This window comes from Streptomyces sp. NPDC040718 (assembly GCF_055593565.1).
This window is the reverse complement of the sequence record NZ_JBVIXO010000004.1, coordinates 449,662-563,088: the sequence shown is the minus strand read 5'-3', so window position 1 is coordinate 563,088 and position 113,427 is coordinate 449,662. Positions and strand designations below refer to the sequence as shown.

The following is a 113,427-nucleotide window of genomic DNA, read 5'->3' as shown; positions in this document are numbered from 1 at the left end:
GGCAGACCAGCCAGTCCCGGAGTTCGCCCGCGCCGGTCTCCCGGACCTCGCTGACGACGTTGGACTCCTCCTCGCCGCAGAAGGGGCACGTGCCCTCGTCGCCCTCCAGCCGGCGCATCGTGTGCAGCGGCTGGCCCGCCGCGGGGCGGTGGCCCAGCCAGTCGCAGCCGGTGCACCTCCACCACTGTTCGGGCCTCGGCGACGGAGGTGCGCCGCCCCAGCGGTTGCGGCGGTACGTGACGCTCAGCGCCGTCAGCGCTCTCCCGCAGCGCGGGCAGTCAGGGCTCATGGCGACAGCCCACAGCGCCCGGGCCCCCACCGCAAGGGCCGGTCCAAGAGAACCGCTGTCTGACCTTCCGTCAGATTGAAACGTGTTCTAGTCTGCCGCGCATGGGCATCGGAATCACGCAAGAGCAGCGGGAGTTGGCCGACGCCGTACGCGGCTGGGTGGCGCGGGCCGTACCGCCCGAGGAGGTGCGCAAGCTGCTCGACGCCCCGCCGCAGGCGGGCACGCGGCCCGGTTACTGGGACGGGCTGGTCGCGTCCGGGCTGCTCGCGCCGCACCTGGAGGGCGGGACCCTGCTGGATCTGGCCGTCGTGGTGGAGGAGGCCGCCCGGGCGGCGCTGCACGGCCCCTTCCTGCCGAGCGCGCTGGCCTCCGTACTCCTGGACCGGGCGGGGGCCGAACCCCTCGACGGGCGGGTCGGGGCCGTCGCCCTCGGGGCGGGCGGCGTCACCGCCGTCGCCGTCGAGGGGGCCGGGTGGCGACTGGACGGGCTCGCGCCGCCCGTGCTCGGCGCCGGCGAGGCCGACCTCGTGCTGCTCGCCGCCGAGGCGGACGGCGGGACCCGCTGGTACGCAGTGGACGCCGCCGCCCTGGAGATCCGCGCCCACGAGAGCGCCGACCCCACCCGCCCCACCGCCGAGGTCCGGGCGCGGGCCGTCACCGTCCCGCCCGGCCGGCTGCTGGAGCTGGACGCCGCCCTCGTCCAGGACCTGGCCCGCACCCTGTTCGCCGCCGACGCCTGCGGCACCGCCGCCTGGGCGGTGCACACCGCCGCCGAGTACGCGAAGACGCGCGAGCAGTTCGGCAGCCCCATCGGCCGCTTCCAGGGCGTCAAGCACCTGTGCGCCGACATGCTGGTCCGCCTCGAACAGGCCCGAGCCCTCGCCTGGGACGCCGCCAACAGCGCGGACGAGGAGCCCGGCGCCCGCTCGCTCGTCGCCGCCCTCGCCGCCGCGACCGCCCTCGACGCCGCCTACTCCTGCGCCAAGGACTGCATCCAGATCCTCGGCGGCATCGGCTTCACCTGGGAGCACGACGCCCACCTCTACCTGCGCCGCGCCCTCGTCGCCCGCCAGCTCCTCGGCCCCGGCGACACCCACCGCATCCGCGCCGTACGCCTCGCCGCGGCCGGCGCCCGGCGCGAGCTGCGCCTCGAACTGCCGGCGGAGGCCGAGGCGCACCGGGCGGCCGCCCGCGCCGCCGTCGGGGCGGCGCGCGGCCTCGACCCGGCCGCCGCCCGCCGGGCCCTGGCCCCCACCGGGTACGCGGCCCCCTACCTCCCGCCGCCGTACGGACTCGGCGCCGGGCCCGTCGAACAGCTCGTCGTCCAGCAGGAGTTGAAGGCCGCCGGGGTCAGGATCGCCGACCTCGGCATCGCCACCTGGGTCGTGCCCTCGCTGCTCGCCTACGGGACCGACGAGCAGCGCGCCGCCCACGTCCTGCCGACGCTGCGCGGGGACACGACCTGGTGCCAGCTCTTCTCGGAGCCGGGCGCGGGCTCCGACCTGGCCTCCCTGCGGACCCGCGCAGAACGCACCGCCGACGGCTCCTGGAAGGTCAACGGACAGAAGGTGTGGACGAGTTCCGCGCACACCGCCGACTTCGGGATCCTGCTGGCCCGCACGGACCCGGCCGCGCCCAAGCACAAGGGACTCGGCTACTTCGTCGTCGACATGAAGAACACCCCCGGCATCGAGATCCGCCCGCTGAAGGAGATCACCGGCGAGGCCCTGTTCAACGAGGTCTGGTTCGAGGACGCCGTGCTCCCGGCCGACGCCCTGGTCGGGGCGGCCGACGGCGGGTGGAAGGTCGCCCGCAACACCCTCGGCAACGAACGCGTCCACATGGCCGACCAGATGACCTTCGACACCGGCCTCGCGGCGCTCATCGCCCGCTCCGCCGGACTCGACGACTCCTACCGGGCCCGCATCGGCGCGCTCGCCGCCGAGGCGCACGCCCTCGCCTGCCTCGGGCTGCGCACCACCCTCCAGCAGGTCTCCGGGCTGGAGCCGGGCGCGGGGGCCTCCGTACGCAAGCTCGTCCAGACCCCCCACCAGCAGCGGACCGCCGAACTGGCCCTCGAACTGCTCGGCCCGGCGGGCGCGGTGCGCGAGGGCGCGGGGGAGCGGGCGGTGCACGGGATGCTCATGTCCCGCTGCCTGACCATCGCCGGGGGCACCACGCAGGTCCAGCTCAACGTCGTCGCCGAGCGGATCCTCGGCCTCCCCAGGGACTAGGAGTCAACGGACATGAAGTCGTACATCGTCGGCGTCGGCATGACGAAGTTCGAGAAGCCGGAGTCCCGGGACTGGCAGTACTGGGACATGGTCAAGGAGGCCGGCGGCGCGGCGCTCGCGGACGCGGGCGTGGACTACGGGCTCGTGGAGCAGGTGCCGGCCGGCTACTGCTTCCAGCCCTCCACCGCAGGGCAGCGCGCGGCGTACGAACTGGGCCTGACCGGCGTGCCCGTCTACAACGTCAACAACAACTGCGCGACGGGCTCGACGGCCCTGATGATGGCGCGGCAGTTCGTCCAGGGCGGCCTGGCCGACTGCGTGCTCGCCGTCGGCTTCGAGAAGATGAAGCGCGGCGCGCTGGGCGGCGGCGCCGACGGGGGAGACTTCAAGACCTCTCCCGTGGCCCGGCACTACGGGATCATGGCGGCGGCGCACGGCTTCGAGATGTCGCCGCCCACCGCGCAGATCTTCGGGAACGCCGCCCGCGAGCACATGGAGCGGTACGGGACCACGCCCGCCCAGCTGGCGGCGGTCGGCGCCAAGAACCACCGGCACTCCGCGAACAACCCGAACGCGCAGTTCCAGGACGTGTACACGGTCGAGGAGGTCCTCGCGGCCAAGACCATCCACGACCCGCTGACCAAGCTCCAGTGCTCGCCCACCTCCGACGGGGCCGCGGCGGCCGTCGTCGTCTCGGAGCGGTTCGTCGTGGCGCACGGACTGCACGACAAGGCCGTCGAGATCGTCGGCCAGGCGATGACCACGGACACCGAAGCGAGCTTCGGCGGCTCCTGCATCGACGTCGTCGGCAAGCCGATGACGGCCGCCGCGGGCCGCAAGGCGTACGAGGCCTCCGGGCTCGGCATCGAGGACGTCGACGTCGTGGAGCTGCACGACTGCTTCTCCGTCAACGAACTGCTGACCTACGAGGCGCTCGGCATGTGCGCGGACGGGGCCTCCGGCAAGCTCGTGGAGAGCGGTGCGACGACGTACGGCGGGCGGTGGGTGGTCAACCCCTCCGGCGGCCTCATCTCCAAGGGCCACCCGCTCGGGGCGACGGGGCTCGCGCAGGCGGCGGAGCTGGTGTGGCAGCTGCGCGGCGAGGCGGGCGCCCGCCAGGTCCCCGGCGCCCGGGTCGGGCTCGCGCACAACATCGGGCTGGGCGGCGCGGCGGTGGTGACCCTGCTGCGGCGGTAGCCCCTACGCCGGCACGAGCCGCGGCATCAGGCGCAGCGCGTTCTCCCGGTTGACGGCGCGGCGCAGCGCGGGCGTCAGGGCCGGGTCCGCGGCCAGCGCGGGTACGGCGATGTCCGCGACCATGTCGGCGGGGCAGGCCGGCCAGTCGCTGCCGAACAGGATCCGGGCGGGGTCCACGGTGGCCAGCAGGGTGCCGGCCGGGGACATCGGGCCCGCGGTGTCGTAGTAGAAGCGGTGCAGGTGGTCCCGGACCACCGCGGGATCGACCGGGGGGTCGAAGGAGTCGGCGAAGGCCTCCAGCCGGGTCGCGATGTGCGGGAGGAAGCCGCCGCCGTGCGGCAGGATCACCGACAGGTTCGGGAAGCGGTCCAGGGTCCGGTTGCGGATCATGTTGGCGGCGGCGCGGGTGGTGTCGAGGAGGAAGTCGCACAGGAAGTTCGGCAGCCCGGGCACGGTGACCCCGGGCGGGCCCCCGGCCCCGGGTCTGGCGGCGGCAGCGGCGGCCCCGGGCCTGCCGGCCGTCGCGGGGGTACGGGGCGGCCCCGAGGCCCCCGGCCCGTCGGTCGCGGAGTGCGGGCCCCCGCCGCCGGACGCTCCGGCCGCGCTCGGCCGGCCGCCCGCACCGCCGGGCCCGCCGGCGCCCGGCGGCAGCCCCGGCCCTCCGGGTGCGCCCGGCCCGTCGGCACCTGCGGGGCCGCCCGCGGCCGCCGGCAGGGCCGGGAGGTTGTGCGGGTGGGTGTCCACCACCGCGGCCCGCTCGTCCAGCTCGGCGAAGATCCCGTCGTACACGGGGTCCCCCAGGTACACCCCGCCGTAGTTGGCGGTGACGTTCACCCCGACCGCGCCCAGCTCGTCCAGCCCGTGGCGCAGCGCCCAGGAGGAGACCTCCAGGTCGTCCAGGAAGAGCGGGGTGTGGAAGAAGAACCGCCCCGGATGCGCCTCGACGGCCTCCACCGCCGCCCGCAGCGTCACCGTGATGGCCTCCCGCAGCTGCGCGGAGCTCTCGTACCGCGCGGGCAGCATCGGCTTGAGCACGGCCGTGGCGATCCCGGCCCGGTCCATCAGCGCCAGCGCGGAGTCCGCGTCCCAGTGCGCCCACGGCGGCAGTGCGCGCGGGTTCACCAGCCCGTGTGCCTCGCCCCATTCCCGCCAGGCGGGGGCGCAGAAGTGGTGGTGCACGTCGATGACCGCCCGGCTGCCGTCGTCCTCCGGGGCCGTGGAGCCGGTCGGTGATGCGCCACTGGCGGTGAAACCGCCGGCACCGTATTCCGGCATGAGCGCATTCCCTTTCTTCGGGCCGCGGAACGGGATCGCGGAACGGGATCAGCGCACACCCTAGAGCGGGTCCGGTCCGCCGCCGCCCGGACATTCCAGAGGGGGAGGATTCGACTCCGAACGGGTCAACGCGGTTTTGCCGTCATTCGGCCCAGGGAAGGGAGCCGACTGTCAATTCCGGGTTACCCGAGAGGTATGGGCGCGTGACGACTGAACCGACGGTGGCAGTGGGGGACGGACCCGCGCTCGAAGACGCGGTGGCCGCGGTGACGAAGGGCACGCCCGAATACCGGCAGTGCCCCTATCCGGTCTACCGGTCGCTGCGCGAAGGGGCCCCGATCGCCCGGCTGACCCCCGGCCACGGGGTCGACACGTACCTCGTCACCCGGTACGAGGACGCCCACGCGATCCTCGCCGACCACCGCATCGGGAAGGACATGCACGAGGCCATCGACACCTACCACGCCCTTTTCGGGGACGCGTGCGAGGCGCTCGACGACAACCTCCTCTTCGCGGACCCGCCCCGGCACACCCGGCTGCGCCACATCGCCAAGACCGCCTTCACCCCGCGCCACGTCAAGGACCTGCGCCCGCACATCCAGGAGCTGGTGGACGGGCTGCTGGACCGGTGCCCGACGGACGAGCCCGTCGACCTGATGGCGGCGTTCGCCCTGCCCCTGCCCGTCATGGTCATCTGCGAGCTGCTGGGCATCGTCGGCGACGAGCGCGTCGAGGTGCTGGAGTGGTTCGCCCAGGTGACCCGCTCGCGTTTCAGCCGGGACCTCAAGCACGAACTGGTCGAGGCCGAGCACTGGCTGCGCGACTACTTCACGGACCTGATCCACCGCACCCGCGAGAACCCCACGGACGACTTCCTGAGCGTGCTGGCCGAAACCCCGCACGACGAGGAACCGCTGACGGACGACGAACTCGTCTCGATGATCTGGGTGCTGCTCTTCGCCGGCCACAAGACGACCACCCTCCAGATCGGCAACTGCGTCTACAGCCTGCTGACCAATCCGGAGCAGCTGAAGGCCGTCCAGGAGAACCGGGAACTCCTGCCGCAGGCGATCGAGGAGATGGTCCGTTTCGAGGGATCGGTGGAAACCTCCACCTTCCGTTACGCGCTGGAGGACCTGGAAATCGGCGGGACGCTGATTCCGCGGGGCGCGGTCGTGCAGATCGCCATCGCCTCCGCGAACCGCGATCCGGAGAAGTTCCCCGAGCCCGACAAGCTCGACATCACCCGTGAGGGGCTCCAGGGCAACCACCTCGGCTTCGGCTTCGGGGCGCACTACTGCCTGGGCGCGCCGCTGGCCCGCCTGGAGCTGGAGATCTGCCTGACGTCGCTGCTGGACCGCTTCCCCGACATGGTGCTGGCCATGCCGTCGGCGCACGGCGGTGACTGGCTGAAGGGGCCGTTCCCCGCCTTCCGGGGGCTGGAGCGGCTGCCGGTGGCGCTGGACCCCTCGCGGACGGTCGACGACTGGACGAAGCCCGCGGGCTGAGCCCCCGCAGGACACCCCCGAGCCCTCCGCCGTCACCGGCGGGGGGCCGTACGCGTGCCCGGGCCGCTACGGGCGTGCGAGCGCGGGGTCGATGACCGTCTCGCCCATGGAAGCCCGGCGCAGGCAGTCCGCGAGGTCCTCGACGGGGCCGTCCCGCAGGACCAGTCCCGCCGCGCCCGCCGCGAGGGCGGCTTCCGGCAGGCCGGGGTGGGCGGAGCGGGCGGTGACCAGGACCCGGCACTCGGGGTCCTCGGCCAGCAGGGCGGTCACCGCCGCGACGTCCTCCACCAGCGCCACCTCGGGCCGGGCCACGGGGGAGTCCACGACCTCGATGTCCGGCTGGAGGCCGAGCAGCAGCGCGAGGGCCGGGTCCGGCGGCTCCAGCAGGACGCGCAGCGAGCGCGCGGGCCGGTGCGTCACGGGCATTTCGTCCACCGGCGAAGCGTAACGGGCCGCGTCCCGGGGAGGGGGCAACACGCCTCGGCCAAAGGTCATCTGACGTGAAGTCAGGAGTCTTCCCAAGTGCTGGGGCGTGCGTTATACATGCCTTCAGCCGATGCTAGAACGCGTTCTAGAACGTGTCCGGCGTCCGGCTCCGCATACGACCTCGGTGCGGCCGACGGTGCGGACGGCCGTGCCGAGGTCTTCCAAGGAACCGAAGGAGCAGCATCCTCATGCCGATCGATGCCGCCAGGGCCCTCGCCGCCGAACCCCGACAGGGGAGCATCGGCTGGGACCACAAGGACATCCAGCTCTACCACCTCGGCCTCGGAGCGGGCGCGTCGCTGAACGGGCAGGGCCTGGCGACGGACCCCGACGAGCTGCGCTACACCCTGGAGTCCAAGCTCCACGTCCTGCCCAGCTTCGCGACCGTCGCCGGAGCCGGCATGGCCATGCTCGGCGGCCTCGCCGCCCCCGGCATCGAGGTCAACCTCGCCAACGTCCTGCACGGCGGCCAGTCCATCGAGCTGCACCGGCCCATCCCCGTCAAGGGCAGCGCCACCTCCTCCGCCAAGGTCGCCGCCCTCTACGACAAGGGCAAGGCTGCGGTGATCGTGCTGCGCACCGAGGTCGCGGACGCCGACGGGCCGCTGTGGACCAGCGACGCGCAGATCTTCGTACGCGGCGAAGGCGGCTTCGGCGGCGAGCGCGGCCCCTCCGTCAGGGAGGAACTGCCCGGGCGCGACCCCGACCGCACCGAGGAACGGCACATCCGTGAGGAGCAGGCGCTGCTCTACCGGCTCTCCGGGGACTGGAACCCCCTCCACGCCGACCCGGAGTTCGCCAAGCTGGCCGGCTTCGACAAGCCGATCCTGCACGGCCTGTGCTCGTACGGGATGACCCTCAAGGCCGTCGTCGACACCGTCCTCGGCGGGGACGTGTCCCGGGTCCGCGCCTACCGCACGCGCTTCGCCGGGATCGTCTTCCCGGGGGAGACGCTGCGCATCCGGATGTGGCGGGAGGAGGGCCGCGTACTCGTCTCGGTGACCGCCGCCGAACGGGACGACGCACCGGTCCTCGCCGACACCGTCGTCGAACACTCGTAGCACCCACTAAGGAGCCGCACCGTGCGCGCAGCACTGCAGAGCGAGATAGGCCAGGACAAGCTGGAGGTCGTCGACGACATGGAGGCCGTGGGCTTCGGCCCCGGCAAGGTCAGGATCCGCGTCAAGGCCACCGGCCTGTGCCACTCCGACCTCTCCGCGATGAGCGGCGTACTGCCGCAGCCCGCCCCCTTCATACCCGGCCACGAGGGCTCCGGCGTGATCACGGACGTCGGCGACGGGGTCACCTCCCACGAGATCGGCGACCGCGTCCTCGTCTGCTGGCTGCCGCCGTGCGGCCACTGCCCCGCCTGCAAGCGCGGCCAGGGGCACCTGTGCCTGGAGGCCTTCGGGAACGTCGCCACCCCCAACTTCAAGCGGGCGGCCAGTGACGTCTTCGGCTTCGCCGGCACCGGCACCTTCGCCGAGGAGATGGTCGTCCCGGCCGCCTGCGCGGTCCCGATCCCCGACGACCTGCCCTTCGACATCGCCGCCCTGATCGGCTGCGGCGTCACCACCGGACTCGGCGCGGCCGTCAACACCGCGAAGGTGGAGGCCGGCACCTCGGTCGCCGTCATCGGCTGCGGCGGCGTCGGCATCTCCGTCATCCAGGGCGCCAAGGTCCAGGGCGCGGCGCAGATCATCGCCGTCGACCCGGTCGCCTCGCGGCGCGAGGCCGCCCTGCGGTTCGGGGCCACCGAGGCCGTCTCCCCGGAGGAGTTCGGCGACGCCAAGAACCGGATCACCGCCGGCGAGGGCTTCGACTACGTCTTCGAGGTCGTCGGCAAGTCCGCCACCGCGCAGAAGGCGTACGAGATGACGCGGCGCGGCGGCTCCGTCGTCGTGGTCGGCGCGGGCGCCCTCGACGACGACTTCAAGGTCAACATGTTCTCCCTGTTCTTCGACGAGAAGAAGATCCTGCCGTCGATGTACGGCGGCGGCGACGTGCTCCGCTCCTACGAGCGCACCATCGCGCTGTGGCGGGCCGGCCGGATCGACCTGGAGAACCTGATCACCCACCGGGTGAACCTGGCCGAGATCAACGACGCCCTGGACCAGATGCGCACCGGCGTGGCCCTGCGGACCTGCATCGAACTCTGAGACCGCTGCTCACCGACTCACCGACTCACCGACCGCTGAGAGGAACGCCACGGATGTCACTCCCACTTGAGGGGCTCTCCGCCATCGTCACCGGCGCCGGCCGCGGCCTCGGCCGGGCCGAGGCGCTCGAACTCGCCCGGCTCGGCGCGAGCGTCGTCGTCAACGACTTCGGGCAGAGCGGCCGCGACGGCTCCGGCGAGGCCTCGGCCGCCCCGGCGGAGGAGGTGGCCGAGGAGATCCGCGCGGCGGGCGGCCGGGCGGTGGCGCACCTGGGCGACGTGGCCGACTTCGAGCAGGCCCGGGAACTGGTCGGCCTCGCCGTCTCCTCCTTCGGCAAGCTCGACGTCCTGGTCAACAACGCGGGCATCCTGCGCGACCGGATGGTCTTCTCGATGACGGAGGACGAGTGGGACTCGGTGATCCGGGTCCACCTCAAGGGCCACTTCAACACCACCCACTTCGCCGCCGCGCACTGGCGGGAGCGTTCCAAGGCCGCGGGCGGCCCGGTGTACGGCCGGATCGTCAACACCTCCTCGGAGGCCTTCCTCGGCGGTTCGGCCGGCCAGCCCAACTACGCGGCCGCCAAGGGCGGCATCGTGGGCCTGACCACCTCGACCGCCCTGGCCCTGGCCAAGTACGGGGTGACGGCCAACGCCATCTGCCCGCGCGCCCGCACCCGGATGACCGAGGACGTCTTCGCCGGCTTCCAGGTCCCGGAGGAGGGCAGGCTCGACGCCCTCGCACCCGAGCACGTCTCCCCCCTGGTCGGCTACCTGGCCTCACCGGCCTCCGCCAAGGCCAACGGACAGCTCTTCGTCGTGCACGGCGGGATCGTCGTCGTGATGGAACGCCCCCGGGTGGCCGCGAAGTTCGACACCGCCAAGGAGGCCTTCTCCTACGAGGAACTCGACGGGCTCCTCACCCCGCACTACGAGTCCCGCCCGGCGAACGAGACCTTCGCGGCGGCCGAGGTCCTGGGCCTCAAGCACGGCTAGGCCGTCCCCGCCGGCGGCCCGGGGAGGGGACCACCGGGCCGCCGCCGCGTTGCCTCAGGGCAGGAAGGCGAGCGCGGAGCGCAGATCGGCCGGCTCGCGGTAGTGCAGCCCGGTCATCCCGAACGCGACGGCCGCCGCCACGTTCTCCGGCCGGTCGTCCACGAACAGGCAGCGCTCCGGGGCGGCGCCCGCCCGCGCGGCGGCGATCGCGTAGATCTCCCGGTCCGGCTTGGCCACGCCCTCGCGGGCGCTGCTGACGACGTGGTCGGCGAGGTCGGTGAGCCCCATCGCCGCCAGGTCCTCGTCCAGGTCCAGGGCGGCGTTGGTCACCAGCACCAGCGAGAGCCCGGCGGCCCGCGCCCCGCGCAGCACGGACACCACCGCCTCGTCGGCCGTGAAGGGGGACCGGGTCATCGCCTCGGCCAGCTCCCACGCCCGTGGCTCGTAGAAGTCCTCCCGGAGCCGGACGGCTATCGCCTCCGCCCACTGGTCCCGGGTGATCCGGCCCAGCAGCAGGGGCCCGTCCAGCTCGGGGGAGAACGCCAGCCTCGCCGTGGTGCCCACGTGGAGCCCGGCCGTACGTTCCAGCTCGGTCAGCAGGCTTGCGTCGTAGAAGCGGATGACGTTGTCGAGGTCGCAGAGGACCGCGTCGAAGGGCCTGTGGGCGCCGGGGGCTTCGGTGTCGCTCATCCCCTCTCCCTATCACGGGACTTCGTACGCGCTCCCGTACGGCCCTCAGCCCAGCGGCGCCTGCTGGAGCGGCACCGGCCGCGCGGCCGGTGCCGGGGGCGGGTCCACGCGCACGGGCGGCGGCGGGGCGGCGGGCTGGCTCATGCTCACGACACCGCACGGCACGCCGGGGGTGGCGTACGGCAGGCACAGCCGCCCCTCCGGGGTCCACAGCCCGCTTCCGAGCCAGCCCTCCGGCGCGCCGAGCCGGAAGACGTACCGGTCGGCGGGACGCCACAGGGCCAGCCCGTCTCCGCCCACCCGGAGCGCCACCCCGCAGGTCTCCGGCATCAGGACCTGGCCCGGCTGCACCGCGAAGGGGTGGGCGTCCTCCAGCCGCAGGCACTCCGGGAAGCGGACCGGGCGCTCGCTGCCCAGCACCCCCCAGCCGAGACGCGGCTCGCCCGGGGCGTCCGAGCGGATCAGCAGCAGCCCGCTGTCCGGGGCCGCCAGCAGCAGCCGGTCGTCGCTGTCCTCGGCGATCTGCAGCAGCGGGCTGACCACCCCGCCCCGCCCCAGGTCCACGGCGACGGCCTTGGTACGGCCCTCGGCCTCGCGGTCCAGGGCCAGGAGCCGGCCCGCACGGTCCAGCCAGACCCCGCCCGAGCAGCGGCCCGGGACCACCGCGACCCGCTCGGGCCCGCCGGAGCCCCCGGCCACCTGCCAGACGGTGCTCTCCCCGTCCCCCACCGCCAGGGCGAAGGCCCCGCACCCGTCGGGGGACGGCGGCAGCAGGCGGACCCGCAGCCCCTCCTCGGCGTCGACCGCGCCGAGCCGGAACTCCCCGGTGCGGGGGCCGGAGGCGGCGCCCGAGGGGTAGAGGAGGGAGAACTCGTGCCGGTCGGCGACCCGGCGGTGGATCAGCACCTGCCCGTCGGCCAGCGCCAGCACCTCGCTGTCGGCCTCCTCGGGCTGCGCGAGCGGCAGCGGCACCGCGTACGGCTCCGGGCCGCCCAGCGTCCAGCGCTCCGGATAGCGCGCCTCGCCCTCGCCGGCCAGCCGGGCCGCGTACGCCCCGTCGGCGGAGACCGCCAGGGCCGGGGCCGGCGGGGCGGGGACCGCCGGGGCCGGGGCCTCGGGAGCCTCCGGCGCGCCGGGGACCTCGGCCGGCCCGCCGGCCTCGGGGTCCGGGAGCGCGGTGGTCGTCGTGATCTCCGTGGCACAGACAGTCATCCGGGCCGTCACCTCCGGAGAGGAAGCTAGTTTTCGCACTTCCAGCCGAACAACACGACCCAGCCCGCTTCACACGTACGGGTGGCCGACCACCGATTCACCAGTGGCGGGGGATGCGGTTGTGCTGCCGCCCCGGCCAGGGGACCACCGGTCGCCACGGACGGTAGCCTTGGCCCGTGCCCCGTCTCTCTGAAGTCATCGCCGCGCTGGACGCTCTCTGGCCCCCCTCGCGGGCCGAGGAGTGGGACGCCGTCGGCACCGTCTGCGGCGACCCCGATGCCGAGGTCACCCGGGTGCTGTTCGCCGTGGACCCCGTACAGGAGATCGTCGACGAGGCGGTGAAGCTCGGCGCCGACCTGGTCGTCACCCACCACCCCCTCTACCTGCGCGGCACCACCACCGTCGCCGCGAGCACCTTCAAGGGCCGTGTCGTGCACACCCTGATCAGGAACGACATCGCCCTGCACGTGGCCCACACCAACGCCGACACCGCGGACCCCGGGGTCTCGGACGCCCTCGCCGGCGCCCTCGACCTGCGCGTCACCGGCCCCCTCGTGCCCGACCCCGCCGACCCGTCGGGACGCCGGGGCCTGGGCCGGATCTGCGAGCTCGACCACCCCGAGACCCTGCGCGAGTTCGCCGCCCGCGCCGCCGCCCGGCTGCCGCGCACCGCGCAGGGCATCCGCGCCGCCGGCGACCCGGACGCCCTGATCCGCACGGTCGCCGTCAGCGGCGGCTCCGGCGACAGCCTCTTCGCGCAGGTCCGCGCCGCCGGCGTGGACGCCTTCCTCACCGCCGACCTGCGCCACCACCCGGTGTCCGAGGCCCGCGAGCAGAGCTCGCTCGCCCTCGTCGACGCCGCGCACTGGGCCACCGAGTGGCCCTGGTGCGAGCAGGCCGCCGCCCAGCTCGACGCGATCTCCGAGCGCCACGGCTGGGGTCTGCGGACCCACGTCTCGCGCACGGTCACCGACCCCTGGACGGCGCACGCGCCGTCCGCCACACCCCCTTCTAGTGCCTCTGGAGCCCCCAACTGAACGCCGAGCCCGCCGACCAGATCCGACTTCTCGACGTCCAGGCCCTGGACGTCCGGCTGTCTCAGCTCGCCCACAAGCGCAAGTCGCTGCCCGAGCACGCCGAGGTCGACTCCCTGACCAAGGACCTCAGCCAGCAGCGCGACCTCCTCGTCGCCGCCCAGACGCAGGCCAGCGACGCCGCCCGCGAGCAGACCAAGGCCGAGCAGGACGTCGACCAGGTGCGCCAGCGCGCGGCCCGGGACCAGCAGCGGCTCGACTCCGGCGCGGGCATCTCGGCCCGGGACCTGGCGAACCTGCAGAGCGAGGTCGCCTCGCTCGCCAAGCGCCAGGCCGACCTGGAGGACGTCGTCCTGGAGGTCATGGAGCGGCTGGAGGGCGCGCAGGAGCGCGTCACCGAGATCACCGAGCGCGTCTCCGCGCTGGAGGCCAAGCTGACGGACGCCACCGCGCGCCGCGACGCCGCCACCGGCGAGCTCGACGCCGAGGCGGCGAAGGTCACCAAGGACCGCGAGGTCATCGTCGCCTCCATGCCGTCCGACCTGATGGCGCTGTACGAGCGGATCCGCGTCAAGCAGGGCGGGGTCGGCGCCGCACGCCTGTACCAGCGCCGCTGCGAGGGCTGCCGGCTGGAGCTCGACATGGCCGAGATCAACGAGATCAAGGCCGCGGCCCGCGACCAGGTCGTCCGCCACGAGAACTGCGGCCGCATCCTGGTCCGTGCGGCGGACTCGGGCATCTGATGCCGCGTTTCGTCGTGGAGGCGGACGGCGGCTCCCGGGGCAACCCGGGTCCCGCCGGCTACGGGGCGGTCGTCCTCGACCCGGCCACCGGTGAGACCCTGGCCGAGCGCGCCGAGTTCATCGGCGTCGCGACGAACAACGTCGCCGAGTACAAGGGCCTGATCGCGGGTCTGAAGGCGGCGGCCGAGCTGGACCCGGACGCGGTGGTCCGGGTCCGGATGGACTCCAAGCTCGTCGTGGAGCAGATGTCGGGCCGCTGGAAGATCAAGCACCCCGACATGAAGCCGCTCGCGGCCGAGGCGGCGAAGATCCTCCCGCGCGCGCAGGTCACGTACGAGTGGATCCCGCGCGAGAGGAACAAGCACGCGGACCGGCTCGCCAACGAGGCGATGGACGCGGGCAAGCGCGGCAAGCAGTGGGAGCCGTCGGCCTCCACGGCCGACCTGGTCCCCTCCGGTCCCCCCGGTGACGCGGCGAAGGGCGCGGCGGCGGTCCGTGCCGCCCTCGCCTCCGGCGGCGGTACGGGAACCCGTGCGGCCGGCGCCGACGTGCGGGCCGCACGCAGCGCGGCCGCGTCCGGCGCGGACACGCTCTTCGCGGATGCCGGGGCCGACGCCACGGCCGCGTCCCCCGCCCGCGTCCCGGCCCCGGCCGGCGCGCCCGCGGAGGCCGCGACCGCCGTGGGCGGGGCTCCGGCCGCCTCCGGGGCCGGATGGGGCGGGCCCGACATGGGGACCCCCGCCACCTTCGTGCTGCTGCGTCACGGCGAGACCGCCCTGACCCCGCAGAAGCGCTTCTCCGGCAGCGGCGGCACCGACCCGGAGCTGTCCCCGGCCGGCCGCCGCCAGGCCGCCGCGGTCGCCGAGGCGCTGGCCGCGCGGGGCACCGTACAGGCCGTCGTCAGCTCCCCGCTGCGCCGCTGCCGGGAGACCGCGCAGGCCGTGGCCGACCGGCTCGGGCTGCCCGTGACGGTCGAAGAGGGCCTGCGCGAGACGGACTTCGGTGCCTGGGAGGGCCTGACCTTCGCCGAGGTGCGGGAGCGTTTCCCGGACGACCTCCAGGCGTGGCTGGACTCCCCGAGGGCGGCCCCCACGGGCGGCGGCGAGAGCTTCACCGCCGTCACCCGCCGGGTGTCGGCGACGCGCGACCGGCTGCTGGCCGCGCACGCGGGCCGCACGGTGCTGCTGGTCACGCACGTGACGCCGGTCAAGACACTGGTCCGGCTCGCGCTGGGCGCCCCGCCGGAGTCCCTGTTCCGGATGGAGCTCTCCGCGGCCTCCCTGTCGGCGGTGGCCTACTACGCCGACGGCAACGCCTCGGTCCGGCTCCTGAACGACACCTCGCACCTGCGCTGACGGCCCCGCCGCGAGTACGCGAAGGCCCCCGCCCGACCACGGGGGCCTTCGCGCCGTCAGCTCCCGCAGCTGCCGGCGGTGCCCCAGCGCAGGAACTCGCCGCCGCCGGAGGCGTCTTCGGCGAAGACCGCGTACCTGGCGTAGGGCCAGCCCGCCGACCTCGCGGATTCGGAGGTGAGGTCCGCGCAGGCCCGCCGCGCGGCCTTGAGCGCCCAGTCCTCGCGGGTGGTCCGGTCCCACAGGGGCTTGACGGCCCAGACGTACATGACCCGGCCGGCCGGGTCGAAGCCGACGGCCAGGTTCTCGTGGCCGAGCCGGCCGCCGGCGGCGGGGCCGGCGTTCCACTCGTTGATGATCGAGGTGGCGGTCCGGTCGGCCACGCGGATCTCGTCCGCGTCGCCGGACGGGATCTTCGCGACGGCCAGCCCTCCCGCGGCCGGGTACCAGTCGGCTGCCTGACCCGCAGGTCGGCCGGTGGCGCGGTCGGTGCCCCCGCCGGTGTCCGCGCCGGCGCCCCGGTCGGTGAGGGAGGCCGAACAGGTGGTGTTCGTACGGAAGTCGTCCGACCAGACGATGCCGGGGCCTCCCGCGCGCCCGGTGTCGACGATCACGAAGGTGCCGTACGGGAGGTCCGGGTAGGCGCTGCGGAGGTGGCGCAGGCCCAGGCACGCGGCCCTGGCGACCTCGCGGAGCGAACCGCCGTCGAGCGCCGGGCCGCCGGAGGTCACGTACACCTCGCCCCGGGGCTGGTGGAAGGTCAGGGAGAACTCCTGGTCGGGATGGTCGCCGGGGTCGAGCCAGGCCCCCGTACCGATGGACGGGTGTGCGTCGTGCTCGGCGGGCGTCAGCGCCGCGCGGGCCTGCCGCCAGGTCGCGAGGGTCGGCCCGCCGTCCGCCGCCGCGCCCTTGGCGTCGGCGGAGGGGCCGGGTGCGGCCGGGGTCCCGGTGGTGCGGGCCGCGTTCCCGGGGGAGGCGACGGCCGGGGTCGTGGCCGCCCGCTCCTGACGCGCGGCGGGCAACGCGAGGAGGCCGCCGACGGCGCCGCCCAGGACGGCCGCGCCCACGGTTACGGCGAGCAGCAGGCGTCCCCGGCCGGGGACGGCCGGGGCGGGCCAGGCGGGGTCGTCGACGGCGGGCAGGTGCCACTGGGCGGCGATCGGGTCGCCGGCCAGGGTCGGCGCGACGCCGGCGGCGAGGAGCTGGGTGGCCTCCGCGGCGAGCAGGGCGGCGCAGCGGGCGGCGGCCCGGTCGGCCGTCGGCCGGTCCTCGGGGGCCTTCGCGAGGGCCTCCTCCACCACCTCGCGGAGCGCGGCGGGCAGGCCGCCGAGGTCGGGGTCCCCGGACATGACGCGGAACGCGACCACGTCGGGGGCTCCGCTGCCGAAGGGGAGGCGGCCGGTGGCCGCGTGGGCCACGAGGGCGCCCCAGGCGAAGAGGTCCCCGGCCGGGCCGGTCGTGCCGGAGCGGTAGTGCTCGGGGCTGATCCAGCCCGGTGTGCCGGTCATGACGCCGGTGCGGGTGACGGACGTGCCGTCGGCGGCGTGGGCGATGCCGAAGTCCAGCATCCGCGGGCCGGCCGGGCTCAGGATGACGTTCTGCGGTTTCACGTCCCGGTGGACCACGCCCGCGCGGTGGATCGCCGAGAGCGCCTGGGCGGTTCCGGCGGCGAAGGCGTACAGGCTGCCGCCGGTGAGCGGGCCGTGGGCGGCGAGGTGCCGGTCCAGGGTCGGGCCGGGTACGTACTCCGCCGCCAGCCAGGGGCGTTCGGCCTCCGTGTCGGCCGCCAGGACGGGCACCAGACAGGGCCCCTGGACGCGGGCGGACAGGGCGACTTCGCGGCGGAACCGGGCCCGGAACTCGGGGTCCTGGGCCTGCGCCGGGTGAACGGCCTTGACCGCGACGCGCGTTCCCCGGGGGTCGAGGGCGGCGTGTACGGTGCCCATGCCGCCGGTGCCGAGGCGCCCGATGATCCGGTAGGGGCCGATCCTCTTCGGGTCGCCGGGGTGGGCGGGACGGACCCGCCCGCCGGGGGCGGTGCTTCTCAAGGGGGCTTCTCTCTGTCAGCGCGGCTGATTCGGAAGAGACCGTCTCATTTTTGGGACTTCCCATGGCATGCCTTGACAGCTTATTTAAGCTGGGCGCCGCTCATGTTCCGAGTTCGTGTCGCTCCTTCCGAAGGTGTTCGGCATCCGGCCCTGAGCCAGACGGCAACCACCCAGCGGAGGAGTCCCCATGACCACCCCCTACCCCGGCCAGCAGCCGGAGCAGCCCTACGGCGGGCAGCCGCAGCCGCCTTACGGCCAGCAGCCGCAGCAGCCCCAGCAGCCTTACGGCCAGCAGCCCTACGGTCAGCAGCCCTACGGTCAGCAGCCGCCCCCGCCCTACGGCTACCCGGCCCCGCCGCAGCCGCCGCAGAAGAGCAACACCGGCAAGATCATCGGTTTCGGCTGCGGCGGCATCGTCCTCCTGTCGCTGGTCCTCTTCGCCTGCGGCGCGGCGATCACCGGAGCGTCCAAGAGCGGTACCAAGAAGGACACCGGGATCACGATGCCCTCCGCCCCCCGCGCCTCCTCGGCCCCCAACGCGGCGCCGATGCAGCCCGCGCCCGGGAACTCCGAGGCGCCGGCCGGGACGGCCGACAAGAACGCCGACGTGGTCCTCACCGCCGCGCCCACGCCCTTCAAGCCCAGCATCCTCGCCCAGAGCGGTGACTACACCTCCGTGCGGGTGACCATCGTCAACAACGCCGCCAAGGAAGTCGACGTCAACGTCTTCTACTTCGAGGTGACGGCCGAGGACGGCACGCGCAAGCAGATCGAACTGGCGGCGTCCGAAGACCAGATCGACACCGTCAAGCTGGCCAAGGGCGAGAAGGCCACCGGCACCATCACGGTCAAGGGCAAGGTCGCCGCGAAGACGGTGACCTTCAGGAACGGCTTCGTCGGCAAGTCGTACACCGTCCCGGTGAAGTAACACCACACGGGCCCCCGCCCGGCGGGGCACTGTGGAGAGCTCCGAGTCGCATCGGGCTTTCCCAGCCCCTGCCGGGGTTCGCCGGTTCTTCGGGGTTGGCCGGAGGGGGCTTCCGGCTTCCGCATGCTCAGAACGGGGTCGGCTCGCCCACCGCTGGCGCCACAACCAGCTCCGGGACCATCTCCCACCGCGGTCCCTGCCTGCAAGGTAGAGGTCGAGCCGAGTCGGAGGCCGGCCTTCCTGCGGTTCACACGGGCTCCTGGCTGCGAGTGCTGTGGGCACCAGGGGAAGCCTCCGTAAGGGTGACATCGGCCGGATGGGCGCTCCTCGCTCGACGGCGACTGATACGCACGCGCCATGACAAAGAGGAAGAAGCCGCGTCCGGCTTACGACGTGATCGTGTCCGACCGTCTGGAGATCTTCACCGAGTTCGGAATGGTATGCCTGCGGTCCCGTGACCAAAGGGGTGGGGTGGCCCGCATCGCCATCCCCGCGGAGCTGCATGCAGAGGTCCACCGGACGCTGCGCATGGCGGCCGTGGAGGCGGAAGAGGACTTCTGGAAGTTGTCGGCGAGGCACTTCGGCTCGGAGGACCAGTATCCGGCGTACGAGGCGTGGCTGATGGCCCAGGGGTGGCCGGCCTTGGCGGCCCGGGTTCCGGACCCGAGTGAGGTATTCATGATCACGCATTCCGGTCACGTCGGTCTGTTCACGGATCCCCCGTACGCGCCCCGGAAGACCTGCTTGGTGTTGTCACCCGCGCAGGTTCACCGCACCCACGCCGGGCGGGCTCGGGCAGGGGCGCGGGCCATGGTGCAGGCCGACGACCCCGAGGTGCGGGCACTGGGTCAGCAGCGGGCTGCGCTCGCCATCCGGATGATGCGCACCAGGCCTTGGACAGGCGACGAGGTGGGCATCCCGGCACGGGGGCAGGCAGCGCGTGTCATGACGGGGCTGTACGAGGGCTTTCTGCGCCGGGATGTACAGGAGGTGCGCAACCCGCTCCCGGATGTGTGACCTTTCGTTCTGGTTCGACAGGGTCACGGACATGTTCGGCGACGAGTAGCGACAGCGGATGATCAATGACCCGATGCCGAGGTAGGGCAGCCACGGCCAGGGCTGCGCAGGCCGCGAAGCCGAGGTGGCGGTACAAGGCGACCCACTGCTCATTCACGAATCCCTGGGCGGGATTATCCGCGATCAGCTCGTAGGTCATCCAGGAGGCGGTGCCCAGGTCGGAGGTCGTCCCACCCCGAACGGAGTGGGAACGACAGACGAGTCGGCCTGTACGCCGGGTTCTGTCACCCGGGGACCTCGCGGTCGCCGGGGAGACGGCCATCCATCTAGGACCGGCGTTGCCGCCGGCCTCGTGCGGTCTACCCGCGAACATCGGGCGGGCAGCCCTCAAACGTTCGCGCAGACCCGTCCGGGGACGGATCCTCTTGACCTTGCTCCAGGTGGGGTTTACCTAGCCGCCTGAGTCACCTCAGGCGCTGGTGGTCTCTTACACCACCGTTTCACCCTTACCGGCGGCCGAAGCCCCCGGCGGTCTGTTTTCTGTGGCACTGTCCCGCGGGTCACCCCGGGTGGGCGTTACCCACCACCCTGCCCTGTGGAGCCCGGACGTTCCTCGGCGGGATCCGGGGACCCCGACGCGGCCGCCCGGCCGACTCGTCTGTCGTGCCGACCATGCTACCGGCTGTCCGTGGCGGCTTGACCTTGACGCAGCGGCAGGGTTTCTACTGAGGGGCATGCGGATCGGAGAGATCGCCGCGCTCGTCGGGCTCACCACCCGGGCGATCCGGCACTACCACCATGTCGGGCTGCTCCCGGAGCCGGAGCGGCGACCCAACGGGTACCGGGCCTACACCGTGCGCGACGCCGTGCTGCTGGCCCGGGTGCGCCGGCTCACCGAGCTCGGGCTGGGCCTCGACGAGGTGCGGGACGTCCTCGCCGGTGACGCGGGGCGCGAGCTGGCCGAGGTACTCCACGAGCTGGACGCCGACCTCGCGCGGCAGGAGGCCGAGCTCGCCGAGCGCCGGCGCCGGCTGGCCGTGCTGCTCGCCGCCGGGCCGGGCGAGGGCGAGCCCCTCTCGCCGGCGCTCGCCGCGCTGCTGGCCAAGGCCCCGGCGACGGACTCGCCGGCCGCCGCGAAGGACCGCGAGCACCTGACCCTGCTCGACGCGACCGGCGGCGTGGGGGAGGAGGTCTACGCCCTGCTCGGGCCGCTGGCCGCCGACCCCGCCGTGCTCGCGCTGTACGAGCGGCTGGACGAACTGGCCGACGCCCCCGTCGACGACCCCCGGATCGGGCCGCTCGCCGAGGCCATGGTGGCCGCCGTCCCGGACGCGCTCTTCGACGCGATCCCGTCCGACGGGCCGGTCGTCGCGGGGTTCGAGGAGGCGCTGCTCGCCGAGTACGCCCCCGCGCAGGCCGAGGTGGTACGCCTGGTGATGGAGGCCTTCGTGGGCAGGGGGCGGGCATGAGCGCCGTACGCGCCGCGCGGGTCGCGGCCTGCGTCGTCATACCCGGCGAACTGGCCCTCGTACTGTGCCTCGCGGCCGGGGTGCGCCCGCCCGGGTGGGCCACGGCCGCCGCCGAGGGGCTGGTCCTCGCGGTCCTGCTGCTGGAGGCCTGGGTGCTGTGCTCGCTGCGGCGGCGCACCGGCTCCTGGAAGCGGGCCGTACGGGCCGTCGTGCCCGAGGCGGTGCTGCGGCTGCTGCTGCACGAGCTGCGGGCCGCCGCCTCGCTCGGGCGGTGGGTCGTGCGCCGCAGGCACGGCGTGGGCCCCGGCGACCTCGCCGCCGCGTACACGGGACCGCAGACGGCCATGATGTACGGGTTCCTCTTCGTGTCGGTGATCGAGACCGTCGGGCTGGCCGTGCTCATCCCCTGGCCCGCCGTGCACCGCGTGGTGCTGGTCCTCGACGTCTACGGGGTGCTGCTGCTCCTCGCCCTGCACGCGGCCTGCGTGACCCGTCCGCACGTGCTGCGGGCCGACGGGACGCTGCGGATCCGCTACGGGGCCCTGTTCGACCTCACCGTCCCGCCGGACGCGGTGGCCTCGGCCCGGGTGGAGCGCCGCTGTCCCGAGGGGCGGCTCGTCACCCTCTCCGAGGACGGGTCGGGGGACGGGGTGCTCGACCTGATCGTGGGCGGCCAGACGACCGTCACCCTGGAGCTGAACCGCCCGCTGGACTTCCGCCGGCCGCTCGGCGCCCGGGCCGGCGCCCGTACGATCCGCTTCCACGCCGACGACCCCCGCGCGCTGGTGACCGCACTGCGGCAGCCCGCACCCCCGTGACGGGCTGCCGCACTGCGTGGGGACTCTCCGGGGGGAGGAGGAGTCGTACGCCGAGCGTGGCGGCCCGGGCCCGGTCCCGTCTTGTACAAAACGGCCCCGCCCGGCCTCAGTCCGGCGGCGGGAGCAGCACGCTCGTGATGCGGCCCGGCACCCGGTCCAGCGCGGAACCCGGCGGCAGGCCGCCGCGCAGCAGCGCGAACCGGGCGGGCGGCAGACCCGTCATGGCCTTCACCTCCCGACCCATGTGCGCCTGGTCGTGGTAGCCGCAGGCGGCCGCCACCTCGGCCGGGGGCGTCCCGGCCGCGAGCCGGCGCAGCGCGTGCTGGAGCCGGAACAGCCGGGCCACCGCCTTGGGCGGCAGCCCCACCTCCTCCCGGAACCGGGCCCGCAGCCGGCGAGCGCTCCAGCCGGCCTCCGCCCCCGCGCGGGCCGGCGCTCCCGGGCCGGTGTCCGCCCACAGCCGGGCGAGCGCGCCGCGGACCTCGGGGGCGGCGGCGGGGCCCCGGTCCAGGCGGGCGGCGAAGACGGAGTCGAGCAGGTCGAAGCGGGCGGCCCAGCCGTCCGCGGCCCGGAGCCGCTCGGCCAGCCGGCGTCCGCCGGGCCCGGACACCTCGGCGAGGTCCACCGGGCCCTGCCCGAAGTGCACCATCGGCACCCCGAAGAGCCGGTACGCGCCGAGCGGGCTCATGTTCACCTCCAGCCCGTGCACGGCGCCCGCGTGCACCCCGATGACGGGGCCGGTGCGGGGGCCGCCGATCAGGGCGCGGGAGGCGGCGGCGGGCCGCAGCCGGGCGGTGGCGAGTTCGGCGCCGCGGGTCACCCACAGGCCCTCGTCGAAGGTGAAGACCAGGGTGACGAAGCCGGTGGGCAGCTCCAGGCGCCGCCGGGGCGCGGTGAAACGGGTGTCGAAGCCGGTGTAGTTCACGATGTGCGGACGCAGCACGGCGGCGGGCCGGCGCGCCTGCGGGGCCGGGGCCGGGGCTCCGGCGGGGAGGGGCCCGGCGGGCCGTTCGGCGGCACCCAACTCCGGGCCTCCCGGGGCGCTCGCGCGGCCGGTGGCGCCGCGGGGTGCGCAGATGATGGCAGAGCCGCCCCCCGAGGGCCATACCCCCGCGGCGCCGGGCCGTACGGGAGGCCCGCCCGGAGGCGCTACGCCGGCGCGAAGAGGATCTTCGCGGCGCCCGGGTCGGCCTGGGTCAGCCGGACCCGGATCCGCTCCCCGAGCGGCAGCCGCGCCGACGCCGACTCGACCCGTCCCACCACGGCCGGTTCCTCCAGGTGGACGGTCCCGACCTTCGGCTCCTGCTCCTTGACGTCGATGACCGTCGCCTCGAAGGTCTCCCCGACGCGGTCCTTGAGCAGCGCCGCCTCCACCAGGTCCACGCACTCCCGCTCGACCGAGTTGGCCAGCCGCGTGCCCTCCGCCATCTCGTGCGGCAGCGCCTCCAGCGCCTCGACCGCCCACGCCGGCGGCTCCGCCCCCGCCGCCGCCGCCACGCACAGCTCGCCGGCGTAGCGGTCGGCGAGCCGGCGCAGCGGGGCGGTGCAGTGCGCGTACGGGGCGGCGACCGCCGCGTGCAGGGCGGGGTCCGGGATCCGGCCGCCGGTGAAGACCGTGTAGCCGGCGCCCCGGAGCAGGGCCGTGCACTCCTGGAGGAACGCGGCGTGCGCCGGGACGCGCGGGTCGAGGGAGCGGACCAGCGCCGCGTACGGCACGTGGTGCGGCCAGTCGATCCGCAGGGCCTTCGCCGCCCGGCGCAGCCGGCCGACCGCACCGTCCGGGGCGGCGGGGAGGGTGCGCAGGATGCCGGTGCCGGAGGCGAGCATCAGCTCGGCGGCCGCCATGCCGGTCATGAGCGAGACCTGGGCGTTCCAGCCGTCGGCCGGGAGCGGGGCCCGGTAGGCCAGGCTGTACGAGCCGTCGCGCTCGACGACCTCCTGCTCGGGGACGTTCAGGGAGATGCCGCCGCGCTCGGCCTCCAGGGCCTCGCGCAGGGTGCCGATGTCCTTCAGCAGCGCCAGGGAGGGTTCGGCGGTGCCGGTGTCGATGGCCTTCTGCACGCCGTCGTAGTCGAGTTTGGCCCGGCTGCGCACCAGCGCCCGGTGGACGTCGGTGGTCTCGACCCGGCCGTCGGAGTCCAGGTCGAGGCGCCACACCAGGGCCGGGCGGGTCCGGTCGGGCAGCAGGCTCGCCGCGTCCTCGGAGAGCACGGCCGGGTGCAGGGGCACCTTCCCGTCCGGGAAGTAGAGGGTGGTCACCCGGCGGTGGGCCTCGGCGTCGAGGGCTCCGCCCGGGCCGACGAAGGCGGCGGCGTCGGCGATGGCGTAGTGCACGCGGTAGCCGCCGGAGGACCGTTTCGCCAGGTGCATGGCCTGGTCGAGGTCCACGGACGTCGGCGGGTCGATCGTGAAGAAGGGGAGGCCGGTCATGTCCTCGGACGGCAGCCGGGGAGCGGCCGCCGCCCGCTCGGCCTCGGCGAGCACCTCGGCCGGGAAGGTCCCGGGCACGCCCAGTCGTTTCCGCAGGTCACCCAGTGCGGCGCGCAGGACCGCCCCGTCGGCTCCGGCCATGTGCATGTGGCGGCGTGGCATGGACCGAGCGTAGGCCGAGTCCGGCGGTTCCGCGCGGGCCGCGGAAGGCGCCGCGCGGCGGAACGCGGCGGGGAAGGGGTTCCGTGCGACGGCGTGAAACCGGCCGCGGTCCGCCCCCCGGCCCCCACCGGCCGGGGGCGCGGCCGTGGCCGGTCGCCCGTGACCGGGCCGCGGCGGGCCGTCTACCCTGGCTCGGGGGCCGCATCCCCTGCGCCGCTCGTCTGAAGGAGAACCACCGTGCTCGTGCTGCTGCCGCCCTCCGAGGGAAAGGCCGCCGGCGGCTCCGGCGCACCGCTCGCCCCCGCGTCCCTGTCGCTGCCGGGCCTGGCCCCCGCGCGGGCGGCCGTGCTGGAGGAGCTCGTCGAGCTGTGCGCGGGGGACGAGCTGAAGGCGCGCGAGGTGCTCGGGCTCAGCGAGGGCCTGCGCGGTGAGGTCGCGAAGAACGCCGCCCTGCGCTCGGCACCGGCCCGCCCGGCCGGGGAGATCTACACCGGTGTGCTCTACGACGCCCTGGACCTGGCGGGGCTGCCGGCGCCCGCGCGGGAGCTGGCCGAGCGGACGCTGCTCGTGTTCTCCGGGCTGTGGGGCGCGGTGCGGGTGACGGACCGCATCCCCTCCTACCGCTGCTCGATGGGGGTCAAGCTGCCGGCGCTGGGCGCGCTGGGCGCGTACTGGCGCACGCCGATGGCCGAGGTGATGCCGCAGGCGGCGGGGGACGGGCTGGTGCTGGACCTGCGCTCGTCGGCGTACGCGTCCGCGTGGAAGCCGAAGGGCGGGACGGCGGGCCGGACCGCCACGGTGCGGGTGCTGCACTCGCAGGTGGTGGACGGGGTGGAGAAGCGGTCGGTGGTGAGCCACTTCAACAAGGCCACCAAGGGCCGACTGGTACGCGACCTGCTGCTCGCCGGGGCCGTCCCGGCGTCCCCGGCGGAGCTGGTGACGGCCCTGCGGGACCTGGGCTACGCGGTGGAGGCGGAGGCCCCGGCGAAGCCGGCGAAGGCCTGGTCCCTCGACGTGGTCGTCACCCAGATCCACTGACCTTCCTGACGCGCCGCGCGAGCGGTGCGTCAGGAAGGCCGGCGAACGGACAGGACCTAGCGGCCCGGGGGCCAGGCCGCGGCGGCCGGGGTCTGGTCCAGCGCGCCCGCGTACTGGGCGCAGGCGTCCGTCAGGGTTTCCAGGAGGGTCAGCGGGTCCGGGAGCGGGTGGCGGACGTCGCGCAGCCAGGTCACCGAGTGGTCGCCCGGGAGGGCCGCCGGGGGGAGCAGGACGTAGCTGCCGCGGCAGTGCCAGCGCAGGCCGGGGTGTTCGTCCATCGTCTCGGGGTGGCAGTCCAGTTCGCAGGGCCACCATTCGTCCTCGTCCTCCGGCGTGCCGCGGGTCGCCGTGAAGAAGAGCATCCGGGCCTGGTCGCCGGTGCCGCCGGACTCGGCGACGGGGCCGACCTCGATGCCGGCGGCCAGCAGGCGTTCCAGCGCGCTGCGGCCGGCCTCCAGGGGGACGTCCAGGACGTCGTGCACCATGCCGGTGGCGGTGATGAAGTTGGCCTGGGGCTGGTTGCGGGCCCAACGCTCGACCTGCGCGCGGTCGGTGGTCGACTGGGTCTGCCAGGCGAAGGAGACGGGGTGCCGGGCGGGCGTGGGACAGCCGATGCGGTCGCACGAACACCGGTACCCCGAGGGATGGGCGGCGGGGGCGAGGGGGAGTCCGGCGGCGGCGACGGCGAGCAGGAGGGCTTCGCGCTCCTTGCCGGGGTCCTCGGGGGCGGGTTTCGAGCGGCGGCGCAGCCACTGGGAAATCCTGCTCTGCTCGCCGCGTTTGACGCGGCCGGACTCAGACCCCATCTATCCCCTCACCTCACCGTTGCCCCGGCAGACCATTCCATGGTCCCACCATCGGGAGCGCCGGGTGACCGCACCCCCCGAACGGACTCCCCGATCGAGATCCCCACATAAGCACACAATCGGGCCATATGGTTCTCGGCCATGCCGGTGTCACCGGCTCTGCGGCCGCCCGGCGGTGACGTATCCCACGCCGGCCAGCACCCCGTCCACCAGCGCGTCCGCGAACCCGTGCGTCAGCGGCGCGGTCCGCATCAGCCACCGGTACGTCAGCGGCCCCAGCAGCATCTCCACCGTCAGCCGCAGATCGGTGTCCGCCGGGAGCTGCCCCGCCTCCCGGGCCGCCCGCAACCGGGCCTCGTACAGCGCGAGCTGCGGCTCCAGCAGCCGTTCCGTGAACCGGGCCCCCAGCTCCGGGTCGGTCGCGCCGGCCGCGGTCAGGGCGCGCGCGGGTGCCTCGTACAGGGCGTCGGCGAACTCGTCCACCGTGGCCCGCAGTACGGCCTTCAGGTCCGCCGCGAGGTCCCCGGTGTCCGGGAAGCCGGTCCAGCCGCCCTCCGCGCCGGCCTCCCCGGCCAGCGCCAGCGAGGCGTCCAGCAGCACTTCGGCCTTCGAGGACCACCAGCGGTAGATCGTCTGCTTGCCGACTCCCGCACGGGCAGCGATGGCCTCGATCGTCAGCTTGTTGTAGCCGACCTCGCCGACCAGCACGAGGGAGGCGTCGAGGATGGCGCGCCGGGAGCGGTCGCTGCGCCGGGTGGCATCGGGGGTTCTGGTCACCGCCCCAACGTATCAAGCCGGTCCGAGACGTCTCGTCTTCCGGCCGTTGTGGTAATTCACCCGATCAGTTCACTGCGCGGTCACCCCCGAGGAGAGACGATTCTCTCGACACACGCACAGCACCGTGAGTCCGTAGTCGTAGTCGTGAGGAGCCTTCTTTGCGCAGAGACGCCACACCCCGGCGCTACCTGATGTGCCCACCCGCACACTTCAAGGTCACGTACTCCATCAACCCGTGGATGGACCCCACGAAACCGGTGGACCTGCCTCTCGCACTCGCCCAGTGGGAAGACCTGAGGGACCGCTACCTCTCCCTCGGGCACACCGTCGAGACCCTCGTCCCCGATCCCGGCCTGCCCGACATGGTCTTCGCCGCGAACGGCGCCCTCGTCGTCGACGGCCGGGTGCTCGGCGCCCGCTTCGCCTATCCGGAACGCGCCGCCGAGGCGGAGATCCACCTCGACTGGTTCCGCGCGCACGGCTACGAGGACGTCCACGAGCCCTCGCACGTCAACGAGGGCGAGGGGGACTTCGCCGTCACCGCCACCTACATCCTGGCCGGCCGGGGCTTCCGCTCCAGCCCGCTCTCGCACGACGAGGCCCAGGAGTTCTTCGGCCGCCCCGTCATCGGCCTCGACCTGGTGGACCCGCGCTACTACCACCTGGACACGGCCCTCTGCGTCCTCGACGGCGACGAGATCATGTACCACCCGCCGGCCTTCTCCCCGGGCAGCCGGGCCGTGCTGCGCAGGCTGTTCCCGGACGCCCTGGTCGTGGAGGACGAGGACGCGGCGGCCTTCGGCCTGAACTCGGTCTCCGACGGGCGGCACGTACTGCTCCCGCAGGGCGCGACCGGGCTGCTGGCCCCGCTGCGCGACCGGGGGTTCGAGCCGGTCCCGATGGACCTGGGCGAGCTGCTCAAGGGCGGCGGCAGCGTGAAGTGCTGCACCCAGGAGCTGCGGCCCTAGCGGCTACTCGCCGTCGCCGTCACCTTCGGCGGAGGCGGGCGGCCAGGCGTCGCCCCACTCGGCGTCCCGGGCCGCCTTGTAGAGGCCGCCGTGGCGCTTGGTGACGGTGGCCCGGGACAGCCCCGCCTCCTCGGGACCGCACAGGTCCAGCAGGACCAGCCCCTTCCGGATCTGCGGCCTGCGCGTGATCCGGGAGGGGACCGGCGCCACCGGGAACCGTGTCGCGGCGACGTAGCTGAACTTCTCGTCCTCGTACGGCAGGGACCCGCCCTTGACCTTCCGGTGCAGGGAGGAGCGGCTGACCCGCGCCGAGAAGTGGCACCAGTCCTGCCCGACCCCGATGGGGCAGGCCCCGTCGTGCGGGCACGGCGCCGCCAGCGTCATCCCGGCCGCGACCAGCTGCTCGCGGGCCTCGCGGATGCGCAGGTACCCCTGGGGCGTGCCCGGCTCGACGAACACCACGGCCTGTCCGGCGCGGGCCGCCTCGGCGACGACCGCCGTGCGGGCCTCCCCGGTCAGTTCGCCCAGTACGTACGACACGGTCACCAGGTCGGCGTCCGGCAGGCTGATCCCGCTCCCGATGACGGCCCGGCGCCACTCCGCCGCGCGCAGCACCCCGGACGCGGAGCGGCCCGCCAGCTCCTTGCCGAGTGCCAGCGCCGGCTCCGCCCAGTCCAGCACCGTCGTCGCGCGCGGTCCGTCCCAGGTGGCGTCGACCGCCCAGGTCGCGGCGCCCGTGCCGCCGCCCACGTCCACGTGCGAGCCCGGCGTCCAGTCCGGCGCCGCCTCGGCCAGCCCGTCCAGGGCGGACCGTACGGCTTCGAAGGTGGCCGGCATCCGGTACGCCGCGTACGCCGCCACGTCGGAGCGGTCGCGCAGGACGGGGGCGTCGGTGGGGGTGGCCCCCCGGTAGTTGGCGATCAGGCGCTCGACGGCGGCCGAGGCCTGCTTCGGCGGGAGCCCGTCGAGCAGCCCGGCGAGCGCGCTGCGGAGGGTTTCGGCGTTGGTGGGGGCGGGTGCGGCGTTCACCCGGGAAGTTTACGGCGCCCCGGCACCCGCCCCGGGTGCCGCCGGTGCGCCCGGCGCACCAGCGGGCACGGCCATGGGCTCCCGCGTCCGCCAGGGCCGGCACATCCCGAGGAAGCAGGCCACCGCCAGCAGCGAGCAGGCGACCTGTACGAGCGCCATCGGCACCGCCGTGTCCTCGCCCGCGATCCCGACCAGCGGCGAGGCGACCGCGCCGACCAGGAAGGAGGAGGTGCCCAGCAGCGCGGCCGCCGATCCGGCGGCGTGCGGGGTGCGCATGAGGGCCTGCGCGTTGGTGTTCGGCAGGACCAGGCCCATCGCCGACATCAGCACGAACAGCGCGGCGGCGACGGGCGGCAGCCCGGCCTTCCCGAACACCCCGGTGGACATGAGCAGCAGGGCGACGGAGGCGCCGGTGATGACGGCGAGCCCGGTGGCCAGGGCCTTGTCGAGGCTGACCCGGCCCACCAGCAGCTTGCCGTTGATCTGGCCGACGACGATCAGCCCGACGGAGTTCAGGCCGAACAGCAGGCTGAAGGCCTGCGGGGAGGCCCCGTAGATCTCCTGCACGACGAAGGGCGAGGCGGATATGTAGGAGAAGAGCACCGCGAAGGCGAAACCGCCCGCCAGGGTGTAGCCGGCGAAGACCCGGTCGCCGAGCAGCCCCCGCATGGTCCGCAGCGCGGCGCCCACCCCGCCGGTGTGGCGCCGCTCGGGCGGCAGCGTCTCGCCGAGGCTGCGCCACACGACGAGGGTGAGCGCGAGGCCGACGGCGGTGAGGACGACGAAGACCCCGCGCCAGTCGGCGAAGCGGAGCACCTGGCCGCCGATCAGCGGGGCGATGATCGGGGCGGTGCCGGATATCAGCATCAGGGTGGAGAAGAAGCGGGCCATCTCGACGCCCTCGTAGAGGTCGCGCACGACGGCCCGGGCGATCACGATGGCGGCCGCGCCGGCCAGGCCCTGGAGCAGCCGGAAGGCGATGAGCAGTTCGGCGCTCGGGGCGAGGGCGCAGATGGCCGTGGCGAGGACGTAGACGGCCATGCCGGTCAGCAGCGGCCGGCGGCGGCCCCATTTGTCGCTCATCGGGCCGATGACCAGCTGTCCGAGGGCCATGCCGGCGAGGCAGGAGGTGAGGGTGAGCTGGACGGTCGCGGCGGGGCTGTGCAGGGCGGCGGTGACCTCGGGCAGGGCCGGGAGGTACATGTCCATGGACAGCGGGGGGAGGGCGGTGAGGCCGCCCAGGATGAAGGTGACCAGCAGGCCGGTGCGGCGCGCGGCCGTCAGGGGGGTGGTGCCGGGGGCCTCCCCGGACGCCGCGGCGCGCGAGGGCTCGGGGGACGGGCCGTGCGGTGTTTCGGTGGCCGGACGGGGTGCCGGAACGGGCGGAGGACCGGGCGAAGGGCTGGGCGGAGGACCGGGCGACGCGTGGGGCGACGGCCCGGGTGACGGGGCCGTGGAGGGGCAGCTCTCCGACATGCGGAACTCCAGTCTTTTGATCTGTTTTATGCACCCCCGACCGACCCATGCTCTCAGCTGCCGGAACGTCCCGGGCCGCTTGTCCGCTGTGACGTACTCTGCGGCCCCATGAGCGCACCCGCGAAGAAGATCGCTGTAGTGACCGGAGCCGGATCCGGGATCGGCCGGTCCGTGGCCCTGGCCCTGGCCGGCGCCGGCTGGTCGGTGGCCGTGGCCGGGCGGCGGCCCGGGCCCCTGGAGGAGACGGCCGCCGCGGCCGGAGCGGGCGCGGACGTGCTGCCCGTACCGGCCGACGTCAGCGACCCCCTGGATGTCGCCGCGCTGTTCGGGACGGTACGCGACCGGTACGGGCGGCTCGACCTGCTCTTCAACAACGCCGGCACCTTCGGCCCCGCCGGGGTCCCGCTGGAGGACATCGGCTACGAGGCCTGGCGCCAGGTCGTCGACGTCAACCTGACCGGTTCCTTCCTCTGCGCCCAGGCGGCGTTCCGCGTGATGAAGGAGCAGGACCCGCAGGGCGGCCGGATCATCAACAACGGCTCCATCTCCGCACACGTCCCGCGCCCGAACTCCGTCGCCTACACGGCGACCAAGCACGCCATGACCGGCCTGACGAAGTCCCTGTCGCTCGACGGGCGCCGGTACCGGATCGCCTGCGGCCAGATCGACATCGGCAACGCGGCCACCGAGATGACCGAGCGCATGCAGACCGGCATCCTCCAGGCGAACGGGCAGCTGGCGGTGGAGCCGGTGATGGACGCCGCCGACGTGGCCCGCACCGTGCTGCACATGGCGGAGCTCCCGCTGGAGGCCAACGTCCAGTTCGCGACGGTGATGGCCACCGCGATGCCGTACATCGGACGCGGCTGAGCGGGACCCTGGTTCTCGGAGCCGCCACCGCGCCCGGCCGCCTCCCCCCGGGGGGAAGGCGGCCGGGCCGTATCCGTGGGACCGGTCAGTCCTTGGCGGGACCGCTCGCCGACGCCGCCGGAGCCGGAGCCTGCGCCGGAGTGCGCAGCCGGGCCGGGAGGAGGAACAGGGTCAGCACGACCGCCAGGTACAGCGACCACACCACCAGCTGGTAGACGGTCGGGTCCGGCTGGAAGTTGAAGACGCCCTTCAGCAGCACCCCGTACCAGCTGTCCGGCGCGATCACCGAGCTGATGTCGAAGGCCTTGTCGTTCAGGCCGCCGAGGAAGCCGGCCTCCTGGAGGTCGTGGACCCCGTACGCGAGCACGCCCGCGGCCACGATCACCAGCATTCCGCCGGTCCACTTGAAGAACTTCGCCAGGTTGATCTTCAGTGCGCCCCGGTAGAACAGCCAGCCGAGGACGATGGCGGTCGCGATGCCCAGCAGTACGCCGATCAGCGGGGCCGAGGAGCCCTCGCCGCTCGCGCGCACTGACGCCCACACGAACAGCGCCGTCTCCAGGCCCTCTCGGCCCACCGCCAGGAAGGCGGTGGCGACGAGCGCGCCGGTTCCCATGGCGAGCGCCGAGTCGAGCTTCCCGTGCAGCTCGGCCTTCAGGTGCCGCGCGGTGCGCTTCATCCAGAAGACCATCCACGTCACCAGGCCCACCGAGATGATCGACAGGCTGCCGCCGAGCAGCTCCTGCGCCTCGAAGGTCAGCTCCTGCGTGCCGAACTCCAGCAGCGCGCCGAAGGTGAGCGAGAGCCCGCAGGCGATCCCGATGCCGAGCCAGACCGGACGCAGGGCGGCCCGGTTGCCGGTCTTGACCAGGTACGCGACGAGGATGCAGACGACCAGGCTGGCCTCCAGCCCCTCGCGCAGGCCGATCAGATAGTTGCCGAACACGGCTTTTCCTCTCCGGCGGGGACTACGCGAACAGGGACCGGCCCCACCAGTCGTCCTTGTCGCGGACGCCCGGCGGGACGGCGAAGATCGCCGAACCCACGTGCTGGATGTACTCGTTCAGGACGTCCGCCTTCGCCAGCCGGCGCTGGATCGGGATGAAGCCCTTGCGGACGTCGCGCTGGTAGGCCAGGAAGAACAGGCCCGCGTCGAGGCGGCCCAGGCCGTCCGTGCCGTCCGTGAAGGAGTAGCCGCGACGCAGGATGGTCGCCCCGTCGTTGGTGTCGGGGTGCGCGAGGCGGACGTGCGCCTCCGGCTTCATCGCCTTCAGGAACGGCTCGTCGCGCTCCTTGGACTTGCCCACGGGGGCACCCTCGCCCTTGTCGCGGCCGAAGATGTCCTCCTGCTCCTGCAGGGGGGTGCGGTCCCAGATCTCGATGTTCATCCGGATGCGCCGGGCGACCAGGTAGGAGCCGCCGGTCAGCCAGTCGCTGCCGTCGCCCGCGCCGACCCACACGTGCTTGTCCAGGGCGGGCTTGTCGGTGCCGGAGATGTTCCGGGTGCCGTCCTTGAAGCCCATCATGTTGCGCGGGGTCTGCTCCTCGGGCGTGGTCGAGGAGGTCTTGCCGAAGCCGAGCTGCGACCAGCGGACGACGACCTTGCCGAAGCCGATGCGGGCGAGCTGGCGGATGGCGTGCACGGCGACCTGCGGGTCGTCGGCGCAGGCCTGGACGCACAGGTCGCCGCCGGAGCGGGCCTGGTCCAGGTTGTCGCCGGGGAAGAGCTCCAGGTCCACCAGGGCCTCGGGGCGCTTGCCCTCCAGGCCGAAGCGGTCCTTGGCGAACAGGCCCGGGCCGAAGCCGATGGTCAGGGTGAGGCGGGAGGGCTTGAGGCCGAGGGCCTCGCCCGTGTCGGTGGGCGGGGCCTCGGGCGCGCCCTCGAAGACGTCGCCGACGGGCAGGCCGGCCGTCATCAGCCGGGCCGCGGCCGTCCACTCCTTGAGGAGCGCGACCAGCTCGTCGCGGCTCTTCGTCTTCACGTCGAAGGCCGCGAAGTGCAGCCGGTCCTGGACGGCGCTCGCGATGCCGGCCTGGTGCTCGCCGTGGAAGGGCACCGCCGCCCCGGCGGAGGCCGCCGGGGAGATGTCCGATCCGCCGCCGAACGCGGCGACCGCGCCGCCGGCGGCGGCCGCGCCGACCGCCAGCCCCGCTCCGCCCCAGCCGAGCACGGCTCGGCGCGAGGGCGCTGCGACGGCGCCCTCGGCGCCGGTGGTCTCTTCCGACACCTCGTCGGTCATGGTGGTTCTCCCGCCTCTGCCTGGTCCCGGACTACTTGACGACCGCGGCGGCCAGCTTGGAGAGCGGCTCGCCCAGCGCGCTGACGGCGTCCGAGAGCTCCTTGCGCTCGGCCTCGCCGACCTTGTCGTACGAGGTGAACTCGTAGGTGTTCTTGTCGGCGCGGTACTTGTCCAGGAGGGTGTTCATCGCGGCGAACTGGGTGTCCAGCTGCTTGGCGAGCTCCGGGTCGTTCTTGGCGGTGACCGCCTTGAGGAGCTCGTAGGACTTCTGGGCGCCCTCGATGTTGGCCTTGAAGTCGACCAGGTCGGTGTGGCTGTAGCGCTCTTCCTCGCCCGTCACCTTGCCGGTGGCGACCTCGTCGAGCAGCTCCTTGGCACCGTTGGCCATGGAGGTGGGGGTGATCTCCGCCTGGCCGACCTTCTTCTGCCATTCGGTGAGGTCGGTGATCAGGGTGTCGGCGAGCTTCTTGTCGTTGTCGTCGATCTTGTTGTCCTGGAAGAGGGACTTCTCCAGGCGGTGCCAGCCGGTCCAGTCCTTGGCCGGGTCCTGGCCGGCCTCCAGGCCGTCCTCGCGGACGTCGACCTTCGGGTCGATGTCGCCGAAGGACTCGGCGACGGGCTCGGTGCGCTCCCAGCCGATGCGGGAGGGGGCGTAGGCCTTCTTCGCGGCTTCCAGGTCGCCGGCCTTGACGGCGTCGGCGAAGACCTTGGCCTTCGGCAGGGTCTCGTCGGCCTGCTCCTGGACGTACTTGCGGTACGCGGCGACCGCGGCGTCCAGCTCGGGGCTGCGCTTCTCGGTGCCGCCCTTGCCGGTGGCCTTGACCCGGGTGCGGATGCCGTCGCCCTTCATGCCGGGCTTGCAGGCGAAGGCGTAGTCGCCCGCCTTGATCTCGGCGGTGATGGTGGCCTTGGTGCCGGGGCCGATGTTCTCGCGCTCGGCGACGATCCGGTCGTCCGGGAAGAGCACGTAGAGCTCGGTGACCTTGGAGCCCTTGTTCTCGACCTCGATGGTGACCTTGCCGGCCGGGAACTCGTTCTTCGAGACCTCGCAGGCGCTGTCGGTCGCGTTCACGTGGATCGCGCCGGAGCCGCCCTTGTCGCTCTTCTCGGCGCAGCCGGTGACTGCGGTGAGCGCGGCGACGGCTGCGGCCGCGGTGAGGACGGTGAGGCGGGCGGGGCGCATGTGGGCTCCTGGCAGGGGTGAAGGCTGGGGAAGGGCTGGTGAGGCGGACCTAACTTAACCGAGGCTTACCTGACCGATACCCAGTCGTCCAGTGATTCAGCTCTCACCTTCCGGCCCGGGACACAAGCCCGTCACGGCCCCTCCATGACGGGCTCAAGCGAGGGTCAAGCGCGAGTCAAGTCCCCGTCCGGATTCCGTGCGCCACCGGAGTTACCGTCCGGTTCGATCCCTTGTGCCGCTTGGCCGGGAGGCTGATCCGGAACCCCTCCCTCCCGTACCGGTTCACCAGCGGGGCGCCTGTCCGGGGTGCGCCGGCACCTCCACCGGCTGCCGGTAGACCCGGCTCAGGAGCCCGCCCTCGAACACCTCCGCCGGGGGCCCGGCCGCCGCGACGCGGCCGCCGTGCAGGACCGCCGCCCGGTCGGCGTACGCCGCCGCCAGCCCCAGGTCGTGCGGGACCACGGCCACCGCGTCCCCGGCCGCCGCCCGCTCCCGGCAGATCCGCAGCACCAGCTCCTGGCGGCGCAGGTCCAGGGCCGCCGTCGGCTCGTCGAGCAGCAGCAGCGGGGCCCGCCGGGCCAGTACGCGGGCCGGCGCGACCCGGGCCCGCTCGCCGCCGGAGAGATCCGGGAAGGGCCGATCGGCGAAACGGGTGACCTCGGTGGCGGCCGTCGCCTCCGCCACCGCCTCCTCGTCGGAGTCCGCGAGCCCGGTCCCCGCCCACGGGGCGCGGCCCGTCCGGGACCACCTCCGCGACGGGGAAGGGGAAGGACAGCGCGGCCGACCGGGGGAGCACCGAGCGGCGCAGGGCCGGCTCGGCGGCGCTCCAGCCGTCCACCGGTCGCCCGTCGATCCGCACGGTGCCGGAGGGGCCCGGCAGGTCGGCGGCGAGCGTGGCCGGCAGGGTGGAACTTCCCGGCGCCGTTAGGCCCGACCAGGGCCGGCACCCCGCCCGCCCGGGCGCTCAGGTCGATCCCGGCGAGCACCTCCCGCTCCCCGAGCGACGCGCAGCCCGACGGCCTCCGCGACGGCGGCCCCGGGCGCGGGGCGCGCGGGCACGGCGCGCCGGCCGCGTGAAAGGAACCTCGTGCCCGGCCCCCCTGCCCCCGACGGGTGCGGCGCAGCAGCCAGAAGGAGAACGGGCTGCCGATCAGCGCCGTCAGCACACCGAGCGGCAGCTCGGCCGGCTGCGCCACCGTACGGGCGGCCAGGTCGCCCCGGCCAGGACCACGGCCCCGGCCAGCGCGCTGCCGGGCACCAGGAAACGGTGGCCGGGGCCGTTCGCCATCCGCAGCAGGTGCGGGGCCGGCAGGCCCACGAAGGCGATCACCCCGGCGACGGCCGCGGCGGTCGCCGTCAGCAGGGCCACGACCAGGATCAGGGCCGGGCGCAGCCGCTCCACGTCGATCCCGAGGTGGCGGGCCGGCCGCTCGCCGGTGGCGAGCAGGTCGAGCCCGCGGGCGTGGAAGGGGGCGGCGGGCAGTCCCGCGAGCGCGCAGGGCGGCACCGCGAGCACCTGGGGGGCCGCCGCCGGACGGTCCTCGGCTGACGTAGCCCGGACGCGGCGGCGTGCTTGAATGCCAGCGTGAACGATCTAGACGTGATCAGGGTCTTCTGCGCGGGTGACGGCCGCTTCGGCAACCTGCTCGGAGTCGTCCGCGACGGCCGCACCTGCCCGGACGACGCCTCCCGGCAGGCGCTCGCCGCCGAACTGGGCTACAGCGAGACGGTGTTCGTCGACGACCCCGAGCGCGGGGTCGTCGACATCCGCACCCCCGGCACTCGGATGTCCTTCGCCGGACACCCGCTGGTCGGGGTCGCCTGGCTGCTGGACATCGAGGAGCTCCAGCCGCCCGTCGGGTCCGTATGGGCGCGCGACGACGGGGAGTTCACCTGGATCACCGCCCGCCCCGAGTGGGTCACCGGCAAGCGCACCGAGCAGTACGCCACCCCGGCCGAGGTCGACGCCCTGCCCGCCCCGCCGCCCGGCGAGGGCTGGCTGTACGCGTGGGCCTGGGAGGACGAGACCGCGGGCCGGATCCGAGCCCGGGGCTTCCCGCGCCGCCCGGACGGGGCCATCACCGAGGACGAGGCCACCGGCTCGGCGGCGATCCTCCTCACCGCCGAGCTGAACCGCGCCCTGAACATCACCCAGGGCGCCGGCTCCCAGATCCTCACCGCCCCGGGCCCCGACGGCACGATCGAGATCGGCGGCCGCGTCCGCTTCGCCTCGTGACGACGGAAGGGGGCCGGGCGCGTGCGTCCGCACCCGCCCGGCCCCACCGTCCTGGAACCGCCCGGCCGGCGGCCTACGCGGTCAGCGGGAACTCCGCGCCCAGCTCGCGGAAGACCGCCCCGTTGAAGTCGAAGGCCCGCTTGCACTCGTCGATGATGCGCTGCTTCTCCAGGTCGTCCGCGGCGATCGCGTCCAGCAGCTCCCGGTAGCCCCGCTTGAAGGCGGCCGGGTTGGAGATGTCCGCGAAGACGTAGAACCGCACGCCGTCGCCCTTGCGCTCGAAGCCCCAGGTGCGCTCCGCCTTGTCCCGGATGATCTGGCCCCCGGAGAGGTCGCCCAGGTAGCGCGTGTAGTGGTGGGCCACGTACCCGCCCGGCCAGGAGGCGGCGCACTCCGCGACCCGGGCCGCGTACGCCTCCGTCGCCGGCAGCGCGCTGACCGCGTCGCGCCAGCCGGGGCCCAGCAGGTGCGCCAGGTCCCGCTCGATCTCGGCGACGCGCATCAGCTCGGGCTGTATGAAGGGGCCCGCCACCGGGTCGTCCCGCAGGAACTCGGCGCCGTCCTCCAGCGCCCGGTACACGAACCACAGCTGCTCGGTGTAGCGGGTGTACGCGTCCACGCCGAGCCGCCCGCCGAGCAGGTCGCTCATGAAGGAGGAGGTCTCGGCTTCGGTGTGCTGCTCGTGCGAGGCGACACGGATGACCGTGGAGAACGCGTCCAAGACTGACCTCCGGAGGAGAGGGGCGGGCCGTGGCGGCACGCTGCCGCCACGCCCGATCCTCCTGCTTAGGCTTACCTAAGTCAATGTGTTCCCGACGCGTTGTCGGTAAAAACCCTCCGGGCGGCAAAAACATGTCGCCGGGGCCCGCTGCCGCCGCTACGGCAGGGTCAGGATCTCCGTGCCGCTGTCCGTCACCACCAGCGTGTGCTCGAACTGCGCCGTGCGCTTGCGGTCCTTCGTGACGACCGTCCAGCCGTCCTCCCACATGTCGTACTCGTGGGTGCCCAGCGTCAGCATCGGCTCGATGGTGAAGGTCATGCCGGGCTCGATGACGGTCGTGGCGTGCGGGCTGTCGTAGTGCGGGATGATCAGGCCGGAGTGGAAGGACGAGTTGATGCCGTGCCCGGTGAAGTCCCGGACCACCCCGTACCCGAAGCGCTTCGCGTACGACTCGATGACGCGCCCGATGACGTTGATCTGGCGGCCGGGCTTGACCGCCTTGATCGCCCGGTTCAGGGCCTCCCGGGTGCGCTCGACCAGCAGCCGCGACTCCTCGTCCACCTCGCCGCACAGGTAGGTGGCGTTGTTGTCGCCGTGCACCCCGCCGATGTAGGCGGTCACGTCGAGGTTCACGATGTCGCCGTCCTTCAGGACGGTCGAGTCCGGGATCCCGTGGCAGATGACCTCGTTGAGCGAGGAGCACAGGGACTTCGGGAACCCCCGGTAGCCGAGCGTCGAGGGGTAGGCGCCGTGGTCGCACATGTACTCGTGCGCGACCCGGTCCAGCTCGTCGGTGGTCACCCCCGGCGCGATGTGCTTCGCCGCCTCCTCCATCGCCTGCGCGGCGATCCGGCCGGCGATGCGCATGGCCTCGATCGTCTCGGCCGACTGCACCTCCGGTCCGGTGTACGGAGTGGGCGCGGGCTTGCCCACGTACTCGGGCCGGCGGATGTTTCCGGGAACGGAACGGACGGGAGAGAGCTCGCCTGGTACGAGCAGCGACTGGCCAGACATGCAAGCGAGTGTATCCAGCGGCGATGGGGCAGCATGGCGACGAGGAGCGGCATCGAACGGTATCGAGCGGCGGTGCCGGGAGACCGTCCCGGAAGGAGTCCGAAGGCGATGGCCCTGTTCAAGAAGCGTCAGGTGGGGAAACCGGGCGAGTGGTACTACTGCCTGGTCCACCAGAAGGTGGAGGAGGGCCCCGAGTGCCCGGCCAAGGACCGCTTCGGCCCGTACACCACGCGCGAGGAGGCCGCCCACGCCATGGAGACGGCGCAGGAGCGCAACCTCGAATGGCAGAACGACCCCAAGTGGAACGACAAGACCCGCGAGGAGGAGGAAGGCGGCGCCACTCCCTGACGCCCCTCCCCGAAGCCGCTCCCTGACGCGGCTCCCCGGACGCGCGGCCTACCAGCGGCTGGGCGGCGGGGCGGTCAGCTGGTCGGCCAGCCGTGCCAGCCGGTCCCGCAGCCGCCGCGTGCCCCGCCGCTCCGGCGGGCCGTTCTCCCCGGCCGCCGCGCTGACCAGGTGCTGCACGGTGTCCAGATCCAGTTCGGAGCCGGCGGCGGGCACCGACAGGGCGTCGTGGGCGAGGGCGGTCAGGTCCGGGTCCCCGCCGTCCAGGGACAGTACGGTCGCCCCCGCGCGCCGGGCGTCGTGCACCCGCTCCAGCAGACCCCCGCCGGGCCGCTCCGGAGCCACCACCAGCAGCGTGTGCCCGCGCCGGGCGGCCTCCAGCCGGCCCAGCCCGACCGACAGGTGCGGCGGCTCACCCGGCCGCACGCGGTGGCGCACCAGCGTCGGCGCCAGCTCCGGCTGACCGGACCAGGCGGCCTCGTCCACCAGGTGCGCCGCCAGGTGCCAGGGCTCGTACTGCTCGGTGCCCACCAGGAGCAGGCTGCCGCCGGAAGGTGCCACCGACCGCCGCAGCGAGCCGGCGAAGCGCCGGGCCTCGTCCGGCCACCGCGTCCCGGCGAGCACCTCGCGCAGCAGCGCCACCCTCACGGCATCCATGCGGCATCCATGGCCGCATCCTGCACCATCGGACCCTCCTCGTCCGGCCTACCCGGCAGTACGCTCGCCAGCATGACTTCCTCAGACAGCACGCAGAAGCCGCCGGCGAAGGACCCCTGGGACCTCCCCGACGTCTCCGGCCTCGTCGTCGGCGTCCTCGGCGGCACCGGCGACCAGGGCCGCGGCCTCGCCTACCGCCTCGCCCGCGCGGGCCAGAAGGTGATCATCGGCTCCCGTGCCGCGGACCGCGCCGAGGCCGCCGCCGCGGAGCTCGGCCTCGGCGTCGAGGGCGCCGACAACGCCGAATGCGCCCGCCGCAGCGACATCGTGATCATCGCGGTGCCGTGGGAGGGCCACGCCAAGACCCTCGAAGCGCTGCGCGAGGACCTCGCGGGCAAGCTCGTCGTGGACTGCGTGAACCCCCTCGGCTTCGACAAGCAGGGCGCCTACGCCCTCCAGGTCGAAGAGGGCAGCGCCGCCCAGCAGGCCGCCGCCCTGCTCCCCGACTCCCGCGTCACCGCCGCCTTCCACCACCTCTCCGCCGTCCTCCTCCAGGACGCCTCGGTCGAGGAGATCGACACCGACGTGATGGTCCTCGGCGAGTCCCGCGCCGACACCGACCTCGTCCAGGCCCTCGCGGCCCGCATCCCCGGCATGCGCGGCGTCTTCGCGGGCCGCCTGCGGGGCGCCCACCAGGTCGAGGCGATGGTGGCCAACCTCATCTCCACCAACCGCCGCTACAAGGCCCACGCCGGCCTCCGCCTCACCGACGTGTGACCCCGCCACCCCCCGGGCCCCGCACCGGCGGCGGGGCCCGGACGGGATGGGGGACACTGGAGGGGTTCGACCCCCTTCCGTGTCGCCGAGGAGCTGTTCCGGATGCCCCGCCTTGCCGTGTTCGCCGTTGTCGTCTGCGTCCTTGCCGTGGCCGCGGCCGTGGTCGCCTTCGTGGAGGGCAGTTTCCTCGGGATCGTGTGGGTGCTGCTGGCCGGCGTCACGTCCAACATGGCGTGGTTCTACATCCGCAAGGCCAAGGCCGAGAAGCAGCAGCGGGCGGCGTAGCGGCCTAGTCCTGCGGGGCCGTGCAGAAGAACCCCTCGGAGCCCTGCCAGAAGCGGTACAGGTCGCGGCCGCAGTAGGTCTCCAGGTCCGAAACGCCCAGCGCGCGCAGGATGCCGCGCACCGCGTCGAAGAAGACGGCGTTCACCTCCGGGATCCACAGCAGCGCGAACACCCCGATCAGCGCGAACGGCGCCAGCGGGGCCAGCTCGCGGCGGACGCGGTGGGACAGCCACGGCTCGATCACCCCGTAGCCGTCCAGGCCCGGAACCGGCAGGAAGTTCAGGATCGCCGCCGAGACCTGGAGCAGCGCGAGGAACGCCAGCGCGAAGCGGAAGGGCAGCGGTACCCCGTCGAGGGCGCCCAGCCAGAACGGGGCCGTGCAGACGACGGCGAAGGCCACGTTCGTCAGCGGGCCCGCCGCCGAGACCAGGCTGTGCTTCCAGCGGCCCCGGATCCGGTCGTGCTCGATGTACACCGCCCCGCCGGGCAGGCCCAGCCCGCCCAGGACCACGAAGACCACCGGCAGCACGATGCTGAGCAGCGGGTGCGTGTACTTCAGCGGGTTCAGGGTCAGGTAGCCCTTCGCGCCGACCGTGATGTCGCCGCCGTGCAGTGCGGTGCGGGCGTGCGCGTACTCGTGCAGGCACAGCGAGACCACCCACGCCGACGTGACGAAGAGGAACACGGCCAGCCCCCGGCTCGCCGCGTAGTCCGTCCACACCGCCCAGCCGGTCACCGCCATGACGGCGACGATGCCGAGGAACACGGAACTGATCTGCCGCTCGCCGCGGACGCCCTGATGACCCATGCGGCGAAACCTATCCCGGGCTCCGCGCCACCGGGGGTGCGGGGGCCGGAGAGAATGGCCCGGTGCGTTACGCGATTCTCGGCACCGCCCAGGCCATCCGCGACGACGGGAACCCCGTCGCCGTCGGCGGAGCACGCCTGCGCGCGCTCCTGACCGCCCTCGCCCTGCGCCCCGGCCGCGCGGTCCCGGTCGGGCTGCTGGTCGCCGAGGTGTGGGACGCCGACCCGCCCGCGGACGCCGTCGCCGCGCTCCAGGCGCTGGTGGGGCGGCTGCGGCGGGCGCTGGGGCACGCGGCCGTGCGGTCCGTGGAGGGCGGCTACCAGCTGGAGGCGGAGCGGGAGGACGTGGACCTGTACCGCTTCGAACGGCTCGCGCGCTCCGCCGCGGCCGACCCGGACCCGGCCCGGGCGGCGGCCCTGTACGACGAGGCGCTCGCGCTGTGGCGGGGCCCCGCGCTGGCCTCCCTCCCGGATCACGCGGCCGAGTCCGCGCGCTGGGAAGCCGTACGCATGGACGCGCGCCGGGGCCGCCTGGGCGCGGCGCTGGCGCTGGGCGAGGCGGAACAGGCCCTGCCGGAGCTGACCGAGCTGTGCGCGCGGCAGCCCCTGGACGAGTCCCTGCAGGTGCTGCGGATCCGGGCCCTGCGTGCGGCGGGCCGCCCGGCGCAGGCGCTGGCCGCGTACGAGGCCGTCCGTCAGGACCTCGCCGCCCGCCTCGGCGCCGACCCGGGCCCGGCCCTGCGCGCCCTCCACTCGGAACTCCTCTCCCCACCGGCCCCCACCCCGCCCCCCGGTCCTGCGGCCCCCACCCCGCCTGACCCCGGGCCCGCGGGCCCCACCCCGCCCGGGCCCGGGCCCGCCGCCCGGCCCCTGGCCGACCGGCCCGCCGACCCCGCGCCTGCCGGGCACGAGGCCCCCGGCGCAGCCCAGCCCGTCGCCCGGCCCCCGGCCGACCGGCCGACCGGCCCCGCCGGGCACGGGCACCCCGCCGCCCCCGCGGCCCCGGCCCCCGTCCCCGGGAACCTGCGGGCGCGGCTCACCACCTTCGTCGGGCGGGAGGAGGACATCCGCGTCATCGGCGGCGACCTCGCCCGGGCCCGGCTCGTCACGCTGCTCGGCCCCGGCGGGGCCGGGAAGACGCGGCTCTCGCAGGAGGCCGCCGAGACCCACGCCCGCGCCGCGGGCGACGGCTGGCCCGACGGGGTGTGGTTCGTCGAACTGGCGCCCGTGGAGGATCCCGAGGACGTCCCCGAGGCGGTCCTCGCCGCGCTCGGCGCCCGCGAGACCAAGCTGCGCGGCGCCGCCGCCGAGGAACTGCGCGCACTGACCGACCGGGGCGGGGACGACCCCCTCGACCGGCTCGCCGAGCACTGCTCCCGCCGCAGGCTCCTGCTGCTCCTGGACAACTGCGAGCACGTCATCGGCGCCGCCGCCGAACTCGCCGAACGCCTCCTCACCCACTGCCCCGGCGTCCGGATCCTCGCCACCAGCCGGGAACCCCTCGGCGTGCCGGGGGAGTTCCTGCGCCCCGTGGAACCGCTGCCGGACCCCGTCGCGCTGCGGCTCCTCGGCGACCGCGGGGCCGCGGCCCGGGCCGGGTTCACCGTCGCCGCGGACCCGGCCGCCGCGGCCGAGATCTGCCGCCGCCTGGACGGTCTGCCGCTCGCCATCGAGCTGGCCGCCGCCCGGCTGCGGCTGCTCACCCCGCGCCAGATCGCCGACCGGCTCGACGACCGCTTCCGCCTCCTGACCGGCGGCGCCCGCACCGTCCTGCCCCGGCAGCAGACCCTGCGCGCCGTCGTCGACTGGTCCTGGGACCTGCTGGACGCGCCGGAACGGGCCGTCCTCCGGCGGCTGTCCGTCTTCGCGGGCGGCTGCGACCTGGAGGCCGCCGAAGCCGTCTGCGCGGCCCCGGACGCGGACCCGGGGACCGAGGACGCCGTCGACGTCGCCGACGCCATGGCCACCCTGGTCGACAAGTCCCTCGTCGTGGCCGCGCCCGGCCCCGCGGGCGACATGCGCTACCGCCTCCTGGAGACCGTCGGCGAGTACGCCGCCGAGCGCCTCGCCGCGGCCGGCCGCGACCGCGCGGCCACCGAGCGGCGCCACCTCGTCCACTACCGCGAACTCGCCCGAACCACCGAGCCCCTGCTCCGCGGCCACGGCCAGCGCGCGGCCGCCGACCGGATCGCCACCGAGTACGAGAACCTCCGCACCGCCCTGCGCCGGGCCGTCGCCGCCCGCGACGTCGGCGAAGTGCTCTGCCTCGTCCACGCGCTGGGCTGGTACTGGCACATGCTGGACCTGCGCGCCGAGTCCCGGCACTGGTCCGACGCCGCCGCCGAACTCGGCCCCGACCCCTTCCGGGCCCCCCACACCCCCGCCGAGCCCGTCTACGAACGGCTCGTCGACTCGCCCCCGCCCTACTCGGGCGAGGTGCTCGCCGAGGGCTGGCGCGCCCTGTACCTCGTACGGCTGGCCGCCCGGGACCAGACGAACACCGACTGGGACACCCCGGAGGTCCGCGAGCAGGTGGCCGGGGTGCTCGCCACCTACCGGCCCGGCCTCCCGCAGACCTGCCGCACCCCGGCCTCCCTGTGGATCTACGCCGTGATGATCGCGGGGAACGCGGGCCTGCTCAAGCGGGTCGTCGACGCCACGATCGACACCGCCCGCGAACTCGGCTACCGCTGGGAGCTCGCCTCCGGCCTCCAGCTGCGGGCCAACATCCTCGCCAACCGGGCCGACTGGGCCGGCGACGCCTCCCGCGACGCGGACGAGAGCCTGGCCCTCTTCCGCGAGCTCGGCGACGACTGGGGCTGCGCCGAGGCCCTGTCGGCCCGCGCCGAATCCCGGGAGAAGCGCGGGGACTACGAACTGTCCGCCCAGGACTACCTCGCGGCGATCGAGTACGCCGAACGTCTCGGCGCCAAGGCGCAGGTGACGGTGCTGCGCGTGCGGATGGCCGGCTCCCTCGCCGAGAGCGGCCGGACCGAGGAGGCCGAGCGCATCCTCACCGAGAGCCTCACCACCGTGCAGCGGTTCGGCAACGAGGCCATGCCCGCCGCGCGGATGTTCCTCGCCGGGGTCTACGGCCGCACCGGCCGGATCCCCGAGGCCCGCGAACAGGTCCGGCTGCTGCGCGAGGAGTTCGCCCTCGGCGCGTTCGCCGTCTTCGACGTGTTCCTGCACGCCACGACGGCCTGGCTGGACAACCGGGAGGGCAAGCACGAGGAGGCCCTGCAACTGGCCCGCGAGGCCGCGGGGGCCGTCCGGCACCCGCTGGCGATGATGGTCGCCCCGCACATGCCGGCCCTCTACCTGCTGACGGCCGCGGTGGCCCGGATCGGCCTCGGCGGCCCGGCGCAGGCGTACGAGGGCGCGCGGCTGATCGGCGCCTACCGCGCCCACCTGCCGGCCGGGCACGTCCCGGTCTCCTCGGAACGCGAGGACGCCGCCCGCGCCGAGGAATCGGCGCGGGCGGCGCTGGGCGACACGGCGTACGAGGCGGCGTACGCCGAAGGCGGCGGCCTCTCCCTGGAGGAGGCCACCGCCCTCATCTGATCCGGCCGGCTCCCCCGCGCGGTGCCGTCCGGGACGCGATCCGGACGGACCGGCCGGCCCGGGATCAGGTCTTCTGGCGGAACTTGCGGACCGCGATCGGCATGGTGACGGCCGTGATGGCGACCGACCAGGCCAGGGTGATCCACACGGAGTTCCCCAGCGGGGTGCCGTTGATCAGGCCGCGGGCCGCGTCGGCCAGGTTGGACAGCGGGTTGAGGTCGGTGAAGTTCTGCAGCCAGCCGGGCATCGTGGTGGGCGGCGCGAAGATCGAGCTGCCGAACTGGAGCGGCATCAGGACGAGCATCGCCATGCCCTGGACCGCCTGGGCGGTCTTCAGGGTGAGCCCGAGCAGGATGAAGATCCACATCAGCGAGGCGCCGAAGACGGCCGACAGCCCGATGGCGAGGAGCAGGTCCAGCACCGAGGACTTGATGGACAGGCCCAGGACGAAGCCCACCGTGAGCAGGATCGCGATGGCGACCATCATCCGGCCGAGCTCGACCACGATCTTCGCGATGAGGACCGAGGAGCGGGCGATGGGCATGGACCGGAAGCGGTCCATCACGCCCTTCTTGAAGTCGTCGTTGACGCCGGTGCCGACACCCATCGCGATGTTCATGCCCATCATCGCCATCAGGCCCGGGACGACGTAGTTGACGTACTCGCCCTGGTTGCCCTTGCCGGAGATCGCGCCGCCGAAGACGAACACGAACAGCAGAGTGAAGATGATCGGCATGAACAGGACGTCGAACATCGACTCCGGGTCCTGCTTGATCTGGAGGACGTTGCGCCGGACCAGGGCGCCGATGTGGCGCAGGTTGGCCCGCAGGCCGATCCGGCCCTCGGAGGGCACCGGGGAGGCGGCCGGGGCGGCCGCGGTGGTGCGGGGCTTCGTCGTGGTTACGGTGCTCATGCCGCGACCTCCTGATCCGTCTCGTTCCGATGGGCGGGTACGGCGTCCTCGGCCGTCGCCGGCTTCTGGCCGGTGATGGACAGGAACACCTCGTCCAGGCTGGGCAGGTACGTGCCGATGTCGGCGATCGCGTAGCCGCAGGCGGCCAGCAGCCCGACCACGGCGGTCAGCTGCTCGTCGCTGAGGATCGGGACCAGCAGCACGCCCTCGTCCGGCACGGCCTGGGAGCCGGCGATGCCGTCCAGACCGGTCTCCGCCAGCGCGCGGGCCATGCCCGGCAGGTCGGACGGGTCCACCGGGCGGATCCGCAGGGTGCGGCCGCCGACGCGGGCCTTCAGCTCGTCCACCTTGCCCTTGGCGATGACCTTGCCGCGGTCGATGACCGTCAGCTCGCTCGCGAGCTGCTCGGCCTCCTCCATGTACTGGGTGGTGAGCAGGACGGTGACGCCCTCGGCGACCATCCGCTGCACCTCGTCCCACACCTCGTTGCGGGTACGGGGGTCCAGGCCGGTGGTCGGCTCGTCCAGGTAGAGCACCGCCGGGCGGCCGATCATCGAGGCGGCCAGGTCGAGCCGGCGGCGCATGCCGCCGGAGTAGTTCATCGCCGCCTTCTTCGCGGCCTCCGTGAGGGAGAACCGCTCCAGCAGCTCGTCCGCGCGGACCCGGGCGTCCTTGCGGGACAGGTCCAGCAGCCGGCCGATCATGTAGAGGTTCTCCCGGCCGGAGAGCTTCTCGTCGACCGAGGCGTACTGGCCGGTCAGGCCGATCTTGCGGCGCAGCTGCCGGGGCTGGCGGACCACGTCGTAGCCGGCGACCGTGGCGGTGCCCGCGTCGGGGACGATCAGGGTGGAGAGGCAGCGGACCAGGGTGGTCTTGCCGGCGCCGTTCGGGCCGAGGACACCGAGCACGGTGCCTTCGCGGACGTCCAGGTCGACCCCGTCCAGGGCCTTGGTGTCGCCGTAGTGCTTGACCAGCCCCCGCACTTCCACGGCGTGGGAGTTCTTGTCGTTTCGCGTCATGTCCACCATGGGACCAGCCGCCTCTGACAAAGCTCCGACAGCCGGCCGACGGGACGCCGACAGCCCGCCGACGGGGCTGTCGGCGGGCTGTCGGTACTGCCGGGCGGTACCGACCGGCAGTACTACAGGTCGGTGCTTCCGGGACTAGTGGAAGGCGTGCTCCTCCTGCGGGAACGTTCCGCCGACCACGTCCTCGGCGAAGGCCTTCGCCGCGTCACCCATGGTCTGCCGCAGGTTCGCGTACTGCTTCACGAAGCGCGGCATCTTCCCGCCGGTCAGGCCCATCATGTCGGTCCACACCAGCACCTGCGCGTCGCACTCCGAACCGGCGCCGATGCCGACCGTCGGGATGTGCAGGGACCGGGTGACCTCGGCGGCCAGCTCGGCCGGGACCAGCTCCAGGACCACCGCGAAGGCACCCGCGTCCTGCGCCGCCTTCGCGTCGCGCAGCAGCTGGTGCGCGGCCTCGTCGGTGCGGCCCTGCACCCGGTAGCCCATGGCGTTCACGGACTGCGGGGTCAGGCCCAGGTGGGACATGACCGGGATGCCGGACTGCACGATCAGCTCGGTCTGGTGCAGCGAGCGTTCGCCGCCCTCCAGCTTGACCGCCCCGACACCGGCCTCCTTCACCAGCCGGGTCGCGCTGCGCAGCGCCTGCACGGCGCCTTCCTGGTAGGAGCCGAACGGCAGGTCGCCGACGACCAGGGCACGGCTGGTGCCCCGTACGACGGCCGCCGACAGCAGGGTCATCTCGTCCATCGTCACGGGGACGGTGGTGTCGTAGCCGAGGTGACAGTTGCCCATCGAGTCACCGACGAGGATCACCGGGATGCCGGCCTCGTCGAACACCGACGCCGTCATGGCGTCGTAGGCGGTGAGCATGGGCCACTTCTCGCCGCGCTCCTTGGCGAGCATGAGGTCCCGGACGGTGATCCGGCGGGTGCCGGTGCCTCCGTACAGGGTGGGGGAGGCGGCTTCGCGGGCAGGCGAAACGGCATGCGTCATTGCAACTGCTCCTTGTGTCATCTCGAGGCGCCCTCACGGCGTCCCCGGACTCACCCACCATGGTGGCACTCGTCCGGCCGTCGACGGAAGTGGCGGGGCTGCGACGCGCTGACCCGTCCGTCACACTCCTGGCCCGCCTCCAGGCGCGCCGGAGCCAATGTGCGCGTTTCGTGACAACCGGAACCCTTGCCGCACGGCCGTTCGTCCTCCCGGTTGTACGGCCGCGAGGTCGGCACGGAAGGCTCCGAACATCGCCTAGGGTCAAGGGGCGGGGACGGAGCGCGAGCACGGCAGCGAGGATTAGGCATGGCACAGGCGTACATGACGGAGACGGGGAACGACGGCTCCGAGCCCGGTCCCTCCGGATCCGGCCTGAAACGCCGGCTGGCCGAGCTCCGCCGCGACCGGGGGATCTGGAAGCGGGGGATCGTCACGGCCGGCATCGCCGCGCTGATCTCACTGATCATGGTCTTCCACGCCGAGCTGCCCAACGACGTCGGCAACCTCGGCAGCCTCACCGAGACCTTCCTGCCCTGGCTGGGCCTGGCCGTCCCGGTGCTGCTGGCCGTCGCCGTGGTCCGCAAGTCGGCGACGGCCCTGATCGCGATACTGCTGACGGCCGCGGTCTGGGTGAACCTCTTCGGCGGCCTGGTCACCGACAAGTCGGGCTCCGGCGGCAACCTGATGGTGGCCACCCACAACGTGGACGCCGACAACCCGGACCCGCGCGGCACCGCCGAGGCGGTCGCCAAGTCGCGGGCCGACGTACTGGCCCTCACCGAGCTCAAGGCGGGCGCCGTCCCGACCTACGAGAAGGCACTCGAAGGCGTGTACAAGTACCACGCGGTCGAGGGCACGGTCGGCGTGTGGAGCAAGTACCCGCTGACCTCCAGCAAGCCCGTCGACATCCGGCTCGGCTGGACCCGCGCCATGCGCACCACCGTCGCCAGCCCCTTCGGCGAGATCGGCGTGTACGTCGCCCACCTGCCCTCGGTCCGCGTCAAGCTGAACGCCGGCTTCACCGCCAACCAGCGCGACAACAGCGCCGACGCGCTCGGTGCGGCCCTCGCCGCCGAACCGCTGAAGAACGTCATCCTGCTCGGCGACCTCAACGGAACCATGAACGACCGCGCCCTGTCCGAGGTCACTTCGCAGATGCGTTCCACACAGGGTGCGGCCGGCGACGGCTTCGGCTTCAGCTGGCCGGCGCAGTTCCCGATGGCCCGGATCGACCAGATCATGGTGCGCGGGGCGAAGCCGGAGGCCTCCTGGACCCTGCCGCGCACGGGCAGCGACCACCTGCCCGTCGCCGCCCGGCTGACCGTGCGCAAGTGACGGCGCGGCCGGCCGCCCGCGGGGCGGCCGGCCCGGCCCCGGCTACGGCCGCTCGCGCCAGCCGTTGGTGATGGGCAGCCGGCGGTCCTTCCCGAAGCCCTTCGCGGAGATCTTGGTGCCCGGCGGGTACTGGCGGCGCTTGTACTCCGCCGTGTCCACCATCCGCAGGGTCTTCGCGACGAGCTCCCGGTCGAAGCCGGCCGCGACGATCTCCTCCAGGCCCCGGTCCCGGTCCACGTACAGGTCGAGGACCGCGTCGAGCACCGGGTAGTCCGGCAGCGAGTCCGTGTCCACCTGCCCCGGGCGCAGCTCGGCGCTCGGCGGCTTCACGATCGAGTTCTCCGGGATGGGCGGGGTCTCGCCCCGCTCGGCGGCGGCCCGGTTGCGGTAGCGGGCGAGCCGGAAGACGTCGCTCTTGTACACGTCCTTGATCGGCCCGTAGGCGCCGACGGAGTCCCCGTAGAGGGTGGAGTAGCCGACGGCCAGCTCGGACTTGTTGCCCGGTGCCAGCACGATGTGGCCCTCCTGGTTGGAGACCGCCATCAGCATGGTGCCGCGCAGCCGGGACTGGAGGTTCTCCTCCGCCAGGCCGGTCAGGCCCAGCGAGCCCATGTACGCGTCGAACATCGGCTCGATCGGGACGGTGCGGAAGTTCAACCCGGTCCGTGCCGCCAGATCGGCGGCGTCGCCCTTGGAGTGCTCCGAGGAGTACTTCGAGGGCATGGCGATGCCGTACACGTTCTGCGCGCCGATCGCGTCGCAGGCGATGGCCGCGACGAGCGCCGAGTCGATGCCCCCGGAGAGCCCGATCAGGACGGAGCGGAAGCCGTTCTTGCGGACGTACGCCCGCAGGCCCACCACCAGCGCGTCGTAGACCTCCTCGTCGTCGTCCAGCCGCTCGGCGTAGCCGCCGGTCACGACCGGCTCGTACGCCTCCACCGGCTCCTCGGAGAGGATCACGCGGTCGATGCGCAGGCCGTCGTCGACGACGCCCTCGGGGGCGTCGGCCCGCGCGGCCGGGAGGTCCAGGTCGACCAGGACGCAGCCCTCGGAGAACTGCGGGGCGCGGACCACGACCTCGCCGGAGGCGTCCACGACGATCGAGTCGCCGTCGAAGACCAGCTCGTCCTGACCGCCGATCATCGCCAGGTAGGCGAGGGTGCAGCCGGCCTCCTGGGCGCGCTTGCGGACCAGTTCGAGGCGGACGTCGTCCTTGTTGCGCTCGTACGGGGACGCGTTGATCGAGATCAGCAGCCCGGCCCCGGCGGCGCGGGTGGCGGGGACGCGGCCGCCCTCCTGCCAGAGGTCCTCGCAGATGGCGAGGGCCACGTCGACGCCGTGGACCCGGACGACGGGCTGGGTGTCGCCCGGCACGAAGTACCGGAACTCGTCGAACACCCCGTAGTTGGGCAGGTGGTGCTTGGCGAACCGCAGCACGACCTCGCCGCCGTACAGCACGGCCGCGGCGTTCTCCGGGGAGCCGGCGGGGCGGCCGAGCCGGGGGGCGGCCCGCTCGCTGCGGTCGAGGTAGCCGACGACGACGGGGAGCCCGCCGAACCCCTCGTCGGCCAGGCGGCGGGCGAGCGCGGTCAGGGCGGTACGGGACGCGTCGACGAAGGACGCCCGCAGGGCCAGGTCCTCGACGGGGTAACCCGTAAGCGTCATCTCCGGGAACGCCACGAGGTGGGCGCCCTGCTCGGCGGAGTGCCGCGTCCAGTGCACGACCGAGTCGGAGTTGGCGGCGATGTCGCCGACCTGCGAGTCGATCTGATTCAGCGCGAGGCGAAGTTGAGGCACGGGACCCAGTCTAATCGTCTTTCTGACGCGATGTCCTGGGTCCCGGCCGTCGCGGGTGGTTCAGCGGACGGTGCCGGTGAACTTCGCCGGGGGCAGCAGGACGCCGGGGGAGAGCTCCGCGCTGATGCTCCGGGTCCCCTCCGGCACCTCGAAGGCGGCACTGCCGGAGGCCGTCTGGCCGGGGTCGAGCACGGTGTCGACGCGCTTCGGCATCCGGCCGTCGAAGACGAGCCTGCCGGCGTTGCCCCGCTCGTCACGGACCTCGGGGATCGCGTGGATCACGCGGTGGGGCTCGGCGGAGGTGTTGGTGATGGTGAAGCGCACCTCGACCGCGTTGCCCACCTCGATCCACTTGCTGGCGGTGGTGTACTTCCGGGGCGCCTCGACGGTCACCTTGACGCCGTTCGGGTACGTGTACGTACGGCCGAAGTCGAGCGGGGCGGTCATGCCGGGGCCCGGCGGGGGCGTGGGGAACGGGTCCTCCTCCCAGTCCTCGTCCTCGTCCCAGTCCTCCTCCCAGTCCTCGTCCGGGTCGACCACGACGTTCCGGGAGGCGCGGTCGACGGCCCTGTCGACGAAGGTGACGGTGAGGAACCAGCCGCCGACGCAGGCGCCGAGGCCGAGGATGCCGAGGGCGACGCCGAAGAGGGACATCACCTTGCGCGGGGCGCCGGCCCGGGCGCGGACGAAGGCGGCGATGCCGAGGCCGACGGCGGTGAGGCCGAGGAGCGCCCCGACCCAGAACACGAACGGCACGAGGCCGACGGGGACGGCCGCCAGGCCCAGCACCAGCGCGGCGACGGCCATCCCGTTGGAGGGCGCGGCGGGCACGGGCGGGTAGCCGGGGTGGGCGGCGTAGCCCGGGTGGCCGGGGTAGCCGGGGTACGCGGCGTAGGGCGCCGCCGGGGGCTGCCAGGCCTGCGCGGGCTGCCCCCAGGCGCCGACGGGCGGCGCGAACCGCGGCGGGACCGCTCCGGGGGCGGGCGTCGCCCAGGGGTTGAACTCTTCCACGGGCGGCGCGGGCGGCGGGGTCTGCGCGGGCGGCGGGGTCTGCGCCGGGGCGGACTCCGGCGGCGGGGCATCCTCCGGAGCGGGAGCCACGGGCACGGGGGGCACGGGGGCCTCGGGCGCGGGGGCCTTGGTCAGCGACGGGCCCGCCTGCTCCGGGGCCGGGGCCTCCGCCGGCGCGGCACCGGCCTGCGGGGCCTCCGGCTGCGGGGTCTTCGTCAGCGACGGCTTCGTCGGCTCCGGCCCGGGCTCCGGCTCCGGCCCGGGCTCCGGCTCCGGCCCGGGCTCCGGCTCCGGCCCGGGCTCCGGCTCCGGCCCGGGCTCCGGCTCCGGCCCGGGCTCGGGCTCGGGCTCGGGCTCCGGCTCCGGCTCGGGGGCTGGGGCGTCCGCCGGCGGGGTCTTCTCCAGTGACGGCTTCGCCGTCTCGGGTATGGGCGTGACCTCGGGCTCGGGCTCGGGCGGGTTCGGGGGCGTGCTCATACCTGGCGGCGTCCTTGGAGTGTGCGGCGTACGGGGCGGGAGGCGCGGTGTACGGACGATGCGGGCAGACTGCCATGCCCTCCGCCCCCCTCCAAGCCGTTTCGGCCCCGGCCCCGGCACTGGGGCGCGGAATCGGCCGATGTGCCGGAATCTGGACCTCCACCGGGGGTACCCCCAGGGGAACGCGGCGGGTGGCGCGCCCGTTGTCCCCGTGTGGGACTCGGCCGGATGGCCCAGGGTGCGCATCCCGGCGATCCCCAGCAGCGGCGCCGCCCGGGGGCGCCGCACGCCGACGCCGGATCTGCTGAGGATCATTCACACCATGCGTACAGAACGCCCGAACCGTCCGTACCGCCCCGAAGGAGCCCCACCCCACACGACGTGGCCCGTCGCCCTCCTCGTCGGTCTCGGCGCGGCCGCCTACACCGCATGGGTGCTCGAAGTCGTCCTCTCCACCGGCCTCAACCCCATCGAGACGTACGTCAGCGAGCTCGCCGCCCAGGACCAGCCCCTCGGCGGCCTCTTCCGGGCCACCGACTTCACCGCCGGCCTGCTCGTCTTCCTCGGCGGGCTGTTCGCCCTGGCCCGCCTGGTCCGCCACCCCGAGTCCCGGGGCTTCTGGGCCGTCGCCGGCTGGGCCGGGGTCACCCTCTTCGGCGCGGCCACCGCCGCCGACGCCTGGCTGCCGCTCAGCTGCCAGCCGACCGCCGACCCGGAGTGCGCCGCCCGCGAGACCGCCGGCCTCGTCCCCGCCACCCACCAGGCCCACGCCGTCAGCAGCAGCCTCGCCATGACCGGCGCCCTCCTCGGGATAGTTGCCCTCACCCTCGCCGCCCGCCGGTACGGACGGCTCGCGCCCCTCGCCCGCTACGGCCCCGCCCTCGTCGTCCTGGAACTGCTCGCCACCGCCTGGACCCTGACCGCCATCGCCCTGTTCACCGCCGGGCACGGGACCTGGGCGCTCGGGGCGGGACAGCGGCTCCAGGTGCTGCTGGTCGCGCTCTGGCTCGGGCTGCTGGCCCACTCCGTCCACAAGGAGGGCCGTACGTGAACGCCCCCGCCCTGAACCCCCCGGCCCGCTTCGTCCGGGTGGACGGGGTCCCGCTGCACGTCGTCGTCGAGGGCCGCGGTGACGGCGCCGGGCCCGCCGTGGTGCTGAGCGCCGGGCTCGCCATGGCCTGGTTCGACTGGGACCCGGTCGCGACCCTGCTCGTCGCCCGGGGCCGGACCGTGATCCGCTTCGACCGGCCGGGCCACGGCCTGAGCGCCCCGGCCGCCGAGCCGCCGGGCGCCGCCGCGGAGGCCCGCCGGATCGCCGGGCTGCTGGACGCGCTGGGGCTGGACGCCGCCCCCGTCACCGTCGTCGGGCACTCCATCGCCGGGTTCCACGCCGAGGCCTTCGCCCGCCTGTACCCCGAGCGCACCGCCGCCCTGGTGCTGGTCGACTCCAGCGTCGAGGAGGCCCCCCGCACGCTGCTCCCCGCCGCGCTGCGCACCGGCGCCGCCCGCGCACTCGGCCGGGCCGTCACCGCCGCCGGGCTCCCCGCCGCGCTGGGGCCCGCGCTGCGGGCCGGGGCCGTACGGGCCTCCAGGGCCGGCCGGGCCGCGGACCCCGCCCCGCGGGACCTCGTACGCCGCTGCTACCGCACGGGCCGGGTCTGGCGCGGGGCCCTCCTGGAGAACTCCCGCTACCCCGACACCGCCGCCGAACTGCTCGCCCTGCGCGCGGAGCACCCGCTGAAGGCACCCGCCACCGTCCTGGCCGGCCACGACGGCCCGCCCGGCGACGCCGCCCCGCGCTGGCTCGGCCGCCAGGCGGCACTGGCCGACGCGCTCGGCGCCCGCTTCGAGGTCGCGGAACCCGCCGGGCACCTGGTCATGCTGGACCGCCCGCACCAGGTGGCACGGGCGGTCCTGGACGCCGCCGCCTAGACGGCGTACGCCCTAACGCGGCGCCGCCCCGCGCCGGCGGAGCATGTCCTCCATCAGCTTCAGCTCCGACTGCTGCGCCTCGGCCATGCCCTGCGCCAGCGCCCGCTCCGCAGGGGTGCGGCACTGGTGGGCACAGCCCTCGGCCATGGCGACGCCGCCCTTGTGGTGGTCGGTCATCAGCTGGAGGTACAGCACCTCGGCGTCCCGGCCGTTCGCCGCGCCGAGCCGCTCCAGCTCCTCCTTGGTGGCCATGCCGGGCATCAGCGCCCCGGGCTTGGCCCCGGCGTGCCCGGCGTGGCCGCCGTGCCCCTCACCGGACCGCATCCAGGACATCGGCGGCTCGTCCGCCACCACCTTCGGCAGTCCCCACAGGTCCAGCCAGCCCAGCAGCATGCCGCGCTGGTTGGCCTGCGTGTTCGCGATGTCGTACGCGAGCCCGCGCACGGGCTCGTCCTGGGTGCGGTCGCGGACGATGAAGGACATCTCCACCGCCTGCTGGTGGTGCACCGCCATGTCCCGGGCGAAGCCCGCGTCCGGCGAGTACAGGGCCGGCGCGGCGGAGCCGGCGCGGTCGCCGTCCGGTCCGTTCGCGGTGGCGACCGTGGCCCCCACCGCGAACAGCACGGCCAGCACGACGGCCGCGCCCGCCGCCCAGTACGTACGGGTCACTTCTCGCCCAGCCCGTTGGTGCAGGCCGCACCCGGCTCGGGCGTCTGCGTGCCCTGCACGTACTTGGTGAAGAACTGCGCCACGCGGGGGTCGTCCGCCTTGTCCACGGTCATCTGCTTGCCCCAGGCGCTGAGCATGATCGCGCCGGCCTGCTCCTTGACGGGGCTGAGCAGCGTGTAGGGGGTCTTGCCGACCTTCTCCGCGAGCTTGTCGACCTCGGCCTTGTCGGCCTTGTCGTTGTACGTCACCCAGACGGCGCCGTGCTCCAGCGAGTGGACGGCGTTCACCTCGGGGACCGGGTTCTTGTAGACGTCGCCGTTGCAGTTCATCCAGCGGGGGTGGTGGTCACCGCCGACCGGCGGGTTCATCTCGTACTTGACCGGGGTCTCGACGTGGTTGCGGCCGAGCTTCTTCGCGTCCCAGGTCTGCTCGCCCGAGACGGGGGCCTTGCGGGCCGCCTCCGCGTCCTTCTCCTTCTGCTTCTGGTCGATCAGCACCCAGGCCCCGAATCCGACGAGGCCGGCGACGATCGCCGTGGAGATGCCGATCGCGAGGAACTTGTTGCGCCGCTCGCGCGACTGCTCGGCGCGGCGCATCTCGGCTATGCGCTGCTGGCGGGAGTTCTGCTGTGACGTCCTGCTGGCCATGTGCCCTTGATTCCTTCTGCTGAGGGGGGTGTGGGGGTGGTGCCGTAGATGTCGTCCGGTGCGCCGGAGCGCTCAGGTCCGCAGCACTTGCAGGACGTGCAGGCCGGGGGCGCGCGCGAGGGTGCCGTGCGGCCGCACCGGCCCCGGGGCCGCGCCGGGGCGGGCGGCGGGCGCCGGTCCGCTCCCGGGCAGGGCCGCGGCGGGCGGCGGGGCGGGCAGCACGGCGGGGGTCACATGGGCGAGGGGGGAGCAGCCCGGAAGGTCGTACGGGGACACGCAGGTGGCGTGCGCCGCGTGTCCGGCGTGCACCCGTCCGGGTTCCGCCGCGGGCCGCACGCACAGGAGGGCCATGCCGGCCGCCACCCCGGCCGCGACCAGCAGCGCGAGGACGGCACGCCGGAAGGGGCGCCCGTGGCGTCCGCTCCGCGTGTGCTCCCAGCCCCCCATGGCCGCTGATGGTAATGCTCATGACGGGCCCTGGGTCAGAGCGGGGGTGCCATCGGCCTTGGGGGGTGCGTAATGTGGCGGAAACCACCACTGGCGATACTGGACGGGCCCGGCTGTGCCCCCCGTCCTTTTGCGGTGGTGGTGCACAGATCGTCTGAACTGCGAGGATGAAGGCATGGACAAGCAGCAGGAATTCGTCCTCCGGACGCTCGAGGAGCGCGACATCCGCTTCGTGCGCCTGTGGTTCACCGATGTGCTGGGCTTCCTGAAGTCCGTCGCGGTCGCCCCCGCCGAGCTGGAGCAGGCCTTCGACGAGGGCATCGGCTTCGACGGCTCCGCGATCGAGGGCTTCGCCCGGGTCTACGAGTCCGACATGATCGCCAAGCCGGACCCGGGGACCTTCCAGATACTGCCGTGGCGCGCCGAGGCCCCCGGGACGGCCCGGATGTTCTGCGACATCCTGATGCCGGACGGCTCCCCGTCCTTCGCGGACCCGCGCTACGTCCTCAAGCGCATCCTGGCCAAGACCTCCGACCTGGGTTTCACCTTCTACACCCACCCGGAGATCGAGTTCTTCCTGCTGAAGGACAAGCCCCTCGACGGCACCCGCCCGGTGCCGGCCGACAACTCCGGCTACTTCGACCACACTCCGCAGAACGTGGGCATGGACTTCCGCCGCCAGGCGATCACCATGCTCGAATCCATGGGCATCTCCGTGGAGTTCAGCCACCACGAGGGCGCCCCGGGCCAGCAGGAGATCGACCTCCGCTACGCCGACGCCCTCTCGACGGCCGACAACATCATGACGTTCCGCCTGGTCATGAAGCAGGTCGCGCTGGAGCAGGGCGTCCAGGCCACCTTCATGCCGAAGCCCTTCTCCGAGTACCCGGGCTCCGGCATGCACACCCACCTGTCCCTCTTCGAGGGCGACCGCAACGCCTTCTACGAGTCGGGCGCCGAGTACCAGCTCTCGAAGGTCGGCCGCTCCTTCATCGCGGGCCTGCTGAAGCACGCCGCGGAGACCGCCGCGGTCACCAACCAGTGGGTCAACTCCTACAAGCGGATCTGGGGCGGCTCCTCCCGCACCGCCGGCTCCGGCGGCGAGGCCCCCTCGTACATCTGCTGGGGGCACAACAACCGCTCGGCCCTGATCCGGGTCCCGATGTACAAGCCGGGCAAGACCGGTTCCTCCCGGGTGGAGGTCCGCTCGATCGACTCGGGCGCCAACCCGTACCTCACGTACGCCGTCCTCCTGGCGGCGGGCCTCAAGGGCATCGAGGAGGGCTACGAGCTCCCGGCGGGCGCCGACGACGACGTCTGGGCCCTCTCCGACGCCGAACGCCGCGCGATGGGCATCGAACCCCTCCCGCAGAACCTGGGCGAGGCGATCTCCCTGATGGAGCGCAGCGAACTGGTCGCCGAAACCCTCGGCGAGCACGTCTTCGACTTCTTCCTGCGCAACAAGAAGCAGGAGTGGGAGGAGTACCGGAGCGAGGTCACCGCCTTCGAGCTGCGCAAGAACCTGCCGGTGCTGTAGGCGACTGGCGCCACTCCTTCGGGCCCGCGGTCGGCGACCGGGGGCCCGGAGCCGTTTCAGGGGTTGGCGCAGGTGAGGGTGACCTGGTCGCTGCGGGCGCTCAGGTTCGCGGACGGGACGTGGAGGGTCATGAACACGCTCGGCGAGATGCCGTTGACCGTCGCCGGGAGTTCGACCACCTTGAGGAGCGAGACGCTCTGTATGCCGGGGTCGAAGTGGGCCTTGCCCTTGGCGAAGGGTTCGGAGCTGGAGGCGTAGGTCCAGTAGTAGTCGACGTCGCCCTTGCCCGTGCCGGTGATCCGGCCGTCGAACTCGGCCCTGTTCGGCTTGGAGCAGTCGACCACGGTGCCCGGTTTGGTGAGGGTGACGATCTCGACCTTGGTGACCTGGACCTTCCCCTGCTTGCCGGCGTCCTGATGGCCCCGGGGCGGCGTGGTGCAGCCGATGCGGTTGCCCTTGGAGCTGACGCTGTACTTGCCGTAGCGGACGTCGTGCTTGTCGAGTGCGCCATGGTCGTCCACCCGGGCGTGCTGGTTCGTGCGCGGGCCGTTGATCGTGACCGACTGGCCCGGCTCGAACCCCTCCAGGACGAGGTCGTACGAGGTGTCCGTGCCCTCGCCGCTCGAGACCAGCTCGCAGGAGGCGGCCGGCAGGGCCGCCGGGGCGGCGAGGGCCGGGGCCAGGGTGGCCGCGGAGAAGAGGAGCGGGGCGGCGAGGAGCGTGAGGTGGCGGTGCCGGTTCATCGTGCTGCCCTCCGTGACGGGAAAGCCCCCGATGCCGCTCCCAGGATATCGGCGCGGTGGGGGCGGGGCAGGCCGGGCGGGCCGGCCCCCGCCCCGCAGGTCAGGCGGGCGGCGGGAGGACGGCCGGGTGCCAGGTGGGGGTGGGGGCGGCGGGGCGGCCGGTGGTGGTGTGGAGCAGGCCGTCCAGGCCCAGGACCGCCGTGGTCGTGGTGCCGGACGGGTCGAGGACGGCCGACGGCGCGCCCGCGTACAGCATCCGGGACTCCGTCCAGGCGGGCGGCCCGCCCAGGGTGGTCGCGGCGACGGTGCCGGTGTCAGCGCGGCCCGTCAGCGTGCGGCCCGCGACGCCGACCGCGCCGTAGCCCGCCCGGCCGCCGGACTCGGAGACGCTGGAGACTTGCGGGGCGCCCGGGCCCGCGGTGACGAGCGCGCTGCGCACCACCCCGGAGTCGGGGCGGCGGAAGTAGAGCCGGATGCCCGCGCCGTCCCGGGTCGCCGAGAGGGGGACCGTGGTGGCGGGGAGTCCGGTGGGGTGCGGTCCGGCGAGCGGGGCGCCGGGGGCGGGCTGTGTCCAGGCCAGGACGGACTTCGTGGTGGTGGCGTAGACGTGGCGCCGGCCGGCGGCGTCGACGACGGCCACCGGGTCGCTCTGCAGGTCCTCGCCGCCCAGCTGCTGCCAGTCGGTGAAGGCCCCCGACGGCTGCTGCACGCGGGCGAGCAGGGTGCGGCGGGTGTCGCGGAGGTAGACGGTGAGGCGGCCCTCGGAGTCGACGGCGGCGGAGGGGGCGCTGATGGCCGAGGTGCCGGGCTCGTCGTCCTGCTCGGGGGTGCCGAGAGACTGCCAGGGCCCGAAGGGGCCGTCGGGGGCGGTCTGGGCGGCGTACACCACCTCGCGCCGGTAGTCGGCCGGCCGGGGTCCGAGGGCGGTGCGGGTGGCGAGGACCGCGACGCGGCCGTCGGGGAGGCGGGCGGTGGTGGCACCCGGGTCGATGCCGGTGCCGGGGAGCAGGGCGGGCCCGGTCCAGGTCCCGGCCCGGTCGCGGTTCCAGACGGCCATCCGGCCGTCCAGCGCGGCGAAGGCCCAGAGCCGGCCGGGGGTGCCCTCGGTGAGCCAGGAGGAGGTGTCGGCGCGGGCGTAGCGCAGCGACTGGGCCCAGTGGCGGCCGGTGGGGCTGCCCGCCACCTTGCGGTCGCCGCAGCCGGAGGGGGAGCCGCCGCAGTAGTCGGCCCGGTCCTGCCAGGCGTACGTCTTCAGGAAGCCGATCTTCGTCTCGGCGGTCTGCGGGTCGAGCGCGTGGGGGAGGGTGCCGTTGTGGTACCCGAGGTAGTTCTGGACCGAGAACCGCGGCCGGTCCGGGACCCGCTCGGCGTACAGGGCGGTGGCGGCCTGCACGAAGCGGGCGCCGTACATGTGGTCCTGGTGGTCGGTGTACTTGCCGGTGTCCGCGTACCGGTTGGGCGTCGGGTCCTGCATCCGTATCGTCGTCGGCCGGTACCGCTCCAGGACCCCGGCTATCGACCGGACCACCTGGTCCTTGGTGTACGAGAACTGCTGCTTGACCGGGGTGCCCGTGGTGAGCTGCGCCTCCAGCGCCGGTATCCGCCCGTTCCACAGGCCGCGCAGGCTGTCCGGGTTCTCCGCGGCCGGGTTGCGGGCCTCGCGCAGCTGGAACCAGACCAGGTTGACCTGGGGGCGGGCGACGAGGACGTCGAGTTCGGCCTGCCCGCCGCCGGCCGTGGGTATGACCGTGCGCTTCCACGCGCTGGTGCGGTCCCCGGTGGCCATCTGGGCGTAGGCGGACCGTATGCCGTTCTGCCGGGCCTCCGCGTACCGGGCGCGGTCGGCGGGCTGCTCCGGGTCCCTGGCCTCGCCGCCGCGGGCCTCGTTGCGGCCGTCGGCCTCGCCGGAGGTGAGGTAGGCGGTGGTGACGGGGATCCCGGCCAGCAGGGAGCGGCTGAGGTCGGGGTTCATGAAGAACAGGTCGTCGTCGGGGTGCGCGACGATCTGCACGACCGTGCCGGAGGTGGTGCTGGCGGGCAGGGCGGCGGCCCGGTTCTTCCCCTCGCCGGTCTCGGCCGCGGTCTGCTGGCCGGAGGCGATGGAGAGGACACCGGAGGCGCCCACGGTCAGCATGGGCAGCACGGCCGCGAGGAGGAAGCGGCGGCGGGAAAGGGGCATGGTCACGGCCTCTTGAGGTCGCTTCGGGCAGGAAGAACCGCTGTGCAGTCAGTGAGAGGCCAAATCGGGGGAGTTGGTTCACCGATTTCGCCGATGACGCGCGCTTTTCCGAAAACGACCGGATGTGATTGTGCCTGCCGGTGCCGTGCCGAGGTCGAACCGCCCGGATCGTGGACGCGGTTGAACCTCTAGGGGGCGGTGGCGTTGGCGGTGTTGCGCGGTCCCACCGGCTGCCACGGCGCGAGGTGCGCGTCGGAGTCGTCCGTCGAGGAGGTGACGTACAGCCGCGCGTCCAGGCCGACCACGGCCAGGCTGACCAGGTTCTTCCCGGTCATCGTGCTGGACGGGCCCCCGACGAACATCAGCGGCGAGCGCTGCCACGCCCCGCCCGGGCCGACGTCCGAGCCCAGTTGCCCGCCCGCCGAGCGGCCCGCGAGCACGTGTCCGCTGGCCGTCACCGGGCCGTAGCCCTGGAGCCCGCCCAGGTCGGTGAGGGCGGCCGCCCTGAGCCCGCCGTCGGCCGTCACCAGTGCGGAGCGCACGTTGCCCGAGCCCGGCTTGCGGAACAGCAGCCGCACCCCGCCCTCGCGCCCCTGCGCCGTCAGCGGGAGCGTGGTCTCCGGCAGTCCGGTGGGGGTGGCCGGGCCCAACGCGGCGCCGGGCTCCGGCTGGGCCCAGGCCGTCACCGTCTTCGTGGTGGCGGCGAAGACCATCCGCCGCCCGGCCCCGTCGGTCGCGGTGGCCGGGGTGCCGTGCAGGTCGGAGCCGCCGAGGGAGTCCCAGGGGCCCCACTCCCCGTCGGGGCGCTGGACGCGGCCGCGCAGGGTGGAGGCGCCGTCGCGGACGTACACGGCGAGCGCCCCGGTGCCGTCGACGGACACGGCGGGCGCGCTGATGTCGGAGGTCCAGGCGTCGTCGGCGGCCTCCGGGGTGCCGAGCGACTGCCAGGGGCCGAACTCCCCGGAGCCGGGGGCCCGCTGGACCGCGTACACGACCTCGCGGAGGTAGTCGGCCGGCTTGTCCCCGAAGGAGGTGCGGGTCCCGAAGGCGGCGATCCGGCCGTCCTTGAGGGTGACGGTGGATATGCCCTGGTCCATCCCGGTTCCGGGGAGCAGGCTGGGGCCGGTCCAGCTGCCGATCAGGCCGGTGCGGTGCCAGACGGCGACCTGGCCGTCGAGGACCTTGAAGGCCCACAGGCCGTGCTCGGCGTCCGGGGCCAGCCAGGAGGTGCTGGTGCCGCGCGCGTAGTTGATGGACTGCGTCCAGCGGTTGCCGGAGGGGTGGTCGGCGACCTTGAGGTCGCCGCAGCCGGCCTCGCTGCCGCAGTGGTTCTCCTTGTCGAGCCACGCGTACGTGTCCAGGATGTCCAGCTTCTCCTTGGCCTCGCCGGGGTCGAGGGCGCTGGGGAGCGAGCCGTTGAAGTAGCCGATGTAGTTCTGCACCGCGAAGTGCGGGCGGTCCTTGACCTCCTGCGCGTAGGCGGCGGTGGCCAGCTGCGCGAACCGGGCTCCGTAGAAGTGGTCCTGGTGGTCGGTGTACCGCTTGGTGTCCTGGAACCGGCCGGGGGTCGGGTCCTGGGCGCGGATGGTGGTGGGCCGGTAGCGCTCCAGGATCCCCTCGATGGTCCTGACGACCTGGTCCTTGGTGTAAGCGAACCCCTGCCTGACCGGGGAGCCGGAGGCGAGCACCGACTCCAGGTGCGGGACCCGGCCGTCCCACAGGCCGTGGAGGCTGTCGGGGACGTCCGCGTAGACGTTGCCGGCCTCGCGCAGCTGGAGCCAGACGAGGTTGATCTCGGGCTTCGCGACGAGGACGTCCACCTCGGCCTGCCCGCCGCCCTTGGTCGGGATCACGGTGCGCTTCCAGGCGCTGCTGCGGTCGCCCGTGGCCATCTTGGCGTAGGCGGCGCGGATGCCGTTCTGGCGGGCCTCGGCGTAGGCGGGCTTGTCGGGCGCCGTGGAGGCCTGCTTGGCGGCGCCCGCGTTGATGCCGTCGGCTTCGCCGGAGGTGAGGTAGACGGAGGTGACGGGGTGGCCGGCGGCTATGGAGTACCGCAGGTCCGGGTTCATGAAGTACAGGTCGTCGTCGGGGTGGGCGACGATCTGGAGGACGCGGCCGGGGTCGGGGGCGTCCACGGCGGTGGCGGTGGTGGCCCTGGAATCGGCGGCGGTGGGCGCGTCGAGGGCGGCGAGGGCCTCGTTGCCCCGGATCACGAGCATGCTGCCGGCGACGGTGGCGGCGCCGAGGCCGACGGCCTTGACGATCTTCCGCGCGACGAGATGCCGGGCGCCTGCGGCGGGCTTGGAAGCGCTCCGGGCGGCCTCGGCGTCGGGGTACCCGGCCGGGCCGGGTACGCGGTGCTCGGCGGGTGCGCCTGCGGCGGGCCCGGGAGCGCTCCCGGCGGCCCCGCCCGCAGGGCTCCCCACCACCGAGGCGGGTCCGCCGGGCTGGGGCGTGCCGGCGCCGGCCGCCGCCGGGGCGGCGTTCGCGCCGCGGCCGGGCGTGGCCTCGACGGCCTCGCCCGCGGGGTCCGTGCCCGGCTGGGATCCGCATCGGGCGGCTTCGGCTTCGGGCCCGGCAGACCTCGGAGCCGGAACGCGGGGCTCGGACGCGGGGTCCGCAGGGGCCTCCGGGGCTTCGGAGGCGTCCGGGGCCGGGTCGGCGGAACCCGCGGGGGCGTCCGGGGCGTCCAGGGCTTCGGACACGGGGTCCGCGGGGGCACCCGGGGCCGCGCCCGTGGGGCCCGCCGGGGCTTCGGCGGCCGGGAGGGCGGAGGTGCCGCGCTGCTGGGGGACGCGTGCAGCGGGGGTCGAGAACGGGTCGGGCTGCCGTGCGGAAGGGGAGGTCGCGGCGGAGCCGGCGGGTCCGTCGGACATGGGGGCTCCTCGCGGCCGGTCGGGCGGGGACCGGGCCCCCTCAGGCATAGATCTAACAAGTAAGCAGATAATCCGATAATCCGCCTCATGATATCGGCCACGGTGCCCGGTGAGTCGAACGCCTGCTCCGGCTAGGCTCGCCCCAGGGCCGGCCAGACCAACCGGCAGCCACACACTCGGGAGGCGGCGGGATGACAGTCCCGGGACGCAGGAGCAGCACCTTCATCAGGCTGCTGCGCAGCGGGTTCACCGACCCCACCCACGCCGCCCGGCTCCTCGACGCCGACGCGCTGACCGCCGTACGCGCCGACCCGGTCCTCCTCGACGCCCTCGGCGCCACCGCCGACCCCGACCTCGCCCTGCACGGGCTGGTGCGCCTCGCCGAGGCACAGACCCCCGAGGAGCTGCCCCTGCTCCTCGACACCCTCGTCAGCGCCAAGCCCCTGCGCGACCGCCTCCTCGGCGTACTCGGCGCCTCGGAGGCCCTCGCCGACCACCTCGCCCGCCACCCCCGCGACTGGCAGGCCCTCGTCACCTACGAGGCCGCCGACCTGCACCCCGGCCTCGCCGAGTTCGAGCAGGGCCTCGCCGACGCCCACGACCCCGTCGCCCTGCGCGTCGCCTACCGCCGCTGCCTGCTCTCCATCGCCGCCCGCGACGTCTGCGGCACCACCGACGTCGCCCAGACCGCCGCCGAACTCGCCGACCTCGCCACCGCCACCCTCCGCGCGGCCCTGCGCATGGCGACGGCCGCCGCCCCCGAGGACGCCGCCCAGTGCCGGCTCGCCGTCATCGCCATGGGGAAGTGCGGCGGCAACGAGCTCAACTACGTCTCCGACGTCGACGTGATCTTCGTCGGGGAGGCCGTCGCCGGCGCCGAGGAGCACAAGGCGCTCCAGGCCGCCACCCGCCTCGCCTCCCACCTCATGCGGATCTGCTCCGAGACCACCGTCGAGGGCAGCATCTGGCCCGTCGACGCCAACCTCCGCCCCGAGGGCCGCAACGGCCCCCTCGTGCGCACCCTCTCGTCCCACCTCGCCTACTACCAGCGCTGGGCCAAGACCTGGGAGTTCCAGGCCCTGCTCAAGGCCCGCGCCGTCGCCGGCGACCCCGACCTGGGGGCCCAGTACGTCGCCGCCATAACCCCCCTCGTGTGGCAGGCCGCCGAACGCGAGAACTTCGTCGCCGACGTCCAGAAGATGCGCCGCCGCGTCGTCGACAACATCCCCGCCGCCCAGGTCGACCGGGAGCTCAAGCTCGGCCCCGGCGGCCTGCGCGACGTCGAGTTCGCCGTCCAGCTGCTCCAGCTCGTCCACGGCCGCAGCGACGCCACCCTGCACTCCGGCACCACCCTCGACGCCCTGCACGCCCTCGCCGCCGGCGGCTACGTCGGCCGCGCCGACGCCGCCCAGCTGCACGACGCGTACCGCTTCCTGCGTGCCATGGAGCACCGCATCCAGCTCTACCGGCTGCGCCGCACCCACCTCGTCCCCGAGGACGAGGCCGACCTGCGCCGCCTCGGCCGCTCCCTGGGCCTGCGCACCGAACCCGTCGCCGAGCTCAACAAGGCCTGGCGCCGGCACGCCTCCGTCGTGCGCCGCCTCCACGAGAAGCTCTTCTACCGGCCCCTGCTCGACGCCGTCGCCCAGCTCGCCCCCGGCGAGACCCGGCTCTCCCCGCGCGCCGCCGGCCAGCGGCTCGAAGCCCTCGGCTACGCCGACCCGGCCTCCGCCCTGCGCCACCTGGAGGCCCTCGCCTCCGGAGTCAGCCGCAAGGCCGCCATCCAGCGCACCCTGCTCCCGGTGCTCCTCGGCTGGTTCGCCGACTCCGCCGACCCGGACGCCGGACTCCTCGGCTTCCGCAAGGTCTCCGACGCCCTCGGCAAGACCCCCTGGTACCTGCGCCTGCTGCGCGACGAGGGCGCCGCCGCCGAGAACCTCGCCCGGGTGCTCTCCGCCGGACGCCTCGCCCCCGACCTGCTGATGCGCGCCCCCGAAGCCGTCGCCCTGCTCGGCGACCCCGAAGGCCTCCAGCCCCGTACGCACGAGGCCCTCGAACAGGAGGTGCTCTCCGCCGTCGGCCGCGCCGACAGCGGGGAAGCCGCCGTCGCCGCCGCCCGAGGGGTCCGCCGCCGCGAGCTGTTCCGCACCGCCGCCGCCGACATCATCGCCTCCTACGGCACCGAGGACAGCCCCGCAGAGAAGGACTGCGGCGCCCTCGTCGACCGGGTCGGCGACGCCGTCTCCGACCTCACCGCCGCCACCATCGCCGGCGCCCTGCGCGCCGCCGTGCGCGACCACTGGGGCGAGACCCTCCCCACCCGCTTCGCCGTCATCGGCGTCGGCCGCTTCGGCGGACACGAGCTGGGCTACGGTTCCGACGCCGACGTGCTCTTCGTCCACGAACCCCGGGAGGGCGTCGACGAACAGGAAGCCGCCAAGGCCGCCCAGACCGTCATCGCCGAGATGCGCAGGCTCCTCCAACTGCCCACCGCCGACCCGCCGCTCCTCATCGACGCCGATCTGCGCCCCGAAGGCCGCTCCGGCCCCCTCGTGCGCACCCTGTCCTCCTACGCCGCCTACTACCGGCGCTGGTCCCTGACCTGGGAGAGCCAGGCCCTGCTGCGCGCCGAGCCCGTCGCCGGCGACATCGACCTCGGCACCCGCTTCATCGAGCTGATCGACCCGCTGCGCTACCCCGCCGAAGGCCTCGGCGAGGACGCGGTCCGCGAGATCCGCCGCCTCAAGGCACGCATGGAGTCCGAACGCCTGCCGCGCGGCGCCGACCCCACCCTGCACACCAAACTCGGCCGCGGCGGGCTCAGCGACGTCGAGTGGACCGTCCAGCTGCTCCAGATGCAGCACGCCTGGGCCGAGCCGGGCCTGCGCACCACCCGCACCCGTCACGCCCTGGCCGCCGCCCACGCCGCCGGGCTGCTCCCGACGGAGGAGGCGCAGATCCTCGACGAGGCCTGGGTCCTCGCCACCCGCGTCCGCAACGCCGTCATGCTGGTCCGCGGCCGCGCCGGCGACACCTTCCCCTCGGACGCCCGCGAACTGGCCGCCGTCGGCCGCTACCTGGGCTACCCGGAGGGCAAGGTCGGCGAGATGCTCGACGACTACCGCCGCACCACCCGCCGCGCCCGCGCGGTGGTGGACGAGCTGTTCTACGGTGCATAGCCTTTGACTGGTCGTCAGGCCGTCGACTGAGGTCGCAAGGGCCGGCCACCCCTCGGGGCGGCCGGCCCTTCGGCCGTACGACGGGGGCGGTTACGCTGCCGCCGCCCGGCGGTAGGTGGCGACGTGGACGCCCGTGCCGCTGACGACCGTGGAGACGAGTTCCAGGGTGCGCAGCCGGCCGTCCGACGGGAAGAGCTTCTTGCCGCCGCCGAGGACCACCGGCATGATCATCAGCCGGAGTTCGTCGACCAGGTCCTCGGTCAGCAGGGTCTGGGCCAGCGTGGCGCTGCCCATGACCACCAGGTCGCCGCCCTCGGCCTCGCGCAGCTTCCGGATCCGGGCGACGGCCTCGTCACCGGGGATGAGCGTGGTGTTGTTCCACGTCAGGTCCGACTCGCCGAGCGTGTCCGAGACGACGTACTTGGCGACGCCGTTCATGTGGTCGGCGAAGGGGTCGCCCGCCCGCTCCGGCCACGCCGCGGCCATGACCTGCCAGGTACGGCGCCCGAACAGCAGGGCCCCGGTGTCGGCCATCCAGTCGGACAGGGCGCCGCCCATCACCTCCGGGTCGAAGAACGGGTGCGTCCAGCCGCCGTGGGCGAAGCCGCCGTCGGTGTCCTCGTCGGGGTGCCCCGGCGCCTGGATGACGCCGTCCAGGCTCATGAATTCACCCAGCACGATGCGCATGGGAATGCCTCGCTTCCTGATCCGTCGGATTCGTTCGCGACAGGGGAAAGCTATGCAGCGTTCAGTGATCAGGCAATCGAATGATAGGCGGAGGGGCTGGTGTGTGCAGGTCAGGTGCGGAAAATCGTTGCAATGGATCTGATGTGAATGCAAGATCGGCCCGGCGGTCATTGCAATGAATGGAGGTGAACGCACGCCTGCGCCCGCCGCCGTCGGCGCGACATGATGGCCTCCCGAGCCCAGAAGGAGAACCGCCGCCGTGCCCGCTGCCGACACCGTCCTCACCGGAGCCCGCGTCCGCACCCTCGACCCCGACCGCCCCGAAGCCGGCGCGGTCGCCGTACGCGGCGGCGAGATCGCGGCCGTCGGCGACGCCGCCGACGTACGCGACTGGCTCGGCCCCGCCACCCAGGTCCTCGACCTCGGCGGAGCCACCCTCACCCCCGGCCTCACCGACGCCCACAGCCATCCCGTCTGGGGCGTCGAAATGGCCACCGGAACCGACCTCTCGTACGTCCGGGACCTCGACCGGCTGCGCGCCGCCCTGCGCACCGCCGACCGCACCGCCGGCTGGGTCCTCGGCTTCGGCCTCGACCACAACGCCTTCGGCGGCCGCCCCGTCGACCGGGACCTGGTCGAGGACGTCCTCGACGGCACCCCCGCCTTCCTGCGCCTCTACGACGGCCACTCCGCCCTCGCCACCGGCCCGGCCCTCGCCGCCGCCGGCATCACCGGCCCCCGCGCCTTCGACCAGCGCTCCGAGATCGTCTGCGACGGCGACGGCCGCCCCACCGGGCACCTCGTCGAGCACGCCGCGATGTCCCTGGTCGGCGCCCTCACCCCCAAACCCGCCCCCGCCCAGCGCCGCGCCCGCCTCCTCGCCCTCCTCGGCGCCATGGCCGCCACCGGGCTCACCGGCGCCCACGTCATGGACCTCGGGGACGGGGACGTACCCGCCCTCCTCGCCACCGTCGAGTACGAGACGGACCTGCCGCTGCGGCTGCGCCTCGCCCCCTGGTGCATGCCCGGCGCCGACGAGGAGGCTCTGGCCGGACTGGTCGCGCTCCAGGGCGTACGCGGACGCCACTGGCAGGTCGGCGGAGTCAAGTTCTTCATGGACGGCACCGTCGAGGGGGGCACCGCCTGGCTGGACCACCCCGACTGCCACGGCCAGGGCACCGAGGCCTTCTGGCCCGACCCGCACGCCTACGCGGGGGCCGTACGCTCCCTCCACGCGGCCGGGGTCCGCACCGCCACGCACGCCATCGGCGACGCCGCCGTCCGGCACGTCCTGGACACCGTCGCGGCGCTCGGCGAGAGCGCCCGCATGCGGCACCGGATCGAGCACATCGAGACCGTCCCCGACGACCAGCTGAAGCGGTTCGCCGAGCTCGGGGTGATCGCCTCCATGCAGCCCCCGCACACCGCGTACACCCGCGCCGACCACACCGACGAGTGGTCCAGGCGGCTCGGCGGCGAACGCGCCGGCCGCGCCTGGCGCTGCCGGGACCTGCGCGACGCCGGCGCGGTCCTCGCCCTCGGCTCCGACTGGCCCATCGCCCACCACGACGCCCGCCAGGTCCTCGCCACCGCCCTGCGCCCCCGCGGCGCCGCATCCGGCGGCCGGGCCCTGACCGGGCTGATGGCACTGGAGGGCATGACCTCCCACGCGGCGCTCGCGGCCGGCGAGCAGGCCGTCGCGGGCCGCATCGCCCCGGGCTACCGCGCGGACCTGACGGCCCTCGCCGTCGACCCGGTCACCGCCGCCCCCGACGAACTCGCGGAGGCCCCCGTACGCCTGACCCTGTCAGGCGGCCGGATCACCCACCGCGACGGTGCCTAGGCCCGGCGGAAGCGGTTCAGCAGTTCGGACGCCGGGTGCGGACCGGTGTGGACCGGCCGGCGCGGCAGCCGGTGCGGCAGCGATCCGTACCAGGCGCGGGACACGGCGTACCCGAAGGCCAGGCACAGCACGCCGCCCACGGCGTCGAGCCAGAAGTGGTTGGCGGTGGCCACGATCACGACCAGGGTCGCCGCCGGGTAGAGCAGCCCCAGGATCCGCGCCCACGGCGCCGAGGCCACCGCGAAGATCGTCAGCCCGCACCAGAGCGACCACCCTATGTGCATCGAGGGCATCGCCGCGTACTGGTTCGACATGTGCTTGAGGTTGCCCGAGGCCATGGAACCCCAGGTGTGGTGCACCAGCACGGTGTCGATGAAGTCCTGCCCGTCCATCAGCCGGGGCGGCGCGAGCGGGTAGAGGTAGTAGCCGACCAGGGCGACGCCCGTGGTGGCGAAGAGCACGAGGCGGGTGGCGGCGTAACGCCCGGGATGGAAGCGGTAGATCCACACCAGCACGCCGATCGTCACGATGAAGTGCAGCGTCGCGTAGTAGTAGTTCATGCCGACGACCAGCCACGTCACCGAGTTCACGGTGTGGTTGACGGTCTGTTCCACGGCGATGCCGAGCCCGCGCTCCACGGCCCAGATCCAGTCGGCGTTCGCGAGCGCCGCCGCCTTCTGCTCGGGAACGGCGTTGCGGATCAGCGAGTACGTCCAGTAGCTGACGGCGATCAGCAGGACCTCGAACCAGATCCGCGGCCGACGGGGGGCCCGCAGCCGGGTCAGGAGCGCAGCGTCCGGCTCCTGACGGGTGTCGCGCTCCGTCACGGTGGGTGACGAGGCGTCCGTCAGGGTTTCCAGTGTCTTCACGCTCGCTTCACCCATGGGCAGAGAGTCTGCCAGATGCGTTACCGCCTCCGATCATCCCTCGGAACGGTCTTCGGCGCCCCTCCTCAGCCCAGGGGACTACCCGCTACCCCCTAGGGGGTACGCCGCTGCGCGGGCCCCGAAGCCGTCGAGCCGCGGACCACCAGCTCGGGCAGGAACACGAACTCGCTGTGGGGGGCCGGCGTACCGCCGATCTCCTCCAGCAGGGTCCGCACCGCAGCCTGCCCCATGGCCTGCACCGGCTGCCGGATGGTGGTCAGCGGCGGATCGGTGAACGCTATGAGCGGGGAGTCGTCGAAGCCGACCACCGACACGTCCTGCGGCACGCGCAGGCCCTGCTGCCGGGCGGCCCGGATCGCGCCGAGCGCCATCATGTCGCTCGCGCACACCACCGCCGTGCAGCCCCGCCCGACGAGCGCGGCCGCGGCGGCCTGACCGCCCTCCAGGGTGTACAGGGAGTGCTGGATCAGCTCCTCCACCTCGGCCTCGCCGAGCCCGAGCCGCTCCCGCATCGCGACCCGGAAGCCCTCGATCTTGCGGAGCACCGGCACGAACCGCTTCGGGCCGACCGCGAGGCCGATCCGGGTGTGCCCCAGCGCCGTCAGGTGGGTCACGGCGAGCTGCATCGCGGCCCGGTCGTCGGGGGAGACGAAGGGGGCCCGCACCTTGTCGGAGAAACCGTTGATCAGGACGTACGGGACGCCCTGGGCCCGGAGTTGGTCGTAGCGGCCCATGTCGGCGGTGGTGTCGGCGTGCAGCCCCGAGACGAAGATGATCCCGGAGACCCCCCGGTCCACCAGCATCTCGGTCAGCTCGTCCTCGGTGGAACCGCCGGGCGTCTGCGTCGCCAGCACCGGCGTGTACCCCTGCCGGGTCAGCGCCTGGCCGATGACCTGCGCGAGCGCCGGGAAGATGGGGTTGTCCAGCTCGGGGGTTATCAGCCCGACGAGACCCGCGCTGCGCTGCCGCAGCCGTACGGGCCGCTCGTAGCCGAGCACGTCGAGCGCGGCCAGCACGGACTCACGGGTGCCCGCGGCCACGCCGGGCTTGCCGTTGAGCACGCGGCTGACTGTGGCTTCGCTGACCCCCGCCTGGGCTGCGATGTCGGCTAGCCGTGCGGTCACGGGATTGGACTGTACCGGTAGCCGGCTCACAAAGCCCACCACGTGCACGAATCCGCGGGAAGACGGACCGTGCGGCCGTCGGTCTCCACCGGGGCGCTGGAGAGCACCGGCCGTCCGGGGGAGGGGAGCTCCACGGCGGCGGGCCGGGTGTTGAGGGTGCAGGCGAAGCCGGGGCGGGTGAAGAGGAGGACCCCCTCGGGCGCGGGCCGCCAGCGCATCCCCCGCGCGAACACCGCGGGTCCCGCCCCCGCCCCGGGCCACTCCTCGCGGCACCCGCCCTGCCCCGACTCCGGCGCCCCCAGGCCCGGCATGGCCCGGCGCAGCTCCAGGGCGGCGCGGTACAGCTCCAGCGTGGAGTGCGGGTCGCCGGTCTGCGCCGCGACGCTCAGCCCCGCCCAGCCGTCGGGCTGCGGAAGCCAGGTGCCGCCGGGCCCGAAGCCGTACGGGGCCTCCTCGCCGGACCAGGGGAGCGGTACGCGGCACCCGTCGCGCAGCCCGTCCTGCCCCTCGGCCTCCGCCGCCGTTCCCGTCCCGTCCGCGCCGGCCCCCTCGGGACGCCCCGCGGGGGACCGGCGGAACGCCGGGTCCTGGCGGGCTCCGTCCGGGAGGTCGGTGACCTCCGGCAGGCCGAGCTCCTCGCCCTGGTAGACGTACGCCGACCCGGGCAGCGCCAGCATCAGCAGCGCCGCCGCCCGCGCCCGGGCCAGGCCCCGCGCCCCGCCCCCGTACCGCGTGACGTGGCGTACGACGTCGTGGTTGGACAGCACCCAGGTCGTCGGAGCGCCCACGGAGGCGGTGGCGGCCAGGGACTCGTCGATCACAGTCCGCATCGCCGCCGGGTCCCAGGGGCAGTTCAGGAACCGGAAGTTGAAGGCCTGGTGCAGCTCGTCGGGCCGCACGTACAGCGCGAGCCGCTCCGAGGTCGGCGCCCACGCCTCCGCGACCCCGATCCGGCCGTCCCCGTAGGAGTCGAGCAGCCGCCGCCAGGAGCGGTGGATGTCGTGCACCCCGTCCTGGTCGAAGAAGGGGAGCGGCTCGGTGCCGATCAGCGTGGCCTGCGCTCCCCGGCCGATGTCGGGCAGCCCCGGGGCCTTGACCATGCCGTGGGCCACGTCCACCCGGAAGCCGTCCACGCCCAGGTCGAGCCAGAAGCGCAGCACCGAGGCGAACTCCTCCGCGACCTCCGGGTGCTCCCAGTCCAGGTCGGGCTGCTCGGGGGCGAAGAGGTGCAGGTACCAGTCGCCGTCCGGCACCCGGGTCCAGGCCGGGCCGCCGAAGACGGACTCCCAGTCGTTCGGCGGCAGCTCCCCCTCCGTGCCCCGCCCCGGGCGGAACAGGTACCGGTCGCGGGCGCCCGGCGCGTCCGCGAGGGCCTCCCGGAACCAGGGGTGGGCCTCGGAGGTGTGGTTCGGCACCACGTCCACGATCACCCGCAGGCCGAGCGCGTGCGCGGCGCGCACGAGGTCGTCGGCGTCGGCGAGGTCCCCGAAGAGGGGGTCGACGGCCCGGTAGTCGGCGACGTCGTAGCCGCCGTCCGCCTGCGGGGACACGTAGAAGGGGGTCAGCCACACGGCGTCGACCCCGAGCCGGGCCAGGTGCGGCAGCCGCTCGCGCACCCCGCGCAGGTCCCCGACGCCGTCGCCGTCGCTGTCCGCGAAGGAGCGGACGTACACCTGGTAGATGACGGCATCGCGCCACCAGCTGCCGCCCGCGGCCGGGTCGCCGGGGGCGCCGCTGGAAGCGTTGCTGGAAGCTCTTGCAAGCGGGACGGCCGTCAACTCGTGGTTCATACCGCAGTCAACGCGCGTACACGCCCCGTGGTTGCGGGCCTGCGCAATCGAAGGGGGCTCGAACTAACAGCAAGCTGCGGCAACCGTAGGGACACACGGATGTAACGATCGCCTCCGCTTGCAGAAAATTGCCGCAAGCTCTTTCCGTCGGCTTTCAGGCTTGTTACGTTCCTCGCAACTCGGGACCGCGAGGGCGCGGCCGGGATCATCGAAGGAGTTCATATGCGGCGTGGCATAGCGGCCACCGCGCTGGTCGCGACCCTGGCACTCGCGGCGACGGCTTGCGGTGGGGACACCGACGGCGACGGTGGCGAGACCAAGGCCGGCGGCGAGCTGTCCGGCACCGTCACCTGGTGGGACACCTCGAACGAGGCCGAGAAGGCGAGCTTCCAGAAGATCGCCGAGGCGTTCACCGCGAAGCACCCGAAGGTGACCGTCAAGTACGTCAACGTGCCCTACGGCGACGCCCAGAACAAGGTCAAGAACGCCTTCAGCAGCGGCGCCGACGCGCCCGACGTCATCCGCGCCGACGTCGGCTGGGTCGCCGACTTCGCCTCCCTCGGCTACCTCGACGAGGTCCCCGCCGAGACCGCGAAGAAGATCGACGCCGAGTTCCTGCCGCAGGCCGCGGCCAGCGGCAAGTTCGAGGGCAAGACCTACGCCGTCCCGCAGGTCATCGACACCCTCGGCCTCTTCTACAACAAGAAGATGCTCGCCGACGCCGGTGTCCAGCCCCCCAAGACGCTTGAGGAGCTGAAGACCGCCGCCACCGCCATCAAGGCCAAGACCGGCAAGACCGGCCTCTACCTGCGCGGCGACGACTCCTACTGGTTCCTGCCCTTCATCTACGGCGAGGGCGGCGACCTCGTCGACGCCAAGACCAAGACGGTCACCGTCGACAACGCGGCCGGCGTCAAGGGCTTCAAGGCCGCCCGCGACCTGGTCACCTCCGGCGCGGCGGTCACCAACGCCACCGACGGCTGGACCAACATGCAGACCGCCTTCAAGTCCGGGGAGGTCGCGATGATGATCAACGGCCCCTGGGCCGTCGCGGACAGCTACGCGGGCGACCAGTTCAAGGACAAGTCCAACCTCGGCGTCGCCCCCGTCCCGGCCGGCTCCGCCAAGGCCGGCGCCCCGCAGGGCGGCCACGACCTCGCCGTCTACGCCGGCTCCAAGAACACCGCCGCCGCGCACGCCTTCGTCGAGTACATGACCTCCCAGGAGGTCCAGGTCCAGTCCGCCAAGGACCTGAGCCTGCTGCCCACGCGCACCGCCGCCTACGAGCAGCCGGACGTCAAGAGCAGCGAGATGGTCCAGTTCTTCAAGCCGGCCGTCGACAAGGCCGTCGAGCGCGCCTGGATCCCGGAGAACGGCTCCCTCTTCGAGCCGCTGAAGGTCGAGTACACCAAGGCCGTCACCGGCGCCTCGACCCCCGAGGACGCGGCCAAGGCGGCCGGCGCCGAGTTCCGCAAGATCCTCAAGGGCTGGAAGTAGTACGGACGATGGCTGCTGACACCAGCCGGTCGGTGGCGAAGGCCGCGGACGGCGAGACGACCCTCGCCGACCGCGGCCCCAGCCGCGCGACTGCCAAGAACGCCGGAAGCCCGCGCGGCGGTCTCGGCCGCGCCCTCGCCACGCACTGGTACGCCTGGGCCATGATCGCCCCGGTCGTGCTCGTCCTGGGCGTGATCGTCGGCTGGCCGCTCGTACGCGGCGTCTACCTGTCGCTCACCGACGCCAACGAGCGCAACGTCGCCCGCACCATCGGCGTGCGCCACATCGACGCCACGTACGAGTTCATCGGGCTCGACAACTACACGGCGGTCCTCGGCGACCCCGTCTTCTGGCAGCGGCTGGTGTGGACGGTGATGTGGACCGTCGCGTGCGTCTCCATCACCTTCGTCCTCGGCCTCACCCTGGCCACCATGCTCAACCGGCAGTTCCGGGGCCGCGCCGCCTACCGCATGGCGCTCATCCTGCCCTGGGCCGTGCCCGGCTTCGTCTCCGTCTTCGCCTGGCGGTTCCTCTTCAACCGCGACAACGGCATCCTCAACAAGATCCTCGACGGCGGCGGCATCTCCGCGATCCCGTGGCTCGACGACCCCACGTGGGCCAAGTTCTCCGTCATCGCCGTCAACGTCTGGCTCGGCGTCCCCTTCATGATGGTCGCCCTCCTCGGCGGCCTCCAGTCCATCCCGGCCGAGCTCTACGAGGCCGCCGAGATGGACGGCGCCGGACCCTGGCAGCGCTTCCGGCACATCACCCTGCCCGGACTGCGCGCCGTGAGCATGACGGTGATCCTGCTCTCCACCATCTGGACCTTCAACATGTTCCCGGTGATCTTCCTGCTGACGCGGGGCGGCCCCGGCGACTCCACCGAGATCCTGGTGACCCAGGCCTTCCGCGAGGCCTTCATCGAGAGCCCGCGCGACTTCGCCGGCTCCGCGACCTGGGGCGTGCTGATCCTCGCCCTTCTCATGATCTTCGCGCTGGTCTACCGGCGCTCGCTGCGCAAGCAGGGAGAGGTGTGGTGACCACCGTGACCGAGAACGCTTCCGAGCAGGGTGCCGCCCGCCCGCGCGGCACCCGCTCCCCGCTCGCCTCCTTCGGGCTGCACGCCACGCTCGTCGTCGCGTCCGTCATCGCCGTCTTCCCCGTGCTGTGGATCCTGCTGACCTCGCTCAAGCCGGCCAAGTACGCGATCAGCACGGACTTCGTGAAGGAACCGACCCTCGCGAACTACTCCCACCTGCTGGAGGACAGCCACTTCCTCAGCTGGTTCTGGAACTCGGTGCTCGTCGCCGGAGTCACCACCGTGCTCGGCGTGTTCATCGCCGCCACCACCGGATACGCCGTCAGCCGCTTCAGGTTCCCGGGCATGAAGCCGTTGATGTGGACCCTGCTCATCACGCAGATGTTCCCGATGGCCATCCTGATCGTCCCGCTCTACAACCTGATGGGCGATCTCGGGCTGCTGAACCAGCCGCTCGGCCTGATCATCACGTACCTCACCATCGCCGTGCCGTTCTGCGCCTGGATGATGAAGGGCTTCTTCGACACGATCCCGGTCGAGATCGACGAATCCGGCCGCGTCGACGGGCTCAACCCCTTCGGCACCTTCTGGCGCCTGATCCTGCCGCTCGCCAAGCCCGGCCTCGCCGTGACCGGCTTCTACGCCTTCATCACCGCCTGGGGCGAGGTCGCGTACGCCTCCGCCTTCATGGTCGGCGAGGAGAACCTCACCCTCGCGGGCGGCCTGCAGACCTTCGTCACGCAGTACACCTCCAACTGGGGCGCCATGAGCGCGGCATCCGTCCTCATCGCGGTCCCGGCGGCGGTCTTCTTCCTCTTCGCCCAGCGTCACCTCGTCGCCGGTATGACGGCGGGCGCCACCAAGGGCTGACCACCCGGCGCTCCCCTCTTCGTGTTACCGGCCCGATCTCTCAAGGACACCATGACCCAGCACCTCGCCGACGCGCTCCCCACCCCGATCGGGACCCAGCCCGGCTGGTGGAGAGACGCGGTGATCTACCAGGTCTATCCGCGCAGCTTCGCCGACTCCAACGGGGACGGCATGGGGGACCTCGAAGGCATCCGCAGCCGGCTGCCCTACCTGCGCGACCTGGGAGTCGACGCCGTCTGGCTCAGCCCCTTCTACGCCTCCCCGCAGGCCGACGCCGGCTACGACGTCGCCGACTACCGGGCCATCGACCCCATGTTCGGCACCCTGCACGACGCCGACGCCGTGATCCGCGAAGCGCACGCCCTGGGCATGCGGATCATCGTCGACCTCGTCCCCAACCACTGCTCCGACCAGCACGAATGGTTCAAGCAGGCGCTCCGGGAAGGCCCCGGCGGCACCCTGCGCGAACGCTTCCACTTCCGGCCGGGGAAGGGTGAGGCGGGCGAAGAGCCGCCGAACGACTGGGAGTCCATCTTCGGCGGCCCGGCGTGGACGCGGGTCGAGGACGGGGAGTGGTACCTGCACCTGTTCGCGCCGGAGCAGCCCGACTTCAACTGGGAACACCCGGCCGTGCAGGACGAGTTCCGCTCCGTGCTCAGGTTCTGGCTCGACCTGGGCGTGGACGGCTTCCGCATCGACGTCGCCCACGGGCTGGTCAAGGCCGCCGGGCTGCCGGACCTGGGGCGCGACGAACAGCTCAAGCTGCTCGGCAACCAGGTGCTGCCCTTCTTCGACCAGGACGGCGTCCACGAGATCTACCGGACCTGGCGGACCGTCCTCGACGAGTACGCGGGCGACCGGATCGGCGTCGCCGAAGCCTGGGCGCCGAACGTCGCCCGCACTGCTCTGTACGTGCGCCGTGACGAGCTGCACCAGGCCTTCAACTTCCACTACCTGACGACCGGCTGGGACGCGGCCGCCCTGCGCGCCGCCGTCGACGAGTCGCTGGACGCCATGCGGCCCGTGGGCGCCCCGACCACGTGGGTGCTGTCCAACCACGACGTGGTCCGCCACCGGACCCGCTTCGGCAGCCTGGACCGGGCGCGCGCGGCCGCGCTGCTGATGCTGGCCCTGCCCGGGTCCGCGTACGTCTACCAGGGCGAGGAGCTCGGGCTCCCGGAGGTGACCGACCTCCCGGACGAGGTGCGCCAGGACCCCTCGTTCTTCAAGGCGAACGGGCAGGACGGGCTCCGCGACGGGTGCCGCGTACCGATCCCGTGGTCCGGCGACGAGGCACCGTACGGCTTCGGGGACGGCGGCAGCTGGCTCCCGCAGCCGGCGGAGTGGGCGGGGCTGAGCGTCGCCGCGCAGACCGGGGACCCGGACTCCACGCTGGAGCTGTACCGCACCGCCCTGCGGATCCGGCGCGAGCACCCGGACCTGGGCGCGGGCGACGCCGTGGAGTGGCTTGAGGCCCCGGAGGGGGTGCTGATGTTCCGCCGGGGCGGCTTCGTGTGCGCGGCCAACACCACGGGGGGCGCTGTGCGGATACCTTCGCCGGGCGTGGTGCTGCTGGCGAGCGGTGAACTGGCCGCCGGTCCCGATGTGGTGCCTGCTGACACGGCGGTGTGGTGGCAGGGGTGAGTTCCCCGTTGCGGCTGACGGACATCGCCTCGCAGGCCCAGGTCAGCGAGGCGACCGTCAGCCGCGTACTCAACGGCAAGGCGGGCGTGGCGGCCGGCACGCGGCACCGGGTGCTGGCCGCCATGGACCTGCTCGGCTACGAGCGGCCGGTGCGGCTGAAGCGGCGCAGCAACGGGCTGGTGGGGCTGCTGATACCTGAGCTGACCAACCCCATCTTCCCGGCGTTCGCGCAGGTCATCGAGCAGGCGCTGGCCGGTCACGGCTACACGCCGGTGCTGTGCACCCAGACCCCGGGCGGGGCCACCGAGGACGAACTGGTCGAGCAGCTGGAGGAGCGGGGGGTCACCGGGATCGTCTTCCTGTCCGGGCTGCACGCGGACGCGTCGCAGGATCCGTCCCGGTACCAGCGGCTGTCCGCGCGCGGGCTGCCGTTCGTGCTGATCAACGGCTTCAACGAGGCCATCAGCGCCCCCTTCGTCTCCCCGGACGACCGCGCGGCGGCGGTCATGGCGGTGCACCACCTGGAGGAGCTCGGACACCGGCGCATCGGGCTCGCCATCGGGCCGACGCGGTACGTCCCCTCGGCGCGCAAGGAGCAGGGGTTCCTGGCCGCCCGGCCGGGGGCGGCGGAGGAAGGGCTCGTCCAGCGCACCCTGTTCACCGTCGAGGGCGGCCACGCGGCGGGCGGCGCCCTGCTGGAGCGGGGCTGCACGGGCGTGGTCTGCGCCAGCGACATGATGGCGCTCGGCGTCATCCGCGCCGCCCGGGAGCGGGGCCTGCGCGTCCCGGAGGACGTCTCGGTGGTCGGCTTCGACGACTCCCCGCTCATCGCCTTCACGGACCCCCCGCTGACGACGGTCCGCCAGCCGGTGCGTGCCATGGCCACGGCGGCGGTGGGGGCGCTGCTGGAGGCGGTGGCGGGGACGCCGGTGCAGCGCACGGAGTACGTGTTCCAGCCGGAGCTGGTGGTACGGGGGTCGACGGGGACGGCGCGGGGGTAGGGGGAGCGGTAGCCCCCGGGGCGGGATCACAGCCGGTTTGGGGGTTTCCCGTCAGTCCCATCGTCCTTCCGTGTCGGGCCGGTCCCTCAAGGGGCGCTCCCTCCGGTCGCGTCGCTTCGCGATGGCCTTCGGCCACCCTTGACCGACCGTCCCGCCCCGGAAAGCCGAAAGACTGCCGGGAAACCCCCAAAGGAACGGTCACGGGGCAGGAGGAGGGGAGCGGCCGCGTCAGCGACGAGGCGAGGGGCCTGGCCTTGGCCGGGCGGGCATCCGGGCTTCTTCAACAGTCGCCATTCCGGACCAGTGGCGCGACTACCCGCACAAGAGGTTGACCAGAGCGATCTGAGGAGCACCCAGGCGCAGCAGATCGCCACGCGCTCCTCCCGGCCTGGCGTCCGGCGACCGTCTGGGGCTGATGTCCGTAGTAAGGGCCACCGCACCGGGCCTCGTTCGGTCAGATCACGGGTGGGCGGCCGAGCCGCGTCATTCGCCACACGGTCCGCCAGCCGCCGTCGACAACGTCGAACCCGTCTGAGGTGTGAGAGCCTGCGCGGCATGGGCATCGCCAAGAAGGGCACGCGGACGATCGTCGTGGACGGCGAGAGGTACCGGTGGGTGGTCGCGCCCGATGACGAGCCCGGGCTGGGGATCGTGGTCGTGCACGGGGAGGTGGACGGGCAGCGGATGGTGACGTGGGTCGAGCACGGGACGGTGGTCGCGCCGGGGCTCGTCGAGGTGGTCGTCCGCCGGGCGTTGGAGCGTCATGGCTGGACGCCGCGGGAGCGGGGGAAGCAGCTCACCTTGCGCCTCGACGCGGTGGAGAACGCCGCAGGGGCGGCCGACGTTTGCGTCGGGCCGCCCCTGCGGGCCGCTGGGGGTCAGGCGCCCAGGTGGGAGCCGTTCGCCCACTCCTTCTCGCCGTCCTTGTGGCAGGTCGAGTTGTAGACCGGGCCGGCGAACGACGGGAGGTTGTGGGGGACCGCGGCGAACGTCGAGCAGTCCGACGTGTGGGCCTTGCGGCCGGCGTCGAAGTAGTCGATGTCGACCCCGTCGTTGGCCAGGGCGGCACCGGCCCCGCCCAGGAGGATGCCGGCAGCCAGGACGGACGCGGTGACAGCGGAACGAATACGCATGACTCCCCTAAGGATCAATGGAGGGACGCGCCGGGCGATCCGCGCGTCGGCCGGTCCAACCGTCCGCGAACGGGGCTGGGAACGGCCGTTCACTCCAATGCCCGCAGCTGTATCGTTTCGCCTTCATGCGGTTCCGCTGGTCGGGTGGTGCGTGCAAGCATCTGCGGATGATCACACTTGCCGATGATCTCGGCCACCTTTCGTACGTCGTCGCAGGTGACGGGCCGCCCGTCGTACTCGTGCACGCCGGCGTCGCCGACCATCAGATGTGGGACGCCGTCGTGCCCGGCCTGGCGGAGCACTACACGGTCGTCCGCTACGACCTGCGCGGCTTCGGTGAATCCGCCCCGCCGACCGGGCCGTACAGCGACGCCGACGACCTGCGGCGCCTCCTGGACCACCTCGGGTACGACCGCGTCCGGCTCGTGGGGGCGTCCTGGGGCGGCCGTGTCGCCGTGGACTTCACCATCGCCCACCCCGAGCGGGTGCACTCCCTGGCCCTGTTCGCCGCGCCGTGGCCCGGCTACGACTGGTCCGCGGAGATGCACGCGTACGACGGCGCGGAGACGGCCGCTCTGGCCGCGGGGGACGTGGAAGCCGCCACGCAGATCAACCTGGACATGTGGCTGCGAGGGCCGGCGCGGGGGTGGGTGGACGTCGCGGTTGGTCTGGCCGGCCGGGTTCGTGAGCCGATGCGTACGTCGCTGGTGCACATGGGCGTCCGTGACGAGCACGGGCAGGGGGCTGGGAGGGGTGACCTCGCCGCCATCCGCGTTCCCACGCTGGTGGGGGTCGGCAAGCTGGACGTCGCCGACTTCCAGAACATCGCCCGGCGCTACGCCTCGGAGATCCCCGGCGCCACCCTGGCCGAGTTCCCCACCGCCGCCCACCTCATCGCGCTCGACGCACCCGAGGAGCTCGCCGCGCAGCTGGAAACGTTCCTCGCCCGGTAGGACCAGCTGTCAGAGGCGCCTGTCAGGGTGACCGCCATGGAGGATTTCATCGGCACGCACACCCCTGCCCGCAGGATCGTCGATCCCGAAGGGGCGGTCGCCCTGCTGGAGCGCACCATCTCCGGCCTGTCGGGTCACCGACGGCCCCAACCTGCCGTGGTCGACTGGCAGGTCCTGGAGGAGAGCCTGGGCGTCGGCCTGCCGGCTGACTACAAGCGGCTTGCGGAGCTGTACCCGACTTTCGAGCTGGACGACTTCTTCCTCATCGTGCTTCCCGATCCGGGCACCGAACTCGCCTACGCGCAGGGTCTGGCCAAGGAGCGAGCAGGGTGGGACTCCGCTGACGCCGCCGATCTGCGCACCCCCGGCGTGCCAGGAGGCCTGTTCGAGTGGGGCTCGTCCATGGAAGGCGACCTGTTCGCCTGGAGCGGCATCGAAGACGGGCCGCAGGCCTGGCAGGTCACCGTCGTCTCCCGTAACGGCGTCTGGTGGAACTACGACGGCGGAGCCGTCCAGTTCATGGCCGAACTCTGCGCCGGAACGCTCGAACTGTGGCCGCTGCCCCACGTCGGGCCCGAAGTCACCGGCTGACCGGTCCGTATCAGCCGAAGACGGCCTCCGGCCGCCGAGATCTGAGGAGCGCGTAGCGATATGCCGCGCCCGGGGGCTCCGCAGGGGCTCTGGTCGGCCTCTCGTGCGGGTAGCCGCGCCCCCGGCCCTGGGCCGGGGCTCAAGGGGCCCGGATGCCCGGCGGGCCGGCCCCCGGAGCCTCGTCCCATCCCTGAGAGACCCGTCCCTTGACCTTGGACCGTGCCGTTCTCTTGGGGGTTTCCCGGCAGTCTTTCGGCTTTCCGGGGCGGGCCGGTCGGTCAAGGGTGGAGCGAAGCGACATCGCGTAGCGACGCGAACGGAGTGAGCGCCCTTGAAGGACCGGCGCGAACCGGAAGGGCGATGGGACTGACGGGAGACCCCCGAACCCTCCCTGAGCCGGTCCGGTGGGACTCCGCACTCCGGGTCGCGGTGCTACCCGCCGGAAACAATTCTGCAATCTCTTGCGCAAGGTCTTGCAACACTCCTGGGCGCCCCCTACGGTCGCGTGCAACCCCCCACACCTTCCCGCCAGGAGGACCCCCACATGGCTCGATCCGTATCCGCGCGCGCCGGCAGAGCCGCGCTCGCGGCGGCGGCGCTCGCCGCCGCTTCCCTCACCGTGCAGGCGCCGCAGGCTTCGGCGGCTCCGGCCGGGGAGAAGGACGTCACCGCCGTGCTGTTCGAGTGGCGGTTCGCCGACGTCGCCAGGGCGTGCGCCGACAGCCTCGGGCCCGCCGGGTACGGGTACGTGCAGGTGTCGCCGCCGCAGGAGCACGTGCAGGGGTCCCAGTGGTGGACCTCGTACCAGCCCGTCAGCTACAAGATCGCCGGGCGGCTCGGGGACCGGGCCGCCTTCAAGGGCATGGTCGACGCCTGTCACGCCGCCGGGGTGAAGGTCGTCGCCGACTCCGTCGTCAACCACATGGCCGGACCGGACGACCCCGGCGCCACGCTCACCGGCACCGGCGGGTCGACGTACGGCAAGTACTCCTACCCCGGGCTGTACTCCGGCGCCGACATGGACGACTGCCGGGCCGAGATCTCCAACTACCAGGACAAGGCCAACGTCCAGAACTGCGAGCTCGTCAAGCTCGCCGACCTCGACACCGGCGAGGAGTACGTGCGCGGGCGGATCGCCGGCTACCTCAACGACCTGCTCTCCCTCGGCGTCGACGGGTTCCGGATCGACGCCGCCAAGCACATGCCCGCCGCCGACCTCGCCAACATCAAGTCCCGGCTGGGCAACCCCTCCGTGTACTGGAAGCAGGAGGCGATATACGGGGCCGGGGAGGCGGTGAGCCCGGCCGAGTACCTCGGGTCCGGCGACGTGCAGGAGTTCCGGTACGCCCGGGACCTGAAGCGGGTCTTCCAGAACGAGAACCTCGCCTACCTGAAGAACTTCGGGGAGGCATGGGGGTACATGGCCTCCGGCAAGTCCGGGGTGTTCGTCGACAACCACGACACCGAGCGCAACGGCGAGACCCTCAACTACAAGAACGGCTCCGACTACACCCTCGCCAGCGTGTTCATGCTGGCCTGGCCCTACGGCTCGCCCGACGTGCACTCCGGGTACGAGTGGACGGACAAGGACGCCGGTCCGCCCAACGGCGGCACCGTGAACGCCTGCTACTCCGACGGGTGGAAGTGCCAGCACGCCTGGCCGCAGATCGCCTCCATGGTCGGCTTCCGCAACGCCGCCCGCGGGCAGGGCGTCACCGACTGGTGGGACAACGGCGGTGACCAGATCGCCTTCGGGCGCGGGGCCAAGGCGTACGTGGCCGTCAACCACGAGGCGGGCGCGCTGACCCGGACCTTCCAGACCTCCCTCCCCGCCGGCACCTACTGCGACGTGCAGAACGGCGGCCGCGCCGTGAGCGTGGACTCCGGCGGCCGGTTCACCGCCACGCTCCAGCCGCAGACCGCCCTCGCCCTGCACGTCGGCGCCCGTACGTGCGGCGCGAACGCCGCCGCCGGGGCCTCGTTCACCGTGAACGCCACCACCGTCCCCGGCCAGGACGTCTACGTCACCGGCGACCGCCCCGAGCTCGGCGGCTGGAACACCGCCGCCGCCCTCAAGCTCGACCCGGCCGCCTACCCCGTGTGGAAGCTCGACGTCACCCTCCCGGCCGGGACCTCCTTCGCATACAAGTACGTCCGCAAGGACGCCTCCGGGAACGTCACCTGGGAGAGCGGGGCCAACCGCAACGCCACCGTCCCCGCCAACGGCAAGGTCACGCTGACCGACACCTGGCGCAACTGACCCCCGACCGCACAGCCCGACCCCGAGGAGAGACCCCTTGATACGCCCCGCCGCGGGAGCGATCGCAGCCGCCCTGGCCGTGACGCTCCTGCCCGCCCTCCCCGCGGCCGCCGCCGCGCAGGCCCCGCCGCCGCCGCCGGACGCGAAGCTGGCCGCCGAGCCCGCCCGGCACGACCTGACCCGCGAGCAGTTCTACTTCGTGCTCCCGGACCGGTTCGCCAACGGCGACCCGCGCAACGACCGGGGCGGGCTGACCGGCGGCCGCCTGGAGACCGGCCTCGACCCGACGGACAAGGGCTTCTACCAGGGCGGGGACCTCAAGGGGCTCACCGACCGCCTCGACTACATCAAGGGGCTCGGCACCACCGCCATCTGGCTGGCGCCGATCTTCAAGAACCAGCCCGCGCAGGGCAGGGGTGCGGACGCGTCGGCCGGCTACCACGGCTACTGGATCACCGACTTCACCCAGGTCGACCCGCACTTCGGCACCAACGCCGACCTGGAACGGCTCATCGACAAGGCGCACCGCAAGGGGATGAAGGTCTTCTTCGACGTCATCACCAACCACACCGCCGACGTCGTCGACTACCGCGAGGGCTCGCACGAGTACCTGTCGAAGGGCGCCTTCCCCTACCTGACCAAGGACGGGGTCCCCTTCGAGGACGCCGACTACGCCGACGGGAGGAAGAAGTTCCCCGCCGTCGACGCCGCACGGTCCTTCCCCCGCACCCCCTTCGTGCCCGAGGGCAAGAAGGACCTCAAGTTCCCCGCCTGGCTCAACGACCCGGCGATGTACCACAACCGGGGCGACTCCACCTTCGCCGGGGAGTCCTCCGAGCAGGGTGACTTCTCCGGCCTCGACGACCTGTGGACCGAGCGTCCCGAGGTCGTCAGCGGCATGGAGAAGATCTACGAGAAGTGGGTCGAGGACTACGACATCGACGGCTTCCGCATCGACACGGTCAAGCACGTCAACACCGGCTTCTGGACCCAGTGGGCCACCGCCCTCGACAAGTACGCCGCCCGGCACGGCCGCCCCGACTTCTTCATGTTCGGCGAGGTGTACTCCGCCGACACCGCCGTCACCTCCCCCTACGTCACCCGCGGCCGCCTCGACGCCACCCTCGACTTCCCGCTCCAGGACGCCATCCGCGCGTACGCCTCCCAGGGCGCGCCCGCCGGCCGGCTGGGCTCCGTACTCGCCGACGACTACAGGTACAGCTCCGACAAGGCCAACGCCTACGAGCAGGTGACCTTCCTCGGCAACCACGACATGGGCCGCTTCGCCTCCTTCCTGAAGCAGGACCGGCCCGGGGCGGGGGAGCAGGAGCTGCTCGACCGGTACCGGCTGGCCAACGAGCTGATGTTCCTCTCCCGGGGCAACCCGGTGGTCTACTCCGGCGACGAGCAGGGCTTCACCGGCTCCGGCGGTGACAAGGATGCCCGTGCGCCCCTGTTCGCCACCCGGGTCGCCGACTACCTGGACGACGACCAGCTCGGAACGGCGCGCACGCACGAGAGCGATGCATACGATCCGGAGCACCCTCTCTACATGCAGATCAGTGCTCTCTCGAAGCTGACCAAGGCCCACCCGGCCCTGCGCGACGGCATCCAGAGCGAGCGCCTCGCCGACGGCTCCGCGTACGCCTTCGCCCGCACCGACCCCAAGACCCGTACCGAGTACCTGGTCGCCGCCAACAACAGCGGCACCGCCCGCACCGTCGAGATCGACGCCCCTCCCGGCGCCTCCTACCTCCCCCTGTACGGAGCCACCGGCCCCGGCGGCACCCCCTACGCGGCCCCCGCCCCCGTCACGGCCTCCCCGGCCGGCAAGCTCACCCTGAACCTGCCCGCCCTCGGCGCCGTGGTCCTCCGGGCCACCGCCCCCCTGCCCGCCCCCGCCGCGAAGCCCGCCCTCACCCTCAAGGCCCCCGCCCCCGGCGCCACCGGCACCGTCGAGCTGTCCGCCGACGTCACGCCCGGCGGCGGCCCCGGCGCCCTCACCCGGGTCGTCTTCGCCGCACAGACCGGCACCGGCAAGTGGCAGGTCCTCGGCTCCGCCGACCACGCCCCCTACAAGGTCACCCAGGTCATCGACCCGACCACCCCCGCCGGTACGCCCCTGCGCTACAAGGCCGTCGCCGTCGACTCCACCGGCCGCACCGGGTCCGCCCCCGCCGCCTCCGCCGCCGGGCAGACCCCGCCGCCCGCACCCCCCACCGCCACCCAGCGCGACTACGCCGTCGTCCACTACAACCGCCCCGACGGCGACTACACGAACTGGCGCCTGTACGCCTGGGGCGACCTCGCCGACGGAGAAGCCACCCCCTGGCCGGAAGGACACCCCTTCACCGGCCGCGACGCCTACGGCGCCTTCGCGTACGTCCGCCTCAAGCCCGGCGCGTCCAGCATCGGCTACCTCGTCATCGACAAGGACGGCAACAAGGACGTCGCCGCCGACCGCACCCTCGACCTGACGAGGACCGGCGAGATCTGGCTCGAACAGGGCAAGGAACCCGCCCGCACCGACCGCCCCGCCTACCCGCCGCAGGACCAGGCCAAGGCCGTCCTGCACTACCAGCGCCCCGACGGCGCCCACGACGGCTGGGGCCTGCACGTCTGGACCGGCGCCGCCACCCCCACCGACTGGTCCAAGCCCCTCCTGCCCACCCGCACCGACTCCTACGGCGCCGTCTACGAAGTCCCCCTCGCCCCCGGCGCACCTCGCTCGGCTACATCCTCCACAAGGGCGACCAGAAGGACCTGCCCACCGACCAGTCCCTCGACCTGAAGGGCACCGGCCACGAGGTGTGGCTGCTCGGCGGTCGCGAGAAGCACCTCCTCCCGCAGCCCGCCGGCTCCTCCGCCGCCCTCGACCTCACCAAGGCCGAGGCCGTCTGGATCGACCGCGACACCCTCGCCTGGAACGCCCCGCAGACCGCCGCCTCCCTCCAGCTCCTCGCCTCCCGCGAAGGCCGCATCACCACCGGGAACGGCGTCCTGCACGAAGCCGGCGCCCAGTGGCTGCGCCTGAACCGCTCCGCCCTCACCCCCGCCCAGAAGCAGAAGTTCCCGCACCTGTCGGCGTACACCGCGTACACCGTCGACCCCCGCGACCGCGACCGGGTGCGCGAGGCCCTGCGCGGCCAGCTCGTCGCGAGCGCCCGCGCCGCGAACGGCGCCGTCCTCGCCGCCACCGGCGTCCAGCTCGCCGGCGTCCTCGACGACCTGTACGCGAACAACAGCCCCCTCGGCCCCGTCTTCAAGGACGGCCGCCCCACCCTCTCCGTCTGGGCCCCCACCGCCCAGCAGGTCGCCCTCGAAATCGACGGCCGCACCCACCCCATGCGCCGCGACGACACCACCGGCGTCTGGTCGGTGCGCGGCGAACGCTCCTGGACCGGCAAGCCCTACCGCTACGCCGTCACCGTCTGGGCACCCAGCACCCGCCAGATCGTCCGCAACCTGGTCACCGACCCCTACTCCACCGCCCTGACCACCGACTCCACCCACAGCCTCGCCGTCGACCTGGCCGACCCGAAGCTCGCCCCGCCCGGCTGGAACCGGCTGCGCAAGCCGGCCCCGGTCCCCTTCACGAGCGCCCAGATCCAGGAGCTGCACATCCGCGACTTCTCCATCGCGGACGCCACCAGCAAGCACCCCGGCCAGTACCTGGCCTTCACCGACACCGGCTCCGCCGGCATGCGGCACCTGAGCGAGCTGGCCGCCGCCGGCACCTCGTACGTCCACCTCCTGCCCGCCTTCGACTTCGGGACCGTCCCGGAGGACCCGAAGGCCCGCACCGAACCCGCCTGCGACCTCAAGGCGTACGCCCCCGACTCCGAGGAGCAGCAGGCCTGTGCGGCCGCGGCCGCCGCGAAGGACGGGTTCAACTGGGGCTACGACCCGCTGCACTACACCGTCCCCGAGGGCTCGTACGCGAGCGACCCCAACGGCACGGCCCGCACGGTCGAGTTCCGCAGGATGGTCCAGTCGCTGAACGGGGCGGGCCTGCGCACCGTCATGGACGTGGTCTACAACCACACCGTCGCCGCCGGACAGTCGGACAAGTCGGTCCTCGACCGCATCGTCCCCGGCTACTACCAGCGCCTCCTCGCCGACGGCTCCGTCGCCACCTCCACCTGCTGCTCCAACACCGCGCCCGAGAACGCCATGATGGGCCGCCTCGTCGTGGACTCGATCGTCACCTGGGCCAGGCAGTACAAGGTCGACGGCTTCCGCTTCGACCTGATGGGCCACCACCCGAAGGCCAACGTGCTGGCCGTCCGCAAGGCCCTCGACGAGCTGACCGTCGCCAAGGACGGCGTCGACGGGAAGAAGATCGTCCTCTACGGGGAGGGCTGGAACTTCGGCGAGGTCGCCGACGACGCCCGCTTCGTCCAGGCCACGCAGAAGAACATGGCGGGCACCGGCATCGCCACCTTCTCCGACCGGGCCCGCGACGCCGTCCGCGGCGGCGGCCCCTTCGACGAGGACCCCCGCGTCCAGGGCTTCGCCTCCGGCCTGTTCACCGACCCCAACGGCTCCCCGGCCAACGGCACCCCGGCCGAGCAGCGGGCCCGCCTGCTGCACGCCCAGGACCTGCTGAAGGTCGGCCTCTCCGGGAACCTGGCCCCGTACGCCTTCACCGACTCCACCGGCCGCCGCACCACGGGCTCCGGGGTGGACTACAACGGCGCCCCGGCCGGCTACGCGGCCGCCCCCGGCGACGCCCTGGCCTACGCCGACGCCCACGACAACGAGTCCCTGTACGACGCCCTGGCCTACAAGCTGCCCGCCGGCACCTCCACCGCCGACCGGGCCCGCATGCAGGTCCTCGCCATGGCCACGGCCGCGCTGTCCCAGGGTCCGGCCCTCTCCCAGGCGGGCACCGACCTGCTCCGTTCGAAGTCGCTGGACCGCAACTCCTTCGACAGCGGCGACTGGTTCAACGCCCTGCACTGGGACTGCCGTGACGGCAACGGCTTCGGCCGGGGCCTGCCGTCCGCCGCCGACAACCGCGCCAAGTGGCCCTACGCGAAGCCCCTGCTGACCGGCCCGGCCCCCGGCTGCGCGGAGATCGCCGGGGCCTCCGCCGCCTACCGCGACCTGCTGCGGATCCGTACGGCGGAGCCCGCCTTCGCCCTCACCACCGCCGAGGCCGTGCAGCAGCGGCTGTCCTTCCCGCTGTCGGGGCCGGAGGAGACCCCGGGCGTCCTCACCATGGCCCTCGGCGACCTGGTGGTGGTCTTCAACGCCACCCCCACCGACCAGCGCCAGCGCGTCCCCGCCCTCGCCGGCACCGGCTACGCCCTGCACCCCGTGCAGGCGGCGGGCGCGGACCCGGCGGTGAAGCGGTCCGCGTACGACCCGGCGACGGGGGAGTTCACCGCCCCGGCGCGCACGGTCGCGGTGTTCAAGCGGGGCTGACGACCGCACGACCAGGACACGGCGGTGCCGGAGGGAACTCCGGCACCGCCGTTCCGCGTCGCGTCAGACGTCGAGGCGCCGCTCCAGCAGGACCACCCCGTACACCCGGCCGTCCTTACCCTCCTTCGAGGGGAACTCGCCGACCACCCGGTAGCCCGCGCTCACGTAGTAGGCCAGCAGCCTCGGGTTGGTGGACACGCAGTCCAGCCGCGCCCGTTCCCGCCCCGTCCGGGCGATCCGGTACTCGGCGTGCTCCAGGATCCGCATGCCCGCCCCGGGCGGCGCGGCCTTCCGCTCCACCATCAGCCGGTGCACGTACCCGGCCACCGGCGGCTGCACGCCCCAGGCCTCCTCGTCGGACCACCAGAGCTCGTAGGCGCCCACGACCCGTCCGTCGGCGTCCTCGGCGAGCCAGACCTCACCGTCGCGCATCCGCGCGCGGAAGTGGCCGGCGTCCTTGTCGCCCGGCTTCCACTGGTCGATCCCCTGGCCGAGCATCCACCGGGCGGCCTGGTCGTACAGCTTCACCAGCACGGCGGCGTCCTTCTCCCCGGCCGCCCGGAACAGCATCCCGTCGTCAATGATCACGCGGGCATTATCGCCAGCCGAGCGACCGCTCAGTCTTCCTGCCCGGTCCCCGGGACGAGTGCCGCCAGCCGCCCGACCAGTTCCCCGAACGGCCCGTCGGCCGGCTCGTCCGCCAGGATCCGTACGAGGATGCCCGCCATCTCCGCGTCGTACGCGGCGCTCACCGCCGCCAGCGCGGCGAAGTCGTGGACCAGCTGGAGTTCCAGCTCGGCCCGCGGGATCCGCCGCCCGTCCAGCCACAGCAGCGCCGTGGACTCGGCCAGTGACACCCAGGACCGCACGACGAGCTCCAGCCGGGCCGGCGGGTCCTGCACGCCGATGTGCACGAGGATCTGCTCGTACGCGGCCTGCCGGACCTCGTCGATCATCGCGTTGGCCCGGCTGCTGCCCGCCGCCGGACCGCCGCGCAGCAACGCCGAGAAGCCGGGCCCGTGTTCGTCGACGAAGGCGAAGTACCGGCCCATCACCCGCAGCAGCCGGGGCCCCAGCGGACCCTCCTGCGGTTCGACGAACCGCGCCGCCAGCTCGTCGGCGGCCCGCCGCAGCGCGGCCTCGTACAGGCTGAGCTTGCCCGGGAAGTAGTGGTAGACGAGCGGGCGGGATATCCCGGCGGCCGCCGCGATCTCGTCGATCGACACGTCGTCGGGGGAGCGGTGGCTGAACAGCTCCAGGGCCACCCCGATCAGCTGCTGCCGCCGCTCCTCGACACCCATCCTGCGCCGCACCCCGGTTGTCATGCCGACACCCTACTTCCCGGCCGGGGGTGGGCCGTACGGGTGAAGGACCGCCGCTACAGGTCCAGTACCAGCCGGTCCGAGTCCGCGCGGGAGACGCACAGCAGCATCGAGTCGGCGCGCTCCCCGTCCGTGAGGAGCTCGTCGCGGTGGTCCACCCGGCCCGCGAGCACCCGGTGCCGGCAGGTCCCGCAGAAGCCCTGCCCGCAGGAGTACGGGGTGTCGGGCAGCACCCGGCGCACCGCCGTCAGCGCGGACTCGTCGGCGGCGACCTCCACCGCCCCGCCCGTGCGGGCGAGTTCCACCGTGAAGGGCTTCGCCTCGGCGGGGGCCGCCGCGGCGAAGCGCTCCAGCCGGACCGCGTCCGGGTCCGGGACGGCCTCGGTGACCGCCCGCATCAGCGGCTCGGGGCCGCAGCAGTAGACCAGGGTGCCCGGCCGGATCCCGGACAGCGGGGCCAGGTCGGGCAGGCCCGTCTCGTCCTCGGCGGCGACCGTCACCCGGTCTCCGTAGGCGGCGAGTTCGGGGAGGAACGGCATCGAGGCGCGCGAGCGGCCCCCGTACAGCAGGGTCCAGTCGGCGCCGGCCGCGGTCGCCGCGCGGAGCATCGGCAGGATCGGGGTGATGCCGATGCCGCCCGCCACGAAGGCGTACGAGGCCGCGGGCTCCAGCCCGAACCGGTTGCGCGGCGGACGCAGTCGCAGCTCGGCGCCCTCCACCAGGAGTTCGTGCGCCTCGCGGGAGCCGCCGCGGCCGTCGGCGACGAGCCGGACCGCGATCGTCCAGCGTCCCGTCTCGGCCGGGTCCCCGCACAGCGAGTACTGGCGCACCAGGCCCGAGGGCAGCGTCAGGTCCACGTGCGCGCCCGGGGTCCAGGCCGGCAGCTCGTCGGACTCCAGCACCAGGCGCAGCACCCCCTCGGCCGGCTCGGTGCGGGAGGCGATCCGGGCGTGCAGGGTCCGGCGCGGGGAGTACCCCGACACCGGCTCGGCCAGCGCGGGCAGCGGCCACAGGGGGGAGCGGCCGATCCGCTTGAGCAGTGCCCGCCGGGTCAGTACGGCGGCCCCCGCCACCGCCGTGACGGCCAGGGCCCGCCTCACGGCCGCACCCCGCCGTTGGCGCCGGGGGAGGAGGCCAGGTAGGCGACCGCCTGAGCGGTGGAGCCCTCCTGCGAGGGGTGGTAGGTGCGGGAGAGGTAGGTCGGTATGGACCGCGCCATCGCCCCGGCCGAGGGGAGGACGCCCTTGCGGCCGGCCCGCAGGAACTGCCCGTAGGAGGCCTTGGCACCGGGCCGCTGGGGGTCGTTCTCCACGAAGAAGCGGACGCCGCGCTGCCAGAGGAAGAGCAGGGCGGCGAAGGCGCTGGCCCAGGTCCGCACCCGGCGGCGGTAGCTGCCGTCCAGGTGCATGAAGAGGTCGAAGGCCACCGACCGGTGCTCGACCTCCTCCGCGCCGTGCCAGCGCAGGAGGTCCAGCATCATCGGGTCGGCGCCGCGCCGGTCCAGTTCCTTCGCGTTGAGCACCCAGTCGCCGAGGAAGGCGGTGTAGTGCTCGATCGCGGCGATCATCGCGACCCGCTCCATGAGCCACCACTTGCGGGCGCGGCCCGGGGGCAGGGTCCGGTCGCCGAGCATCTTCTCGAACAGCCAGTCCACCTGGGCGGTGTAGGGGGTCGGGTCCAGGCCGAGGCGCTTGAGGTGGGGGAGCACGTCGTCGTGCGCGGCGGCGTGCATCGCCTCCTGCCCGATGAAGCCGATGACGTCCGCCCGCAGCCGCTCGTCGGTGATGTGCGGGAGGGCCTGCTTGTACACGTGCACGAACCAGCGCTCACCGGCGGGCAGCAGCAGGTGCAGCACGTTGATGGTGTGCCCGGCGAAGGGCTCGCCGGGCAGCCAGTGCAGCGGCGTGTCCTCCCAGGAGAAGGACACGTTGCGGGGTTCGAGGTCTATGTGTTCCGACGCCACGGGGGCGGGGGCGGGCGGCCTATTAGACATGGCGTCAATGTACTGACGGGTACCCGCCAGGAAAACCCCCCGGCACCACCGAATCCCTGCCAGGGGCCACAGCCGGGCCGGCCGCCGACACGAGACGGACACCACCCCAGGGGCGCGGGGAACCGCGCGATCAGCCCCACCGGCCGTCAGCCGACACGCAACCCGCGCCACCCCGACCCGGCAAACCTAGCGGAGCGCACCGGCCTTGCTGCCGTCCGTCAGCTTCCCCGACAGGTCCACCTGCGCCCCCTCGGGGGCCTTCACCGCCAGCCGGTTGCCGTTCGCGCTCCCGCTCACCCCCGCGCCCGACGCCGACAGCGAGGCGAACTGCGCGCTGCCCGCCGCCAGTACGTACCACTGCCCCGCCCGGGACTTCCACAGCACCCCGGCCAGCACGCGCGGCTCCCGAGGCCCGCACGCCGGGGAGCCCTCCGCCTTCGCCGCCTGGGCGGCCAGCGGCGCGCCCGGGGCCAGGAACTGGGCCTGGACCCGGTCCGCCGTGCCCCGCCAGGTCTCGGCCCGGCTGCACAGCCAGGTGGCCGTCCCGTCGCCCTCGGGCAGCGGCTGCCTGGCGTACGTCCAGGCGTTGACGGTGCGCACCCCGTGCGAGCGCACCGACGGCAGCAGGCACGCCGTCTTCGACCACTCGCCGAGCTCCGCGGCCTCCGTCACGTCCCGCGCGGCGCCCGGCGCGCCCGAGGTCAGCCGGGCCGGGGTCAGCTCGCCCAGGTCGGTCACCAGCCGGGTGGCGCCGTCTCCGGTCAGGGACAGTGCGCTCCAGCTGGTGCAGTCGCCGTTCGGGGCGGGGCCCAGCACCGGCGGGGTGACCCCGTCCGGAGTGAGCTTCAGCGCGGCGGGCTGCTCGCCGGGCTTGAGCAGGTCGCGCAGCGCGGCCCCGGTCACCCAGGGGGCCGTCAGGTAGCGGACGTTGCCGTCGACCCGGCTCAGCACCAGCGCCGTCGCCGTGTCGGCCGTCGCCCCGTCGGTCCGGGCGAAGTCGAGGGCGGCGCCCGCCGTGCCGTTGCGCGGCTCGGCGTACCGGACCACGCGCAGCCCGTCGTGCAGCAGCACCACCACGGCCTGGTCGACCGTGCCGGCGAAGAGCAGCTGCGGCGGGCCCATCGGCGGCCCCGACGGGGTGCCCGGGGTCGCCGAGACCACCACCTCCGTGCCGGGCCGGGCCCACACCGCGAGCGCCCGGCGCAGCAGCTCCGCGTCCTGGGCGCGGTCCCCGCGCGCCGGCCAGGCGGAGTAGTCCGTACGGGAGGACGTACGCCACACCGTGGGCGCCACCCGCAGCAACTGCGCCGGGTCCAGGGCCTGCTCGGCCGCCGCGTTGCGCGCGTACAGCGGAGCGGCGGGCCCGTCCGAGCCCCAACCCCCGCCCGGCAGCGCCAGCAGCGCCCCGCACACCGCGAGCGCGGCCGCCGCGGCCAGCCCGGCCCGCGCGAGCCGGCGCCGCCGCAGCAGGTCGGTGGGCCGGGCCTGGAGCACGCACGGGTCGAACTCGGGGGAGGCGAACAGGCCGTCGTGCGCCGGGTCCCCGGACTCCGCGACGGCCGCCGCCGGGTCGGCGACCCCGGCCTCCGCGAGCACCCGGAGCACCTCCGGCCCGTCCAGCCCCTCCAGTGCCCGCAGGACGCAGGCGGCGCGGCCCGGGCCGTTCAGGGTGGCCAGCCACTGGTCCAGCGCCAGCTCCTCGGCCCCGCCCGCGCGCGGGAACAGCCGCAGCCCCCAGACCTGCGGCAGCAGCGCGGGCAGCTGCCCGCGCAGCGGCAGCGCCTTGAAGGTCAGCGGGATCCCCGCCTCCAGGGCGGAGCGCAGCACGCGCAGCCGGACGTACGCGTACCCGGACTCGGGCCCGCCCAGCCCGCCGCGCTGCGCCGGGACCCCGCCCTGCACGGCCGCCGGGTCGGCGCCCCGCCGCCCGCGCGGCAGTGCCCGCTGGGTCAGGGAGTGGGCGGTGAGCACCCGCCGGTTGCGGCCGAGGGCGGGCGGCAGCACCAGGTAGGCCAGCCGCACCAGCCGCGGGTAGTGCTCGACGATGGCGGCCTCGGCCTGCTCGACGTCGGGGGGCAGGGGGCGGGTGGTGGTATCCGGCGCAGTCACGTTCAGCAGAACGAGCGAATCGTCGGATGGTCACCCGCCTTCGCGCACCCGTTCGGGCGAATTCCGGGTTTCAAGGTGTACGCGCCGGGTTGCCGGGGTTTCGTCCGGTGCGCCTCGTCCGTACCGCTCAGGCGATGAGCTTCGCGCGCAGTGCCGCCACCGTCTCCTCGGAGACGCCGAGGCCCTCGTGCACGTACTTCTCCATCGAGCCGTAGCGGACGCGGACCTCGTCGAGGCCCGCCTCCAGGTAGGAGGGGAACACCCCGATCAGCGCCAGGGCGATGTCCGGGTCCCCGCCCGCGGCGGTGAAGCCCTCGATCATCGGGGCGAAGGCCTGCTTGACCGCCGGGTTCACCGACAGGTACTCGGCCATCAGGGTGTCGTCGTCGGCGCCGAGCAGCGAGAGGACGAGGGTCGCGCCCCAGCCCGTGCGGTCCTTGCCGGCGGTGCAGTGGAAGAGCAGCGTGCCCGCGTCGGGGTCGGCGGCCTCGGTGAGCAGCGTGCGGTACGCGGCGTGCGCGGAACCGGTGCTGACGAAGGAGCGGTACACGGAGCCGAACAGGGCCTGGGCCTTGCCGCCGCCGAGGTGTTCCTCGGCCACGGCCGGGTCGCCGAGGAGGTCCTTGAGCTGGGTGGCGGCCGGCATGCGGTGGTCGCTCATCTTGTCGGCCAGCACGTCGCGCACCAGCAGCCGGACCCCGTCGGGTATCCGGTCGGGGTGGTCGGCCCGCTCGGCGTCGCTGCGCAGGTCTATGACGGTCCGCAGCCCCAGTGCCGCCACGGCCGGGTCGGCGTCGACGTCGAGCCGGTCGAGGGCGCCCGCGCGCAGGACCAGGCCGGGGCGGACGGTGCGGCCGCCGGTGAGCGGGGTGCCACCGAGGTCGCGGAGGTTGGCGACGGTGGTGGAAGGGGTGGCGGTCATCGTGGCGGCTCCAGCGGTGAGGCTCGTTCGTGCGTGACGTGTCCGGGCACGGTGAGGACGTGGGTGGTGTGCCCGGGGGTGTTCGTTGACACTGTCAGGTATGTGCGATTTTCCGACGGTTTGATCCGGAAAGACAATCGACGGCGACCGACAGCCCTATCCCCACGCCCAGTGCCACGAGGTGGCCGGCGTCGGTGAAGGTCCGGCCCCGCCGCAGCACCGGCTGCGCGGCGACGGCCAGCAGGCCCGCCCGCGCCGCGTTGCGCACCGCACCGCGCGGCAGTGCCGAGGTCAGGGCGCCGAGGACGGCGTTGAACCCGTAGCTCGTGCCGACGTCCAGGGCCCGGCGGGTCTGCCGGTCGGCGGTGCGGCGCAGGGCCCCGTAGACGAGGAGGGTCGCCGTCGCGTGCCCGAAGAGGAAGACGGCGGCCGTCCACCACGCCCCGTACGCGTACTCCGCGTAGCCCAGGACCGCGACCAGCAGCAGGGCGTACGGCAGCGGCATGGGTTCCTCGACCACGAAGGCGCTGCTCAGCAGGGTCTCCCAGTGGCCGGCGCCGAGATTGTCGACGTTCGTCGAGCAGCCGCGCAGCACCCGCTCCCGCTCGGCCGGATCCAGCCGTTCGAGGGCGTGGGCGCCCAGCTGGACGCCGCCCGCGTACGCCGCTCCCAGCGGCAATGACCATGACCATGGCGATGGATTCACCGGTCCATGATCGGTTACGGCCCTCTTGCGGGTGGCGGCGGGCCCCGTGAGACCATGACCGGAACATGACTGAATCCCCACTCCGTGCGCCGATGCGCGGTACGCGGGCCGCGATGTTCGCGGCCGTGTGCGTGGCATTGGGTGCGATGGGGCATTCGTACATGTCCGGGATGAATGTCCCTCCCGGTAATCTCCTGGCCGCCTTCGCCGTGACGGGCGCCCTCGCCTGGGCCGCCGCCGGACGGCGCTGCGGGCCGGTCGGGATCACCTCCGCACTGCTCGCCGTCCAAGGGGTCCTGCACCTCGCCTTCTCCGCCGGCCAGGCCTCGGGGCACGGGCACGCCGCCCCCGCGCCGGGCTACGCGCCCGAACCGATGCCCGGACACCACCACGTCCCCGGCATGCGGATGGACGCCCCCACGGACACCGCCGCCGCGGCAGCGGACGGCATGGCGGGCATGGGCGACATGGCCGGCGGCATGGCGGACATGGTCGGCGGCATGGCCGGCATGGCCGGGCACGGCGGTCTCGGGATGATCGCCGCGCACGTCCTCGCCGGGCTCTTCTGCGCCGCCTGGCTCGCCCGGGGAGAGGCCGCCGTCTTCCGGCTCGCCGGAGCGCTCGGCGCCACCGCGCTGCTCGCCGCCCGGCCGCTCGCCCGCGTACTCGCGCTGCTGCGCACCCGGCCGGCCCCCGAACCGGCCCCGCCCGCGCACCGCCCCGCGTACGAACCCCCGCGCCGGCTGCGCGGAGCCGTACACGCCCACACCGCCGTCCGCCGCGGCCCGCCCGGGTGGAGAGATACCCACAGCACGGCCCCGAGGCCGTGTCGCCAGAGCCCTGCCCGGCCGGCGGCCCCCGCGTACGCGCACCGCGTCGACGCGGGCCGCCGGTGCGCCCCTTCGCGCGCGCACGCACCGGCCGGAGCGGCACCGGCGGCACCCGTTCCGCACCCCGCGCGCGCCTGACCGGCGCGCTCCCGGGCGTTGGGCGGAGCGAAACCCGGGGCCGGTCCCCCTGTTTCGCCGAACCCTAGGACCGACATGTCCCTTGACGAACTTCAGGACGGCCCCGCGCGGGACGCCGAAGCGGCCGATACGGCCCGAACCGCCGAAGCCCCGGCCGGGCCCGCCCGCCGCACCGGCGGCGGCTGGGCCGCACTGCGGCCGCTGCTCCTGCGCATGCACTTCTACGCGGGACTGCTGATAGCCCCGTTCCTCTTCCTCGCCGCCGCCACCGGACTGCTGTACGCCGGCTCCTGGCAGGCGGAGCGCATCCTCTACTCCCACGAGCTGACCGTCGACAGCGTCGGCGAGCGCACCGTGCCGCTCAGCACCCAGGTGAAGGCCGCCCAGGCCGCCGCCCCCGAGGGCAAGGTGCTCGGCGTGTGGCCCGCGCCCGAAGCGGACGCGACCACCCGGGTCATCATGGAGAAGCCGGGTCTCGGAGAGGGCGAGACCCTCACCGTCTTCGTCGACCCCTACACCACCGACGTGCGCGGGCAGCTGACCACCTCCGGTGACGCGCTGCCGCTGCGGGCCTGGCTGAGCGAGTTCCACGCGAGCCTCCAGCTCGGGGAGTTCGGCCGCAACTACAGCGAACTCGCCGCCAGCTGGCTCTGGGTGGTCGCCCTCGGCGGCCTCGCCCTGTGGGTCGGCCGCCGCCGCGCCCGCAAGGCCGACCTCGTCCTGCCCGACCGCGGGGCCACCGGCCGCCGCAAGACCCTGTCCTGGCACGGCACCGTCGGCCTGTGGGCCGCCGCCGGGCTCGTCGGCCTCTCCGCGACCGGCCTGACCTGGTCGAACTACGCCGGCGAGAACATCGGACGGCTCCAGGACCGGCTCGGCGGAGCCACCCCCTCCGTCGCCGCCAAGCTGAAGCCCGGCGCGGGCGCGGCCGCCGACGGCGGCGACGAGCACGCCGGGCACGTCATGACCGACGGCATGGAGATGCCCCCGCCGGCGCCCGTCACCGACATCGGCATCGACCGGGCGGTGGACGCCGCCCGGGCCGCCGGGGCCACCGAGAACCTGCGCGTGACCCTGCCCGCCAAGGGCAAGGGCTACGTCGTCAAGGAGAACGACAAGACGCTCCCGGTGAACCTGGACTCCGTCGCGGTCGACCCCGCCGACGGCCGCGTCATGGACACGCTGCGCTTCGCGGACCACCCGCTGCTCGCCCAGCTGACGCGCTTCGGCATCGACCTCCACATGGGCCTGACCTTCGGCATCGCCAACCAGATCGCGCTGGCCGCCCTCGCCGTCGCCGTCATGTTCCTCGTCGTGTGGGGCTACCGGATGTGGTGGATGCGCCGCCCCACCAAGGAGAACCGCCGCTCGGTCGGCCGCGCCCAGCCGCGCGGCGCCTGGCGCAGGCTGCCGGTGACCGTGCTGCTGCCGTTCGCCTGCGCGACGGCGGTCGTCGGCTGGTTCGTCCCGCTGCTGGGGATCAGCCTGGTGGCCTTCCTCGTGATCGACCTGGCCGTCGGCTTCGCCGCGCGCCGTCGCGGGGCCGGCGCCGCCGCGTGACGGGGGCTTGAACGCCGGTGGGCCCGTACGCGTGCGAACGCGTACGGGCCCACCGTCATGTCAGGCGTCAGGGCGTGTACTTGTACCCCACGCGGCGCACGGTCTGGATCGCGCCGCGGTGCGCCGCGCCCAGCTTGCGGCGCAGCCGGGCGATGTGGACGTCGACGGTCCGGCCGTCGCCGACGTGCCCGTAGCCCCACACCGTGGTCACCAGCTGGTCCCGGCTGTGCACCCGGTGCGGGTGGGCCACCAGGTGGGCGAGCAGCTCGAACTCCAGGTAGGTCAGGTCCAGCTGTTCGCCGTCGACCTCGGCCGTGCGCTGCGCGGAGTCGATCCGCACGAGCGCGTCTCCAGTGGTCGTCGACGCTTCGGACGCAGGCTGGGTGTGCGGGGCCGGCCCGGCGACGGCCACGGGAACGGACTGCGGGGTGAAGGCGATCTGCTGCTGGTCGGCCGGTACGAGGACCAGGTAGCCGACCATCGGCGGCTGGCCCGGCAGGGTGGGAACGGCGTGCTGGGGCGCGGGCAGCCAGGTGGCGCCCGGTGGGAGCAGGTCCACCACCCGGGCCACCTCGTCCCGGTCCACGGCGCGCAGCCGGTGGCGCGGACCGGGCGGGAAGGGCAGGGGAGCGGAGGTCGCAGCGGAGGCGAAGGAACGGGTGTTCGTCATGAGTGGTCAGCTCTTTCACGCGGAGTGATCGGCAGAAGACGTACGTGTGCATGTGCGAGTGCACGTAGTCGTTGCGTACCGCGCAGACCGAAGGCCCCGGGCGGGTCTGGTGAGAGGGTCCCGGAGGCTTTAGAGGGCCGGCGCGTTCTCGGCGCGGCAACACACCCGGTCGAAGTCGTGATCCTGACGGGACGGCCAGAACGGCTCCAGGTCGCTGCGACCTGTCGGGAAGTACGAATGGCTGGCCATGAGCGCCATTGAAGCAGAAACAAGGGGGCCCGGGCAGGCCGCGTCTCACTTGCTGGATCGGAATCTCATATTCCGTCGTCAAGTCTTCGTCAGGCCGCCACAATCCCGACATACCGTCAGCCGGAAAGCCGCTTCCGCCAGTCCAGTCCGGTCACGCGTATCGCATCGTGGGCCGATCCGTCCCACGTCCACGACAGCCCCACGCCGTCCAGCGCCGCGACCACCTCCCGTCCCACGGAGGCCGTCAGCTCCTCGCCGGACTCGAAACCCCCGTAGAGCAGCCAGAGGTCCCCGCCGTCGGCGGCCCCCTCCGTGCACTGGGAGTGGAAGAAGACGAAGCCGCGGGCGTCCTCCTCGCCGTCGGCGTGGATCTCACCGAGGCCGCAGCTGCGGCAGCAGGTGAAGTTCTCCCGCGCGGTGATCCCGCTCGTGTCGAGCGCCCCGAACGCCCGGGCCAGCCGCTCCGGGTCGGTCTCGCCCACCCAGCCCGCCTGCTCCGCGACCCGCTCCCGCCACAGCCGGTCCACCAGGTCCGCCGCCTGCGCCCGGGACACCGGCCGCTCGTCGCCGGACACCAGGTACTCCTCGGCGTTCTCCGTCAGCACCGCCCGGTCGTCGTACCCGCAGCGCAGCCAGCCCCGCACGGCCTCGGTCAGCTCCTCCTCCACCTCCGGGTCCAGCGGGGCCACCTCCTCGACCGGGAAGTCCAGCCGCTCCCAGGCCGGCCCGCGGTCCCAGTCCTTCTCCCGGGCCGCCCAGCGGAGCATCACCTCCACCACCTCCTCCGCGGTGTCCACGAACGCCTGGAAGTGTCGGTCGGGCGCTCCCGCGCGGTGCTCCAACTGGTAGTCACCGCCGGTCTCGTGCCAGACCTGCACGTACACGTCGGGGTCGTCCGGGACCCGGTTCACGACGAGGAACCGGTCGCCGTCCCCGCCCATGCCCGCCACGAGGGCGGACAGCGGCCCGCGGCTCCCGGGGCCGGAGAGGTCGTGGTGGCGGCCCGGCTCGGTGTGGACCCTGACCGGCCGGATCGCGTCGTCGGTGCGCTCGGTGTGCTCGGTGTTCATGAGGACACGGTGGCAGGCGCCACTGACAACGGCGGCGGCGCCCGCCTCCGGGAGGGGAGGGCGGGCGCCGCCGTTCGATCGGGGGCCGGTCAGACCAGGCCGTCCTTCTCCAGGCCCGTGCAGCAGGTGTCCGTGATCAGGCGGGTCACCACGTACGGGTCCACGTTCGCGTTCGGACGGCGGTCCTCGATGTAGCCCTTGCCGTCCTTCTCGACCTGCCACGGGATGCGGACCGACGCGCCGCGGTCCGAGACGCCGTAGCTGAACTCGTTCCACGGGGCCGTCTCGTGCAGACCCGTCAGGCGCTCGTCGATGCCCGCGCCGTAGTTCTTGACGTGGTCCAGCGGCTTGCTGCCCTCGCCCAGCGCCTCGCACGCCGAGATGATCGCGCGGTAGTCCTCGCGCATCGCCTTCGTGGAGAAGTTGGTGTGCGCGCCCGCGCCGTTCCAGTCGCCCTTGACCGGCTTCGGGTTCAGCGTCGCCGACACGTTGAAGTCCTCGGCCGTGCGGTACAGCAGCCAGCGCGCGATCCACAGCTGGTCGGAGACCTCCAGCGGGCCCAGCGGGCCGACCTGGAACTCCCACTGGCCGGGCATGACCTCGGCGTTGATGCCGGAGATCTCCAGGCCGGCGGCGAGGCAGTGGTCCAGGTGCTTCTCGACGATGTCGCGGCCGAAGATCTCGTCCGCGCCGACACCGCAGTAGTAGCCGCCCTGCGCCGCCGGGAAGCCGCCCACCGGGAAGCCGAGCGGGCGGGTGCCGTCGAAGAAGGTGTACTCCTGCTCGATGCCGAAGATGGCCTCCTGCCCGGCGAACCTCTCCGCGACCGGACGCAGCAGCGCGCGGGTGTTCGACTCGTGCGGGGTCATGTCGATGTTGAGGACCTCGCACAGGACGAGGATGTCGTTCCCGCCGCGGATCGGGTCCGGGCAGGAGAAGACCGGCTGGAGGACCCGGTCCGAGGCGTGGCCCTCGGCCTGGTTCGTGCTCGAACCGTCGAAGCCCCAGATCGGCAGCTCCGCACCTTCCGCGAGGATCTTCGTCTTGGAGCGGAGCTTCGCCGTCGGCTCGGTGCCGTCGATCCAGATGTACTCGGCCTTGTAGCTCACGGGACCATCCTGACTCTGCGGAACGCTGCGGTGTTGACCGCAGCGTGCCCCGTGGCGATTTCTCATCCGTTGCCCATGTGTGAACCCTGTGTTACCGGGGTTTACGCCGCAGGTCGGGTGGCTTGATCGAGTCGGTCGCCGTACATTCGTCCGGGTGCGGCAGACTGAGCGGGTGAGCATTTCGTACGATTTGAACTCTTCCGTCGACGGCCTGGGCGACGGCCCCCGCCGCGGCCGCCCCCGCGTCGGCCTGCTCGGCACCGGCCCCTGGGCCCGCCGCACCCACGCCCCCGCCCTCGCCGCGCACGCCGGCTCCGAGTTCGCCGGAGTCTGGGGCCGGCGCCCCGAACCCGCGGCCGAGCTCGCCGACGCGTACGGGGTGAAGGTCTACGAAGACCCCGACGCGCTGTTCGCCGACTGCGACGTCGTGGCCTTCGCCCTGCCGCCCGACGTCCAGGCCCCGCTCGCCGTGCGCGCGGCCGCCGCCGGATGCCACCTGCTGCTCGACAAGCCCGTCGCCACGACCGTGGAGGACGCCCGCGCCGTCGCCGGCGCCGCCGCGGCGCACGGCGTCGCCTCCGTCGTCTTCCTGACGCTGCGGTTCGCCGAGCCGACGGCGGGCTGGGTCCGCGAACAGGCCGGGCGCTCCGGGTGGTTCACCGCCTCCGCCTACTGGCTCGGCGCTGTCTTCCCGCCCGACGGCGAGCCCAGCGCGTACGCCGACTCGCCCTGGCGCAAGAACAAGGGCGGCCTGTGGGACGTCGGCCCGCACGCCCTGTCCGTCCTGATCCCGGTGCTGGGCGAGGTCACCGCCGTCGCCGCCACCAGGGGCCCGTCCGACGTGGTCCAGCTGGCCCTGCGGCACGCCTCCGGGGCCGCCAGCACCGCCGTGCTCAGCCTGGGCGCGCCGCGCGCGGCCGCCGGGGTGGGGCTGGAACTGCGCGGGTCCGAGGGCGTCTTCGCGCTGCCGGACTGGAGCGACGTGCCGGGCGCCTACGGGCGCGCCCTGGACGCCCTGCTCGACGCCGCCCGGACGGGGGTGCCGGATCCGCGCGGGGCGGAGTTCGGGGCCCGGCTGACGGAGATCCTGGCGGAGGCGGAGGCGCAGCTGGCTACTTGATGAGGGCGTTGGCGACGATGATCACCAGCCCGATCGCGGCGTCGGCCAGGCCGACGAGCAGCGCCGAGGTGATCCGGTAGCCGACCCGCAGCGCCACGAAGGCCCCCCAGGCGAACAGCAGCGCTGTGTTCAGGCCGAGCCCGACCGCCGTCACCCCGTACGGCTCCCAGCCCGCGATCTCGGCGAGCAGGAGCAGGAGGAGCGTGGGGAGGGTGGCCGCGATCATCGGCCACTCGTTCCACAGGGCCCGGGCCAGCAGCCGCCACCGGTGCGAGGCGGAGCCGGCCAGGTGGTCGGCCATGTGGTGCGCGTACCCGTGCGCGAGGGCCCCGGCGGCGGCGGTGACGAGGATCCAGGCGGCGTCGGCCAGCGGGGTGTACTGCCCGCCCCGCTCGTCCAGCGCGGCCAGCAGCCCGCTGGCCAGCACGGTCCCGTACACCCCGCCGAACATCCAGTCGGCCCCCCGGCGGGGCGGGGCGGCGGGGCGGGGGGTGTCGGCTGCCTGGGGCTGTCCGGTCATAAAGCTCGGTCCTTTAATCCTGTTTCGTCCGTATTGCTCCTCGGGTCACCCTAGTGGGGAGGGAGGTGGGGGCGGCGTGAAGGCGGGTGCGGACTGGGTACCTTGATCCACACAGCTGATCGATTTCTGAAGAAAGCCGCATCGTGAGCGATTCGCGCCCCCACGTCCTCTTTTCGTTCGGCACGCTGATGGACCCGAAGGTCCAGACGGCCCTCTTCGGCCAGGTCGTGCCCAGTCGTCCCGCGGCGCTGGCCGGGTACACGACCAGGTCGCTGAAGATCACCGACCCGGACGTGATCGCGGCCAGTGGCCTCGACGTACACCTGATCCTGGAGCGCGGGCTCGGCAGCGTGGTCGAAGGGGCCGTCCTCCACCTCACCGACGAGGAACTGGCCGCAGCCGACGACTACGAGGTCGACGACTACGCGCGACGACGGGTGGCCCTCGCCTCCGGCGAGAGCGCCTGGGCCTACCTGGACGCCAAGCCGCTCCGGCCGGCGGCGCGCATCGTGATCGTGGGCGACAGCATCGCCTACGGCCGCTGCGATCCGCGGGGCGGATGGGCGGCCCGCCTGGCGGCCGCCCACATAGCCGGGAACGAGAACGCGCACCGGGTCTTCAACCTCGCCATCCCCGGTACCACCCTGGCCGCCGTCAGCGAGCAGACGCCCGCGTTGCTGGCCCCCCGGCTGCCCGACACGATCGTGCTCGCCGCGGGGATCAACGACTCCGCGGTACCCCTCGCGTCCCCGGACGCCGACGGACTGGCGGACATCACGGACGGCCTCGACGCCCTGGCCGCCACGGCCCGCGCACACAACGCGCGCCTGGTGGTCCTGGGCCCCGTCTGGCTGGACGAAGAGCGCACCGCCGACTACGAGGGCCTGCGTTTCACCCGGGCCCGTGCGCTGGCCCTGCGCGAATCCCTGCGGTCCTGGTGCGCCGAGAACCACATCGACTTCGCCGACATGTGGGAGCCCCTGCGCGACAGGCCCGACCTCCTCGTCGACGGCGTGCACCCCACCCCCGAAGGCCACGAGCTGCTCCACCGGCACCTCGCCGCCCTCACCCGCTGACCGCCTCGCGGCCGGCGCGCAGCTCCAGGCGCGAGCCGTTGAACCGCGACCGCATGCGGCGGTCGTGGGTGACGACCACCAGAGGTCCAGGGTCTGGGCCAGGTATCCGGTGCCGCTGGGCGCCGCGACGGTCAGCTCGCCGCTGTCGAAGCGTTTCCGTCCGGCCATGAGCCGGAGCGGGGTGGACTTCCCGGAGCCGTTGTCACCGATGACGCGGACCTTCTCGCCGACCTTCTCGCCGGGCTTGACGGTGAGGCTCACCCGGTCGAGCGCGACGTGGTCGTCGTACCGCTTGGTGATGTCGTGGGGGGCGAATTGTGACGTGCGCGGGCGAGGGGGAAGCGGGTTCCGGGTGGGGGCTCTCCTTCGTGCGGGGACAGGGCGGGGGTGGTTCAGGCGTCGGCCGGGGCGGCCCATTCGACGAACTGGACGATCACGCCGTTGGGGTCGGTGACCTGGAAGAGCCGTTCACCCCAGGGCTCTTCGCGCAACGGCATCGTGATTTCCACGCCGGCGGCCCGCAAGCGCTTTTCCTCGTCGGCTATGCCGGCGGGGACCGTGAAGGCGAGGATCAGGCCGGAGGCGCACTGGTCACGCTGCTCGGCCGGCAGGACCTCGGTGCCGCGGGCCAGGAGGACGACGTCGACCGCGGCGTCCTGACGCGCCAGGGAGGCGAAGCCCTCGGCGGCGGCCTGCACCGTGTAGCCCAGGTGGGCCGTGAAGAACCGCTGGGACGCGGCGACGTCGTCGACGGTGAGCGAGACGGTGGAGGTGGTGACCCGCAAGACGCTTCTCCAATCAGAAACTTATGACGGGCGTAAAATTATCCCCGCACCCCTCGGGGTGTCAACATAAAAATACAACGAGGGTAAGATTGCTCCATGAGTACAGACGCCACGCCCTCCATCGGCCTCCGGGAATCGAAGAAGCAGGAAACCCGGCAGCTGATCTCCGACCACGCCACCCGGCTGTTCATCGCCCAGGGCTTCGAGCAGACCTCCATCGCCGAGATCGCCGCCGCCGCCCGGGTCGCCAAGAAGACGGTGACCAACTACTTCCCGCGCAAGGAAGACCTGGCCCTGGACCACCAGGACGCCTTCACCGCCTCCCTGGCCCACGTGGTGGCCGGCCGCCGGCCCGGCGAATCGGCCCTCGCGGCACTGCGCCGGGCCTTCGCCGACGCGGCGGCGGCACAGGACCCGGTCGCCGGGTTCTCCGGCCCCGACTTCGCCCGCATGATCGCCGACAGCCCCACCCTCTCCGCCCGCCTGCGCGACCTGCACGACCTGCGCGAAGCCGCCCTGGCCGACGCCCTGGCCGAGGCCACCGGCACCCCCCGCGACGACACCACCCTCCGCTTCGCCGCCGCCCTGTTCGGCGCCGTGCACCGCACCCTGTTCCGCCGCATCCAGGAACTCACCCTGGCGGGCGAGGGCAGCGCCCGCATCTCCGCCACCGTCACCACGGAGGCGACCACCGCCTTCGCCCTGCTGGACCCCGCCCTCGCGGACTACGCCACGGCGTGACGGGCCCCCTCGCGCCCGCGCGCTTCCCGGCGGGGCTGTCAAGCCCCGGACGGCCGCCGGACGCCGAGCAGGGAGGAGCGCGTAGCGATCTGGGGCGCCGGGTGCTCCGCAGGGCGCTCTGGTCAACCTCTCGTGCGGGGAGCCGCCCCCGGCCCCTCGCCTCGTCGCTGGGAGACCCGCCGCGCGGAAAGGGCCTCGCCCATCAGGTCCTCGAAGGCGCGCTGCGCTGCCCGCACGTGCTTCGGCTCCGGCTCGTCGGGGCCGTCGCCGCTGCGTGGGGCGTGTCGGACAGGCTCGTCGGCAAGACCGTGTGGGCCGAGTGTGCCCTCAGGGGGTGAACGCCTCCCGGGCCGCGGTCAGGAAGTCGCGGATCGTCTCCCGCTCGGCGGGGGAGAGGGGGGTCAGGGCCCGGGCGACGCCGTCCAGCATGGGGCCGAAGAACTCCCGGCCCAGGGTGACCGCCTCGGGGCGGACCCGCAGCAGGACTCGGCGGCGGTCGCCGGGATCGCGGACCCGTTCCACGTGGCCCAGGCGCTCCAGGCGGTCGACCACCGCCGTGGTGCCGGCCGAGTTGAGGCCGAGCCGGGCGCCCAGGAGGCCCGGCGTGGCGGGCTCGGCGGCGCGGCCCGCGTCCAGGAGGCAGACCAGGGCCCGTACGTCGGTCGGGTGCATGCCGTTGGCGGCGGCGAACTCCGCCTGACGGAGGCCGAATTCGACGGTCACCGCGCGCAGCAGGTGCACCAGCTCCAGGTTCTCGTCCTTGCCGTCCTTGTAGCCCACCGTGCCTCCAGCCTAGGATCTCTCGTTGAGCGAGATTATCGTTCACCGAGGGATCGGAGCCGGTCATGTCCCGCACCCCATTCCGCACCGCCTACGACGAGGCCCTCGCCCAGTGGCCCGGACCCGTCGAGGTCGTCGACGTGCCCACCCCCTACGGAGTCACCCGCGTCAACAGCTTCGGTCCCGTCGGGGCGCCGCCGCTGGTGCTGCTGCCCGGCGGCGGGGCCACCTCCACCGTGTGGGGGGCCTGTGTCGCGGCCGGGCCGGGCCGGAACCGGCGGGTGCACGCCGTCGACCTGGTGGGCGAGCCCGGGCTCAGCGTTCCGGCGCCCGGGCGGCCGCTGCGCCGCGTCGAGGACCTCACCGCCTGGTTCGAAGCGCTGCTCGACGGCCTCGACGGCCCCGCCGCCGGCCCCGTGACGCTGGCCGGGCACTCCTACGGGGCCTGGATGGCCGCCCACGCCGCCGCCCACACCGCCGCGCGGCGGCCCGGGCGCCTCGACCGGCTCGTCCTGCTCGACCCGACCCAGGTCTTCGCCGGGCTGCGCCCCGGCTACGTGCTGCGGGCACTGCCGATGCTGGCGCGGCCCACCCCGGCGCGGATCCGCTCGTTCCTCGCCTGGGAGACCGGCGGGGTCCCCCTCGACCCCGCCTGGTCGCGGCTCCAGGAGGAGACGGCCGCCTTCCCCACCGTGCGGCCGGTCACGGGCCCGCGCCCCGACCTGGCCGGGCTCGGGGAGCTGCCGGTGGAGGTCCTCTTCGCGGGGCGGGCCCGCTGCCACGACCCGCGCCGGGCCGCGGACGCCGCGCGCCGGGCGCTGCCGGGCGCGCGGGTCGACGTACTGCCCGGCGTCTCGCACCACGCCCTGCCGCTGACGGCGGCCGCGGAGATCGCCCGGCTCCTGGCCCCGCCGGCCTGAAGGCCTCGGCCGGACCTCGGCCGGGCTTCAGCCGACGTTCGGCTTGGGGCCCTTCATGACCTTGCTGAGGGCCTCCAGGCCCTGTTCCTTCATCCCGCGGACGTAGTCCCAGCCGTTGTGGTCGCCGCCCTTGATCTCGTAGAGGTCGATCTTGACGGGGCCCTTGCCGTTCTCGCGCTGGAACTTCTCCAGCCGCTCCCGGCCGCCCTCCTTCGTCCCGTACTGGAAGTTGACGTAGACCTCCGGCCCCTTCGACTGGATCAGCTTCTGGGCCAGCTTGGCGGGGTCGTTCGCGTCCATCTCCGCCTTGTTGCTCTTCCACAGCGGGGAGTCGGGGGCCGTCTCGCCGCCGTTCGCGATCACGCCCCGGAACTTCTCCGGGTGCTGCATGACCTGCTTGAGGCCCACGAAGGCGCCGGAGGAGTTGCCCATGATGGCCCAGCCGTCGCGGGACTTGTACGTACGGAAGTTGGCCTTGGCCAGGTCGGGGACGTCCTCGGCGATCCAGGTGCCCATCTTCGGCTGCCCGGGTATGTCCGAGCCGTCGTAGTAGTTCTTGCTGTCGGGGTTGAGGAGCGGCATCACCAGGATGAAGGGCAGGCCCGTGCCCTTGGCGGAGGCCTCCGCTATCGCCTTCTGGAGGCCGATGTTGGGCATGGTCGCCCAGTAGTTGTCGGGGTAGCCGTTGCCGCCGGGCAGGGCGATCATCACGGGGAAGGCGCTGTTGGCGTACTTCGGTTCGTCGTACTCCTTGGGCGTCCACACCCAGACGTCGCCCTCGAAGCCGGACTTGGCGCCCTTGAGGCGGGTCTTCGATATTCGGGTGCCGTCGTCGAGCTTGGTCGTCTGCTTGAACTGTGCGGCGGGGCCGGCCGGCAGCGAAACGTCCGGGTCGGGGCCGGTCGCGGCCGCACCGCCGGAGGCCGCGCCCTGGGCGGGGGGCTTGGGCTTGGCGAAGCTGACCTCTTCGCCGTTGCCGTCGAACCAGTCCGTCCCCCAGTACGCCCAGCCGCCCCCGCCGGCGAGCAGCGCGGCGATCACGGTCGCCCCGATCCAGAGCTTGGCCTTGGACCGCTTCGGCCGGCGCGGGCCGAACGGCGGCTGCCCGCAGTGCGCGCACAGCTCCTGGGCGCCGGGGCCCTGGCCGGGCCCCTGTCCCTGACCGGGACCGTGGCCCATGGGCGGCTGCCCGTACGACTGCTGCTGCCCGTACGGCGATGTCTGCGGGTACTGCTGCTGCAACGAACTTCACTCCGTGCGGTCGGGGCTGCCCAGCGGGCGAGCGGCGGTGTCTCCCTGCCAGTCCTGATGGGAGAACGTACCGTCCGGTTGCAGAACAGGCAGAATTTGCCTCATTTGTTCAGTTCTGGGGTGCTTGTCTCCGGGCGGTCATCCGTGGTCGGTCCCCGTGCGGGAGAGGGCGTCGCGGACGGCCTCCTCCGAGCGGGCGACCACGGCCGTGCCGTCCTCGGCGGTGATGATCGGGCGCTGGATCAGCTTCGGGTGGGCGGCGAGGTGGGCGATCCAGCGGCCCCGCGCCTCGTCGGTCCCCTCGCGCGGCAGGTCCCGTACGCCGGTCTCCTTCGCGAGGGCGTCGGAGGTGCGCGTGATGTCCCACGGCTCCAGCCCGAGGCGGCCCAGCACCTCGCGGATCTCGTCCTCGGACGGTACGTCCTCCAGGTAGCGGCGCACCGTGTAGTCGGCGCCCTCCGCGTCCAGCAGGGTCAGTGCGCTCCGGCACTTCGAACAGGCGGGATTGATCCAGATCTCCATGCCCGCAAGGGTAGTCAGACTCTGTCCGGCCAGGGCTTTTGTCAGTGCCCCCCGGTAAAATCGAAGGAGAACGACAGGAAGCCAACTACCGTTTGGGAGGCTGTAGATGGCCGCTGCCGCGATCATTTCGATGCCCAAGAAGAAGCCGCTGCCGGCGGGCCTGCCCCGCGAGTGGTACGAGAGCCACAACCGCCGTCTGAAGGCGATGCGGCTGGCGATCTCCCTGCTCGACACGGGGACGTACGACGCCAAGCGCGCGACCAACCGCAAGATACGCACGATGGCGGTGCGGGTGGGGATCCGCCGCCCGTCGAACGTCACCTGCCGGATGGTCCGGGCCTTCATCGTGGCCAACGGCGGCTGAGGCTGGCAGGGGCGGCGGCCGGCCGGGGAACGGCCGGCCGCCGCTCACTTCTCCACGAAGACGATCTCCGTCGGCGGATGGGTCATGCTCACGACCTGCCCGTCGACCTTGACGACGTGGTGCATGCCGTTGAACACCCCGGGCTTGCCCGGGATGTAGAACCGGTCCTCCCAGGCCCCCGCCAGGTAGGCGCGGAAGCAGGCGAGGGAGGGGTTCGCCGGCTCCAGGTCCAGGTAGTCCTTCAGCCTGCGGAAGAGCTTCGGGAGGATCACGGCCCCTTCCTTGGCGGTGAGCGAGGACAGGTTGACGACCTCGGCTCCCTTGAGGGTCCTGTCCTTCTCCCACACGCCCTTCTCCGCGGCCCGCGCCGCCTCGGCAGCGGCGTTCAGGGAGGCGCGCAGCACCTCGGAGAAGCCGCTGTAGTGGGTCGGGTAGACCAGGCCGTCCGCGACCAGCTGGTAGTTGACCGTCTTCTTCAGCGCCTCCTCGTCGACCTCGACCTCGTAGCCGTTGAACACGGGCGGGAAGCCCTTGCCGACCAGGGCCACGCACCGGCCGAAGACGTCGGCGCCACGGGTGAGGATGAAGCCCTGGACCGTCTCGGGGATGGTGCTGATGATCTTCTCGGAGTCCTCCCCGGCATCCTCCCCGGCCCGGTGGAAGTCGGTGAAGCCGACCGCCTTCAGCAGGGCATCCGCCGCCGCGTGGGCGAGGGGCAGGGGCTGGTGCTGCACGCCGGAGGGCGATTTCCTGTCGCCGTAGTGGGTCTCCAGGGCGTCGACGCCCTCCAGGCGGATGGAGGCGTTGCCGAACGCCCCCGGTACCACCGGTCTGGGCCCCGGGACGAGTTTCCAGTCGGCCACGTCGTCCGGGGTGAAGGAGAGGGTGTCCCCGTCGGGTTTGGTGCCCTTCGCGCGGAAGGTTCCCCTGATCAGCAGCATCGGCATGGACATGGCGGCTCCCATGGGTGTCGGGACGAGGACGCACCGTGCACGCCCCCTGAAACTAGGGAAGCCCCGCACCGCCGGACAACCGCTGTTCGGGCGACAGCAGCAGCAGCGCCACGTCGTCGCGCGGGCCGCCGCCGGTGAAGGCCGCGAGGTCCCGCCACACCGCCGGGACCAGACCGGCCGGGTCGTTCGCCAGCACCGGCACCCGGACGGCCAGCGGGTAGAACTGCCCGGCCGCGTCGCGCGCCTCGGTGACCCCGTCCGTGTGCGCGAGCAGCCGGTCGCCCGGCAGCAGCGGCAGTTCGGCCACCGCCGGGAGGGCCGGTCCGGTCAGCCCCAGACCCAGCGGGGGCCCCGGCTCCACGGCCACCTCCGTGACCGCGAACTCCCGCAGCAGCAGCGCCGGCGGATGCCCGCACGACACGACCCGTACGAGGTCCAGCCCGGGCGGGAACTCCAGCAGCAGCGCCGTCGCGAACAGCTCCGGATGCGCCACCGAGTCCGCGGCCGCGTCCGCCGCCAGCCGCCGGTCCAACCGGGCCGCGACCGCAGCCAGCTCCCGGTCGTCCAGGACCGCCTCGCGGAACGCGCCGAGCAGCGAGGCCACCGTTCCGACGGCGGCCAGCCCGTGCCCCTGTACGTCCCCGACCACCGCCCGCACCCCGTACGGCCCGGCCCGTACGTCGAACAGGTCGCCGCCGACCAGCGTGCCCCGCTGCGCGGCCCGGTACAGCCCGGCGCAGCGCACCCGGCCCACCCGCTCCGGCACCGGCGGCAGCACCGCCAGCTGGGCCGCCTCGGCGACCGTCCGCACGCTGACCAGCTGGGTGTCCCGGCGCCGCCGCACCCAGGCGATGATCACGCTGAGCAGTCCGACGGTGGCCACGGTGGCCAGGTCGGAGCCGCGGGCGTGCCCCACCCTGAGCTCGGGGATGCCGAGCAGCAGCAGCACGAGCGCGCCGAAGACGGCGGTGCCGGCGGGCCCGTACGCGAAGGCGGCCACGGCGGGCAGGGCCGCCAGGAAGTAGCCCAGCTCCTCCGTGCGGGTGGTCCACTGGGTGAGGCAGAGCGCGACCAGGGCCACCGCCGGCGCGATCCGGGCCCAGCGCGGCGGCGGCGCCCCCTGCAGCCAGCCCGGCTCCTCCCGTCCGCGTCTCACCCCTCCACCCTGGTACGGCGGCCCGTGCCGCGCACGCCGGGTGGCCCTGTCGGGCGCGGGCCGCGACAGTGGTCGCGTGACGGATACGCAGAGCGCGGCGATCAGCACCCGGCTGAACTGGCTGCGGGCAGGGGTGCTCGGCGCCAATGACGGGATCATCTCCACCGCCGGTCTGGTCGTCGGCGTCGCCGGTGCCACCACCTCGCGCACCGCGATCCTCACGGCGGGCGTGGCCGGGCTGCTGGCGGGCTCGCTGTCGATGGCGGCGGGCGAGTACGTGTCGGTCAGCTCGCAGCGGGACTCCGAACGGGCGGCGCTGGACCTGGAGCGGCAGGAGCTGGCGGAGGAGCCGGAAGCGGAGCTGGACGAGCTGACGGAGCTGCTTGCCGCGCGGGGCCTGAGCCGGGAGCTGGCCCGGGAGGCCGCCGAGCAGCTGACGGAACGCGACGCGCTGCGGGCGCACGCCCGGGTGGAGCTGGGGATCGAGCCGGACGAGCTGGCGAACCCGTGGCACGCCGCCTTCGCCAGCCTGGTCGCCTTCACGGCGGGGGCGCTGCTGCCGCTGCTGGCGGTGGTCCTGCCGGGGGCGTCGTGGCGCGTGCCGGTGACGGTGGTGGCGGTGCTGGGGGCGCTGGCGCTGTGCGGGGTGGTGAGCGCGCGGCTGGGCGGGGCCCCCGTTCCGCGGGCGGTCCTGCGCAACGTGGTGGGCGGGGCCCTGGCGATGGGCGTCACGTACGCGGTGGGGCGCTGGCTCGGCCGCTGACCCCGCGGGGCGGGCGGCTACCGCTGCGCGGTGCCGTCCCCTACCCGCCCTTCCACCCTTCCCCGGGCTGCGTCCGGACCCCTTGCAGGGGCTCCGCCCCCGCACCCCCGCGCCTCAATCGCCGGCGGGGCTGGAATTCGCTGCGCGAATCCAGCCCGCGCGGCGTTTGAGCGCAACGGGGTCAGGGGCGGCGCCCCTGGGAACGGTGGAAGGGCGGGTAGGGGACCTCGCCCCGCGCAGCGGCCACCCACCCGCACGCGACCCACGGGCCCCCGCCGCCCGAACCGGCCCCGCCCCGCACCCGACGGACGGAGCCCGGCGCAGCGGCGCGAAGCCGGGGAGGCCGCCTGCGGGCGAGCCGCGCGAGCGGCGCGTTGAAAATGCAAACCTGGGCCCATGCGCATCGCCATCACCGGAGCCTCCGGACTCATCGGCAAGGCCCTC

Annotated in this window: 99 protein-coding genes, 1 other RNA gene and 3 pseudogenes (2 of these 103 cut by a window edge); 47 read left to right on the top strand and 56 right to left on the bottom strand. The window is 73.5% G+C overall.

Annotation, left to right across the window (positions count from 1 at the left end):
* Positions 1–289, bottom strand: partial view of a hypothetical protein gene (locus ACZ597_RS14125; RefSeq protein WP_471328811.1) — the 5' portion only. 50 nt of this gene lie to the left of the window's left edge; 289 of the gene's 339 nt are visible here — the first part of the coding sequence; it begins with the start codon at positions 287–289; its stop codon lies beyond the left edge, outside the window.
* Positions 290–390: 101 nt separating this feature from the next.
* Here ACZ597_RS14125 and ACZ597_RS14120 point away from each other — a divergent pair, with 101 nt between their 5' ends.
* On the top strand, positions 391–2,523 hold the full coding sequence (locus ACZ597_RS14120; RefSeq protein WP_471328809.1) for an acyl-CoA dehydrogenase: 2,133 nt from the start codon (positions 391–393) through the stop codon (positions 2,521–2,523).
* 12 nt (positions 2,524–2,535) lie between these two features.
* Positions 2,536–3,720 carry a lipid-transfer protein gene (locus ACZ597_RS14115; RefSeq protein ID WP_471328807.1) on the top strand — a complete coding sequence of 395 codons (1,185 nt, stop codon included), beginning with the start codon at positions 2,536–2,538 and terminating at the stop codon, positions 3,718–3,720.
* A gap of 3 nt (positions 3,721–3,723) precedes the next feature.
* On the opposite strand, the gene ACZ597_RS14110 is transcribed toward ACZ597_RS14115, so the two are convergent.
* Positions 3,724–4,995 carry an amidohydrolase family protein gene (locus tag ACZ597_RS14110; protein ID WP_471328805.1) on the bottom strand — a complete coding sequence of 424 codons (1,272 nt, stop codon included), beginning with the start codon at positions 4,993–4,995 and terminating at the stop codon, positions 3,724–3,726.
* Positions 4,996–5,198: 203 nt separating this feature from the next.
* Between ACZ597_RS14110 and ACZ597_RS14105 the strand changes: the two genes are divergently transcribed.
* Complete coding sequence (locus ACZ597_RS14105) at positions 5,199–6,503, top strand: cytochrome P450 family protein (protein ID WP_471328803.1); 1,305 nt, start codon at positions 5,199–5,201, stop codon at positions 6,501–6,503.
* A gap of 66 nt (positions 6,504–6,569) precedes the next feature.
* On the opposite strand, the gene ACZ597_RS14100 is transcribed toward ACZ597_RS14105, so the two are convergent.
* The gene (locus ACZ597_RS14100; RefSeq protein ID WP_471328906.1) at positions 6,570–6,929 is read right to left on the bottom strand and encodes a response regulator; all 360 of its coding nucleotides are present in this window, start codon (positions 6,927–6,929) and stop codon (positions 6,570–6,572) included.
* A gap of 248 nt (positions 6,930–7,177) precedes the next feature.
* On the opposite strand from ACZ597_RS14100, the gene ACZ597_RS14095 reads away from it, so the two are divergent.
* The 3 genes from ACZ597_RS14095 to ACZ597_RS14085 are packed head-to-tail and all read left to right on the top strand — an operon-like array spanning position 7,178 to position 10,143.
* Entirely contained in the window at positions 7,178–8,050 is an 873-nt protein-coding gene (locus ACZ597_RS14095; protein WP_471328801.1) for a MaoC/PaaZ C-terminal domain-containing protein, read from the top strand.
* Between the two features lie 21 nt (positions 8,051–8,071).
* Positions 8,072–9,148 carry a Zn-dependent alcohol dehydrogenase gene (locus ACZ597_RS14090; RefSeq protein WP_471328799.1) on the top strand — a complete coding sequence of 359 codons (1,077 nt, stop codon included), beginning with the start codon at positions 8,072–8,074 and terminating at the stop codon, positions 9,146–9,148.
* Positions 9,149–9,201: 53 nt separating this feature from the next.
* A complete protein-coding gene (locus tag ACZ597_RS14085; protein ID WP_471328797.1) occupies positions 9,202–10,143 on the top strand; it encodes a 3-oxoacyl-ACP reductase in 942 nt (313 codons plus the stop codon).
* Positions 10,144–10,197: 54 nt separating this feature from the next.
* Here ACZ597_RS14085 and ACZ597_RS14080 read toward each other — a convergent pair whose 3' ends face one another.
* Together ACZ597_RS14080 and ACZ597_RS14075 are read right to left on the bottom strand one after the other, a co-directional pair.
* Positions 10,198–10,833, bottom strand: coding sequence for an HAD-IA family hydrolase (locus ACZ597_RS14080; RefSeq protein ID WP_471328795.1), 636 nt, complete (start codon positions 10,831–10,833; stop codon positions 10,198–10,200).
* Between the two features lie 45 nt (positions 10,834–10,878).
* Positions 10,879–12,045 carry a hypothetical protein gene (locus ACZ597_RS14075; protein ID WP_471328793.1) on the bottom strand — a complete coding sequence of 389 codons (1,167 nt, stop codon included), beginning with the start codon at positions 12,043–12,045 and terminating at the stop codon, positions 10,879–10,881.
* 176 nt (positions 12,046–12,221) lie between these two features.
* On the opposite strand from ACZ597_RS14075, the gene ACZ597_RS14070 reads away from it, so the two are divergent.
* From ACZ597_RS14070 to ACZ597_RS14060, 3 genes are read left to right on the top strand one after another with little or no spacing between them, the layout of a single operon-like run.
* Positions 12,222–13,082 carry a Nif3-like dinuclear metal center hexameric protein gene (locus ACZ597_RS14070; protein ID WP_471328791.1) on the top strand — a complete coding sequence of 287 codons (861 nt, stop codon included), beginning with the start codon at positions 12,222–12,224 and terminating at the stop codon, positions 13,080–13,082.
* Positions 13,079–13,822 (top strand): zinc ribbon domain-containing protein, encoded by a 744-nt coding sequence (locus tag ACZ597_RS14065; RefSeq protein WP_471328904.1) that lies wholly within the window; start codon positions 13,079–13,081, stop codon positions 13,820–13,822. Before ACZ597_RS14070 ends, ACZ597_RS14065 begins: the two co-directional genes overlap by 4 nt.
* Entirely contained in the window at positions 13,822–15,177 is a 1,356-nt protein-coding gene (locus ACZ597_RS14060; RefSeq protein ID WP_471328789.1) for a bifunctional RNase H/acid phosphatase, read from the top strand. The genes ACZ597_RS14065 and ACZ597_RS14060 overlap by 1 nt, the downstream gene beginning before the upstream one ends.
* A gap of 56 nt (positions 15,178–15,233) precedes the next feature.
* On the opposite strand, the gene ACZ597_RS14055 is transcribed toward ACZ597_RS14060, so the two are convergent.
* The gene (locus tag ACZ597_RS14055; RefSeq protein ID WP_471328787.1) at positions 15,234–17,222 is read right to left on the bottom strand and encodes a serine/threonine-protein kinase; all 1,989 of its coding nucleotides are present in this window, start codon (positions 17,220–17,222) and stop codon (positions 15,234–15,236) included.
* 187 nt (positions 17,223–17,409) lie between these two features.
* Between ACZ597_RS14055 and ACZ597_RS14050 the strand changes: the two genes are divergently transcribed.
* Both ACZ597_RS14050 and ACZ597_RS14045 read left to right on the top strand, forming a co-directional pair.
* Complete coding sequence (locus ACZ597_RS14050; protein WP_471328785.1) at positions 17,410–18,150, top strand: DUF4352 domain-containing protein; 741 nt, start codon at positions 17,410–17,412, stop codon at positions 18,148–18,150.
* 357 nt (positions 18,151–18,507) lie between these two features.
* Positions 18,508–19,167 (top strand): hypothetical protein, encoded by a 660-nt coding sequence (locus tag ACZ597_RS14045; RefSeq protein ID WP_471328783.1) that lies wholly within the window; start codon positions 18,508–18,510, stop codon positions 19,165–19,167.
* 254 nt (positions 19,168–19,421) lie between these two features.
* On the opposite strand, the gene rnpB is transcribed toward ACZ597_RS14045, so the two are convergent.
* An RNA gene (gene rnpB / locus ACZ597_RS14040) (RNase P RNA component class A) lies at positions 19,422–19,824 on the bottom strand.
* A 77-nt stretch (positions 19,825–19,901) separates the two neighbouring features.
* Here rnpB and ACZ597_RS14035 point away from each other — a divergent pair.
* Positions 19,902–20,636, top strand: coding sequence for a MerR family transcriptional regulator (locus ACZ597_RS14035; RefSeq protein ID WP_471328781.1), 735 nt, complete (start codon positions 19,902–19,904; stop codon positions 20,634–20,636).
* Positions 20,633–21,454: a hypothetical protein gene (locus tag ACZ597_RS14030; protein ID WP_471328779.1), complete on the top strand. Its 822-nt coding sequence runs from the start codon at positions 20,633–20,635 to the stop codon at positions 21,452–21,454. The genes ACZ597_RS14035 and ACZ597_RS14030 overlap by 4 nt, the downstream gene beginning before the upstream one ends.
* A 106-nt stretch (positions 21,455–21,560) precedes the next feature.
* Here ACZ597_RS14030 and ACZ597_RS14025 read toward each other — a convergent pair whose 3' ends face one another.
* A complete protein-coding gene (locus ACZ597_RS14025; protein WP_471328777.1) occupies positions 21,561–22,478 on the bottom strand; it encodes an AraC family transcriptional regulator in 918 nt (305 codons plus the stop codon).
* Between the two features lie 125 nt (positions 22,479–22,603).
* Positions 22,604–24,046: an RNB domain-containing ribonuclease gene (locus ACZ597_RS14020; protein ID WP_471328775.1), complete on the bottom strand. Its 1,443-nt coding sequence runs from the start codon at positions 24,044–24,046 to the stop codon at positions 22,604–22,606.
* A gap of 237 nt (positions 24,047–24,283) precedes the next feature.
* Here ACZ597_RS14020 and yaaA point away from each other — a divergent pair, with 237 nt between their 5' ends.
* Positions 24,284–25,084 carry a peroxide stress protein YaaA gene (gene yaaA, locus ACZ597_RS14015; protein WP_471328774.1) on the top strand — a complete coding sequence of 267 codons (801 nt, stop codon included), beginning with the start codon at positions 24,284–24,286 and terminating at the stop codon, positions 25,082–25,084.
* Positions 25,085–25,140: 56 nt separating this feature from the next.
* On the opposite strand, the gene ACZ597_RS14010 is transcribed toward yaaA, so the two are convergent.
* Positions 25,141–25,890: a bifunctional DNA primase/polymerase gene (locus ACZ597_RS14010; RefSeq protein ID WP_471328772.1), complete on the bottom strand. Its 750-nt coding sequence runs from the start codon at positions 25,888–25,890 to the stop codon at positions 25,141–25,143.
* A 150-nt stretch (positions 25,891–26,040) separates the two neighbouring features.
* Positions 26,041–26,667 carry a TetR/AcrR family transcriptional regulator gene (locus ACZ597_RS14005; protein WP_471328770.1) on the bottom strand — a complete coding sequence of 209 codons (627 nt, stop codon included), beginning with the start codon at positions 26,665–26,667 and terminating at the stop codon, positions 26,041–26,043.
* A 158-nt stretch (positions 26,668–26,825) separates the two neighbouring features.
* Here ACZ597_RS14005 and ddaH point away from each other — a divergent pair, with 158 nt between their 5' ends.
* A complete protein-coding gene (gene ddaH, locus ACZ597_RS14000; protein ID WP_471328769.1) occupies positions 26,826–27,635 on the top strand; it encodes a dimethylargininase in 810 nt (269 codons plus the stop codon).
* Between the two features lie 3 nt (positions 27,636–27,638).
* On the opposite strand, the gene ACZ597_RS13995 is transcribed toward ddaH, so the two are convergent.
* Both ACZ597_RS13995 and ACZ597_RS13990 read right to left on the bottom strand, forming a co-directional pair.
* Positions 27,639–28,664, bottom strand: a complete 1,026-nt coding sequence (locus ACZ597_RS13995) for a small ribosomal subunit Rsm22 family protein (RefSeq protein ID WP_471328767.1) — start codon at positions 28,662–28,664, stop codon at positions 27,639–27,641.
* A 9-nt stretch (positions 28,665–28,673) separates the two neighbouring features.
* Positions 28,674–30,140: a multidrug effflux MFS transporter gene (locus tag ACZ597_RS13990; protein WP_471328765.1), complete on the bottom strand. Its 1,467-nt coding sequence runs from the start codon at positions 30,138–30,140 to the stop codon at positions 28,674–28,676.
* A 108-nt stretch (positions 30,141–30,248) separates the two neighbouring features.
* Between ACZ597_RS13990 and ACZ597_RS13985 the strand changes: the two genes are divergently transcribed.
* Positions 30,249–31,010 (top strand): SDR family oxidoreductase, encoded by a 762-nt coding sequence (locus tag ACZ597_RS13985; RefSeq protein ID WP_471328763.1) that lies wholly within the window; start codon positions 30,249–30,251, stop codon positions 31,008–31,010.
* Positions 31,011–31,095: 85 nt separating this feature from the next.
* Here the strand turns inward: ACZ597_RS13985 and efeU are convergent, their stop codons facing one another.
* The 5 genes and pseudogenes from efeU to ACZ597_RS13960 form a co-directional block, all read right to left on the bottom strand.
* A complete protein-coding gene (efeU, locus tag ACZ597_RS13980; protein WP_471328761.1) occupies positions 31,096–31,956 on the bottom strand; it encodes an iron uptake transporter permease EfeU in 861 nt (286 codons plus the stop codon).
* 22 nt (positions 31,957–31,978) lie between these two features.
* Positions 31,979–33,250, bottom strand: coding sequence for an iron uptake transporter deferrochelatase/peroxidase subunit (efeB, locus tag ACZ597_RS13975; protein ID WP_471328759.1), 1,272 nt, complete (start codon positions 33,248–33,250; stop codon positions 31,979–31,981).
* A 31-nt stretch (positions 33,251–33,281) separates the two neighbouring features.
* A complete protein-coding gene (efeO, locus tag ACZ597_RS13970; protein WP_471328758.1) occupies positions 33,282–34,433 on the bottom strand; it encodes an iron uptake system protein EfeO in 1,152 nt (383 codons plus the stop codon).
* 175 nt (positions 34,434–34,608) lie between these two features.
* A pseudogene (locus ACZ597_RS13965) lies at positions 34,609–35,492 on the bottom strand (ATP-binding cassette domain-containing protein).
* A 29-nt stretch (positions 35,493–35,521) separates the two neighbouring features.
* Positions 35,522–35,964, bottom strand: a pseudogene (locus ACZ597_RS13960) (FecCD family ABC transporter permease); the annotation flags it as partial.
* A gap of 54 nt (positions 35,965–36,018) precedes the next feature.
* On the opposite strand from ACZ597_RS13960, the gene ACZ597_RS13955 reads away from it, so the two are divergent.
* Positions 36,019–36,669, top strand: coding sequence for a PhzF family phenazine biosynthesis protein (locus tag ACZ597_RS13955; protein ID WP_471328756.1), 651 nt, complete (start codon positions 36,019–36,021; stop codon positions 36,667–36,669).
* A 73-nt stretch (positions 36,670–36,742) separates the two neighbouring features.
* On the opposite strand, the gene ACZ597_RS13950 is transcribed toward ACZ597_RS13955, so the two are convergent.
* On the bottom strand, positions 36,743–37,390 hold the full coding sequence (locus ACZ597_RS13950) for a biliverdin-producing heme oxygenase (protein WP_471328754.1): 648 nt from the start codon (positions 37,388–37,390) through the stop codon (positions 36,743–36,745).
* A 156-nt stretch (positions 37,391–37,546) separates the two neighbouring features.
* Positions 37,547–38,404 carry a type I methionyl aminopeptidase gene (map, locus tag ACZ597_RS13945; protein WP_471328752.1) on the bottom strand — a complete coding sequence of 286 codons (858 nt, stop codon included), beginning with the start codon at positions 38,402–38,404 and terminating at the stop codon, positions 37,547–37,549.
* Positions 38,405–38,512: 108 nt separating this feature from the next.
* Between map and ACZ597_RS13940 the strand changes: the two genes are divergently transcribed.
* A complete protein-coding gene (locus ACZ597_RS13940; RefSeq protein ID WP_470975548.1) occupies positions 38,513–38,752 on the top strand; it encodes a hypothetical protein in 240 nt (79 codons plus the stop codon).
* A 48-nt stretch (positions 38,753–38,800) separates the two neighbouring features.
* On the opposite strand, the gene ACZ597_RS13935 is transcribed toward ACZ597_RS13940, so the two are convergent.
* Entirely contained in the window at positions 38,801–39,406 is a 606-nt protein-coding gene (locus ACZ597_RS13935; RefSeq protein WP_471328751.1) for a hypothetical protein, read from the bottom strand.
* A 72-nt stretch (positions 39,407–39,478) separates the two neighbouring features.
* Between ACZ597_RS13935 and npdG the strand changes: the two genes are divergently transcribed.
* Positions 39,479–40,183: an NADPH-dependent F420 reductase gene (gene npdG, locus ACZ597_RS13930; protein WP_471328749.1), complete on the top strand. Its 705-nt coding sequence runs from the start codon at positions 39,479–39,481 to the stop codon at positions 40,181–40,183.
* Between the two features lie 102 nt (positions 40,184–40,285).
* Complete coding sequence (locus ACZ597_RS13925) at positions 40,286–40,468, top strand: hypothetical protein (protein ID WP_470975542.1); 183 nt, start codon at positions 40,286–40,288, stop codon at positions 40,466–40,468.
* A 4-nt stretch (positions 40,469–40,472) separates the two neighbouring features.
* On the opposite strand, the gene ACZ597_RS13920 is transcribed toward ACZ597_RS13925, so the two are convergent.
* Positions 40,473–41,276, bottom strand: a complete 804-nt coding sequence (locus ACZ597_RS13920) for a site-2 protease family protein (protein WP_471328748.1) — start codon at positions 41,274–41,276, stop codon at positions 40,473–40,475.
* 62 nt (positions 41,277–41,338) lie between these two features.
* On the opposite strand from ACZ597_RS13920, the gene ACZ597_RS13915 reads away from it, so the two are divergent.
* Complete coding sequence (locus tag ACZ597_RS13915) at positions 41,339–44,839, top strand: AfsR/SARP family transcriptional regulator (protein WP_471328746.1); 3,501 nt, start codon at positions 41,339–41,341, stop codon at positions 44,837–44,839.
* A gap of 64 nt (positions 44,840–44,903) precedes the next feature.
* Here ACZ597_RS13915 and ACZ597_RS13910 read toward each other — a convergent pair whose 3' ends face one another.
* The 3 genes from ACZ597_RS13910 to panB form a co-directional block, all read right to left on the bottom strand.
* A complete protein-coding gene (locus ACZ597_RS13910; RefSeq protein ID WP_471328744.1) occupies positions 44,904–45,752 on the bottom strand; it encodes an ABC transporter permease in 849 nt (282 codons plus the stop codon).
* The gene (locus ACZ597_RS13905) at positions 45,749–46,771 is read right to left on the bottom strand and encodes an ATP-binding cassette domain-containing protein (RefSeq protein WP_471328743.1); all 1,023 of its coding nucleotides are present in this window, start codon (positions 46,769–46,771) and stop codon (positions 45,749–45,751) included. Before ACZ597_RS13905 ends, ACZ597_RS13910 begins: the two co-directional genes overlap by 4 nt.
* A gap of 144 nt (positions 46,772–46,915) precedes the next feature.
* Positions 46,916–47,776 carry a 3-methyl-2-oxobutanoate hydroxymethyltransferase gene (gene panB, locus ACZ597_RS13900; protein ID WP_125819458.1) on the bottom strand — a complete coding sequence of 287 codons (861 nt, stop codon included), beginning with the start codon at positions 47,774–47,776 and terminating at the stop codon, positions 46,916–46,918.
* 306 nt (positions 47,777–48,082) lie between these two features.
* Here panB and ACZ597_RS13895 point away from each other — a divergent pair, with 306 nt between their 5' ends.
* Positions 48,083–49,111 carry an endonuclease/exonuclease/phosphatase family protein gene (locus ACZ597_RS13895; protein WP_471328741.1) on the top strand — a complete coding sequence of 343 codons (1,029 nt, stop codon included), beginning with the start codon at positions 48,083–48,085 and terminating at the stop codon, positions 49,109–49,111.
* Between the two features lie 42 nt (positions 49,112–49,153).
* Here ACZ597_RS13895 and ACZ597_RS13890 read toward each other — a convergent pair whose 3' ends face one another.
* Positions 49,154–50,908 carry an NAD+ synthase gene (locus ACZ597_RS13890; RefSeq protein ID WP_471328739.1) on the bottom strand — a complete coding sequence of 585 codons (1,755 nt, stop codon included), beginning with the start codon at positions 50,906–50,908 and terminating at the stop codon, positions 49,154–49,156.
* 60 nt (positions 50,909–50,968) lie between these two features.
* Positions 50,969–52,396 carry a DUF4190 domain-containing protein gene (locus ACZ597_RS13885; RefSeq protein WP_471328737.1) on the bottom strand — a complete coding sequence of 476 codons (1,428 nt, stop codon included), beginning with the start codon at positions 52,394–52,396 and terminating at the stop codon, positions 50,969–50,971.
* A 322-nt stretch (positions 52,397–52,718) separates the two neighbouring features.
* Here ACZ597_RS13885 and ACZ597_RS13880 point away from each other — a divergent pair, with 322 nt between their 5' ends.
* A complete protein-coding gene (locus tag ACZ597_RS13880) occupies positions 52,719–53,447 on the top strand; it encodes a DUF998 domain-containing protein (protein ID WP_471328736.1) in 729 nt (242 codons plus the stop codon).
* Positions 53,444–54,328 carry an alpha/beta fold hydrolase gene (locus tag ACZ597_RS13875; RefSeq protein ID WP_471328734.1) on the top strand — a complete coding sequence of 295 codons (885 nt, stop codon included), beginning with the start codon at positions 53,444–53,446 and terminating at the stop codon, positions 54,326–54,328. Before ACZ597_RS13880 ends, ACZ597_RS13875 begins: the two co-directional genes overlap by 4 nt.
* A 12-nt stretch (positions 54,329–54,340) precedes the next feature.
* Here the strand turns inward: ACZ597_RS13875 and ACZ597_RS13870 are convergent, their stop codons facing one another.
* The 3 genes from ACZ597_RS13870 to ACZ597_RS13860 all read right to left on the bottom strand — a co-directional run bounded on the left by ACZ597_RS13870 (position 54,341) and on the right by ACZ597_RS13860 (position 56,091).
* Positions 54,341–54,997 (bottom strand): DUF305 domain-containing protein, encoded by a 657-nt coding sequence (locus ACZ597_RS13870; RefSeq protein WP_471328732.1) that lies wholly within the window; start codon positions 54,995–54,997, stop codon positions 54,341–54,343.
* Positions 54,994–55,644, bottom strand: coding sequence for a DUF3105 domain-containing protein (locus tag ACZ597_RS13865; RefSeq protein ID WP_471328730.1), 651 nt, complete (start codon positions 55,642–55,644; stop codon positions 54,994–54,996). Before ACZ597_RS13865 ends, ACZ597_RS13870 begins: the two co-directional genes overlap by 4 nt.
* Positions 55,645–55,716: 72 nt before the next feature.
* Positions 55,717–56,091, bottom strand: coding sequence for a hypothetical protein (locus tag ACZ597_RS13860; protein ID WP_471328729.1), 375 nt, complete (start codon positions 56,089–56,091; stop codon positions 55,717–55,719).
* 175 nt (positions 56,092–56,266) lie between these two features.
* Here ACZ597_RS13860 and ACZ597_RS13855 point away from each other — a divergent pair, with 175 nt between their 5' ends.
* Positions 56,267–57,628, top strand: a complete 1,362-nt coding sequence (locus tag ACZ597_RS13855) for a glutamine synthetase family protein (RefSeq protein WP_344153501.1) — start codon at positions 56,267–56,269, stop codon at positions 57,626–57,628.
* 56 nt (positions 57,629–57,684) lie between these two features.
* Here the strand turns inward: ACZ597_RS13855 and ACZ597_RS13850 are convergent, their stop codons facing one another.
* The 3 genes from ACZ597_RS13850 to ACZ597_RS13840 all read right to left on the bottom strand — a co-directional run bounded on the left by ACZ597_RS13850 (position 57,685) and on the right by ACZ597_RS13840 (position 63,426).
* Positions 57,685–58,371: a hypothetical protein gene (locus ACZ597_RS13850; RefSeq protein WP_471328727.1), complete on the bottom strand. Its 687-nt coding sequence runs from the start codon at positions 58,369–58,371 to the stop codon at positions 57,685–57,687.
* Between the two features lie 100 nt (positions 58,372–58,471).
* On the bottom strand, positions 58,472–60,550 hold the full coding sequence (locus ACZ597_RS13845) for a PIG-L family deacetylase (RefSeq protein WP_471328725.1): 2,079 nt from the start codon (positions 60,548–60,550) through the stop codon (positions 58,472–58,474).
* A gap of 188 nt (positions 60,551–60,738) precedes the next feature.
* Positions 60,739–63,426, bottom strand: coding sequence for a PIG-L family deacetylase (locus tag ACZ597_RS13840; protein WP_471328723.1), 2,688 nt, complete (start codon positions 63,424–63,426; stop codon positions 60,739–60,741).
* A 191-nt stretch (positions 63,427–63,617) separates the two neighbouring features.
* Here ACZ597_RS13840 and ACZ597_RS13835 point away from each other — a divergent pair, with 191 nt between their 5' ends.
* Complete coding sequence (locus tag ACZ597_RS13835; RefSeq protein WP_471328721.1) at positions 63,618–66,605, top strand: bifunctional [glutamine synthetase] adenylyltransferase/[glutamine synthetase]-adenylyl-L-tyrosine phosphorylase; 2,988 nt, start codon at positions 63,618–63,620, stop codon at positions 66,603–66,605.
* A gap of 90 nt (positions 66,606–66,695) precedes the next feature.
* Here ACZ597_RS13835 and ACZ597_RS13830 read toward each other — a convergent pair whose 3' ends face one another.
* Positions 66,696–67,292, bottom strand: coding sequence for a dihydrofolate reductase family protein (locus ACZ597_RS13830; protein ID WP_471328719.1), 597 nt, complete (start codon positions 67,290–67,292; stop codon positions 66,696–66,698).
* A gap of 259 nt (positions 67,293–67,551) precedes the next feature.
* Between ACZ597_RS13830 and ACZ597_RS13825 the strand changes: the two genes are divergently transcribed.
* Positions 67,552–69,135 (top strand): amidohydrolase, encoded by a 1,584-nt coding sequence (locus ACZ597_RS13825; protein WP_471328717.1) that lies wholly within the window; start codon positions 67,552–67,554, stop codon positions 69,133–69,135.
* Here the strand turns inward: ACZ597_RS13825 and ACZ597_RS13820 are convergent.
* From ACZ597_RS13820 to ACZ597_RS13810, 3 genes are all read right to left on the bottom strand, one after another.
* Positions 69,132–70,019, bottom strand: a complete 888-nt coding sequence (locus ACZ597_RS13820; protein WP_471328715.1) for a phosphatase PAP2 family protein — start codon at positions 70,017–70,019, stop codon at positions 69,132–69,134. The two genes, ACZ597_RS13825 and ACZ597_RS13820, sit on opposite strands and share 4 nt — an antisense overlap.
* A gap of 95 nt (positions 70,020–70,114) precedes the next feature.
* Positions 70,115–71,146 (bottom strand): LacI family DNA-binding transcriptional regulator, encoded by a 1,032-nt coding sequence (locus tag ACZ597_RS13815; protein WP_401243305.1) that lies wholly within the window; start codon positions 71,144–71,146, stop codon positions 70,115–70,117.
* A gap of 26 nt (positions 71,147–71,172) precedes the next feature.
* On the bottom strand, positions 71,173–72,936 hold the full coding sequence (locus tag ACZ597_RS13810) for a glycoside hydrolase family 13 protein (RefSeq protein WP_471328713.1): 1,764 nt from the start codon (positions 72,934–72,936) through the stop codon (positions 71,173–71,175).
* A gap of 222 nt (positions 72,937–73,158) precedes the next feature.
* On the opposite strand from ACZ597_RS13810, the gene ACZ597_RS13805 reads away from it, so the two are divergent.
* From ACZ597_RS13805 to ACZ597_RS13780, 6 genes are all read left to right on the top strand, one after another.
* Positions 73,159–74,433, top strand: a complete 1,275-nt coding sequence (locus ACZ597_RS13805) for an extracellular solute-binding protein (RefSeq protein ID WP_471328711.1) — start codon at positions 73,159–73,161, stop codon at positions 74,431–74,433.
* Between the two features lie 8 nt (positions 74,434–74,441).
* A complete protein-coding gene (locus ACZ597_RS13800; protein ID WP_471328709.1) occupies positions 74,442–75,473 on the top strand; it encodes a carbohydrate ABC transporter permease in 1,032 nt (343 codons plus the stop codon).
* Positions 75,470–76,342, top strand: a complete 873-nt coding sequence (locus tag ACZ597_RS13795; protein WP_471328707.1) for a sugar ABC transporter permease — start codon at positions 75,470–75,472, stop codon at positions 76,340–76,342. The genes ACZ597_RS13800 and ACZ597_RS13795 overlap by 4 nt, the downstream gene beginning before the upstream one ends.
* Positions 76,343–76,393: 51 nt before the next feature.
* Positions 76,394–77,986: a glycoside hydrolase family 13 protein gene (locus tag ACZ597_RS13790; RefSeq protein WP_471328705.1), complete on the top strand. Its 1,593-nt coding sequence runs from the start codon at positions 76,394–76,396 to the stop codon at positions 77,984–77,986.
* The gene (locus tag ACZ597_RS13785; RefSeq protein WP_471328703.1) at positions 77,974–78,987 is read left to right on the top strand and encodes a LacI family DNA-binding transcriptional regulator; all 1,014 of its coding nucleotides are present in this window, start codon (positions 77,974–77,976) and stop codon (positions 78,985–78,987) included. The genes ACZ597_RS13790 and ACZ597_RS13785 overlap by 13 nt, the downstream gene beginning before the upstream one ends.
* Before the next feature lie 555 nt (positions 78,988–79,542).
* Positions 79,543–79,932 carry a hypothetical protein gene (locus ACZ597_RS13780; RefSeq protein WP_471328701.1) on the top strand — a complete coding sequence of 130 codons (390 nt, stop codon included), beginning with the start codon at positions 79,543–79,545 and terminating at the stop codon, positions 79,930–79,932.
* Here the strand turns inward: ACZ597_RS13780 and ACZ597_RS13775 are convergent.
* On the bottom strand, positions 79,866–80,120 hold the full coding sequence (locus ACZ597_RS13775; protein WP_471328699.1) for a hypothetical protein: 255 nt from the start codon (positions 80,118–80,120) through the stop codon (positions 79,866–79,868). The genes ACZ597_RS13780 and ACZ597_RS13775 overlap by 67 nt on opposite strands.
* A 167-nt stretch (positions 80,121–80,287) precedes the next feature.
* Between ACZ597_RS13775 and ACZ597_RS13770 the strand changes: the two genes are divergently transcribed.
* From ACZ597_RS13770 to pulA, 5 genes are all read left to right on the top strand, one after another.
* Positions 80,288–81,073: an alpha/beta fold hydrolase gene (locus ACZ597_RS13770; protein WP_471328697.1), complete on the top strand. Its 786-nt coding sequence runs from the start codon at positions 80,288–80,290 to the stop codon at positions 81,071–81,073.
* A 36-nt stretch (positions 81,074–81,109) separates the two neighbouring features.
* A complete protein-coding gene (locus ACZ597_RS13765) occupies positions 81,110–81,664 on the top strand; it encodes an SMI1/KNR4 family protein (RefSeq protein ID WP_471328695.1) in 555 nt (184 codons plus the stop codon).
* Between the two features lie 544 nt (positions 81,665–82,208).
* Positions 82,209–83,924, top strand: coding sequence for a carbohydrate-binding module family 20 domain-containing protein (locus ACZ597_RS13760; protein WP_471328693.1), 1,716 nt, complete (start codon positions 82,209–82,211; stop codon positions 83,922–83,924).
* A gap of 37 nt (positions 83,925–83,961) precedes the next feature.
* On the top strand, positions 83,962–86,715 hold the full coding sequence (locus ACZ597_RS13755; protein ID WP_471328691.1) for an alpha-amylase family glycosyl hydrolase: 2,754 nt from the start codon (positions 83,962–83,964) through the stop codon (positions 86,713–86,715).
* A gap of 17 nt (positions 86,716–86,732) precedes the next feature.
* Positions 86,733–89,354, top strand: a complete 2,622-nt coding sequence (pulA, locus tag ACZ597_RS13750; protein WP_471328689.1) for a pullulanase-type alpha-1,6-glucosidase — start codon at positions 86,733–86,735, stop codon at positions 89,352–89,354.
* A gap of 63 nt (positions 89,355–89,417) precedes the next feature.
* On the opposite strand, the gene ACZ597_RS13745 is transcribed toward pulA, so the two are convergent.
* The 7 genes from ACZ597_RS13745 to ACZ597_RS13715 form a co-directional block, all read right to left on the bottom strand.
* Entirely contained in the window at positions 89,418–89,942 is a 525-nt protein-coding gene (locus ACZ597_RS13745) for a GNAT family N-acetyltransferase (protein WP_471328687.1), read from the bottom strand.
* Between the two features lie 29 nt (positions 89,943–89,971).
* On the bottom strand, positions 89,972–90,679 hold the full coding sequence (locus tag ACZ597_RS13740) for a TetR/AcrR family transcriptional regulator (RefSeq protein WP_471328685.1): 708 nt from the start codon (positions 90,677–90,679) through the stop codon (positions 89,972–89,974).
* Between the two features lie 53 nt (positions 90,680–90,732).
* The gene (locus ACZ597_RS13735) at positions 90,733–91,776 is read right to left on the bottom strand and encodes a PDR/VanB family oxidoreductase (RefSeq protein WP_471328683.1); all 1,044 of its coding nucleotides are present in this window, start codon (positions 91,774–91,776) and stop codon (positions 90,733–90,735) included.
* On the bottom strand, positions 91,773–92,669 hold the full coding sequence (locus ACZ597_RS13730; RefSeq protein ID WP_471328681.1) for a metal-dependent hydrolase: 897 nt from the start codon (positions 92,667–92,669) through the stop codon (positions 91,773–91,775). Before ACZ597_RS13730 ends, ACZ597_RS13735 begins: the two co-directional genes overlap by 4 nt.
* Before the next feature lie 186 nt (positions 92,670–92,855).
* A complete protein-coding gene (locus ACZ597_RS13725; protein WP_471328680.1) occupies positions 92,856–94,778 on the bottom strand; it encodes a hypothetical protein in 1,923 nt (640 codons plus the stop codon).
* Positions 94,779–94,905: 127 nt separating this feature from the next.
* On the bottom strand, positions 94,906–95,700 hold the full coding sequence (locus ACZ597_RS13720; RefSeq protein WP_471328677.1) for a tyrosine-protein phosphatase: 795 nt from the start codon (positions 95,698–95,700) through the stop codon (positions 94,906–94,908).
* 94 nt (positions 95,701–95,794) lie between these two features.
* Positions 95,795–96,379, bottom strand: coding sequence for a rhomboid-like protein (locus ACZ597_RS13715; RefSeq protein ID WP_471328676.1), 585 nt, complete (start codon positions 96,377–96,379; stop codon positions 95,795–95,797).
* 92 nt (positions 96,380–96,471) lie between these two features.
* Between ACZ597_RS13715 and ACZ597_RS13710 the strand changes: the two genes are divergently transcribed.
* Together ACZ597_RS13710 and ACZ597_RS13705 are read left to right on the top strand one after the other, a co-directional pair.
* Positions 96,472–97,374 (top strand): hypothetical protein, encoded by a 903-nt coding sequence (locus tag ACZ597_RS13710; protein WP_471328674.1) that lies wholly within the window; start codon positions 96,472–96,474, stop codon positions 97,372–97,374.
* A 75-nt stretch (positions 97,375–97,449) separates the two neighbouring features.
* Positions 97,450–98,934: a PepSY-associated TM helix domain-containing protein gene (locus tag ACZ597_RS13705; RefSeq protein WP_471328672.1), complete on the top strand. Its 1,485-nt coding sequence runs from the start codon at positions 97,450–97,452 to the stop codon at positions 98,932–98,934.
* A gap of 67 nt (positions 98,935–99,001) precedes the next feature.
* Here the strand turns inward: ACZ597_RS13705 and ACZ597_RS13700 are convergent, their stop codons facing one another.
* From ACZ597_RS13700 to glnII, 3 genes are all read right to left on the bottom strand, one after another.
* Positions 99,002–99,604, bottom strand: coding sequence for a winged helix-turn-helix domain-containing protein (locus ACZ597_RS13700; RefSeq protein WP_471328670.1), 603 nt, complete (start codon positions 99,602–99,604; stop codon positions 99,002–99,004).
* A 365-nt stretch (positions 99,605–99,969) separates the two neighbouring features.
* Positions 99,970–100,923 carry a DUF6891 domain-containing protein gene (locus tag ACZ597_RS13695; RefSeq protein ID WP_471328668.1) on the bottom strand — a complete coding sequence of 318 codons (954 nt, stop codon included), beginning with the start codon at positions 100,921–100,923 and terminating at the stop codon, positions 99,970–99,972.
* A gap of 89 nt (positions 100,924–101,012) precedes the next feature.
* The gene (glnII, locus tag ACZ597_RS13690) at positions 101,013–102,032 is read right to left on the bottom strand and encodes a glutamine synthetase (protein WP_471328666.1); all 1,020 of its coding nucleotides are present in this window, start codon (positions 102,030–102,032) and stop codon (positions 101,013–101,015) included.
* A gap of 211 nt (positions 102,033–102,243) precedes the next feature.
* Between glnII and ACZ597_RS13685 the strand changes: the two genes are divergently transcribed.
* A complete protein-coding gene (locus tag ACZ597_RS13685; protein WP_471328902.1) occupies positions 102,244–103,152 on the top strand; it encodes a Gfo/Idh/MocA family protein in 909 nt (302 codons plus the stop codon).
* On the opposite strand, the gene ACZ597_RS13680 is transcribed toward ACZ597_RS13685, so the two are convergent.
* Positions 103,145–103,672 (bottom strand): hypothetical protein, encoded by a 528-nt coding sequence (locus ACZ597_RS13680; RefSeq protein ID WP_471328664.1) that lies wholly within the window; start codon positions 103,670–103,672, stop codon positions 103,145–103,147. The genes ACZ597_RS13685 and ACZ597_RS13680 overlap by 8 nt on opposite strands.
* A gap of 143 nt (positions 103,673–103,815) precedes the next feature.
* On the opposite strand from ACZ597_RS13680, the gene ACZ597_RS13675 reads away from it, so the two are divergent.
* Positions 103,816–104,748 (top strand): GDSL-type esterase/lipase family protein, encoded by a 933-nt coding sequence (locus tag ACZ597_RS13675; protein WP_471328662.1) that lies wholly within the window; start codon positions 103,816–103,818, stop codon positions 104,746–104,748.
* A gap of 81 nt (positions 104,749–104,829) precedes the next feature.
* Here ACZ597_RS13675 and ACZ597_RS13670 read toward each other — a convergent pair.
* Both ACZ597_RS13670 and ACZ597_RS13665 read right to left on the bottom strand, forming a co-directional pair.
* Positions 104,830–105,048, bottom strand: a pseudogene (locus tag ACZ597_RS13670) (ATP-binding cassette domain-containing protein); the annotation flags it as partial.
* 92 nt (positions 105,049–105,140) lie between these two features.
* Positions 105,141–105,533, bottom strand: a complete 393-nt coding sequence (locus ACZ597_RS13665; RefSeq protein WP_471328660.1) for a VOC family protein — start codon at positions 105,531–105,533, stop codon at positions 105,141–105,143.
* 96 nt (positions 105,534–105,629) lie between these two features.
* Between ACZ597_RS13665 and ACZ597_RS13660 the strand changes: the two genes are divergently transcribed.
* Complete coding sequence (locus ACZ597_RS13660; RefSeq protein WP_471328658.1) at positions 105,630–106,274, top strand: TetR/AcrR family transcriptional regulator; 645 nt, start codon at positions 105,630–105,632, stop codon at positions 106,272–106,274.
* Between the two features lie 327 nt (positions 106,275–106,601).
* On the opposite strand, the gene ACZ597_RS13655 is transcribed toward ACZ597_RS13660, so the two are convergent.
* Entirely contained in the window at positions 106,602–107,054 is a 453-nt protein-coding gene (locus ACZ597_RS13655) for a MarR family winged helix-turn-helix transcriptional regulator (RefSeq protein ID WP_471328656.1), read from the bottom strand.
* Between the two features lie 65 nt (positions 107,055–107,119).
* On the opposite strand from ACZ597_RS13655, the gene ACZ597_RS13650 reads away from it, so the two are divergent.
* Positions 107,120–107,974 (top strand): alpha/beta fold hydrolase, encoded by an 855-nt coding sequence (locus ACZ597_RS13650; protein WP_471328654.1) that lies wholly within the window; start codon positions 107,120–107,122, stop codon positions 107,972–107,974.
* A gap of 27 nt (positions 107,975–108,001) precedes the next feature.
* On the opposite strand, the gene ACZ597_RS13645 is transcribed toward ACZ597_RS13650, so the two are convergent.
* A complete protein-coding gene (locus ACZ597_RS13645) occupies positions 108,002–109,216 on the bottom strand; it encodes an alpha/beta hydrolase (RefSeq protein WP_471328652.1) in 1,215 nt (404 codons plus the stop codon).
* Between the two features lie 147 nt (positions 109,217–109,363).
* Complete coding sequence (locus ACZ597_RS13640) at positions 109,364–109,747, bottom strand: ArsC/Spx/MgsR family protein (protein WP_471328650.1); 384 nt, start codon at positions 109,745–109,747, stop codon at positions 109,364–109,366.
* Between the two features lie 106 nt (positions 109,748–109,853).
* Between ACZ597_RS13640 and ACZ597_RS13635 the strand changes: the two genes are divergently transcribed.
* Positions 109,854–110,111: a hypothetical protein gene (locus ACZ597_RS13635; protein ID WP_471328648.1), complete on the top strand. Its 258-nt coding sequence runs from the start codon at positions 109,854–109,856 to the stop codon at positions 110,109–110,111.
* A gap of 44 nt (positions 110,112–110,155) precedes the next feature.
* Here the strand turns inward: ACZ597_RS13635 and ACZ597_RS13630 are convergent, their stop codons facing one another.
* Together ACZ597_RS13630 and ACZ597_RS13625 are read right to left on the bottom strand one after the other, a co-directional pair.
* The gene (locus tag ACZ597_RS13630; RefSeq protein ID WP_471328646.1) at positions 110,156–111,064 is read right to left on the bottom strand and encodes a nuclease; all 909 of its coding nucleotides are present in this window, start codon (positions 111,062–111,064) and stop codon (positions 110,156–110,158) included.
* Between the two features lie 52 nt (positions 111,065–111,116).
* Entirely contained in the window at positions 111,117–112,190 is a 1,074-nt protein-coding gene (locus ACZ597_RS13625) for a PP2C family protein-serine/threonine phosphatase (protein ID WP_471328900.1), read from the bottom strand.
* Positions 112,191–112,296: 106 nt separating this feature from the next.
* Here ACZ597_RS13625 and ACZ597_RS13620 point away from each other — a divergent pair, with 106 nt between their 5' ends.
* A complete protein-coding gene (locus tag ACZ597_RS13620; RefSeq protein WP_471328644.1) occupies positions 112,297–112,983 on the top strand; it encodes a VIT1/CCC1 transporter family protein in 687 nt (228 codons plus the stop codon).
* A gap of 396 nt (positions 112,984–113,379) precedes the next feature.
* Positions 113,380–113,427, top strand: partial view of a TIGR01777 family oxidoreductase gene (locus ACZ597_RS13615; RefSeq protein ID WP_471328642.1) — the start only. It continues 846 nt past the right edge of the window; only the first 48 of its 894 coding nucleotides appear in the window; the start codon lies at positions 113,380–113,382; its stop codon lies off the right edge, out of view.

Bases quoted from the DNA above. Each gene is read 5' to 3' on its own strand.
- ACZ597_RS14050 (WP_471328785.1), top strand. From the start codon at position 17,410: ATGACCACCCCCTACCCCGGCCAGCAGCCGGAGCAGCCCTACGGCGGG.
- ACZ597_RS13660 (WP_471328658.1), top strand. From the start codon at position 105,630: ATGAGTACAGACGCCACGCCCTCCATCGGCCTCCGGGAATCGAAGAAG.
- ACZ597_RS13800 (WP_471328709.1), top strand. From the start codon at position 74,442: ATGGCTGCTGACACCAGCCGGTCGGTGGCGAAGGCCGCGGACGGCGAG.
- ACZ597_RS14020 (WP_471328775.1), bottom strand. From the start codon at position 24,046: ATGCCACGCCGCCACATGCACATGGCCGGAGCCGACGGGGCGGTCCTG.
- ACZ597_RS13940 (WP_470975548.1), top strand. From the start codon at position 38,513: ATGGCCCTGTTCAAGAAGCGTCAGGTGGGGAAACCGGGCGAGTGGTAC.
- ACZ597_RS13650 (WP_471328654.1), top strand. From the start codon at position 107,120: ATGTCCCGCACCCCATTCCGCACCGCCTACGACGAGGCCCTCGCCCAG.
- ACZ597_RS13835 (WP_471328721.1), top strand. From the start codon at position 63,618: ATGACAGTCCCGGGACGCAGGAGCAGCACCTTCATCAGGCTGCTGCGC.
- ACZ597_RS14115 (WP_471328807.1), top strand. From the start codon at position 2,536: ATGAAGTCGTACATCGTCGGCGTCGGCATGACGAAGTTCGAGAAGCCG.
- ACZ597_RS14085 (WP_471328797.1), top strand. From the start codon at position 9,202: ATGTCACTCCCACTTGAGGGGCTCTCCGCCATCGTCACCGGCGCCGGC.
- ACZ597_RS13705 (WP_471328672.1), top strand. From the start codon at position 97,450: ATGTCCCTTGACGAACTTCAGGACGGCCCCGCGCGGGACGCCGAAGCG.
- ACZ597_RS13820 (WP_471328715.1), bottom strand. From the start codon at position 70,019: ATGGGTGAAGCGAGCGTGAAGACACTGGAAACCCTGACGGACGCCTCG.
- ACZ597_RS14095 (WP_471328801.1), top strand. From the start codon at position 7,178: ATGCCGATCGATGCCGCCAGGGCCCTCGCCGCCGAACCCCGACAGGGG.
- ACZ597_RS13920 (WP_471328748.1), bottom strand. From the start codon at position 41,276: ATGGGTCATCAGGGCGTCCGCGGCGAGCGGCAGATCAGTTCCGTGTTC.
- ACZ597_RS13905 (WP_471328743.1), bottom strand. From the start codon at position 46,771: ATGACGCGAAACGACAAGAACTCCCACGCCGTGGAAGTGCGGGGGCTG.
- ACZ597_RS13630 (WP_471328646.1), bottom strand. From the start codon at position 111,064: ATGTCCATGCCGATGCTGCTGATCAGGGGAACCTTCCGCGCGAAGGGC.
- ACZ597_RS13865 (WP_471328730.1), bottom strand. From the start codon at position 55,644: ATGGCCAGCAGGACGTCACAGCAGAACTCCCGCCAGCAGCGCATAGCC.
- ACZ597_RS14100 (WP_471328906.1), bottom strand. From the start codon at position 6,929: ATGCCCGTGACGCACCGGCCCGCGCGCTCGCTGCGCGTCCTGCTGGAG.
- ACZ597_RS13765 (WP_471328695.1), top strand. From the start codon at position 81,110: ATGGAGGATTTCATCGGCACGCACACCCCTGCCCGCAGGATCGTCGAT.
- ACZ597_RS13840 (WP_471328723.1), bottom strand. From the start codon at position 63,426: ATGTCCGACGGACCCGCCGGCTCCGCCGCGACCTCCCCTTCCGCACGG.
- ACZ597_RS13990 (WP_471328765.1), bottom strand. From the start codon at position 30,140: ATGTCGGAGAGCTGCCCCTCCACGGCCCCGTCACCCGGGCCGTCGCCC.
- ACZ597_RS13935 (WP_471328751.1), bottom strand. From the start codon at position 39,406: ATGGATGCCGTGAGGGTGGCGCTGCTGCGCGAGGTGCTCGCCGGGACG.
- ACZ597_RS13790 (WP_471328705.1), top strand. From the start codon at position 76,394: ATGACCCAGCACCTCGCCGACGCGCTCCCCACCCCGATCGGGACCCAG.
- ACZ597_RS13780 (WP_471328701.1), top strand. From the start codon at position 79,543: ATGGGCATCGCCAAGAAGGGCACGCGGACGATCGTCGTGGACGGCGAG.
- ACZ597_RS13740 (WP_471328685.1), bottom strand. From the start codon at position 90,679: ATGACAACCGGGGTGCGGCGCAGGATGGGTGTCGAGGAGCGGCGGCAG.
- ACZ597_RS13860 (WP_471328729.1), bottom strand. From the start codon at position 56,091: ATGGGGGGCTGGGAGCACACGCGGAGCGGACGCCACGGGCGCCCCTTC.
- ACZ597_RS13850 (WP_471328727.1), bottom strand. From the start codon at position 58,371: ATGAACCGGCACCGCCACCTCACGCTCCTCGCCGCCCCGCTCCTCTTC.
- efeB (WP_471328759.1), bottom strand. From the start codon at position 33,250: ATGACCGACGAGGTGTCGGAAGAGACCACCGGCGCCGAGGGCGCCGTC.
- ACZ597_RS13910 (WP_471328744.1), bottom strand. From the start codon at position 45,752: ATGAGCACCGTAACCACGACGAAGCCCCGCACCACCGCGGCCGCCCCG.
- ACZ597_RS14045 (WP_471328783.1), top strand. From the start codon at position 18,508: ATGACAAAGAGGAAGAAGCCGCGTCCGGCTTACGACGTGATCGTGTCC.
- ACZ597_RS13855 (WP_344153501.1), top strand. From the start codon at position 56,267: ATGGACAAGCAGCAGGAATTCGTCCTCCGGACGCTCGAGGAGCGCGAC.
- ACZ597_RS13810 (WP_471328713.1), bottom strand. From the start codon at position 72,936: ATGAACCACGAGTTGACGGCCGTCCCGCTTGCAAGAGCTTCCAGCAAC.
- ACZ597_RS13775 (WP_471328699.1), bottom strand. From the start codon at position 80,120: ATGCGTATTCGTTCCGCTGTCACCGCGTCCGTCCTGGCTGCCGGCATC.
- ACZ597_RS13830 (WP_471328719.1), bottom strand. From the start codon at position 67,292: ATGCGCATCGTGCTGGGTGAATTCATGAGCCTGGACGGCGTCATCCAG.
- ACZ597_RS13885 (WP_471328737.1), bottom strand. From the start codon at position 52,396: ATGAGCACGCCCCCGAACCCGCCCGAGCCCGAGCCCGAGGTCACGCCC.
- ACZ597_RS13700 (WP_471328670.1), bottom strand. From the start codon at position 99,604: ATGACGAACACCCGTTCCTTCGCCTCCGCTGCGACCTCCGCTCCCCTG.
- ACZ597_RS13730 (WP_471328681.1), bottom strand. From the start codon at position 92,669: ATGTCTAATAGGCCGCCCGCCCCCGCCCCCGTGGCGTCGGAACACATA.
- ACZ597_RS13895 (WP_471328741.1), top strand. From the start codon at position 48,083: ATGGCACAGGCGTACATGACGGAGACGGGGAACGACGGCTCCGAGCCC.
- ACZ597_RS13680 (WP_471328664.1), bottom strand. From the start codon at position 103,672: ATGACCGGACAGCCCCAGGCAGCCGACACCCCCCGCCCCGCCGCCCCG.
- ACZ597_RS13710 (WP_471328674.1), top strand. From the start codon at position 96,472: ATGACTGAATCCCCACTCCGTGCGCCGATGCGCGGTACGCGGGCCGCG.
- ACZ597_RS14030 (WP_471328779.1), top strand. From the start codon at position 20,633: ATGAGCGCCGTACGCGCCGCGCGGGTCGCGGCCTGCGTCGTCATACCC.
- ACZ597_RS13805 (WP_471328711.1), top strand. From the start codon at position 73,159: ATGCGGCGTGGCATAGCGGCCACCGCGCTGGTCGCGACCCTGGCACTC.
- ACZ597_RS14075 (WP_471328793.1), bottom strand. From the start codon at position 12,045: ATGACTGTCTGTGCCACGGAGATCACGACGACCACCGCGCTCCCGGAC.
- ACZ597_RS14010 (WP_471328772.1), bottom strand. From the start codon at position 25,890: ATGGGGTCTGAGTCCGGCCGCGTCAAACGCGGCGAGCAGAGCAGGATT.
- ACZ597_RS13635 (WP_471328648.1), top strand. From the start codon at position 109,854: ATGGCCGCTGCCGCGATCATTTCGATGCCCAAGAAGAAGCCGCTGCCG.
- ACZ597_RS13925 (WP_470975542.1), top strand. From the start codon at position 40,286: ATGCCCCGCCTTGCCGTGTTCGCCGTTGTCGTCTGCGTCCTTGCCGTG.
- ACZ597_RS14035 (WP_471328781.1), top strand. From the start codon at position 19,902: ATGCGGATCGGAGAGATCGCCGCGCTCGTCGGGCTCACCACCCGGGCG.
- ACZ597_RS13770 (WP_471328697.1), top strand. From the start codon at position 80,288: ATGATCACACTTGCCGATGATCTCGGCCACCTTTCGTACGTCGTCGCA.
- ACZ597_RS13760 (WP_471328693.1), top strand. From the start codon at position 82,209: ATGGCTCGATCCGTATCCGCGCGCGCCGGCAGAGCCGCGCTCGCGGCG.
- ACZ597_RS14060 (WP_471328789.1), top strand. From the start codon at position 13,822: ATGCCGCGTTTCGTCGTGGAGGCGGACGGCGGCTCCCGGGGCAACCCG.
- ACZ597_RS13845 (WP_471328725.1), bottom strand. From the start codon at position 60,550: ATGCCCCTTTCCCGCCGCCGCTTCCTCCTCGCGGCCGTGCTGCCCATG.
- efeO (WP_471328758.1), bottom strand. From the start codon at position 34,433: ATGCGCCCCGCCCGCCTCACCGTCCTCACCGCGGCCGCAGCCGTCGCC.
- map (WP_471328752.1), bottom strand. From the start codon at position 38,404: ATGTCTGGCCAGTCGCTGCTCGTACCAGGCGAGCTCTCTCCCGTCCGT.
- ACZ597_RS14080 (WP_471328795.1), bottom strand. From the start codon at position 10,833: ATGAGCGACACCGAAGCCCCCGGCGCCCACAGGCCCTTCGACGCGGTC.
- ACZ597_RS13880 (WP_471328736.1), top strand. From the start codon at position 52,719: ATGCGTACAGAACGCCCGAACCGTCCGTACCGCCCCGAAGGAGCCCCA.
- panB (WP_125819458.1), bottom strand. From the start codon at position 47,776: ATGACGCATGCCGTTTCGCCTGCCCGCGAAGCCGCCTCCCCCACCCTG.
- ACZ597_RS13985 (WP_471328763.1), top strand. From the start codon at position 30,249: ATGAGCGCACCCGCGAAGAAGATCGCTGTAGTGACCGGAGCCGGATCC.
- ACZ597_RS14120 (WP_471328809.1), top strand. From the start codon at position 391: ATGGGCATCGGAATCACGCAAGAGCAGCGGGAGTTGGCCGACGCCGTA.
- ACZ597_RS13720 (WP_471328677.1), bottom strand. From the start codon at position 95,700: ATGACCGCCACCCCTTCCACCACCGTCGCCAACCTCCGCGACCTCGGT.
- npdG (WP_471328749.1), top strand. From the start codon at position 39,479: ATGACTTCCTCAGACAGCACGCAGAAGCCGCCGGCGAAGGACCCCTGG.
- ACZ597_RS13640 (WP_471328650.1), bottom strand. From the start codon at position 109,747: ATGGAGATCTGGATCAATCCCGCCTGTTCGAAGTGCCGGAGCGCACTG.
- ACZ597_RS14110 (WP_471328805.1), bottom strand. From the start codon at position 4,995: ATGCCGGAATACGGTGCCGGCGGTTTCACCGCCAGTGGCGCATCACCG.
- ACZ597_RS13695 (WP_471328668.1), bottom strand. From the start codon at position 100,923: ATGAACACCGAGCACACCGAGCGCACCGACGACGCGATCCGGCCGGTC.